Genomic DNA, 113,362 nt, shown 5'->3' on the forward strand with positions numbered 1-113,362 from the left:
AAACCAAGGAAATCCTGCCAACTACTTGACGCGGGACACGCCCGGTCGGGGCCGTTTGGATCGCTGCCGCTACGTCAGAGTCCGAAGGCTCCGCCGCTGACGAGGATCACGATGCCGAGGCCGATGAGAACGATGGGGAAGAGGATGTGCTCCCAGCGTTCGAGCACTTCGGCGATCGGGGGGCGGGTGGCGACGAACTTTGCCAGGGCCACCAGGACCGCGACGAGCGCGAGGAAGACGATGCAGTAGGCGACTACTGCGAGAGGTTCCACGCTGAGGAAGACAGGGGTGTAGACGCCGATGTTGTCGCCGCCGTTGGCAAGGGTGACGCCTGCGACTGTCCACACGCCGACCTTCTTGCCGGCAACCTTGGCCTCGTCGTCATCGTCGTCATCGTCTCCGCGCCAGGCCTGCCATGCGGCCCAGAGGCCGAGGCCCAGAGGGATGAGACCGAAGTACGGGATGGCTGCCGAGGGCAGGAATGCTCCGGCACCGATGGTCACCAGGACCGCGGCACCGAGGATGCCGGCGAATCCGAGGTACTGGCCGGCCAGAATGCGGGCGGTAGTGCCGCGCTGGCCTGCCCCTCGCGCGAAGAAGAGGGAGAGCACGATGATGTCGTCGATGTTGGTCGCTGCGAACAGGCCCATCGCCTGCAAGACCGAGGTGAGGATCATGCGCCCTCCCCAGCTGCGTCGCATCCGGGAAGCGAGCAGGCGGGATCGATGCACGGGGCGTCTTCGTCCACTGCCAGGGTGGCATCGACCAGTGCCGTCAGCGCCTGCGCCAGGTGCGAATCGGCGATCTCATATCGTGTCCGACGACCCTCGGGCTCGGAGACGACGATCCCGCAATCGCGCAGGCATGCCAGGTGGTTGGACACGTTCGGGCGTGTCAGGTCCAGATCTTGGGCCAGTTCCGCCGGGTAAGCGGGATGGTCGAGCAGGGTCAAGATGATCCGGGATCGAGTGGGGTCGGCCAGTGCACGACCCAGGCGGTTCATCACGTCGAGACGCGAAGCAATAGTCAGCATGGACTGAACTATACAGCGCGCACTGAACACTCGGTCACAGGCGTCAGCCCAGATCGCATGCCCGTAAGGGGAACCCCCACCGGACGCTCAGTCGGTTGACGTGGATCGACCTCGGCACGCCTTGGACAGCGTCCCGTAGGCCCCGTTATGCCGAGTTCGGCATAACCGGTCTCATGCCGAGCAGCAGATTATGCCGAGATCGGTGACAAGTAGATGCATCGTGCCTGCTCAGAGGCGTTCTTGGTGTTGGGCTGCTCGGCATAATCCAGGCGCCCCGGAGAAAGCGAGGAGGCGGTCTGGGGATCATCCCGCGCGCCATGTCTCGCAGGCGGTGCGCGTCAATCCGCGGGATCCCCATGCGCACTCACCCTTGTCCCTGATCGATCTTCCCGACGAGATCAACGAAACGGACCAACAGGCACCGACGAAGTCGACCGTTATGCCGAGCGGCTCACCCCGAACACCGCTCTGACCAGCAACAACACGAGCCGCCGGACCGCCACTCGGCATAACCAGCTGCTCGGCATGAGACCCGTCCGGTGGTCCGTCCCGATGACGGGGCGTCATACGAAGCACCCTGGAGAGGTACCTCCGCCGTGCGAGCTGCACCCCCGGTTGGCGTCAAAGCGGGTGGGGGCTCCGGGCATTTCTGTCCACTCCACACCATGTCATCGAACACATCTGTAGGTCGGGTGAAGGTGCGTGGCCGCCGTCGGGATGTCCCATCAGCTCACCTGCAGAGTGGTGAGGCAGGTGGGGTCCTCGGCCCCGGTGGAGACCTGCTGACTGCCCGAGCGTCCGTCCACCTCCACGGTGAGCGTGCCGGTGGTGTCCGCCGGCAGCCAGAGGCCCACGAAGCCGTTGGTGTAGGAGGTGCGCTGCTCATCCACCAGCACCTCACCGCGCGCGTCGGTGAACGTCACCGTCATCTCCTGGTCCACCAGTTCCCCCTGGCAGCCGGCCAGGCTGTGCAGGAAGCACTCGTGGGTGGTGGTTTCGAAGGGCGCTACGGAGAGGTAGAAGCGGTCCTCCGCCAACGGCACGGCGAGCTGCTCCTGGCCCACAGTCAGCTGCACGGACTCCGGCGTGACCGAGCCCATCAGCCCCAACTCACGATCACGGTGGGTGTCCTCCAGTGCGGAGACCAGCTCCTCCACCGGCTGGTCTGCAGACAGGCCCAGCTCGGTCAGCGCCTGTTCTGGGGTGGTCACAGCCTGGCCGGCGGAGGGTTCGGATGCTGGCTGCTCCGCTGGCGCGCAGGCCGCCAGGGTGAGGGCAGCCGTGGCAGCGAGTGCGGCCAGAGCAGTTCGCTGGGCGCGTCCGGTGCAACGAGCGCGGGGTGTCAGTGGTGCGGCGGAGACGGTCATGACTCCATTCTCTCCTCCACGCTCTCGCCCCCGCGTCCAGTCACCGTCCAGCCGCGCCTGCCAAGGTGGAGACAGACCATCAACCTCAACCCGAAGGAGCACCCCATGGCTGAGATCCTGATCATCGGCGGACACGGCAAGGTCGCCCTGCTGGCCACCCCCGTCCTGGCAGAACAGGGACACACGGTCACCTCCGTCATCCGCAACCCGGACCACACGGCCGAAGTCGCCCAGGCCGGTGCCACCGCACTGGTGCTGGACGTGGAGACCGCCACCCAGGACGAGCTCGCCGAGGCGTTCCAGGACAAGGACGCGATCGTCTGGTCGGCCGGCGCCGGCGGAGGCAACCCGCAGCGCACCTACGCAGTGGACCGGGACGCGGCCATCCGCTCCATGGACGCCGCCGCCCAGGCCGGGGTGAAGCGGTACATCATGGTGTCCTACCAGGGCGCCCGCACGGACCACGGGGTCCCGGAGGACAACCCGTTCTTCGCCTACGCCGAGGCCAAGGCCGCCGCCGACGAGCACCTGCGCGGCACGGACCTGGACTGGACCATCCTGGGTCCGGGCAAGCTCACCCTGGACGAGCCCACCGCCCGGGTCCGCCGGGTCTCAGACAACGAGGCGGAGAGCGGCGAAGAGGCCCGGGACACCTCGCGCGGGAACGTCGCCCAGGCCATTGTCACCGCCCTGGCCATGCCGGAGACTGTGGGTCAGCAGATCGAGTTCGTGGACGGGGACACTCCCCTCACGGACGCCTTCCGCTCCGCCTGATCCGCCCCGGGTCGCCGCTCTCACGCACTGAGGAGCCCACCATGGCCCAGTTCCTGCTCACCGTCTGGCATGAGCCCGGTGTGCACGCCGCCGGCACCGCCTACGCCTCCGAGGAGGAGATGATGGCCGCCTTCGCCGCGGTGGGGCAGTTCAACCAGATGCTCCAGGACCGTGGTGCGTGGGTGACCGCCGGTGGGCTGACGCCCCCGGAGGAGGCCACCGTGGTGGACGGCACCCAGCCCGACGCCGGCCCCGTCACCACCGATGGTCCCCTCGCCGAGGCCTCCCATCACCTGGGCGGGTTCTGGATCATCGAAGCCGCCGACCAGGACGAGGCGGTGAACCTGGCGGCTGCCGCGTCCTCGGCGTGCGGCGGCCCGGTGGAGGTCCGCGCCCTGCAGGGCTGAGCCTCACCCAGGGAGGGGCCGGGTACACTCGGCCCTGACGACAGGGGAGCCCCATGAACGGGGGCTGAGAGTGCGCGAGCAGACCCTTGAACGTCCGCAGCCTCCACCAGCATCCGCGTCCGTCCGGGCGGGCACGTGGCCCGGCTGCGGGAGTCCGCCGCGCAGGACTGGGACGCCGCCGTGGACCACCGGTTCGTGCAGGAACTGTTCGCCGGGACCGCGGAGGACGAGGTGCTGCGCGGTTACCTGGTGCAGGACTACCAGTTCTTCGACACCTTCCTCTCCATGCTCGGCGGCTGTGTGGCCCACGCCGACCAGGTGCCCGCCAAGCTGCGCTTCGCCCGCCAGCTGGGCACGCTCGCCGCTGATGAGGACGGATACTTCCAACGTTCTTTCGATGAGCTGGGCGTACCCAAGTCCGATCGCACCAATCCCGAGCTCACGGACACCACGGCTGCGTTCCGTCAGGCGATGTCCGAGGCCACCGCCTCCCAGTCCTATCCGCACCTGCTGGTGCTGCTGGTGATCGCCGAGTGGCTCTATCTGGACTGGGGCGAGCGGGAGGTGAAGATGCCCCGGCGGTACGTGCACACCGAGTGGATCGAGCTGCATCGGGGCCAGGACTTCCGGGCCTGGGTGCAGTTCCTGGTGGACGAGCTGGAGCGCGTCTTCCCGCAGGACCCCGCCGCACAGGACCGTCTCACCCAGGTGTGGTGCCACGTGGTGGGACTGGAGCTGTCCTTCTTCGAGGTCGCCTACGCCTGAGATCCTTGAGCACCTGGACTGGAACCGTAACCCCCACTAGACTACGTAAACGAACAAAACGAAAACCCTACGGTGTCCCTCGAGCCCGAAAGCAGGATCCACGATGCGCCCCAGCACGGCCGCTCAGGAGACGTTCTTCGCTCCGGACAGTCCCGAGACCGGGCAGGTCTTCGACTTCATGGAAGCGCACGCAGCGAAGACCGGGGAACGCCCTGCACCGCAGTTCTTCCTGTCGGGTCCGGAACCGGGGGACCAGGTCCAGCTCCCTCCCGAGATCTACGAGGTCCTGGTCAAGGCCGTGGGCGCCATGCGCAAAGGGATGGCTGTCACCATCACACCGAGTTCGATGACACTCACCACCCAGCAGGCGGCAGAACTCCTGGGTGTCACTCGACCCACCGTGGTGCGCCTGTTGGATGAAGGCTGCATTCCTTTCGAGAAGCCGGGAACTCATCGACGGATCAAGTTGGAGGACGTGGTGGAGTACAAGGAGAAGCGCCGAGCCGCTCAGTACAGTGCCCTCGACGCGCTCGGCACGATAGATGATGAGGATCGCCACCTAGCGACCGAGCGCACGAAAAGAGCCCGCACTGAAGCTGCCCGCCGACGCCGCTCTGCCTGACGGGCGTCGGACACAGCAATGTTCACTGCGCTCCTCGACAGCTGTGTCCTCTGGCCGAGCACTCTGCGAGACTTCCTTCTGTCTTTGGCATTCGAGGGCTCCTACCGCTTCGTGTTCAGCGAAGCGATCCTCCTGGAAGTGGAGGTCAACGAAGAGCTGAAACTCATGGACCGAGGCAGTCCACGAGAAGAGTCTCGGAGTCGTGCCAGACATCTTGCGCAGCAGATGCGTCTGCACTTCGGGGACTCGATCGTGACCGGATGGGAAGGCCTGGAGGGAACCTTCAGCCTTCCCGACGAAGACGACGAACACGTGCTGGCAGCGGCCGTGGCCGGAGGGGCTGGCTGCATCGTCACGGAGAATCTTCGAGATTTCCCCCCGATCCTGGTTCCGCAGGGTATTGAGATCGTCACTCCAGCCAAGTTCGCCTACGAGACAGTCTCACTTCGTCCAGACCTTGGGCTGGCGGCCGTCAAAGCCATGTCAGCAAGGTCCGGTCGGAATCATGCACCGCTGACTCCCCACGAGATCCTGGATTCACTCGATTCGCTCTACGGTCTCCACGACACGACACAGATCATCCGAGATCATCTGGACTGATCAGCCCCAGCCACCCCACCACGCCTCGAGGTCCGGCTCGTTGCGCAGGGTCTGCCAGCCCAGCTCGGCGAGGTCGATGAGCCGGGTGAGGGTGGCGTCGGCGGTGCCCCAGCGGGCCTGACGCCAGCGGGCACGGGAGCTGGTCAGCGTGGCGACCAGCTCCGGGCGATCGGCGCCGTCCGGACCGCCCACACCGCCCGCACCGTCCACGACCTCCACCCGGTCCACGCCCTCCCGCTCCAGCTCGAGCAGCCACGAGCTGACCTCAGCGGGATTCGGCCGCGCTCCCGCACCCGCGGGACGGACGGGAACCGTGAACTCCACCGACCAGTCGGCGGCGCGCGCCAGCTCGGCCGCGGTGACCAGTGGAACAGATCCGCCCGGACGCGTCTGCGCATCGTCAACATCGTCCGGGCGCAGGGTCCGTGGCCTCCGCACGGACCACTGGATCCGGGGGTCGGTCAGGCAGGAGCGGGCCGGCTCCGGGAGCGGCTCACCCGGAGCATCGGCGTTCCGGACGGACACCACCGCGTTGGGCACCGCCTGCAGCACCGCGTCCACGCACAGCACCCCGGCCGCCTGACTCCCCTCCCCCAGCGGGACCGTGACCTCCACGCGGGGGCCGCGGGCCGTCGTCGGGCCCTGGATGCCACCGCCCACCGGGCTGAGGTGACCGGTCAGACCCAGAGCGGAACCGCGCGCGGTGGGGGCGGAGATGCGCGGGGCCAGGACCATGGACTCACGGTTCTTCACGCGGCGGGCCTCGGCGGGGTCCTCGCGGCCGGCGAAGTCCGGACCGACATGCCAGCAGACCGCCTCCGGCACGTGTGCCAGCAGTCCGCCCGCGCGCCAGAGCCGATGCGCCAGTTCCCAGTCCTCGCCGCCGTAGCCCACGAACCCGGGGTCGAACCCGCCCGCGTCCACGTAGACCTCCCGTGCCACGGTGAGCACCGCGGAGATGACGAATCGGTAGCCCGTGGAGTCGGCGCGCAGCAGGTTCTCCGTGTGTGTGTAGGCCTCGCGCAGCCACTCGGGCTCGGTGAGGATGTGGCTGTCCGGGACGGGGTCGCCCGGGCGCCATCCGGTGCGCAGAAGGCTCTCATCCAGGTGCCGGCGGCGGCCGACTACCACCGCCTCCGGGCTGAGCGCGGGAAGTCGGGCGGCTGCCGTGAGGTAGTCCGGCGCCGGGATCATGTCCCCGTCCAGGAACGCCAGCACCTCGCCTTCTGCGGCAGCTGCACCCAGGGCCCGCGCGGCCGAGGCCCGGAAGCCGCGATCCTCCTGACGGACCACGTGCGTGTGGAACGGCAGGTCCGCGGGCAGCTGCGGCGGGTTCGGTGAGCCGTCGTCCGCGATGATCAGCTGCGTCCGGCTGGCCGGATGGTCCTGCGCGGCGAGGGCGGAGAGCAGCAGGTCCAGTCCGGCCTGGTCCCGGTAGAAGGGCACGACGACGGAGATCGCCGGAGCGCGTGCCTCACCGGGCGCGGGGATCAGGTGGGTGGGCTGGGCGAGCTGGTCCCAGCGGTTGCCGGGGACAGGCTGGCCGCGCAGGGACGGGGAATCGGGCGGGAGGGTCATGACAGGGTCTCCGTCAGGAACTGGAGCAGGGCGCCGGCGCAGTCCTGCGGACCGGGAGCAAGCGAGGCCGAGCTGTCCAGCCAGGTCAGGCCGGGGTCGGTGGTGGCGGCGGCGATGCCAGCGGTGAGGGCGGGCAGCGGGTCCGCGGTGGGCTGCACGGCGAGCGTCCCGGGACGCAGGCGGTCCATCTCCTGGGTGTAGGTCCCGGCGGGGACGATCGCCCGGCGGCCCACGGACATCCAGCTGGCCAGCGAGCCGGACGCGGAGACGTTGCGGTGTGCGGCCACGGGGATGCCGGCGGCCAGCAGTGCGGCGTCCAGGTGCTCGTCCGCCACGAACCCGGTGGCGCGGAAGGACAGCCCCAGGGCCTCCGCCTGCTCGGTGAGCTCTCCCACGAGGTGGTCGTGACCGGCGGCGACCGGGCCCAGGGCGGTCACCCGGGAGGGCAGCTCGGCGGGTGAGCCGGGACGGGACTGCTGCGAGCGGACTGCGGCGAGCGCCTGCAGGGCCTCCGCGTGGCCCTTGCCGGGGTAGAGGAAGCCGAGCACCACCACGTCCTGGTCCAGTCCGGACAGCTCCTCCGGCAGCTGCCTGGCCCAGGCGGCGGGGTCGGTGCGGGCTCGGTGGACGGCGTCCGGGTCACGCCGGTCCGGGACGGGCAACGGGACCACGGTGATCCGCGGGGCCGACTCCGATGAGGCTGCTGGGCCGGATGCCGCCGTGCCCGAGCCGCCACCGTGCTCAGTCAGGATCCGCTCCAACAGGGTCCGTTCGTGCGCGCTGGAGACCACGATCCCGGCGGCCCACTGCGCCAGGTCGGCATAGGCGGCTGCCCGTGCGGCGTAGCGGGCGGCACCCTCGGCCGGCTGCGGGACATCATGCAGGGTGAGCGTGGTGCGGTTCCCCTCCAGGGCCTCCGTCAGCAGGGCGACGGCCTCGCGCGGGGCGTCCCCGAAGAGGGAGTCGGTCACATCCAGGTGCACCGCCACACCGCCTGCACGGTTCCCCGCGGACCACTCGCGCAGCCCCTCGGCGTCCGGCAGGTGGACCAGGTCCACGGAACCGTCCTGACGGATCAGCTCCCGCGCGGTGGCCAGCCCGTGCCGCACCACGCCGTGCCGCTCCGGCCCGACCGCGAGATAGACGAGGCCAGTCAGATCGGTCCGCCCGGTTCGTCCGGGGTCGGCATCCAGCCCACCGCTCACGCCATCAGTCCCAGCTGCCGCATCAGCTCGGCATGCCGCTGCACACCGGTTCGCACGGCCTCCGGGTTCTCCCGGTACCAGCCCAGGTGGGCCTGACGGACGTCGGTGTCCGGGACCTCACGTCCGCCCACCACCCAGTGCTCTCGCGCCGGACCCTCCAGCCCCAGTCCGTCCAGGATCTGCTGTTCGATCGGGGCCAGCACATCGCCCAGCATCACCCGGTCCGGCACCGCCACGGACGGGTCCGCGCCCAGCTCAGCACGCACCTTCCCGGCGAGCAGGGCCAGCACCGTGTTAGACGGGTGGTTGATGGTGTGGAACCCGGGCTCGTCCAGACGCGCCAGCTCCTCGGTCACCGTCAGGGTGCCGTGCGCGGACTCCCGGGCGCGCAGCCGGTCCAGGGAGTCGGCCGCCAGGCGCTGGACCGTCCCTGCCGTGAGCGGAAGCCGTGGGGCACCCCAGGCGTCCTCGCCCTCGTCAGGTGCGGGGCCGTCATCGGGAACCGCCTGTCCCTGATGCACACCGAACCCGTGCACGCCCTCGATCCCCAGCTCGGCCGCGGCCTGCGCCAGGGTGCGCAGATCGTGGTACGGCACCACGGGCGGATCCTCGTCCGGACGGTCCGGGTGGCGCACGGTGACCTGCCAGGGGAACAGGCCGGAGTCATAGAGCACCGGGATGCGCACCTGGCGGGCGCCCTCGGGCAGGAGCTGGGCCAGCTGCGCGGTGCCCAGCGGCATGCCCCGGTAGTCGTCCGCCACGGGCTGGGCCACCAGGACCGTGGTCTGGGCGAGCAGCCGCTGCAGGTGCGGCAGGTCCTCCGGGGTCAGCTCGAACACGGGCGGGATGCGCACGCTGGGCGGCAGGGCGGGATCGGGACGGGAGGTGATCAGCTGGCGCAGCGCCTCGGCCTGGCAATTGCCCAGCACGATCAGCACTCCGGACGCGCCGGACTCACTGGACTGGGCAGCGGGCAGTGGCTCGAGCCCGTAGAAGTGGCCGTAGTGGCGGCGCCGGCCCTCGTCCACCGGTGGGGTGTGGGTGGTCATGTCCACAACAGTAGGCTGGAGATCAGCGTTCTGATAGGAGCCCCGATGAACCCCGCCATCCCGAACACCCCCTCGCCGGATGCACCGGTGAATCCGAACATCCCGGCCCTGGGCAGCCAGGTGACCCAGCTGCCCACGCAGGTCACCGTGCAGCCGGTCCCGGCCGGGCACCCCTACGCGCAGCACATCCTGCCGGTGGACCTGGAACCCTCCTACACGGTGCTGGTGGACCCGAAGGTCCCGGACGCGCCCGAGGGGCAGTGGTGGCCGCCGCGCGCGCTGGACGCCGACTGGCTGCTCGAGGACCCCACCCACCTGCCGGACATCCTGCACGTGCATTTCGGCTTCGAGCACTACTCCCCCCTGCAGCTGCGCCGTCTCGTGGAGGTGCTGCGCCAGGCCGGCTCCGCCCTGGTGGTCACCGTGCACGACCTCGAGAATCCGCACCTGACCGAGCAGAAGGCCCACCTGGACCGGTTGCAGGTGCTGGTGCCCGCCGCGGACGAGGTGCTCACCCTGACCGAGGGCGCCGCCCAGGAGATCCAGCGCCGCTGGGGCCGGCACGCCACCGTGGTCCCGCACCCGCATGTGCTGCCGCTGGAGCAGCTGCCCGTCGCCCCGTCCACAGGCCGGCGCCGCGCCGCCACCCCGGAGGATGAAGGGCACGACGACGGCCAGTCCGGTTTCCCGTTCACCCTCACCGCGGGTGCCCGGCGGCAGGCCCCCACCGCCGGTGACACGGTCACGATCGGCGTGCATGCCAAGGACCTGCGGGCCAATGTGGATCCGATCAGCGTGATGGACGGTCTCCAGGCCACCCGGGACCTGCTGAAGGCCCAGGGGATCGAGGCCACCGTCCGGTTCGATGTCCACCGTGGCGTGCAGCGCCCCGGCATGCTGGAGCTCCTGCAGAAGGAGGCCGCGGCCCGGGACATCCAGGTCTGGGAGCACAACCGCCTCACGGATGACGAGCTCTCCGCCGACCTGCTCAACCTGGACGTCTCCGTCCTGCCCTACGGCTTCGGCACCCACTCCGGCTGGGTGGAGCTCTGCCGCGACCTCGGCGTGCCCGTGGTGGTCAATGACGTGGGCTTCGTGGCCGAGCAGGCCGCCGCGCCCACCCCCGGGGCCCCGGCAGACGCCGTCTCGCCGATCGGGGTGTTCACCACGGCGGACCCGCAGTCCATGGCCGCCGCGATCGACCGACTGCTGGATCAGCGCGGTCGGATCCACCCCGCCACCCGTGAGGCCCGTGCCGAGCAGCGCGAGCAGATCGCCGCCGTGCATGACGAGGTCTACAACCGCGCCCTGGCCGTGGCCCGCTCCCGAGCCGCCGCCCGGTGATGCTCTCAGGCGGGGCGGCTGACTGTTCGGTCCTGATCATCACCGGGGGGCGCGACGCCCACCTGGAGCGCGTGGTGCGCGGGCTGGAACGGGCCGTGCCGCGCCCGGCCGAGGTCGTCGTCGTGTTCATGGACCAGCCGGACGGGCAGGTCCCGGAGACGGACCTGCCCGTGGTGGTCGGCCATGTCAGCCCTCCCGACGGCGGCGGGAGACTTCCGCTGGCCGAGGCCAGGAACACCGCGGCCGAGTTGGCCAGCCGCCCAGTGCTGGTGTTCCTGGACGTGGACTGCATCCCGGCGCAGGACGCCGTGGGGCGGCTGTGCCGGACGGTGCAGGAGCATCCGGGGTCGCTGGTGATGGGCACGCCGCGGTACCTGGAACCGGACTGGCTGGCGCGCGGCGGGGCGAGTGTCGGCGGTGCCGGGTCCGGGGCAAGCGGCCCGGGTGCTGACCCGGACGCCCTGCTGAGTGAGCTCTCCGTCCCGCATGCCGCCCGTGCCCACCTGGTCGAGGGGCCCACGCAGGACTGGCACCTGGTCTGGACGCTCGTGCTGGCGGTCAGCGCGGCGGACCACGCACGCCTGGGCGGATTCGACACCGGATTCAGCGGCTACGGGGCCGAGGACACGGACTACTCCTTCCGAGCCCGGGACGCCGGGCTGGCCCTGCGGCACTGCGGTGCAGAGGTCTTCCACCAGCACCACGGCGTCTACCGGCCACCGCTGCACCATGTCCAGGACATCGTGGTGAACGCCCGGCGGTTCCGCCAGGTGCACGGCGTGTGGCCCATGGAGGGCTGGCTGGAGCAGTTCGAGGACCTGGGCCTGGTGCGCTGGGACCGGGAGGGTGAGGTGCTGGAGTTCCTGCGGGCCCCCACCGAGGCCGAGCTGGCCGCCGCCCGGGATGACCAGCGCGCCTACTGACCGGAACCGCCCGACAGACCGGCTCGGGGAACCTGCGGAGCGCATTGTTCTCACCGCTGCAGGGCATTCTTTCGATCTGCGCATAGGTGACACATGGTGAGCTGAGTCACTGTACGTTCGTCAGAGTCTTCCGCACCGTGAACCGAGGAGCCCTGATGAGCGCATCACCTGCTGTGGTGAACCAGCCCACCCCCCAACAGCGCCGGACCACCATCCTCGCCGCCAGCGTGGGAACGGTGATCGAGTGGTACGACTACATGGCCTACGCCTTCGTCGCCGTCACCCTCGCCGCGGTCTTCTTCCCCGCAGCCGACACCGCCACGGCGGTGCTCTCGGCGCTGGCGGTGTTCGGTGTCTCCTTCCTGTTCCGCCCGCTCGGCGGAGTGGTCTTCGGACACATCGCGGACAAGTTCGGCCGCCGCCCCGCACTGACGATCTCGGTGATCGGCATGGCCATCGCGTCCGCGCTGATCGGCCTGCTGCCCACCTACCTGGCCGTCGGGATCGTGGCACCCATCCTCCTGGTGCTGCTGCGCGCCCTGCAGGGCATCGCGGCCGGCGGAGAGATGGCCAGCGCAGCCACCTACGCCTCCGAGGCCTCGGACACTCGGCGTCGGGCCTTCGACGTCAGCTTCGTGAACCTGGGCCTGGTGATCGGCACCGCCCTGGGCGCCGTCGTCGTGGGCCTGCTGTACGCAGGCCTGAGCGAGGAGCAGATGCTCGAGTGGGGCTGGCGCGTGCCCTTCCTGCTCTCGGTGCCGCTCGGCATCGCCGCCATGATCATCCGCAGGTTCATGGAGGAGTCCCCCGAGTTCGATGCCCTCAAGAAGGACAACAAGGTCAAGAAGGCCCCCATCCTCCAGGCCTTCAGCGAGGCACCCGGCCGCGTCATGCTGGTCACCGGACTGAACCTGGGCTCCTTCGCGGCGTACTACATCGTGTTCACCTATATGTCCACGTACTTCCAGACCCAGGGGATCATGACCGCCGCACAGGCCTCCTGGTCCTCCGTGGCCTCCCTGGTCGTCGCCGGCGTGTTCATCCCGTTCTGGGGCCGGATGTCAGACCGCTTCGGGCGCAAGCCGATCTTCCTCTTCGCCACGGCGTCGCTGACGGTGCTGTCCTACCCGCTCTTCCTGCTGATGAAGCAGGGCTTCGTCTTCGCCATGGCCGGCCACATGGTCTTCGGCATCCTGGAGGCCGCGTACCTGGGCGTCTACCTGGCCGCCTACACCGAGCTGTTCACCCCGGCCCTGCGCGTGTCCGGGATCGCCATGGGCTACAACATCTCCTCGATCATCGCCGGCGGTCCGGCCGCCTACGTCTCCCAGTGGCTGATCGGGGTCACCGGGATCGCCGAGGCCCCGGCGTTCTTCGTCATCGCGATGACCGGTTTCAGCTTCGTGGTCTGCCTGGTGTGGTATCACGAGACAGGGGGCCGACCGCTTCCCGGACAGCGCATCCAGCAGCCCCAGCGCGAGCCCGTGCACACCTGATGCCGACCCGACCCACCACCCCGAAGGACAGCAGATGAGCAGCTATCACACCCTGAACCCCGCCACCGGCGAGCAGCTGGCCACCTATGACACGCTGACGGACGCCGAGGTCGAGCGACTGATCGACCAGGCCGTGCAGACCAGCCGGACCTGGCGTCAGGTGCCCCTGGACGAGCGTTCCCAGGCACTGACCCGCATCGCTGACCTGTATGAAGAGCGCGCGGAGGAGCTGGCCCAGACCATCACGCGGGAGATGGGCAAGCCGATCACCGCGGCCCGGGGTGAGATCAAGACCGTTGTCGGGATCTACCGCTACTACGCCGAGCAGGGTCCCGGCTTCCTGAAGGACGAGAAGATCGATGTCCAGGGGTCCGGATCCGCCTACATCCGCCGGGAGGCCATCGGCGTCCTGTTGGGCATCATGCCCTGGAACTTCCCCCACTATCAGGTCGCTCGCTTCGCAGCGCCCAACCTCCTGCTGGGCAATGTGGTCACCATCAAGCACGCCGCCAACTGCGGTGCCTCGGCCCAGGCGATCCACCAGCTGATGGCCGATGTCGGCCTGCCGGAGGGCGCGTACACGAACCTGTTCGCCACCCATGATCAGGTCGAGAGCCTCATCGCCGACGACCGCATCCAGGGCGTCTCCCTGACCGGCTCCGACGGCGCCGGTGCCAAGATCGGTGCCCTGGCCGGCAAGCACGTGAAGAAGGCCGTGCTGGAGCTGGGCGGATCCGACCCATTCATCGTCCTGGAGGACGCCGACCTGGACGAGGCCACCACCGGCGCCGTGATGGGCCGCCTGGTCAACACCGGACAGACCTGCACCTCCTCCAAGCGGTTCATCGTGGTCGACTCCGTGTACGACGCCTTCGTGGAGCAGTTCGTGGCCAAGATGTCCGCTGTCCAGCCCGCTGACCCCACCCTGGAGGACACCCTGGTGGGGCCGCTGTCCTCCGCACGCGCCCGGGACGAGCTGCACGAGCTGGTCGAGGACGCCGTGCAGAACGGCGCCACCGTGCTCACCGGCGGTGCGCCCGTGGACGGACCCGGCTCGTTCTACCAGCCGACCATCCTCTCCGAGGTCACCGAGAAGGCCCGTGCCTACCGGGAGGAGCTCTTCGGGCCCGTCGGCGTGGTTTACCGCGTCCCGGATGAGGAGGCCGCGATCCGTCTGGCCAATGACTCCCCCTACGGACTGTCCTCCTCCGTGTACTCCACGGACATCGAACGGGCCCAGGCGGTCGGCGCCCAGCTGGAGACCGGCATGGTGTGGGTCAACAGCACCTCCAAGTCCTCCGCCGAGCTGCCCTTCGGCGGCGTCAAGCGCTCAGGTTTCGGCCGCGAGCTGGGCCAGCTGGGCATCGAGGAGTTCGCCAACCGCAAGCTGATCCGCATCCCGTGACATCCACCGACCTCGCCGACCCCACTGGCCCCACTGGCCCCACCGAGAGGAGCGGTCGATGACGACCGTACGCAGTTTCGCCCAGTTGTCCGCCGAGGACCCCACCATCCAGGAGCACACGCTCGAGGTGCCGGAGCCGCAGGGGCATGAGGTCATCGTGGACATCACCCACGCCGGTGTCTGCCACACGGACATCCACGTCCGAGAGGGTGGCTATGACCTCGGTTCAGCCGGCTGGATGTCGATGACCGACCGGGGTGTGAAGCACCCCTTGGTCATGGGCCACGAGATCGCTGGGACCATCAGTGCCGTCGGACCCGATGTCACGGACCGCAAGGTCGGTGACCAGGTCGCCGTCTACCCCTGGCTGGGCTGTGGCGAGTGCGCGACCTGTGCGGACGGCCACGAGAACCTGTGCATGCATGCCTCCCGCATCATCGGGATCATGCGCCCCGGCGGCTACGCCGAGCAGGTCTCCGTCCCGCACGAGAAGTACTGCGTACCCCTGGACGGTGTGGATCCGGCCTGGGGTGCCACGTTGGCCTGCTCGGGACTGACAGCAGTGGCCTCCGCCGACCACGTCCTGTCCATGACCGCCCTGGAGAAGGATCTGCCGGTGGCCGTGATCGGTGCCGGCGGCGTGGGACTGATGTGCGTCGCCGCCCTGCACGCCCAGGGTCTGACGAACATCGCCGTGCTGGACCGATCGGACGCCAACTTCGAACGAGCCCAGGAGCTCGGTGCCCGTCAGACGATGCTGGTCCAGGACGAGACCACACCGGACGACGTCAAGACGGCGCTGGGAGACAGCCCCGTCGCGGTGATCGACGTGGTCAACTCCGGGACCACCGCCACCTTGGCGTTCAACACCGTGCGCAAGGGCGGACGGGTGATCCTCGTGGGGCTGTTCGGCGGGGAGATCGTCCTGCCCACGGTGCTGTTCACGCTGACTCAGAAGTCGATCGTCGGCAACTACGTCGGCGGACTGCAGCACCTGCACACCGCGCTGTCCCTGGCGCGCGAGGGACGTCTTCCTCGCATTCCCGTCCAGGAGACGCCGATGACTGCGGACTCCGTGCAGCAGACTCTGGACGACCTGGAGGCAGGCCGCTCCCGCGGACGGACGGTGCTGACCGTCTCGAGGTGATCTGCTGATCTGCTCCGCAGACGAGAACGGCTCGCCCCCAGGTGGGGGCGAGCCGTTGACGCTTCAGGGGGTCAGTCGATCACCAGAAGACGGCGAGGGCGACGTTGACCAGGGTCAGACCGCCGACGGCGTGGGCCAGGCCAGTCGAGACCGGCTGGTCCTTGGCGACCTTGCGGCGACCGATGATGGCGGCCACCAGCACGGCGATCAGCACGACGAGCTTGACGGCGATCTTGATGTGGTTGACCTGACCGTCACCCATCTCCAGCAGGCCGACCAGCGCGACGCCGGTGACCAGCTGGATCCAGGCGCCGATGTGCTGCCACTGCAGCACGGTGGGGTTGCGGAAGGTGGCCAGCCAGCCGCCCAGCAGGGCGGCGGTGCCCACGAAGTGGAGGAAGAGAACAAGGGAGTGCACGAAGTCCATCCTTCGAGCGTACCGTCGTCTCGACAGCGTGTCGAAAAGACCTCCAGTCAGGGTTAGGATGGCCCCGACTCAGGAGGAGATCCATGCCCCGCATCAGTGAGGCCACCGTGGCCGAGCACCGTGCAGCCCGCGAACGGGCGCTGCTCGACGCCGCCCACGAGATCCTGCTCGAGACCGGGGAGGCCCCCGGGCTGCCCCAGGTGGCCCAGCGGGCCGGCCTGGCTCGGACCAGCGTGTACCAGTACTTCGCCTCCAAACAGGACCTGCTCCAGGCCATGGTCCGGGACATCTACCCCCGGTGGACCGAAGGCATCACCGCCGCCATGGCCGCCGCCCCCACCGAGGCCGACCGGATCCTGGCCTATGCCGTGGCCAATGTGCGGCTGGTGGCCGACGGTGCCCACGCCGTGGGCAGCGCCCTGGCCGCGCTGGCACCCGGCGAGGAGCTGGACGAGCAGGCCACCCGGATGCACCGCGAGGTCCAGGAGCCGCTGGTCCAGACCCTGACCGCACTGAACGTGGACTGCCCCGAGCAGGTGGCCGAGCTGATTAACGCGGTGGTGCACAGCACCGTGATGCTGCTCGAGTCCGGTCAGAGCGTGGACTCCGCCCTGTCCCACCTCCACGTGGTCCTGGGACCTCTCGTTCGCGAGCACGGGGGCACCGGCGCAGCCGTCTGACGGGCCAGTCAGCGGCGCCGTGCCACCCGGTCGACGAGCTCTTCCCAGCGGCGTCGGTGCTCGGCCGGCTCCGTGAGCAGCTGGTGGGCCAGTCGGTCTGCCGCAGCGAGGTCGGCGAGCGCAGTTCGGACGGCACCAGCCCAGTCCGCCTCGGGGTCCGCCCAGGCACACCACGGCACACCGGCCTGGGCCTGGGCGGCCTGGGCGAAGCGGAGCTGTTCATCGAACGGCCGCACCTCCGGGGCCAGCACCAGGGGGCGGCCGCTGCGCACCGCATCCACGCTGGCGTTGTGCCCGGCGGAGACCACCACCAGATCGGCCTCGGCGAGCCGGGCGGCCACGCTGTCGGTCCAGCCGTGCAGGGCCAGGTTCGGCGGGGTTGCTACGGTCTGCGGCTCGACCACCGGACCGTACACCTCCCACTGCGCCGCCGGCACCTGCTGGGCCGCGCGCGCCAGGTCGGTGAGTCGCACGCCCCCACCCCCGGTCCCGGTCACCACGGCGATGCGCGGCACCGCCGCCGAGTCCAGCCGCTGCGCCGTCCCCGCCCGCTCGCTCAGCCTGCCGGTCACATCCGGGGTGCCCAGGTTCACGGTCTTCTGGCCGTACTGCTCCAGCCAGCCCGGATCCTCCAGCCCCGCACCGTAGTAGGCCACCAGGGCGTCCACCTCGGCGTACAGCAGCCGGTGCGCGGCATCGGTGCGGTCTCCGTGCATCCTCCGGTGGATCACCGGGTAGCCGGCCAGCCGCAGGAACAGGGCGGCCTCCACGGACACGTCCACCACCACCACGTCCGGCTGCACGCGCTGCGAGGCCGCCAGCAGGGTGCCGAATCTCTGCTGGATCTGCGGTCCCACCGGGGTCCAGTGCAGCGCGGAGCTCGCCGGCTGGCGATGGCCGTCCACCAGATCAGAGGGCAGGGGCACGACGTCGGCCCCGTCCGGGAGCATGGCCACGGCACGTGGGTGCGCCGTCACCACGGTGACGTCGAAGGCGTCGGCGCCCATCAGGGTGCGGGCATGGTGGACATGGCCGGCACCGTGCTGGTGGGCGTAGTAGAGGACACGGCGTCTGGCGGTGACGGCGCTGCGAGTCATTGGGCGGTCTGGATCGCGCTGTACCGCGGCGGATCCACGTCTCGGGGCCCCTGGTGCGGTTCGATCGTCTCGCGGGTCTCCATCAGCATGCGCTGGGTGAACGAGGTCGGGCCGGGACCGGGGCCGGTCAGCATTCCCGCGCTCTCGCCGGCCTCCTGCAGCACTCCGAGGTAGGTGTCCACCATCAGGTCGGAGCTGAACCGCCGGGACCAGGCGCGCACCTGAGCCCGCTCCCGAGTTCGGGCGACCTCAATCGAGTCCGCCAGGGAGCGTGCCGAGTGGTGCACGGCGAGATCACCGGCCTGCGGGGCCACGATCTCTCCCATGGATCCGGCCAGCAGCGCGGCCACGGGGGTCCCCATGGCCATCGCCTCCACGGTGGCCAGCCCGAACGGCTCGGCCCACAACGGTGTGGAGAGGTAGACCTCGCCGGAGGCCAGCAGGTCCGGCAGCCCCTGGTGGTCCAGGTGTCCCCAGTACACCGTGTCCGGGCCCAGCAGCGGCTCGATCCGTTCCCGGTGGTAGGCCGGATCGGAGATCGGTCCCGCGAAGTGCAGCTCCATGCCGGCCAGGCGGGCCGCTTCGATCGCCACGTGCAGCCCCTTCTCCTCGGTGATCCGCCCAGTCCAGACAGCCCGTCCAGGGACGGGTGCGACGGTGCTGTGCCAGTGGGCCAGCTCGATGCCATTGGGGACCACGGCGATCCGAGGCAGTCGATGCCGCCAGGCCAGCGCATTGGAGGCCGACACGGAGAGCCACCGGTGCCCGGGCGGGGCTGTCCACTGCGGATCGTCCAGGACCTTGAGCACCGAGGCCAGGGTGGCGGGAGTGTGCAGCACGGTGACCATCGGCAGGCCTCGCAGCAGCCGCAAGGGAGCGGCCGAGAGGGAATTGTTCAACACCACCTGGGCGTCGCTGTCCAGGATCATCTGACAGGCCCGTTCGGCACCCTGGTCCAGCTCATCGTCGAGCGCCCCCGGCAGGACGTCTTCCCTGCCCTCGGGATGCACCTCCAGCACCGGGATCACCGTGGCTGAGACCTCGGTCCCCTCCCGGGCGTAGACGGTCACCTCATGTCCACGCCGGACCAGGTGCTCCACCGTCATGGCGGTGTGCATCTCCAGTCCGCCGGCGAACGGCGACCGGATCGGATGGAGCATGTGGGTGAGCACGGCGATGCGCACGGGACGACCTCTCTGCGCTCGACCCTGAGCACCGGATGAGGCGGCAGGGCGGGCGCTGGATGCATCAGTCGAGTCACTGTGGTTCAGCGGCCCGGGGGGTGTCTGACGGTGCATCACGGCCCGTGACACACCCTCTGACAGTAATCCGAGCGCCCTGCGGTGTCGACATGGTGAGACCGGGAGATGACAAGCCCCCCTGTGAGACTGCTAATCTCCATCTGCACCGGGGCCACGGACCGAGCGGCGCACACCCCCTTCGGCGCCGCTCCGGCAGCCGGTCACGGCTGTCTACACGGTGACGGCGCGGGTGTCGCCCCCCCCCTCCGATGCCCGCGTCGGAACTGTGACCGCCCCGACCTCTAGCCTGGAGACCGTGACCTCCCCCGACGCCCCCACCCCCTCCTCGACGTCCCCACGATGGACTCTGCCCTCCGGCACCACGGTCCAGGGCTGGATCGATGACCGCTCGGCCTCCCACCGCACCAGCAGTTCCGCGGCCGTCTGGCGGGCCACCGGGATCCCCTATGCCCAGGCGGAGCGGTACTGTCCTGCGGAACCGGCACCGGCCGTCGTCGGGACCCTGAAGGCCACCGCCCTCTCCCCCGCCTGCCCGCAGCGTGACCTGGCCATCCTCGAGGGCGCCGCGCCGGCGAACCCGCTGGGGGACCTGACGCAGGACGAGCACTGTCAACACCTCTCCGTCACCGTCCCCGCGGGCACGGATCCCGGCGAACGGCTGCCGGTGATGGTGTGGATCCACGGCGGGTCCTATGTGGCCGGCGCCGGGGACCAGCCTCTCTACGGCACCCACGCCCTGGTGGCCGAGCAGCGCGTGATCACGGTGAACGTGACCTACCGGCTGGGCATGTTCGGGTTCCTGGGCGTGCCGGATGCAGGCATCCCGGCGAACCTGGGACTGCTGGACCTGATCGAGGCGCTGCGCTGGGTGCAGGAGAACATCGCGGCGTTCGGCGGGGACCCGCAGAATGTGACGGCGTGGGGCGAGTCAGCCGGGGCGGACGCGGTGTCGCACCTGATGATCGCCGAGGGCGCGCAGGGGCTGTTCCGCCGGGCGATCATCCAGTCCGCGCCGTTCGGGCTGATGCGCGGGCGGGAGGCGATGACCAACGCCCTGGGTGCCGTGGCCGCCGAGGTCCCCGCCGACGCCCCGCCGGAGGAGCTGCTCACGGTGCAGGAGCGGATCGAGCGCACGGCACTGCGGTTCGGGCTGCGCGGGGCCATGCCCTTCGGCCCGGAGTACGGCCACCACCCGCTGCCTGCTGCGGCGGACCTGGATGCGGCCTGGGCTCAGGCGGCCCGGCGTGTGGACGTGCTGGTGGGCTGGAACGCCCGTGAGGCCTCCCTGTTCACCCCCGGCGTGCAGGGTGTGAAGGTCCTGCCGGACGTGCCCCTGGTGGGCCGGGCCGCTCATGAGGGGCTCGTCCGGCTGCTGACCGAGTCGATCTACGGCCGGGGTGTCCGCGCGTTCCTGGCTCGGCATGCCCGGGCACGCGGGAACGGGTACCAGTACCTGTTCGACACCGGCTCAGACCACCTGCTGGACTCCTCCCACGCCGCCGAGCTGCCGATGCTGTTCTGGGACCGGGCGGTCTGGGGGGCGGCGGAGTCGCTGAGTGAGGTGGACCGGGACGACTACGAGTCCCGGGCGCGGCAGATGCGTGCGGCCTGGGCCACGTTCGCCCGCACCGGGCACCTGACCACCGGCACGATCCCGGGTGTGGTGACCGTGGAGCGTGCGGGCTGATCAGCGCCAGCCACTGCCCGGTGTTCGAGTGATGCCGTCCTGTCGCTGAGCAGGTGCTGATCCTCGCGGTAGCGACGTCACGGCATCATTCGCCGCCTCCGGGCACCCTGAGAGAAGAGCCCGACGCCGGCCCGGTCCAGCAGGCGGTCGGCGCACCACATCAGGGCGGCCAGGGCCACGAAGAACGCGAGGATCGCGCCCACATAGACCATCACCCCGCCGTACCCCATGCGGGGCACGTCCAGGATGCTGTACGGATACCAGTCCAGCCACGGACCGCGCAGCAGCGTGAACCCGAGCCAGCCCAGCGGCAGGACCATGGAGCGTCCGATCGCCCGCCAGGTGACCTGACCGCGCGGACCGAACACGATCCACAGCAGCGGTGTGAGGATCGGGGTGACGATGTGCTGCAGGGTGTCGTTGAACCGCTCGATCCCCACCAGGGTCTCCTCCCCGCGCAGCAGGAGGTTGAAGACCACGCCGGTGATCACGATGCACACCACCCCGGCGATCCGCAGCGCATGGAACCAGGTGGCGGTGCGGTCCGGGTTGATCGCCAGCAGCAGTGAGGTCAGTCCCACCAGGAAGTTGGAGAGGAAGGTGAAGTAGGTGGGCTGGTTGACCATGTGCTCCCAGCCGGCCTCGAACACCCCGGAGAACCCGGCATTCGGTGGCAGGTCGGAGTCCTTCCAGGAGCCGATGTGGAAGGAGAGTCCGTTGCCGCCGAAGGACAGCAGCGCGGCCAGCCCGAAGGCCACGCGCGAGGCGAGGTGCGAGCGCTCGTCTCCGGCCGTCGTCGTGACCCTGCTGTCCATGGCTCCAGTATGACCTCGGCCAAGTGTCCTGCGCGCCGTGCTCCTAGGCTGGGGCAGGGGACCGACGAGATGAGGAGAGCAGCATGAGGATCGGGATCGTGATCGGGTCGGTGCGCGAAGGGCGCTTCGGCGAGGGCATCGGCGCGTGGGTGAAGGAGCGGGCGGACGCGCTGGCCGGCGAGCTGGGCGCGGGCCAGGAGGACGTGGAGTTCGAGCTGCTGGACGTGCTGGAGTTCGACCTGCCGATCATGCGGGTGGAGAACTGGGCCGAGCGCCCGGACGCCCCGGAGCAGGTGGTGCGCTGGCGGGACGCCGTGGCCGCGTGCGACGGCTTCGTCTTCATCACCCCGGAGTACAACCGGACCATCCCCGGTGCGTTCAAGAACGCCTACGACCTGCTCTCCACCGAGTGGCGGCACAAGCCCTTCGCGCTGGTCTCCTACGGCGGCGCGGGCGGGGTGCGCGCCCAGGAGACCTGGCGCGTGGTGGCGGCCGCGTATGAGATGGTCGACGTCGGCGCCTCGGTGGCGCTGATCCGTCGCCTGGACTTCCCGGACGGGCACTTCAAGCGCACCGACCACCACGACCGGACCCTGGGCAAGGTGCTGACCCGGCTGGTGGAGCTGACTCGGGCGCTGGGCTCCCGGTGACGGCAGCAGGCACCGGCCGCCCTGCCCCGCCGCCCCCGGTCCCGCTGCGGACGGACCGGCTGACCCTGCGGCACGTCCGGCCGGAGGACGCCGAGGCGCTGCTGTGGTACTACCGCCGGGAGGACGTCACCCGGCATCTGCTGGACGGGCCCTGGGACGCGGAGCGCGCGGCCGAGCAGGCCCGGCACCGGTCCGGACGGAAGCACATCACCCAGTCCGGCTTCGCCACCGTCCTGGTGGCCGAGCTCACGGAGCGGGGGAACGGTGCTGAGCCCGGCCGGCTGGTGGGGGACATCAGCCTGTGGGCCGTGGATGAGACCCTCTCCCACGGGGAGGTCAGCTGGGTGGCCGATCCCGAGCTCGGCGGCCACGGCTACGCCACGGAGATGGCCCGGGCGGTGCTGGGCCTGGGCTTCGAGCACTACGGGATGCACCGGATCCAGGCGCAGGTGGAGTCCACCAACCGGGCCTCCGCCCGGCTGTGCGAGCGGCTGGGCATGACCCGGGAGGCGCACCTGCGCCGGAACTGGTGGATCAAGGGTGCATGGACGGACACCCTGGTCTACGGGATGCTCGCCGAGGAGTTCACCACTGGCGGCGGGACCGCAGGCTCAGACTGCTGAGCGGCCGGTCCGGGCGAGCACCTGCTGCTGGCGGGTGGCCCCGGCAGGGACGTCCACCGGCTCCTGGAAGATCCCCGGCGCGTACGCGTGCTCCCCGAAGCCGTCCACAGCGGCGTCCACCGTGTTCAGCTCGGCGTCGGTCAGCTGCTCATCCCGGCCCTGCGAGCGGGCGATGTCCCAGCGGTGCACGATCAGATCGAAGCCGTAGAAGCCCAGCAGGGTCTGGCCCACGGTGGAGGGCCCGAACGGGGTCTCCATGCTCTGCGCGGCGAAGTCCTCGTCCCCGATCAGCGCGGCCATGGCTGCCTGGTGCTTGAACCACTGCTGCTCGGGCTGCTCCGGCTCGCCGTCCCACAGGGGGACCTCCCGCCCGTGGCGCTCCACGAACTCGCGCTGGGTCTGCATCACGTGGTCCAGCACGTCCGCCGCCGTCCACCCCTCGCAGGAACTGGCGGCCGACCAGTCCTGGACGGACTCGACCACGGCGGTGAACGGCTCGGCGGCGGCGGTCCAGGCGGCGGCGAGGTCTGAGCGGTCCGAGGGTTCGTTCACGGCGTCCTCCAGCGGGTCGGCAGCCTCTGCTGCGTCAGGGCAGGGTGAGGAGGTCGTTGTAGTCGATCGCCTCCGAGAGCCAGTCTGCCAGGGCCTCGGCGTCCAGCACAGCGGTGTCCACCCGGATCCAGCTCAGTCCCATGCTCTTCTGGCCCATCCGCGCGGGCTCGGCCCCGGGCCGGCCCTGCAGCAGCGCCGAGCGGTCCGGATCCACCCGGACCAGCAGCCCGTCCGTCCCGATGGTCACCGCCAGGGCACCGCGCACCATGAACGCCCGCTGGCCGAACATGGTCTTCTCCTGGACGTCTCCGGCCACATCGGTGCGCCCGGCGATCATGGTCCGCAGCAGGTACTCGGCCTGGGACGGACGCAGGCCAGTGGAGTCGGGGCAGTCGGCGCGCGTGGTCACCCCTCCATGGTGTGCGCCCGGACGGGGGCTGGACAAGGGCCTGCGGGCAGGGAGACTGGAGGGATGACCGAGGCATGCTGGGCAGGACGGATCGAGGAGCTGGAGCAGGCCATCCTGGAGCTGCTGGAGGAGCGTGCCGAGGATGCGAGCATCTGCCCCAGTGAGGCGGCCCGCCGTGCGGCCGCCGCCTCCGAGGACGGCACCCCCTGGCGGGAGCTGATGGACCTGGCGCGCGCCGCCGCCCGGCGTCTGGCCGACGAGGGCGTGATCGAGGTGACCCAGGGCGGACAGCCGGTGGACCCGGCCGCCGCCCGTGGACCCATCCGCCTGCGGACGGCGACTCAGTCCCGGTCCTGAGGGGTCTCCTCCAGCACCTGGACCATGCGCGGGCCCGGTTCAATGACGACGACGTCCGACCCTGTGTCCACACCGTTCCTGCGGAACGCACTCAAGACCGCCGCGATGACCGCATGGGTGGCCGCCTTGGTCTCCAACTGTGTGGCTCCGGACCAGAACCGCAGGTCGATGCCCACCGTCGTGGTGCCCACGTCGGTCAGCAGTGCCCGGGGTGCGGGCTCGGGCAGGACGGACGCCACCTCGAGCATCGCGGCCTCGGCGATCCGGCACGCCCGCGGCAGGTCCATGGCATCATCCACATCCACTCGCACGGTGGTCCGCACCTGCTCGAACCCCGTCTGGACGGTGACCACCTGGGAATGCAGCACGGCGTTCGGGATCAGGACCAGTCGACCGTCGAACGTCCGCACCGAGGTCGAGGTCAGCCCCATCGCCACGATGGTCCCCCGATGATCCTCCACCTGGATCTGGTCCCCCACCCGGAACTTGTCCCGCGCAAGCATCACGATGCCGGCGAACATGTTCCCCAGCACGGTCTGGAAGGCGATGCCCGCCGCGATGGACACGACGCCGACTCCGCCCAGGATGTCCACCGGACGCACCGAGGGGAACACGATCGCCAAGGCCGCGAGCAGGCCCAGGGAGAGACCCAGCCAGAAGCCTAGGCGGGAGAAGACCGCTGCCGCAGCCTGGCCTCGGCCCCGCCACCTCATGACCCCCAGCACTGCCAGGCGTATGAGCAGGCCGAGGACGAGGCCGACGGCGATCGCCGCCAGCCCCAGCCCGAGGCCGGCCCAGGTGACCTGCGGCAGGTTGATCACCGGGCCAGGATCATCTGTCACTCGCTGGTCTCGCCCGTCACTACCAGGCTGGCCCGGCCGATGGTGTGCCCGAAGACGTTGAAGCCGAAGAAGGTGCCCGTGGCGTCCTTCTCGATCCCCAGGTCCTCGGTGTCCAGGGCGAACACCACGATGAAGTAGCGGTGCGGCCCGTGGCCCGCGGGAGGTGCCGCGCCCATGAAGCCCGGGGCGCCGCCGTCGTGGTCCAGCTGGAACGAGCCCTCCGGCAGCGCCGAGCCGTCAGCGGACCCTGCGCCCTCGGCCAGCTCGGTGACGTCCGCGGGGATGTTCACCACCGACCAGTGGCGGAAGCCGGTCATGGTGGGCGCGTCCGGGTCCACCACGGTCACGGCGTACGACCTGGTGTCCTCCGGCGCACCGGACCAGGACAGCTGCGGGGAGACGTCGGCGCCGCCCTCATGGCCGGAGCCGGCCGAGTACTGGGCGGCGGGCCACTCCTGGCCGTGGGTCACGGTGCTGGAGGTGACGGTGAACTGGGGGACGTCCTTGAGCCGGGCGAAGGGGTCGTTGCCCTGGATGCCGGTGGGGTCGATGCTCCTCATGCTGCTCTCCTCTGCTCGGGGGTCAGGTGATGCGGTGCTCACTGATGAGCCTGTCAAAGCGGGGTGCCGCCGGTCAATGGGGCGGCGGGGCGGCGGATCAGCCGCAGCATCGCCACCGTCAGCAGGATCTGGGCGGGCACATAGGTGCCGATCACGATCAGGGTGCGCACCGGTTCGGGGACCTCGGCGGCGAACATGGCGATCGCCAGGGTCATGTCCGAGACGACGAACGCCAGCCCGCCCACCAGGCCCACCCGTCCGCCCGAGGTGGCCAGCACCGCCATCAGCGCGAGCACCACGCCGTAGACGATCACCGGGACCGTCAGCGCGGCACCGGCGGCGGGCACCACCACGGCCAGCCCCACCACCAGCAGCGCCAGGTGGATCAGTGCGCCCGGACGCCCCAGCCAGCTGGCCCTGCGGTCCGGCCACAGCGCGGCGATGTACGCCAGGTGCGCCACCAGGAAGGAGCCGAGCAGGATCAGGAAGCCGTGCCCACCCTGGGTGTCGCCCACCGCGGAGAGCAGCAGCCCAGCCGCCCAGAGCCAGCCGCGCCAGCTGCTCAGACCCCCCGCGAGCACCAAGCCCACCACCAGCGGAGGCGTGTAGAACCACCGGGCCGTGTGCATCCACTCGGTGCCGGTGGCCTCACCAAGGATGTTCACCGCCATCGCCACCAGGGACACGGCGGCGCAGATCCAGAACGCGCGGGGAAGCGGGGGGACGGGGGACGCGGAGGGTCCCGCGGGGCGTGGGGTCATGAGGGCATCCTTCCCGACGACGTCGCCTCCGGGGCGGCCGCCGCGCCTTCCAGCGGGGCGAAGAGACCGCTGACGATGCCGACCACGTCCCGCAGGGCTGGATTCTCCTCCCCGGCCCGCCAGATCATCCGCACCTCCAGGGGCTGGTCAGCGCCCTGGATGGGCAGGAACACCACACCGTCTGAGGAGACGTTGTCCCGCACCGAGTCCATGGTCAGGGCGCATCCCATCTGGGCGCCGACGAGCACCACCTGGGTCCAGGAGTCCGGTGCCGTCTGGGTGATGCGCGGGACGAATCCGGCCTGCATGGCCAGCGAGCGCAGCCTATTGGAGAGGGCTGACCCGGAATCCCCCGGCAGGGCGATCCACTGCTCCTCGGCCAGGTCCTTCATGCTGACGGTGCTGCGCTGGGCCAGTCGGTGCTGTGCGGGCAGTGCCACCATGACCTGTTCCCGAGCGATCACCCGGGAGGCGATCTCCGCCGGCAGATAGTCCCACCGGCCGATCACCAGGTCCAGACTCCCGTCCAGCACCCGCTCCAGACCCAGGTGGGAGAACTGCGAGCTGTGCAGTTCCAGGACCACCCCGGGGCGGCGAGCTCGGACCTGACGGGCCAGCTCGCCGACCTTGCGGTTGATGGAGGCACCGGCGAAGCCCAGCCGCACGCGGCCGATCCGTCCGGCCACGGCATCCTGGACCGCGTCGCGGGCCTCCTGGGAGGCGTCCAGCAGCCGCTGGGCAGGTTCCAGCAGGGCTCGTCCGGCCGCGGTGATGCTCACGTGCCGCGTGCTGCGTTCGAACAGTTCGGCCCCCAGGGAGCGCTCCAGCTGCTTGATGAGTCGGCTCAACGGCGGCTGGGCCATGTTGAGCCGGGCGGCGGCCCGGCCGAAGTGCAGCTCCTCCGCCACCACGAGGAAGGCCTGGGCCTGGTGGATATCCATCAGATCATTCCAGCACAGGTATCAGTAGGCCCGCCAGTTTGTATTGGACAAGGCCCAATGCCGGTGGTTGGGTGAACTGAGACACACCCCACCCTGACCAGCAAGGACTCCCTCATGGCCGCTTCCCCGCCATCGCCCGGCTCTGAGCCCCCTGATGCCCTGGCCAGCGGGACCGGACCTCTGGCCGGCGTCGTGATCGCTGACTTCAGCCGCGTGCTGGCCGGACCGTACGCCACCATGCTGCTGGCTGACATGGGGGCGACGGTGATTAAGGTCGAGAGCCCCGCCGGAGATGACACGCGCACCTGGATCCCCCCGCACCGGGATGGCGTGAGCACCTACTACCTCTCGGTGAACCGCAACAAGCACTCCGTCGTCCTGGATCTGGCCGACCCGCAGGACCTGGAGACCGCCTACGCCATCATCGACCGGGCAGACGTGTTCGTGGAGAACTTCAAACCCGGCGGCCTGCGCCGCTTCGGCCTGGACGCTGAGTCCGTGGCCGCCCGTTGGCCAGACCTGATCCACGCCTCCATCACCGGGTTCGGCACAGCAGGAGGAGCCAACCTGCCCGGCTACGATCTGCTGGCCCAGGCGGTCTCCGGGTTCATGTCCACCACCGGCGACCCCGACCGCGACCCCCAGCGGGCCGGCGTGGCGATCTTCGATGTCGTCACCGGGCTGCACACCGCCGTGGGCATCCTCGGCGCCCTGATGGAACGGCGCGACTCCGGTCACGGACAGCACCTGGCCCTGGACCTGTTCTCCTCCGCCCTGTCCGGGCTGGTCAACCAGACCGCCGGATACGCCGCCGCCGGCAACGTCCCGCGGCGGATGGGCAACGACCACCCCAGCCTCTTCCCCTACGGACCCTTCCCCGCCGCCGACAAGGACCTGATCGTCTGCGTGGGCAACGACTCCCAGTTCCGCCGGCTGGTCACCACCCTCGGCGTGCCCGAGCTGGCGGAGGACCCGCGGTTCACCACCATGGCTGGCCGCAACGAGCACCGCGACGAACTGCGCCCGCTGCTGGTGCAGGCCCTGTCCGCTGGGACCGCGGAGCACTGGCATCAGCGACTGCAGGAGGTGGGCGTGCCCTGCGCGCCCATCCTGGGGATCGACGAGGGGGTCCGCTATGCCGAGTCACTCGGCCTGGAGCCGATCGTCCAGGTCGGCACCGGAGAGGACACGGTTCCCCTGATCAAGCATCCGGTCACCTACAGCCGCACGCCGGCCACCTACACCCGGCGTCCCCCCGCCCTCGGTGCGGACCAGCAGTCCGTGCTGGCCTGGATCCAGACCACACCACCCATCGCCGCCGGCAGCGCTGCGGCGGCCTCACCCCGTTCGACCCGTTCCACCCAGGAGACGCCATGAGCACCCAGCCCCTGCCCACCACCGCGGTGATCGACCACCCGGACTTCTTCGACCTGGACTCCTCCCTGACCGAGGACGAGCGAGCCCTGCGGGACAAGGTCCGCGCCTTCGGACAGCAGCAGGTGGAGCCGATCATCAACGAGTGGTGGGAGAAGGCCGAGTTCCCCACGCCGCTGATCCCCGGTCTGGCCGAGCTGGGCATCATCGGCACCTTTATCCCGGGCTACGGCTGCCCCGGGCTCTCCCGCAAGGGTGCGGGCATGGTGGCCCGGGAGATGGGCCGGATCGACGGTTCGGTCAACACCTTCCTGGGTGTGCACTCCAACCTGTGCATGGGCAGCATCTACATGCTGGGCAACGAGGAGCAGCGTCAGCGCTGGCTCCCGCCGATGTCCCGCCTGGAGAAGACCGGCGCCTTCGCCCTGACCGAACCGGAGCACGGCTCGGACTCGGTCTCCCTGGAGACCTCCGCCCGCCGCGATGGCGAGCACTGGATCCTCAACGGGCACAAGAGGTGGATCGGCAATGGCCACGCGGCGGACGTCGTCGTGATCTATGCCCGGGACGAGGCCGACGCCCAGGTGAAGGCGTTCGTGCTGGAGAAGAACCAGGACGGGACCTACCCGGATGGCTACCGCCCGGAGGTCATCACCGGCAAGTTCGGCAAGCGGGCCATCCTGCAGGCCGACATCGCGATCGAGGGCCTGCGCATCCCGGCGGAGAACCGGCTGGAGCAGTGCGAGAGCTTCGCTGGCGTGAACCGGGTCCTCAAGGCCACCCGCGGCGGGGCGTCCTGGGAGGCGCTGGGCCACGGCATGGCCGCCTTCGAGATCGCCTCCCGCTACGCCTTGGAACGTGAGCAGTTCGGCGCCCCGCTCGCCGGATACCAGCTGGTCCAGGAGAAGCTCTCCACCATGCTGGCAGACCTGACCACCATGCAGCTGATGTGCAACCGGATGGCCGAGATGGCCGAGGCGGACACCCTGACCGCCGCCCAGGCCTCCCTGGTGAAGATGACCACCTCGCGCAAGGGGCTGGCCATGTGCCGTGAGGCCCGGGACATGCTCGGCGGCAACGGCATGCTGCTGGAGCGGCACATCGGACGGCACCTGACGGACATGGAGGTCATCTCCACCTACGAAGGCACCGACTCCATGCAGGCGCTGATCGTGGGACGTGAGATCACCGGGGTCTCCGCGTTCACCCGCTCCCGGCGCTGATCCGCCCGGCTGTTCCGACCGACTGTTCCCGCCGAGCCAGAAGCAGTGGTGACCATCGCGGCTGATGCCCGCCACTGCTTCTGGCTCGATCGTTCTCGCCAGGGCCCGGTCTGACCCGCCATGCTGGTGACATGACCCAGCACCCCGAGACCCCTGCCTCGTCCGCCGACTCTGCACCGCACACCCCCCATGCGGCCCTGGCGGTGATCGGCAGCGGACCAGCCGGCGTCAGCGCCGCTCGCGCCTACCTGGCGGCCGGCGGCCCCGGTCCGGTGGTGATGCTGACCTCGGACTCCGATCTGCCCTATGAGCGGCCGCCCCTGTCCAAGGAGGTGCTGGCCGGGCACGCCCCCGCCGAGGGCCAGCCGATCCAGGGCAAGGCCCTGCCGGACGGTGTGGAGCTGCGCCGCGACACCACGGTCACGGACGTGGACCTGCAGGCGCACACCCTGCAGGCCGGCGGGGATCGGCTGGGCTTCGACCGGCTCATCGTGGCCGCCGGGTCCTCACCCCACCCCCTGCCCACCGCCGAGCCGGACGCGGAGATCCACCTGCTGCGCTCACTCGACCATGCCCAGCGCCTGGTGACCTCGGCGCAGCACGCGCGCTCCGCCGTCGTGATCGGCTCCGGCTTCATCGGCTGTGAGGCCGCCGCCTCACTGGCCCGGCGCGGCATCCAGACCACCCTGGTCAGCACGGAGGAGGCGCCCCAGCTGAAGCGGCTGGGTCGCCAGGCCGCCGAGCAGATCACCCAGTGGCTGGTGGGGCTGGGTGTGGAGGTGCGCACCGGCGTGCGCGTCTCCGGCGTGCAGGCTCCGCGCACCGTCCACCTGGACGACGGCATCACCCTCTCCCCGGACCTGATCCTGGCCGCGGTGGGCGTCACCCCGGGCGGTGGACTGCTGGAGGGGACCGAGGCGATGGTCCATGAGGGCCGTGTGGTGGCCGATGAGTTCCTGCTCGCCGTACCCGGCGTCTGGGTGGCCGGTGACGCCGCCCGCGCCCATCACGGCCTGGCCGGACGGCCGCTGCCGGTGGAGCATTGGGGAGATGCCCTGGCCATGGGCGAGATCGCCGGCTTCAACGCGGCGCAGGACGCCCAGGGGCACGACGACGGCGCCCGGGCCTGGGAGACCATCCCCGGCTTCTGGAGCACGATCGGCGAGCACACCATCAAGTACTCCGCCTGGGGCGACGGCTTCGAGAGCGTGGAGTGGGGGGAGCGGACGGGCGGCTTCACCGCCTGGTACGGGGACGGCGACGGTCGCCTGGTGGGCGTGCTGACTTACAACGCCGACGACGACTACGAGCGGGGTCAGAACCTCCTGCGGGCCGGTGCCAGCGTCTGGGAGGCTGCCGCCGGGGACCGGCCGGCACCGGACGGAGACGGAGCGGGCGAGGCCGCTGAATAAGCCAGAAGAAGTGGCGGCCTTGGTGCCTGATGGCCGCCACTGCTTCTGGATGAACGGAGCCGGAACGGTCCAGACGCGCAACGGCCCCCGCGGAACAGTGTGAGCTGTTCGGCGGGGGCTGCTGTACGGCGTGAGACCGTGCGTCCGGATCAGTACCGGGCGGCGGTGCCCAGCATGTTGGTGGGGTTGTAGTCCACCGCGGTCAGGGAGACGCCGGTGACGGGGTTGCGTGCGTGGGCGATCTGGCCGTCGCCCACGTACATGGCCACGTGGTAGATGCCGGAGGCCGAGCCGTTGTTGGACCAGAACACCAGGTCGCCCACCTGCAGGTTGTCCAGGGAGACGTACTGGCTGGCGCCGGTGTACTGGGCGCCGGAGCCACGCGGGATGGACTTGCCGGCGGCGGCGAACGCCTGCTGGGTCAGGCCCGAGCAGTCGAAGCCGTACGGTCCGTTGCCGCCCCAGCTGTAGTAGGTGTTCGGGTCGGTGGCCTTGGCGGTGACGTAGTTCGCGGCCACGGCGTTCGCACCGGTGGCGGTGGAGGCCGTGGTGTAGGAGGCACGCTGGATACCGGTGCCCAGGGAAACGCCACCGGTGGAGCCCGAGTAGCTGGTGGACGCGGTGGTCCCCGTGGAACCGGCGTAAGTGGAGCCGGAGGTTCCGGTGGAGGTGGAGGCTGCAGTCGAGGTGGAGGCGCTGCGGGTGGTCTCGCCGCTGTAGCTCCAGGTGTTCTGCTGGGAGTAGCCCGAGCTCGAGACGGCGGCATCGTTGGCGGCGGCCGGTGCCACGCCGGCGATCGTTGCTCCGGCCAGCGTGGCCAGGCCTGCGGCTCCGGCGGCCAGGGAACGGCCACGGCGGGAACGGGCGGCAGACTGGGCTGCGGCCTCGGCCTGGATGCGTGCACGACGGGTGGGGTAAGTCATGGGAATGATCACCTTGATAGACAACGGATGGTCGTTCTGGGCGGCCTGACGGCGCAGTGCTGACAGTCGTCGGGTCCGCCCTGAGGCAGTACCACTCCGCGTTACCAGAACGTGATCTACGGTGACATGTCTGTTATCGATTCGCAACACTTGGCGACGCCTGGTGGAACCCTGAGCGTCGCCTGACAACCGCGATTCCACGACGGATCGGGGTTTCCGACCCTACACGCCGAGCCCCGTGCGTGACCATTTCGTGATCTTTGTCATGGTTCGTCGGCCAGCTCGTCCCCTCTGCCGAAACCAGTACCCGGGACGACCATTGCGCACTCCGGCACCCCCTGCTCAGATGAGCAGATGGAACAGACTGCCCCCACCACCCTGCACGCTGACGTGATCGTGGTCGGCGCCGGTCTGGCGGGCCTCGTCGCCGCCACCGAGGCCGCCGACGCCGGCCGCTCAGTCCTCCTGATCGACCAGGAAGGGGAGCAGTCTCTGGGCGCACAGGCGCACTGGTCCCTGGGCGGCCTGTTCATGGTGGACACCCCTGAGCAGCGCCGCCTCGGCGTGAAGGACTCCCTGGAGTTGGCCCACCAGGACTGGTTCGGCAGCGCCCAGTTCGACCGCCCCGAGGACCACTGGCCCCGCGCCTGGGCCGAGGCCTACCTGGACTTCGCCGCCGGCGAGAAGCGGGCATGGCTGCGCGAGATGGGCCATCGCATCTTCCCCGTGGTCGGCTGGGCCGAGCGCGGGGACGGCACCTCCACCGGCCACGGCAACTCGGTCCCGCGCTTCCACATCACCTGGGGCACCGGTCCTGGAGTGGTGGAGCCCTTCGAGCGCCGTCTCCGGCAGGCCCACGACGACGGCCGCGTCACCTTCGCCGCCCGGCACCGGGTGGACGCCCTCCTCCGGGAGGAGGGGGCCGTCGTCGGGGTGGCGGGGACGGTCCTGGCACCCGACGATGCACCGCGCGGGACGGCGACCAACCGGACTGCCGTGCGGGACTTCGAGGCGCGCGGGCAGGCGGTGATCGTGACGAGCGGTGGGATCGGCGGCGACCTGGACGTGGTGCGCCGTGCCTGGCCGGAGCGGCTGGGGACCCCGCCGCAGACCATGGTGGCGGGCGTGCCGGCGCATGTGGACGGACGGATGCTGGGGATCAGCGTGGAGGCCGGGGCGAGGGTGATCAACCCGGATCGGATGTGGCACTACGTGGAGGGGCTGCGCAACTGGGATCCGGTGTGGGAGAACCACGGGATCCGGATCCTGCCGGGCCCGTCGTCGCTGTGGCTGGACGCGGCGGGGAACCGACTGCCCGCGCCGTACTACCCCGGGTTCGACACCCTGGGTACGCTGCGCCACCTGCGCGGCACGGGCTACGACTACTCGTGGTTCGTGCTGACGCAGAAGATCATCGAGAAGGAGTTCGCCCTCTCCGGGTCCGAGCAGAACCCAGATCTGACCGGGCGTGACGTGAAGCTGCTGGGGCAGCGGCTGAAGAAGGGCGCCCCGGGTCCGGTGGAGGCCTTCAAGCGGCACGGGCAGGACTTCGTGGTGGCCGAGACCGTGGAGCAGCTGGTGGCCGGGATGAACGAGGTGGCCGACGCTGATGCGCCGCGGCTGGAGGTCGGAGCAGTGCGGGAGCTGATCGAGGCGCGCGACCGGGAGATGGGCAATCGCTTCACCAAGGACGCCCAGGTCACGGCGCTGCGCGGCGCACGGTCCTACCTGGGCGACCGGTTGATCCGGGTGGCCACACCGCACCGACTGCTGGATCCGAAGGCCGGGCCGTTGATCGCGGTGCGGCTGAACATCCTCTCGCGCAAGACCCTCGGCGGACTGGAGACCGACCTGCAGGGGCGGTGCCTGGGACCGGACGGTGCCGTGGTGCCCGGACTGTACGCCGCGGGCGAGGTCGCGGGGTTCGGCGGTGGCGGGATGATGGGCTACAACGCGCTGGAGGGCACGTTCCTGGGCGGCTGCCTGTTCTCCGGGCGGGTGGCCGGGCGCGCTGCGTCGGCTCTCTGACGAAACGCACCCCCGCCCCGGAAACCCACCGCCCCGTGGCGCGGTGACGTTCCGGGGCGGGGGTGAAGAACGGCGGGGTCGGCCGGGCGGGGTCAGTCTGCGGTGACCACGACCTTGCCGGCTGCGTGGCCGCTCTCCACGGCGGCGACCGCCTGGGCGGCGTCGTCGAGCGCGAATCGCTGTGTGATCACGGGAGCGAACCGCCCGTCCGCCACCAGCTGGGCGACCTGGGTGTAGACCTCTGTGGTGCGGCGCCGGGTGACCCCGGATCCGCCGAGCTGTGCGGCCTGGGCGGGGTCGGCCACGCTGCGGATGGCTCCCGGGATGCGCAGCAGGGCGGCGGCCGAGCGCAGGGTCTCCCCGCCCACAGAGTCGATGACCGCGTCCACCCCATGGGATCCGTGCGAACCCTGGCGCCGCACGGCGGTCTCCCAGTCCTGGTGGCGGTCCACCGGGATGCCGCCGAGAGACACGATCAGCTCAGCCTTCTGCGCAGAGGCCAGCCCCAGCACGGTCAGACCCCGGTCCCGGGCCATCTGGAGGACGCACGTCCCCACGCCGCCCCCGGCACCGAGCACCAGCACCGTGGCACCGGCCGGGAGGTCCAGCTCGTCCAGGGCGTCGTACGCCGTGCCGCCGGCCACGGGGAGGCAGGCGGCCTGCTCGTCGGACACGCCCTCCGGCGTCCTGGTGGTGCCTGCCGCGTCCAGCAGGACGTGGGATGCCAGCGCCCCGGTGCCGGCCGCCGTCGGGCCGAAGACCCGGTCCCCCACGCTCACGTGCGTGACGCCCTCACCCAGCCCCACCACCTCACCGGCGGCCTCGCGCCCCACGGCCATGGGGAACTGCACCGGGATGCTGCCCTGGCGGTCGCCGTTGCGGACCTTGATGTCCGCGGGGTTCACGCCGGCGGCGGTCATCCGGATCAGCACCTGTCCGGGGCCGGGCCGCGGGGTGGGGACGGTGAGGTGCTCAAGGACCTCCGGCCCGCCGTAGCGCTGGAAGCCGAACAGGCTCATCTGCTGGGTGTCCATAGGTCCAGTCAAGCACCCACGTCCTGGCCGGACCAGGGCGCCAGCTCCCTGCGCGGACCGCGCCAGCCGGACTGCAGCCACCGGTCATGGCTGGCCACGACGACGGCCCCCGGGTAGTCCGGAATGCTCGCCTCCAGCTGGGTGGCCAGCAGGAGGGAGAAGTGGTTGGTTGGCTCGTCCAGCAGCAGCACCTGCGGAGGGTCGGCCAGCAGGACCGCCAGGTCGAGACGGCGGCGCTGCCCCACGGAGAGCTCTCGCACCCGGCGGGTGTGGTCCCGGCCGGCGATCAGTCCGAAGGTGCTCAGCGGGACCTTTTCGACCCGGTCCGCTCCCACCCGCCGCGCGTAGGCCTCCGCCACGGTCTCAGCGCCGTGCTCCGGTCCGTCCTCGGCGTCCTGGCCCAACAGACCCACGGTGAGGCTGGAGGATGAGGCGAGGGAGCCGTCGTCGGGAAGGAGCCGACCTGCCAGGATGCCCAGGAGCGTGGACTTGCCGGCCCCGTTGGGCCCGGTGATGAGCAGTCGGTCCCGGGCACCGATCGCCAGAGACGTGGGGGCCAGCCGTCCGTCCAGGTGCACCCCCGTGGCGGTCAGGACCGGACCGGTGGCGGCGGATCCGGACGCGGACGGACCTGGGGACGCCGCATCCAGCCCGGAGAAGCGCAGCACCTCCGGCGGGCGCCGGACCTGGGTCTCCTCGAGGCGGTGCAGGGCCGTGGCGGCGTCGTTCACCCGGCGGGAGACCACCTTGGCGTTGCGGTCGGAGTAGAACTTGCGGGCGGACCGGGCCTCGGTGCGCGGGCCCCGGGAGGCGTTGCCCACGGTGTGGCTGGCCACCACCTCGGCGCGCAGGCGTCTGAGCTCGGCCTGCTCGTCCCGGTGGCGCCTCTCCCAGCGTTCCCGTGCGGCGATCCGCTCCAGCAGGTAGTCGGTGTAGCGCCCGGTGAACCGGGTCAGTCCGTGCCCGGAGGTGGGTCCGTCTCCGGCGAGCGCCGCCTCCACCGCCCGATGCTCCCGCGGCGCCGGGTCCAGGTCCAGCAGGGTGGTGGCGACCTCGTCCAGGAAGGCCCGGTCGTGGCTGGCGATCAGCACCGGGCCGGTCCAGCCGGTCAGCAGATCCACCAGCAGGGCGGTCCCGGCGGAGTCCAGGTGGTTGCTGGGCTCGTCCAGCAGCAGGGTGTCCGGGCGGCGCAGCAGCAGCCAGGCGAGGGACAGCCGGGAGAGCTGGCCGCCGGAGAGCTCGGCCGCGGTGCGGGTGCGATCCAGGTGGGCCAGGCCGAGCCCCTGGACCAGGCGGTCGGCGTGCTGGTCCGCGGACCAGGCGTCCGTGCGGACGGCCTCGGCGAGCGCGGCGTCATAGGCGCCGGCCAGATCCGCGGAGTCCGGGCGCTCGGCCAGATCGCTGCCGAGGCGTTCGATCTGCTCCACCAGGCGGTGCTGCTCCTGCACGGCGGAGGCCAGGACCTGGGCCACGGTGTGGTGCGGGTCGAACGGCGGCTGCTGGTGGTACAGCCCCACGGTGCCCGGGGCGCGGACGGTGCCGCCGTGGTCCTGGTCCAGGCCGGCGATGATCCGCAGCAGGGTGGACTTGCCGGTCCCGTTCTCCCCGATCAGGCAGGCCCGTTCGCCGGCCGAGACGGTGAAGGTGATGTCGGTGAGCACGCGCCGGTCCGGGTAGGAGCGGGAGACGCCGTCCACCTGGAGGTGGTCGGCCTTCCCGACGGCGGCCCCCACCTTCAGGTGTGAGGGTCCGGTGCCGCGGGGCTCGGCAGACGAGGGGTGGGGAGCAGCGGGGTGGGCGGAGGAGGGCATGGTGGTCCTGTGGCAACAGCGAAGGGACCCGCCGGGCGGTGGCCTCGGGCGCGGGACGGTGCACAGGGTCAGGAGCTCATGGGTCGAGCGTAGGCGATGGCGCCGGGACAGGCCAGGGCGGCTCAGTGCCGTTCGCCGGTGAGCATGGTCAGCAGCAGGACGTTGGCCGGATCCGGGGCGTCGGCGGGGCAGTCCACCCGGTGCACCACCCGTTCCCTCAGGTGGAGCACCACACCGGGTGCCAGACGGACGGTGCGCTCGCCCACCGTGAAGTCCAGGGTGCCGTTCAGGCACTGCACCGTGATGGGGTGCGCCGCCTGGTGGTCCGGCCAGGACTGGCCCGGCGCAAAGGTGAAGGTGATGAGGTTGGCGCCGTCACCGGTGAGCAGCCGCTTCACCGTCCCCCGGTCCCTCCCCGGGTCTGGTGCCACACGGTCCTCCCCCAGCACGTCCAGCACCGTGAGGGCGTCCTCGGGGTGCTGCCGGCCGGGGTCCTGCAGGTGCTGCGCCTGCTGCTCGCTCATGCCCCGAACCTACAAGGACCGATGCCACCGAGGCAGGCCTGATGTCCGATCGCACCCATTCCCTCGAAACTCCGCACCACATCGGCATAGTCTGCAGTCATGCGAGGAGATGAGAAGCGCGTGGTCTCAGCATTCGCTGAGTACCTGGAGCGCGCAGGGTGGACCGTGACGTTCGAGCAGAACTTCTGCGACATCGTGGCGACGAGGGACGGGCAGGAGATGTGGGTCGAGGCGAAGGGCCGGACCGCCGCGGTCGGCCTCGATGTCGACACCATGTATGGCCAGATCCTCCGGCGCATGCCCCCGGAGCCCACCGAGATCACGGCTTTTGCAGTCGTTGTTCCCGAGGCGGCAAAGACATCAGCTCTGCGCATCCCCCGGTGGGTGCGACAGGCCCTGAAGATCGATGTCTACGTGGTCTCAGACACCGACTCGGTTGAGGGTCCCCTGGACGGCTGACTCACTTCAGCACCCGGACGGTCACGGCGGCCTCCATCGTGTAAACCGGGTCCTGGCCCCCCTCCTCGGTCTGGGTCAGGCCCCGTTGCCTGAGCTCGCCGTACTCGATGCCGCGCTCCTCCAGCACCTCGGCCAGGGTGATCAGCTCATCGGGCGGCAGCGGCCCGCCAGGGGCGTCCCCGAGCAGGTCCGGCCCGTCCCCCACCATGGTCATCTCCACGTACGCCTCCTCACGGAGCGGCAGGACGCCGGTCTCGATGTTCAGTCCCGCCACAGTGAACGACGGCGGCACCTCGCCTCCCACGGGCAGGGCCAGTCTCATGTCGATCACCGTGGAGGATCCTCCCACCGGTTCCAGGCCAGCCCAGGACGGCCCGGTGATCGGCACGCCAGCCTCCACCAGTGCGGCGGCCAGAGCCTCCAAGTGCTCCTCGGCGGCATCCGTCTGCGCCTCCGCCTCGGAGAGATCGTTGGCGTCCAGGTGCAGCCGGTGCACCACTGCCACCCATCGCACCGCCTCCGCCGTCCGGAACCGGACGATGTCCTGCTGAGGTGACTGGCCGCCGTCGGGATGGCTCCTGTCTTGGAGCAGGTTGTGGCCGAGCGTCATGGCCCGGTCCTCCAGATCCCGCCGGCGGTCGAGCTCGGCGGCGTGGGCCTGGAGCAGGTCGGCGAGCCGGTCCGGCTCCTGCAGGGCTTTCTTGACGTCCTCCACGCTGAACCCTGCGGTGCGCAGGATGCGGATGGTGGTGGCGGTGCGCATCTGGGCGGCACGGTAGCGCCGGTAGCCGGAGTGGGGGTCCACCTCGGCGGGGGTGAGCAGTCCGCGCTCGTCGTAGAAGCGCAGCGCCTTGACGCTCACGCCGGTGCTGAGAGCGAATTCTCCGATGGTGATCATGGGTTCCTCCTGGGGGTCAGGACGGCCGTGATGCCGACTGATTCCAGCGTGGGCGCTCCCCCTGGAGGAGGGTCAAGACCGCCACCGGAGGATCACCTCTTCGGCAGTCCAGCGGCCCAGAGGGCGGCCCCGATCAGCGCGGGCTGACCGAAAAGCCGGGCCAGCCGCTTCCCGTCTGTGTCCAAGCCGAAGGCATCCGTGCGCTCGGCGTACTGGGCGATGTTGCCGGGGAAGATCAGCGTATAGAACGCCGCGAGCGCGGTGCCGGTGAGACGACGGTGGCGGGGCAGGGCCACCATGGCGGCACCGAGCCCGATCTCGGCCACGCCGGAGCCGAGCACCACCAGGTCCTTGTCCACGGGGAACCAGTCCGGCACCTGGGCCTGGAACTCCTCGCGGGCCACGGTGAGGTGCGTGATGCCAGCGAAGGTCATCATGGCGCCCAGTGCCAACCGGGTTGCAGTCTGGGACGGACGGGGGCGGTCACTGCTCAGTCGGGGTGTCATGCGTTCACCCTACCGACGGGTACTGACGAGTTCCTGGGTCACAGATCCGAAGGCTCCACGCCAAGCAGCGTGGTCTGGGAGAGCAGCTGGTCCAGTTCGGCCTGGTCGAACGTGGACGCGGGACAGGTGTAGAGCAGGGAGAGCTGAGTGGAGTCGGCGCTCAGGACGCGCAGCAGCATCACGGACCGGTACTGCTCTCCGGCAGGATCGGTATGGGCGGTGTCCACGCGCCGGACCTCGACTGTGCCCTCCTCCGGAGTGCGCACGGCGGCCCGTGACTGCTCATGCTGGGGTTCCTGGCTCGGATCGAAGCTCCAGATGTACCCCTGCTCCAGCTGCTCGGTGGCCTCCGCGTCCGTGACGCCGGGCGTGGGCTCGGCCGGGTTCAGCGTGGCCGTGTACTGACACCCGTCCTGGTCGGCGAGCTGGTCCACGCCGTTCTCGCCCAGGATCGCCGGCTCCCACCCGGGGACATCGGTGGGGACCTGCCACGTCGGTGAGGACACGGACGGGACCGTGGTGGGCGCCTCTGCCGACGGGGTCGGCGCGGACGACGAAGAGTCGGTGGGCGTGGTGTCGGTCGGCGCGGTGGACGTGGGCGCAGCAGACGTGGTGGCGCCCGCCGGGGCACTCGGCGCAGACGGCTGAACTGCGGTCGATCCCTCCGGCGCCGGAGCATCGCCGCCGGAACAGGCCGTCATCAGCAGCGTGGCACCCAGCAGGAGTCCACCTGCCGCCGTCCTCGTCCCGGTCATCACTCAGCCTTTCTGTCCATCCGCTCCTCTGACCCTCCGACGTTACCGGCCGCGGTGACTCACCGCAGGCTGTCGGCCAGTCCGGAAGACCCACCTGACGACCCGCCGGCCGCCTCCTCCTCGGTGGCCGGATCCGGCAGGCCCTCCAGCAGCCGCTCCACCCCCGCCCGGTACCGCGGTGCGCACACCTGAAGCAGGTCCTCGAGCATCATCCGCAGTCGCTGCGGGACCTGCATGGTGTCCGTGCCGAAGTGCGCGATCTCCAGCACCGCCAGGTCCACCAGGTCGTTGATGGCCTGCGGGTCGTGCACCACCCTGACCTGCCCGTCCGCATCGGCGATGTACGGACTCGGCGAGGCCCGCTGCACCAGTCTCCGCAGCACCCGGTGGAGCTCGTCCAGGCACTGGACGGCCGTCGTCGGGTCATTGATGCCGGAGGAGAGCGCACGGTCGGCGATGTCCGCCAGCTGGCGGATCCCGAACGCCACGTCCTGCTTCATCTCCCGCTGCGAGCTCAGCCCCAGGAAGGAGTAGAGCCGGCGCACCTCGTCCTCGGAGAGCTCCTCCACACCCCAGACGCCCAGCACCTGCTGCCCCTCGGCGATGAACTGTCCCACCGGCCGGTCCACCGTGACCACGGCGTCGTGCTCGGCGGCCCATCGAGTCAGGCCCTTGTAGTCCACGTGCACGATCACCCCGTGCCGCAGCGCCCCCGGGCTCACCCGCGCCGTGCCGGGCTCCGGCGACCACGTGGGCCCGAACCCGGCCGGCTCCTCCGCCGCCAGCTCGGGGTACATCACATCGGCCAGCTTCAGGGTGCGGTCCCCGATCCGGGAGATCACATGCGAGACCTGGATGGAGGTGGTGATCCGGTGGATGAACGCCAGGAAGAAGCCCACGCAGGCCAGCGTCATCAGGAAGGCGAGCGTGACAGAGAGCTGCGGGACGAACTGCTCGCCCTCGTTGTCCCCGCGCACGTACCGCGTCACCGTCAGCGCGAACACGAACGTGGACAGGAAGATGCCCAGCGTGCCCTGCACCACCCGGTACTGCAGGAACCCGCCCAGCACGCGCGGGGTGAACTGGCTGGAGGCCAGCTGCAGCACCACCATGGTGATGGAGAAGACCAGACCGGTCACCGAGATCATGGCCGAGGCGATCGTCCCCAGCACCTCGCGCGCACCATCCGGGCCGCCCTGGAAGACGTACTGCAGCCGGGTCACGCCCAGCTCCTCCTCCCACTGCGGCAGCAGGATCCCCAGCACCACGGCGCCGATCACGCAGGCGGCGGGCAGCGCCCAGAAGGGCCTCCACATTCGGTTCCAGCGGGTCACGGTGGGCACATCCGGGATCTGTCCACGGCTGCGCTGGCCCGACGACGGCCCCCTCGCCTCCTCCGGCTCGGCGGCGGTTGCGTCTGGCCTCGCCTGGTCGGCTGCGTGCGCCATGGGGGTCGTCCTCCTCGAGTCCTGTCCGGGTTCCGGCCGAAACCTGGTCTGTCCATTCTGTCGCACAGGAAAACTCAGATTCCGGCTCCCCTCCTATCCTGTCCGGCCCGGCCTCTAGGGTGATCTCGCTGCACCGTTCCCGCGGTGCTGCGACCCCCTGTTCCCGACTGTCAGGAGACCTTTTGACCCCTTCCTCCCCGCAGGGCCGCCCGGACTTCGCCACGGCCTTGGCTCCGCTGTCCCGCGCCACGGTCGATCCCATCGAGGCCACCGACCTGATCCTCTCGCTGCTGCTGCTCCACCGGGAGATCCGCGCGAGTGCGGCGTGGGAGTCTGTCGCGCAGACCATCGCGCAGGCAGCCTCCGCCCCCGGCGACCTGACCCCGACCCAGGCGCTGGACGTCCTGGCCGTCCAGGAGCTGACCTCCGAGTTCCGGGTCTTGGACGAGGTGCTCGACTGGCCGGCCGGTTCGGCGCCGCTGAGTGGGGTGGACCTCGCTGAGGATTTCCCCCTCCACCTCATGGCTCCCGTGCTGGAGGCCTTTCCCGGGCCGGGCCGCAGCTGGCACCGGACCCTGGCGGACACTGCGGTGGAGGTGATGCTGCGCGGTGAGGCGACCCTGCTCTCCCACGGCTCACGCAGCTCCGTCACCTCACGGATCCTGACCCGCGCGGCAGCCGGCTCGGTCCACCACCACGCTGTGGTGTACGACCCTGCCTGCGGAACCGGTGAGGTGCTGTGGGCCCTGTCCACGGATGCCGCTGCTCCTGAGTTCATCGGCAATGACCTGGATCCGGACATCCTGCGCATCGCCCACCTGCGAGCTGCGCTGCGGGGCGTGCGACTCTCGTCGTCCACCCAGGACATCGTGCGCGACCTCTCAACGCCGCAGGTGAAGGCCGACGTCGTGGTCTGTGAGGCCGGTCGGATGATCCTGGACGGTCATGAGGAGGTCCACGAGGACGAGACCCCTGCCAGGTCGATCGCTCTGCATGGCCAGGCGGCGGCCGGCCTGAAGGTGCTCCGCCATGCAGCCGCCGCGTTGAGCCCCCACGGCAGGGCGTATGTGATCGTGCCCCAGGTCATCCTCGACGCCCAGGTGCATTATCCTGCCCGCCAGAACCGGGAATGGCTGGTCCAGTCCGGGGCGCTGGAGTCCCTGGTGCAGCTCGGTGGTTCCGTGGCCTCCTACACCGAGGAGGAACTGCTCCTCTGCGTGCTCCGTGCACCCGGCGAGGGGGCCGAAGAGACACCGGTCCAGCTGATCGACGCCTCTCAGGAGGATGAGATCGTGGAGCAGATCGGCCCCTGGATGGACTCGCTCCGCGCCGGTCAGCGGCCTCTCGGCGTGCGGACCGGAACGGTGGACCGGAGGCGGCTCATCCGCGGCGGGATCCTCCACAGACCGGCCACGATGCTGCCCGCCTACCTCCGTCCGGATGACGCCCACGAGGGCCTGCTGCTCGGACGGATGAGCCTGCAGGATGCCATGGCCGCCGTCCGGAAGGGCATGACCGCGGCGACGGCCCGAGCCAAAGTCGCCGTCGGTGCCCAGACCATGGTGAGCCTGCAGTCGCTCATCGACTCCGGCGCCGTGACAGAGGTGCGGGCCGGACATGACGAGCAGGCGGCGGTATCAGCGACCGAAGACGGGAAGACACAACGGGTGCGACTGCTCAGACCTCTCGTCCGGTTGGACCAGTCACCGGTCGTGACGGTCCCCGCGGACATGGACCTGGTGCAGGACGGTGACCTCGTGTTCGCTCCGGAGGACACAGGCGTCGTCCGTCCTGCACCCGCCGGCGGCGCCCGGTGGGTGGTCCGTCCACAGGACCGCGTGCTACGTGTTGACCCCACCCGACTGAGCCAGGACTTTCTGCTGTTCTGTCTGAGGCAGCCGTGGGATGAGACCTCCCGGGCTCAGGTGGGTGGCATCTCACGCGGACCCACCACCGGCTCCACCCGTCGGCAGAGCCCACTCCGGCCCTGGTCCGACTACAGCATTCCGCTGCTCCCCCTGGCCGAACAGCGTGAACTGATCGCCGCACTGCGCGCCCTGGACGATCTCGCGGTCGCTGCTGACGATCTCGCGCAGCAGGCCCGCCAGCAGAAGACTCGACTGGCGCAGCACCTGCGGTTCCGTCATGACCTCGACCAGGCTCAGGACCTCTGAGACCGAGTCATCTCCTGCCATCTGGTGCCGCTGTCACCCTCACCACGTACGGTGTGGGTGACGGCGGTCACGTGGACCGCCGGACTCCTCGAACCACACCACCCACCCCAGGGACAGGAGCAGCCCCGTGGCTCAGCCGACCCGCGCCGTGTGGATCGCCCTGCTGCTGGCCGCCGGTCCGGCCTCAGCGTTCGGCCTGGCCCGGTTCGCCTACGCCGTGCTGCTGCCGCCCATGCAGGCCGACCTGGACTGGTCCTACGCCACGGCGGCACTGCTGAACACCGTCAACGCCGCCGGATACCTGATCGGCGCACTGGTGGCGGCCCGGGTCGGACGTCGTTTGGGCGTGCGGCAGGCGTTCCTGCTCAGCATGGTGACCACCGCCGTGGCCCTGGGCGCCTCGGCTCTGAGCACCCTGCTGCCCGTCCTGCTGGGACTCAGACTGATCGCCGGTGCCACCGGCGCGGTGACCTTCATCCTCGGCGCCGCACTGACCGCCTCTCTCGCCTCGGCCCACCCCGGACGCAGCTCAGCACTGCTGATGGGGGTCTACGTGGCCGGCGGCGGACTGGGGATCGTGGTGACCGGGCTGCTGCTTCCGGCCACCCTGGCCTGGTACCCGGCCGAGCTGGGATGGAGGATCGGCTGGGCAGTGCTGGGCGTCGTCGGGATCCTGGCCTGGCTGATGGCCGCACCGGCGGCCCGCCGTGTCCCCGAACCGCCTCCGCGGCCCGCCGGCTCCCGGGCTCCCGTGCGCGGGATGATCCCGCTGCTCTCCGGCTACACGCTGTTCGGGGCCGGGTACATCGCCTACATGACGTTCATTGTGGCGCTGCTGCGCGGGGACGGCGCCACGGACGTGCAGGTCTCGGTGTTCTGGATCGTGCTGGGGCTGGCGGCGATCGGCGGCGGCTTCGCGTGGTCCCCGGTGATCGGGCGGCTCAGCGGAGGCCGCGCGCCGGCACTGCTGATGGTGGTGGTGGCCCTGGGCGCCGGCCTCCCGCTGTTCGGCTCCCATCCGGTCCTGGCACTGGGCTCAGCGGTGCTGTTCGGGGCCACGTTCCTGGCGCTGGTCGGCTCGGTCACCCACGCGGCGCACCGGGTGCTGGATCCGCGTCAGGTGACGGACGGGATCGGCATCCTCACGGTGGGCTTCGCCATCGGACAGTCGATCGGACCGTTGCTCTCCGGCATCCTGGCCGACTCCGCGGACGGCGTCCGCGCGGGCCTGGCCCTCTCCGTGGCGGTCGTCCTGGTGGGCGCGGTGCTCTTCCTGGGCCAACGCCGCCACGTGCCGACCACAGCAGCAGACACCTGACACGTCCGATGTGACCACACCGCTGGGCAGACATATCGACGCCGATATACGCCGACGTATACTCCACCCATGGACATCAGGGCGCAACGAGTGGCTGCGGGCATGACCCAGTCCGAGCTCGCCTCAGCCGCCCACGTCCCGCAGCCGAACCTCTCCGCCTACGAGAACGGACGTCGCGCACCCAGTCCCGACGTCCTGGAACGCATCAGATCTGCACTCGCAGGCCGTCCGGGCGAACGGGTCCGGCTGCACCGGGATGCCATCCGCGCCATCGTGGCGCGGCACCACGCTGCGGAACCCCGCCTGGTCGGGTCCGTCGCACGGGGGCAGGGCCGGCCGGGTTCAGACGTGGACATCCTGGTCGACTTCACCCCTGAAGCCACGCTCCTGGACGAAGTCGGACTACGGCTCGCGCTGGAAGATCTGCTCCAGACAGACGTCGACGTCCTGTCACTGGACTCACTGCGGGGATCTCTGCGAGACCGGGTCCTGAGGGAGGCCGTCGAGCTGTGACCCACCAGTCCCGCCGCGCGGTGGATGCCGCCCGACGCACCGTCACGGTCTGCGACCAGCTCGCTGAGTTCGTCGCCGAGGGGCGGGACGCCTTCATGGCCGACGTCCGCACGCAGTGGGCCATCGAGCTGGGCCTCATTCGGATCGGCGAATCGATCAACCGCATTCCGTCGGAGATCCTTGGTGAGTTCGACGGCCAACCGTGGCGCCAGATCGTCGCCATGCGCAATTTCGCCGCCCACCAGTACGACGACCTGGAACCCTCTCGCGTGTGGCGCACCCTGGAGCAGGACATCCCTGAACTGCGCACGTATCTGGTGACGATCATGATCCCGGCGTTGGAGTCCGCCGGCACCTGACGCGCCGCCGGTGCTAGCTTCAGACCATGGCCCTGACCGCTGACGACCACCGTTTCCTCACGCGCGCTGTGGACCTGGCCGAAGAGGCCCTCCACGCCGGCGACGAGCCCTTCGGCACCATCCTGGTCGATCCGGAGGGCACCATCGTGTTCGAGGACCGCAACCGGGTCAGCAACGGCGACCAGACCCAGCACCCCGAGTTCGCCGTCGCCCGGTGGGCCGGCCAGCACCTGCCCCAGGAGGCTCGTGCCGCCCACACCGTCTACACCTCCGGCGAGCACTGCCCCATGTGCGCGGCCGCGCACGGCTGGGTGGGCTTGGGCCGGATCGTCTACGCCACCTCAGCTGCGCAGTTCAGCCAGTGGATGACAGACCAAGGGCACGACGCCGGCCCCGTCGCCTCCCTGCCCATCGGCACGGTGGTGCCGGGAGCCACGGTGCACGGCCCCGACCCGGACCTCATCGACCGCGTGAGGGCGCTGCATGTCCAGCGAGCCCAGGGGTAGGCTCCGTCCTGCCAGCCACCAGCCGGGGTGACACCTCCTCGAGCCGAGATGACCGGCCGTCGTCGGGAGGCTGCGGACAGCGTGAGTCTCAGTGTTCCCTCACCTCAGGCGAGAAATTCCCGATGAGGCCATTCGTGCTCTTCCAAGGGCTCGATCCACAGGGAAAGATCGGCCGCTTGGATCGCATCTTCCGGGAGTACCCCGTGCTTCAGCGCGCTACGATGAACCTTCATGCAGCCATGGAGGCGATCGCCCGTCGGATCGCCTCAGACCGGGAGATATGCTCTCCAGCGGCCACGGCGTCCAGCGCCGCGATCTCCTCAGTCGTCAACCGGACCGCGATCACCTGCATGGGCGCAGAACCGCGACCGGGGCGGCCGCGGCCCCGGCGCTTGAGCATCTCGACGTCATATCCCGCCTCAGCCTCGTCTGCCCACTTCTGGATCTGCTCTTCAGTCACGTCCTGCTCACTCAGCATGAAGAAAGCGTATGACGAAAATATAGCGCGGGGCTAGAGGGAGTCGTCGACCGACTCGACGTGCGGCCTGGATGGTGCGCCTGGCGACCGGCCGTCGTCGGGACAGCGAGAAGTCAGAACCCGCCGGAGTCCGGGGCCATGTTGGAGAAGCGCGAGTAATGGCCCTGGAAGCCGACCACGATGGTCTTGGTGGGGCCGTTACGGTGCTTGGCCACGATCAGATCGGCCTCGCCGGCGCGCGGTGACTCCTTGTCGTAGATGTCCTCACGGTGCAGCAGGATCACCATGTCCGCGTCCTGCTCGATCGAGCCGGACTCACGGAGGTCGGAGACCTGGGGCTTCTTGTCGGTGCGCTGCTCGGAGCCACGGTTCAGCTGGGAGAGCGCGATCACCGGGACCTCCAGCTCCTTGGCCAGCAGCTTCAGGGCACGGGAGAACTCGGCGACCTCCTGCTGACGGGACTCCACGCGCTTGCCCGAGCTCATCAGCTGCAGATAGTCCAGCACCACCAGCTTCAGATCGTGCTTCTGCTTCAGGCGGCGGCACTTGGCGCGGATCTCCATCATGGACATATTCGGGGAGTCGTCGATGAAGAACGGGGCCTCGTTCAGCCGGCCCACGGTGGCGGCGATCTTGGACCACTGCTCGTCGCGGATGGTGCCTTTGCGCAGGTCCTGCAGGGCGATGGTCGCCTCAGCGGAGAGCAGGCGCATGGCGATCTCGTTCTTGCCCATCTCGAGGGAGAAGAACACGGTGGTCATGTTGTGCTTGATGGCGGCCGAGCGCGCGAAGTCGAGCGCGAGGGTGGACTTGCCGACCGCCGGGCGCGCCGCGACCACGATCATCTGACCGCCGTGCAGACCCTGGGTGAGCTCGTCGAACTCGTAGAACCCGGTGGGGACGCCGGACATGCCCTCGCCCTGGGAACCGGCGGCCTCGATCTCGTCCACGGTGTGCTCGAGGATGCCGGACAGGGCCACGTAGTCCTCGGACTGGCGGTTCTCGGCGACCTTGTAGATCTCGGCCTGGGCCTCGTTGACGATCTCCTCGACCTCGCCGTCCTGCTGCTGGCCGAGCTGGACGATCTTGGTGCCGGCCGAGACCAGTCGCCGCAGGACGGCCTTCTCATGCACGATCTCGGCGTAGAAACCGGCGTTGGCGGCCGTGGGCACGGACTGGATCAGCTCGTGCAGCACTGCCGGGCCGCCCACCCGGGTGAGCTCCTGGCGCTTGTTGAGCAGGTCGGCCACGGTGACGGCGTCGGCCGGCTCGCCGCGTCCGTAGAGGTCGATGATCGCCTCGTAGATCATCTCGTGCGCGGGCTTGTAGAAGTCATGGCCGCGCAGGACCTCGACCACATCGGCGATCGCGTCCTTGGAGAGCATCATGCCGCCCAGGACGGACTGTTCGGCGTTCAGGTCCTGCGGGGGCAGGAAACCACCGCGAGAGTCACCGGTGCCGTCGGCGGAATCAAATCGATCGGATGCCACGTTCGGTTGATTCCCTTTCCCTGCGCCGGACGGCCCGGCGACTCTTCTGCGGTGATGACCCCTCTAAGAGCCCGCCGCACCAGGGGTGCTCCGCGTCGATCCTCAAGGGACCGCACCGAGCCCTGATGCGGCGGGCTCCACAGACGGTGCGACCTGGATGCGCGCCTGCTGAGAACGGTCCGAGGACCGTCTTCTGCAGGCCAATACCCTGGTCCGCCCGAAGGGGATACCACGGGACACTACTCTGCGGTCGGATCCCCACTCAACCGCGTGTCACCCCCAACCTGTGGACAACGTGTGGATTGCGCGGCGTGTTGTGTGCACTGCGTGGGGACAACTGTGGGGATGACGACTCCTCAGAGCGCACTACCCCTGGTTGACTAGGCAGTATCTGACTTTCCACCTGTGGACAGAAAGATTCTTCCTTGGGGATTTCGCGGGGAGTTACTAACACCACACCCCTGAACAGCGCAACTCCGCACCCACCCTCTTCAGAGTTATCCACAGGTACTCCACAGGTTATGTGTGAGGCGTTGTCCATCCCCACACCGCTCATCCAGCCCCGTCCACCTGCACCACCGGCGCAGTTCGGCCCCGCCGGTCACCCCTGAACCCGAGACCCCCTCACGAGACTTCAGAATCTCTGCTGGACAACCCCCGCCGGACAGCGAGAATGAATCCATGTCTGCGTCTGCGAGCTCCGCCAACAAGACCCAGCCCACTGCAGTCCCGGTGGAGGAGTTCGTCGCCGGCGTGGAGCACCCCGTGCGTCGATCCGACGCCGAGACGCTGCTGGAGATGTTCACGCGGGTCACGGGTGAGGAACCGGTGATGTGGGGACCGAGCATCATCGGATTCGGGCAGTACCACTACGTCTACGACTCGGGCCGAGAAGGCGACGCACCCGCCGTCGGGTTCTCCCCTCGCAAGGCCAACCTGACCCTCTACGTCCTCTCAGACCACCCCGACCAGGCCGACCTGCTGGCCCGCCTGGGCAAGCACCGCACCAGCGTGGCCTGCCTCTACATCAACAAGCTGTCCGACGTGGACCTGGGCGTGCTCGAAGAGCTCGTCCAGACCGCCTATCGGTACACCAAGGACCACCTGGACCAGGGCTGAGTCCTACTTCTCCTCCGGATTCTCTCCCGACGACGGCGCGGCACCTGAGTCCTCGGCCGGCAGTTCCACAATGGGCGTCTTGGGCAGCTTCCGCACGCGCTTGGGACGGCGGGAGCGTGCCGGGATCAGCGAGCGCATGTTCTCCAGGCGGCCGAAGCACAGCAGCCGGTCGCCGTCCTCCAGCACCTTGGACGCGGACGGGTTGGGCACCACCTTGGTGCCACGGTGCAGGGTGAGCACCTGGACATCCTTCTCCGGCAGCCCGGAGTCCTTCAGGGCCTTGCCCACCATCTCGGAGCCGGACATCACGGCGATCTCCGCCACCCCGTATCCGGTGGAGACAGCCAGTCGCTGGCGCACGTCGATGTCCGGGAACCCGGCCTGGTCGGCGATGAAGTCCACGATCGCCCCGGCCACGTCCAGCTTGGTGGCCGCCTCGATGCCCTCCAGACCCGGGGAGGAGTTGACCTCCATCACCAAGGGCCCATCGGCGCCTTCCAGCATGTCCACACCGGCCACCCGCAGACCCATGATGTGGGCCGCCCGCACGGCTACATCGGCGTACTCCGGGTCCAGGTCCACCTTCTCCACGGTCCCGCCACGGTGGACATTGGAGCGGAACTCGTCACCCTGGGCGGTGCGGCGCATGGCGGCCACCACCCGGTCGCCCACCACCAGGGCACGCACGTCCTTGCCCTTGGACTCCTTGACGAACTTCTGGATCAGCACCTGCTGATTGGTGCCGTGCAGGGTCTCGATGATCGCCTCGGCCACCTTCTTCGTGGGAGCCAGGATCACCCCGATCCCCTGGGTGCCCTCCAGCAGCTTGATGACCACGGGCGCACCGCCCACCATGTCGATCGCACTGGAGACCTCCGCCCGGTTGCGCACGAACACGGTGGCCGGCATCCCGATGCTGTGCCGGGAGAGGATCTGGGTGGCCCGCAGCTTGTCCCGGGAGTTCATGATCCCGTTGGCGGTGTTGGGCGTGTAGACGTCCATCTGCTCGAACTGGCGCACCACGGCAGTCCCGAAGTAGGTGACGGAGGCACCGATGCGCGGCAGCACGGCGTCGTAGGTGGACAGCGGCCGTCCGCGGAAGCGCAGGTCCGGCTCCTCCGTGGAGAGGTCGATCCCGAACCGCAGGGTGTCCAGCACCTTGACCTGGTGACCGCGGTCCAGGGCGGCAGTGCGAAGTCGCTGCGTGGAGTAGGCCCGTGGCGAACGGGAGAGGATGGCCAGCTTCATGGTCTCTTCCTGACAAGATGGGGGACGTGCCAGAGCAATATCACCACACTCCCGGGTCATCCCACACCCACCTGGCCTCCACCCACGTGGGGTGGAGGGAGTGGGTCGCCCTGCCCACGGCACCGGTGCCCTGGATCAAGGCCAAGGTGGACACCGGCGCCAAGACCTCCTCCCTGCACGCCTTCGACCTGCGGACCGTCGACCGCGACGGCCACGACTGGGTGCGGTTCACCATCCACCCCTGGCAGGCCACCCCGGAGGACGAGGTCACCCTCGAGCTGCCCGTGCATGACCGCCGCTCCATCCGCTCCTCCTCCGGTCATGAGGAGGACCGCATCGTCGTGCAGATGCCGATCTCCCTGGTCGGACGGGAAATCCTGGCCGAGATCACCCTGACCGACCGGGACGAGATGGGCTTCCGCATGCTCATCGGACGCGAGGCCCTGGCCCAGGGGTTCCTCGTGGACCCTGCCGCCTCCTACCTCGGTGGCCGCCCGCCGCGGGAGGTCCGCCGCCGCAACTGGGGCAGAGGCTGAGGGATGGAGACTCGAGAAGGTGCCGGACGTCGTCGGGCCCGTCCCTCCTTCGCCCTGGGACCGGTCAAGGTCCGTGCCGGGTCCCGCAAGGAGGTCTCCCTGCCGATCTCCCGGCTGGTGACCGGGGCCGAGGTCTCCCTGCCCGTCCACGTGCTGCACGGCCGTGAGGAGGGTCCCACCGTGTGGGTGTCCGCGGCCATCCACGGCGATGAGGTCGTGGGGATCGAGGTGGTCCGACGGGTGATGGGCCTGCTGGACCCGAAGCAGATCCGCGGGACGCTGATCGCCGTGCCGATCGTGAACGTGATCGGCGTGATGACCGGGGACCGGTACCTGCCAGACCGGCGGGACCTGAACCGCAGCTTCCCAGGCTCGGCACGCGGGCCGCTGGCCGGACGGATCGCCCACCTGCTGATGACCGAGGTGGTCTCCCGGTGTGATGTGGGGATCGACCTGCACACCGCCGCCGACCGCCGCACCAACCTGCCCCAGATCCGGTGCGACCTGGAGGACCCGCAGACCCGGTTCCTGGCCGAGGCCTTCGCAGCCCCCGTGCTCAACCACGCCAGGCTGCGGGACGGCTCCCTGCGCTGGGCCGCCCGCGAGGCCGGTGCCCGTGTGCTGCTCTACGAGGGCGGGGAGGCCTGGCGGTTCGACGAGTGGGCCATCCAGCCCGGGGTGGAGGGCGTCCTGCGGGTGCTGGCCGCGCTGGAGATGATCCCCGCCGAGCAGGCACCGTCTCCACCGGAGCAGCCCAGTGCCGTCTGCTGGACCTCAGGCTGGGTCAGGGCGCGCCGGGACGGCCTGCTGCAGCTGGATGTGCCTCTGGGTCAGACGGTGGCCGTGGGCGACCGACTGGGCGCCCTCTACGACTCCTTCGGCCGCCGGCAGGCCACCGTGAAGGCCGACCGGCCGGGAATCGTGATCGGCCGGGCCGAGGCACCCCTGGTCCACCGCGGTGACGCACTCGTCCACATCGCCCAGGACGGCTGAGCACAGGGCACCTGGGCCCACACGCTCTGCCGCCTCGGGCACACCCCCAGACACAGCACAGGGGCGGGGACCGTGATGGTCCCCGCCCCTGTGGGTGAAGCGTTCGAGCTGATCAGATCAGCGCAAGGTCACTTCTTCTTCTTGGTCTTCTCCGGCACGACCTGCAGGTCGACCACAGACACGACGTCCTCGTGCAGACGCACGTGGGCCTGGTAGCTGCCCACGGACTTGATGTTCTGCGGCAGGGTCACGGTGCGCTTGTCGATGCTGCCCAGGCCGGCGGCCTCCACAGCGTCGGCGACGTCAGCAGCCTTGATGGCGCCGAACAGGCGACCACCTTCACCGGCGGTCACCTCCAGCTTCACCGGGGTGGATTGCAGCTTGGCGGACAGTGCCTGAGCCTCTTCCAGGGACTTCACGGCGCGGGTCTCGCGGGCGGCCCGGATGGACTCCACCTGCTTCTCCCCTCCCTTGGTCCACAGGGTGGCGTAGCCACGGGGCAGCAGGTAGTTGCGGGCGTAGCCGTTCTTGACGTCAACGACGTCGCCAGCCGAGCCCAGACCGGTCACTTCCTGGGTCAGGATGAGCTTTGCCATCTGTATCTTCCTTCCTCGACTCGCTCGATCAGCCGCGGCCAGCGCCGGCGTAGGGCAGCAGGGCCACTTCGCGGGCGTTCTTGATGGCCTGGGCGATCTTGCGCTGCTCCTGCACGGTCACGCCGGTGACGCGACGGGCACGGATCTTGCCGCGGTCCGAGATGAACTTGCGCAGCAGTGCAACGTCCTTGTAGTCGATGACGGTGATGTCAGCGGCCTTCAGCGGGTTGGACTTTGGTTTGGGCTTGCGGATTTCAGCCTTCGCCATCGTGGTGCTCCTTCGTGATTCGGGAGCCCGCAGAACGGTTCTGCGGGATGGGATCGCAGTCGGTCACCGTCCGGTGCCGTCTGCTGGGGGTGTCATACGGGAAACGGTTCCCGACGACGTCCGGCCGGTGGGTGCCTCCAGGGCACCTTCGGCCGTGTGTTCAGTTCAGAACGGGATGCAGTGCTGGATCAGAACGGAGGCTCGTTGCTGCCCGGGGTGTCCCAGGACCCCGCTGACGGCGAGCCGCCCCACGGGTCGTTCGAGCCTGCGCCGCCACCCCAGTCGTTGCCGGAGTTGCCTCCGCCACCCTGGGAGTAGCCTCCCTGACCACCCTGGCCGCCGCCGAAGCCGCCGCCCTGCTGGCCACCGCCGAAGCCGCCGCCTCCACCGCCGGAGCGGTTGGACTTGGTGACCTTGGCCGTGGCGTAACGGAGCGAGGGGCCGATCTCGTCGACGTCCAGCTCGTACGAGGTGCGCTTCTCACCCTCACGGGTCTCGTAGCTGCGGGCCTTGAGCCGACCCTGGGCCACCACGCGGGTGCCCTTGGTCAGCGTCTCGGCCACGTTCTCGGCTGCCTCGCGCCAGATCGAGGCACGCAGGAACAGGGTCTCCCCGTCCTTCCACTCGTTCGACTGACGGTCGAACGTGCGAGGGGTCGAGGCGATGGTGAAGTTGGCCACCGCAGATCCGGACGGCGTGAACCGCAGCTCCGGGTCGTTGGTGAGGTTTCCGACCACTGTGATGACGGTCTCTCCAGCCATGGGTGCCTCCTGTGCTCCGTGCTGTGTCTCTGGTGTGCTTCAGCTGGTCAGCGTCAGCGGGTGTGGCAGGTGTTCAGGGAGTGGACGATCACTCAGCTGCGGCAGCGGAGATCTTCTGCTCTTCCGGGCGGATGATCTTGGTGCGCAGGATGGTCTCGTTCAGCGAGAGCTGACGATCCAGCTCCTTGGAGGTCTCCGGGGTGGAGGTGAAGTTGACGACCACGTAGATGGCCTCTGCCTTCTTCTGGATCTCGTAGGCCAGGCGACGCCGGCCCCAGATGTCCACGTTCTCCACGGAGCCGCCGTCCTTGGTGACGACCTCCAGGTACTTCTTCACGGTCGGTTCAACGGTGCGCTCATCCACGTCGGGATCAATCAGCACCATCAGTTCATATGCACGCATGCGAACCCACCTCCTTCGGACTAATGGTCACGGTCTCTCCGTGACAGGAGGTTCTGTGCAGTGGTCCTGCGCCATGCTCCCGGAGGAGACCGTCAGGTGACGGCACGCAGAAAACCTCACCCATCCTACCCGAGCCGCCCCATCGGACGGAACGTGCCTGTGGACACAGAGCTCATCCTCGACCGGCTCATGGCCACGCATGCGCCCAGAGAGGCCAGGAAGCCCAGGGAGGCCAGTCCCGACCTGGTCCCTGATGCATCCCTTGCCGTGATCAGCCGGTGAGTTGCACGTCTTGTCCAGAATCCGCCCGCAGAGGGACAGATCCTGCATCAGGGAACGGATCCTCGACGACAAGTGCGACCCAGATCCACGGTGCGGCAACCCCGGCCCCGTCACACCCCGGCGAAGAAGGAGCGCACGGCGCCGGTGAGGTGCTCCAGGTCCTCCACACCGCACATCTCGCGTGCCGAGTGCATGGAGAGCAGCCCGATGCCCACGTCCACGGTCCGGATGCCCAGCCGGGTGGCGGAGATCGGCCCGATCGTGGAGCCGCACGGCATGGCGTTGTTGGAGACGAACTCCTGGAACGGCACTCCGGCGTCCGCGCACCAGCGGGCGAAGGCGGCCATGCCCGGGGCGTCGGTGGAGTACCGCTGGTTGGCGTTGATCTTCAGCAGCGGTCCGGCGTTCACGCGCGGGTGGTTCACCGGGTCGTGCCGCTCGGCGTAGTTGGGGTGCACCAGGTGGCCGGCATCGGCCGAGAGCAGCCAGGATCCGTTGAAGGACCGGGCCACCCCCTGACCACTCACACCCAGGGCGTCCAGCACGCGCCGCAGCACGTCCTCCAGCACGGGCCCGGCTGCACCCGAACGGGAGGCCGAACCCAGCTCCTCATGGTCGAACGCGGCCAGCACCGGGATCACCGGGGCACCGGCAGCCTCACCGGCCACACCCTGCGCCACGCGCGGCCCCTCACCCTGACCGGCCTGCTCCATGGCCACCAGCCCGGCGTGCACGGAGGAGAGGTTGTCCAGCCGTCCGGAGGCGAAGAACTCACCGGAGGCCCCGAACAGTGCCGGGCGCTGGGAGTCGGCCATGACCACATCCACGCCGCGGACCTGCTCGGCGTCCACACCGGCCAGCCCGGCGAGGACCGCCAGGATGTCCCGCGGGCCGGTGCCCTCCGTCTCGACCCCGCCGACGCCGCCCTCGGTCAGCGCACCCCAGATCGGCAGCATGTGCTTCTGCCGGTCCAGGGTCAGTCCGGAGTTCACCTCACGGTCCAGGTGGATGGCCAGCTGCGGGATGCGCGCCATGGGACCGGTGGCCACCAGGTGCTCGGTCCCGTCCTGGGTGACCAGGCGTCCGACGAAGCGCAGCTCGCGGTCCAGCCACGAGTTCAGCAGCGGCCCGCCGTAGATCTCCACGCCGGCCTGCAGCCAGCCGTCCCTCGCCGAGGTCGGGTGGGGCTTGAGCTTGAAGGTGGGCGAATCGGTATGGGCGCCCAGGATGCGGAACACCGGGGCCGTTCCCGACGACGGCCCCTCACCTTCCGCCGCACCCTCCGGGATGCGCCAGGCCAGCACGGCGCCGTCCCGCACGATCACGTATCCACCCGGGGCGGAGGGGAAGTCCTCACGCTCGTCCAGGCGGGTGTAGCCCGCGGCCTCGAGCCGCCGAGCGGCCTCCGCGGCGGCGTGGTAGCTGGAGGGGCTGGCCATCACGAAGTCGGCCAGGTCCGCCAGATGGGGGCGGTCCTCGAGCATGGCAGCAGAGCCCGAGCCAGAGCCCGAACCGGAAGAAGCCGTGGAGTGTGCGGTGGAGTCAGCGGCGCGATCGGCAGTGGTCATGGTCACTACCGTACGGCGGGCTCAGCCCCCAGACGAGTCGTAACGGCGCCCCGGTGCAGCTGGGGCCACCGGTTCCGGACTGTCAGCCGACCCGGCACCCACCGCCAGCCAGGGGGCTCGGTCTGCGGCGCCGTCGTAGTGTCCGCCGGTGGGGTCATCCAAGGCGACCCGGTCCACCTCAGCCGGATCCACGCCCACGCCCGCCAGCCGCCGGGCAGCCACCTCCCGCCGCTCTGGAGCCTCCAGTCCGCGCAGCCTCCAGACCTGCCCGCCGGGCAGGGAGGCGCGCACGGGGTCATGCGCGGGCTGCAGCATCTGCTCCACCACCCGCAACATCAGGTAGGCGGTGGCGAGCATGTGGGCCAGGACTGCGAGCACATAGACGGTGTCGTCCATGGAGTGCTGGGACATGGACCCGGAGGCGCCTTTGGCCAGGTACATCCAGATCGCCCAGAAGTGCAGGACCTCGAAGAACTGCCAGATCAGGAAGTCCCGCCAGCGGGGGACGGCGAGCGCGGCCAGCGGGATCAGCCAGACCACGAACTGCGGGGAGTAGACCTTGTTGGTGAGCACGAACGCGGCCACGATCAGGAACGTCAGCTGGGCCACCCGGGGCCGGTCCCGGCAGAGCACGCCCAGGACGAAGATGGCGCAGCAGCACAGGAAGAACGCGCCGTAGGCGAGCAGGGAGAGGCGTCCGTCCGGGATCTGGGGTCCGCCGATCTGGCCCATGGTCACGTTCCAGGCGTGCCAGACACTGGACAGTCCGGGACCGCGTTCGCCGGAGAAGGTGAAGAAGACCTTCCACGCCTCGACGTTCCCCACCATCAGGGGGATGTTGACTGCCAGCCATGCACCGGCCGTGCCCGCGAGCGCCCACAGGAACGGGGCGAAACGCAGGGTCCGCACCGCCAGGATCAGCAGCGCACCGAGGATCAGGAGCGGATAGAGCTTCACGGCCGCACCCAGGCCGAACAGGATGCCGGCCAGCAGGGGTCGGCGCCCGGCGAAGAGCCACATGCCCACTGCCAGCAGGGCCACGGCCCAGAGGTCCCAGTTGATGGAGCCGGCCAGGATGATGCCCGGGGCCACGGCCACCATGGCCGCGTCCCAGATCCGGCGCCCGGCGGTGCGAGCGGTGACCATCACGGTGATGATCCACAGCACCGCGGTGAACAGGAAGTTCACGTCCCAGTAGGCCAGGGAGGGGTTGAGGTCGTGCCCGGGCAGGCTCTGGGCCACCACCGCGGCCAGCGAGGCGACCACGGACATCAGCACCGGGTACTCGAAGCTGGCCCCCGCGGCGAACGGCGCGAAGGCGTTCTCGGCGAAGCCGCGTGCGGAGTAGAGGGCGGCCCAGTCCGAATAGCAGCCGGCGTAGTAGACGTTCGGTGCCCCCCAGCCGCCCATCCGGCACGGGGACTTCAGCAGCACCGCGACCACGGCAGAGAGGGTGGTGAGCAGGATCAGGATCCGCATCGGGGTCCAGAATCCCCCGCCGACCCGGCCCGGCACCGTGTGGCGGCCCATCGGCCCGCCCAGCCCCTCACTGAGGCGGCGCACCAGCCCGTCCGTGCGGGACGGGAGGGACACGGGAAGGGGGGCGCCGCCGTCGGGATGTCTCTCAGGGGTCCCCTCAGGGCGCACCGCGCTGGGTGACGGCTGGCTCATGGCTCCAGCCTAGGGGCTGGGACCCTGACCGGTCCCGACGACGGCCGGCGACGCCGGAGGTCGCGTCACCTCCTCAACGCGCGGGAATAGCAGGGCAGACCACCGGGTTGGACATCAGTACGGTCCTCATGCGTCATCCGGCGTAAAGTGGATCGGGTTGTGCCGAGTCCGGCGCAACGCCCTCTTCATGTCTCCGCCGTGTCGGCGGTGTTCGAGCGCGCCAGGGGGGCGTCTGCCGGCCAGCGCGACCGCGCGATGCGCAACTGCAGCTGATCATGAACCAAGGAGTATCGGTGTCCCAGAAGATTCGAGTGGCCATTGCGGGCGTAGGCAACTGCGCGACCTCCCTCATCCAGGGTGTGGAGTACTACCGCAACGCCTCCCCGGAGGACACCGTCCCGGGCCTGATGCACGTGCAGTTCGGCGACTACCACGTCTCCGACCTGGAGTTCGTGGCCGGGTTCGATGTGGACGCCAAGAAGGTCGGACTGGACCTGGCTGACGCGATCCTCGCCTCGGAGAACAACACCATCAAGATCGCCGACGTCCCGCAGACCGGTGTGAAGGTGCTGCGCGGCCCCACCCTGGACGGCCTGGGCAAGTACTACCGCGAGACCATCGAGGAGTCCGACGCCGAGCCCGTGGATGTGGTGCAGGCCCTGAAGGACGCCCAGGTGGACGTGCTGGTCTCCTACCTGCCGGTCGGTTCGGAGGAGGCGGACAAGTTCTACGCACAGGCCGCCATCGACGCCAAGGTCGCCTTCGTCAACGCCCTGCCGGTGTTCATCGCCGGGACCAAGGAGTGGGCGGACAAGTTCACCGAGGCCGGCGTGCCGATCGTCGGGGATGACATCAAGTCCCAGATCGGCGCCACCATCACCCACCGCGTGATGGCCAAGCTGTTCGAGGACCGCGGCGTGACCCTGGACCGCACGTACCAGCTGAACGTCGGCGGCAACATGGACTTCAAGAACATGCTCGAGCGCGAGCGCCTGGAGTCCAAGAAGATCTCCAAGACCCAGGCCGTCACCTCCAACACCTCGGCCGAACTCGGTGAGAAGGACGTGCACATCGGGCCCTCGGACTACGTGGCCTGGCTGGACGACCGTAAGTGGGCCTTCGTGCGCCTGGAGGGCCGCAACTTCGGCGATGCCCCCGTCTCCCTGGAGTACAAGCTCGAGGTCTGGGACTCCCCGAACTCAGCCGGCGTGATCATCGACGCCGTGCGCGCCGCCAAGATCGCCCTGGACCGCGGCGTCGGCGGCCCGATCCTCTCGGCCTCCTCCTACTTCATGAAGTCCCCGCCGGTGCAGCACCACGACGACGACGCCCACGAACTCGTCGAGGCCTTCATCCGCGGCGACATCGAGCGCTGAGGCTCCAGCTTCAACAGCAGCAGGACCTAGTAGTTCCCGACGACGGCCGGTGACGATTCGCGTGAATCGTCACCGGCTGTCTCGTTTGGTGCGCAGACGAGAGAAGACCAGGACCCCTGCGGGGATCCGGGTCTTCGTCATGCCGTGGGGCTCAGTGCCTCACACATGGTGAGACGGCCCAGGCCAGCGCCCTGGGGGCCGGACATCGAGGAGCTGCTGCCGTAGGTCACCGTCACGGAGCTGACCGGCTGAGAGAACCGAGTCTGAAGATTTCCCCCCACCTGGTTCCGGCTGGTGTTGGTGAGGGACGTGGGGAAATACCACGGAGCGGCAAGGGTCCCGGAGCCAGCGACGTTGGCCAATGTTGATGTTCCGTTGTACGGGCTGGTCAGGGCGGTCTTGGTGGGCGTGATGGATCCACTGGTGCTGGTCCCGGAGACAGACCACTCTTCCTGGTAAGAGACCGTGGGATCGAAGGTCAGGCCGGGGAACGTGCGCTGGGTCGAGAAGTCATCCAGGGGGACCTGGAGATCGTTGACATACACGGGCTTGGTCAGAGCTGCGTCACTGAAGAACTTGATGGTGACCGTCGTGGCACCGGAGCCGGACTTCTGGTTCAGGATCAGGTCGTTGTACCCACCTGTGGTCGCGATGCCGTAGTCACTCACGGTGATCCGTCCCCACGACTGACCCACCTCTCCGAACGCACGCTTCCCGATTCTCAGCTGATAGTTCGCAGTGCTGTTGGAACTGGTGCTGTAGGCGCCGGCAGACCCCGTGTACGTCACCTGCGCGTAGACCGTCTGGGTGCCGGTGATGGTGTAGACCGTGCCGTTGGTCAACTTGGTGGAGGTGGCGGTGCCCCAGTCCAGGTAGGCGGTGCGGCAGCTGCTCGGTGACGCAGCGAAGGCAGGCGCGGCAGCAGCCGTCATGATGACGGGAACTGACCAGGCGGCACCTTTGACGATGGTGCGGCGGGACGGGGACGACGACGTCGGGAAAGATCGGGAAGACAAGAGACGGTCCTTGCCGTATGGGGGTGCACACGATGGGATGTGGTGGCCGTGCGCGGGGGGAGGCACACGTGTCCGGGCGAGATCTGCACAGAACCCCTCCGACAGAACCCGAACGGCACCATCCTAAAATGTAGGAAACCCGACCACGAACGGTTCAGAGTGAGTTAATCGAGCTTGTAATAGTGCAATCCTCGAGCAATCGTGTCCAGACAGACCCGAATCGGCGTGTTGACGCGGATGTCGAGCCCCTCGACAGCCGAATGAGCATCGGCCCACGTCACACGGTGTTCATCGCATCGTGACCGTCCAGTCACTCAGAACAGCCCGGTGACCGTTCCGTCCACTCCGACGTCCATCTGATCGGCGGCCGGGCTGGCCGGTAGGCCGGGCATGGTCATCACGTTGCCGGTGAGCACCACCACGAACCCAGCGCCCGTCCGGGCCACCACTTCGCGCACGGTCACCGTGAACCCCTGAGGTGCGCCCAGCACCGACGGGTCGTCCGAGAAGGAGTACGGGGTCTTCGCCATGCAGACCGGCAATCGGTCCAGTCCGGCGGCCTCCAGTTCGGCCAGCTGTCGGCGAGCCAGCGGGGCGTACTCCACCCGAGCGCCCCGGTAGATCTGCTCCACGATCGTCTCGATCTTGTGCGCCACCGGCAGGTCAGCGGGGTACAGGGGCGCCCACCCGGGCACCTCGTGGGGATCCTCCGTGGTCAGCAGGGCGGCTGCATCAGCCATCCGGGCCTCAGCCTCCGCGCGCACCGCCTCGGCCTGCTCCACCACCTCGACCACCCGCCGGGCCAGCTCCACCGCACCCTTGCCGCCCTGCGCCCACACATCCGCCACAGCCACGGGAATCTCGTGATGCTCGCACCACCCGCGCAGCCACGCCAGCTCGGCATCCGTGTCCTGACCGAAGCGGTTCACCGCCACCACCACAGGAACCCCGAACCGCCGCATGTTCTCCACATGACGCTGCAGGTTCACCACGCCCGCTTCGAGTGCCTGCAGGTGCCGTTCCGCGGCCCCAGTATCTCCGGCGGCCACCTCGGCATCAGCCCCGGCCTGCACCTCAGCCAGAGTCATCCCGCCCTGCAGCTTCAGTGCCCGCACGGTCGCCACCACCACGGACACCGCGGGTTCGAACCCGCCGGCCGGGGCGGTGATGTCCATGAACTTCTCCCCACCCAGGTCAGCTCCGAATCCAGCCTCGGTCACCACCCAGTCCGCCAGCTGCTGTGCCGTGCGGGTGGCCATCACGGAGTTGCAGCCGTGGGCGATGTTGGCGAACGGCCCGCCGTGCACCAGCGCCGCCGATCCGCCCAGCGTCTGCACCAGGTTCGGGTTCAGCGCGTCCTTGAGCAGCACCGCCATGGCACCCTGCGCCCCGTTCGGACCGATCTGTCCTGCGGACACCGGTTCACCACCGAACGTTTGTCCCACGGTGATCCGTCCCAGCCGTTCCTTCAGGTCGGTCAGGTCCCGCGCCAGGCAGAACACCGCCATGGTCTCGGTGGCCACGGTGATCTCGAAGCCGTTCTCCCGCGGCACGCCCTGGGCCTTCCCGCCGAGTCCGATCACCGTGTGCCGCAGCGAGCGGTCGTTCACATCCAGAGCCCGCTTGACGGTGATGGTCCGCGGATCGATCCCCAGCTCGTTCCCCTGATGGATGTGGTTGTCGATCAGCGCGCACAGCAGATTGTGCGCCGAGGTGATCGCATGGAAGTCCCCGGTGAAGTGCAGGTTGATCTGCTCCATGGGCGCCACCTGGGCATACCCGCCGCCGGTCGCCCCACCCTTCTTGCCGAACACCGGGCCGAGCGAAGGCTCACGCAACGCCGCCATCGTGACCGACCCGGCCACCTGCTCAGGTGCGTCCTCGCGCCCGGCCAGCACATTCATCCCGTCCACCAGGCCCACGGTGACGGTCGTCTTGCCCTCACCGGCCGGCGTCGGGCTGATCCCGGTGACCAGCACCACCCGGCCGTTCCGCCCCGCCTGCTGCGGCAGCGCGCGCACCTCCACCTTGGCCATGCTGCGTCCATACGGGATGAGCGCCTCGTCCGGGATTCCGGCATCCTTCCCGACGACGGCGATCGGCTTCAGCGTGGCGGCGGCGGAGATCTCGGCATCAGTGAGCGCAGGAGTCATGCCCCGATCCTGCCACCTGACCACCCCTACGCAACTGCAGGTCAGTTATCACCGGCATACCCCGATCTGACGGGTCGTGCCGGTGATAACTGACCTGCAGATGAAGAGAGCTCGGGGTCAGGCCCTACTCGGCAGAGCTCTCGGGCTGTTCAGCCCACCAGCGCAGCAGCTCGGCGCGGGCCACGTCCTCCTCATGCGGGCCCTCGTCCAGCCGCCATTCCAGCAGGTGCTTGTACGCGCGGCCGACCACGGGACCCGGGCGGATGCCCAGGATCTCCATCACCTGAGTGCCGTCCAGGTCCGGACGGACCGCGTTGAGCTCCTCCTGCTCGGCGATCTCCACGATCCGCCGCTCCAGGTCGTCGTAGGCGTGGGCCAGCCGTTCGGCCTTGCGGCGGTTGCGGGTGGTCACATCCGAACGGGTCAGCGCGTGCAGCCGCGGCAGCAGGTCCCCGGCGTCGTTGACGTACCGGCGCACGGCCGAGTCCGTCCACCCGGCGTCCCCATACCCGTAGAACCGCATGTGCAGCTCCACCAGCCGGGCCACGGCCTTGATGGTGTCCTTGTCGAACCGCAGTGCACGCATCCGCTGCCGCGTCAGCTTGGCGCCCACGGCGTCATGGTGGCGGAAGGAGACGGCGCCGCTGGGCTCGAAGCGGCGCGTGGCGGGCTTGCCCACATCGTGCATGAGCGCGGCGAAGCGCAGGATGAAGTCCGGACGGGGCACATAGGCGCCGGCCCGCGGCTGGGGTGCGGGGCCGTCGTCGGGCCCTGCCTCTGCCTCTGCCTCTGACCGCTCGTATTCATGGCCCATGGCCTGCTCCAGCACCATCAGAGAGTGCTCGTACACGTCCTTGTGGCGGTGGTGCTCGTCCGTCTCCAGCTTCAGGGCCGGCAGCTCGGGCAGCACGTGCTCGGCCAGGCCGGTGTCCACCAGCAGGGTCAGACCGGCGCGGGGATCGGTGCCGTTGATCAGCTTGACCAGCTCATCGCGCACCCGCTCGGCGGAGATGATGGTGATGCGCTCGGACATGGCCGTCATGGCGTTGACCACTGACTCGTCCACGCCCACACCCAGCTGCGAGGCGAACCGGGCGGCACGCATCATGCGCAGCGGATCGTCCGAGAAGGAGTCCTCCGGAGTGCCGGGGGTGCGCAGCCGCCCGGCGGCCAGGTCCTTCACCCCGCCGAATGGATCCACCAGCTCCATCCCGGGCAGCCGCAGGGCCATGGCGTTGACCGTGAAGTCCCGGCGCAGCAGATCGTCCTCGAGGGAGTCGCCGAACGCCACCTGCGGCTTGCGAGACTCCGGGTCATATTTCTCCGCACGGTAGGTGGTGACCTCCAGCTGCCAGCCGCCTTTCGAGAAGCCGATCGTCCCGAACTTCTTCCCGATGTCCCAGTGGCCCTCCGCCCAGCGCTTCCCGATCCGCAGCGTGGTGTCCGGGTCGGCGTCCGTGGTGAAGTCCAGATCCGGGGAGATCCGCCCCAGGAACAGGTCGCGCACCGGTCCGCCCACCAGGGAGAGCTCATGTCCGGCGGCGGCGAAGAGCTCGCCCAGCTCCAGGACCACGGCAGGCAGCCGTGCACCGGACGGGAAGCCTGCGGGCAGGGCGACGGTGGACGAGGGGCCACCCACACCGTGAGAGATCTGGGCGGCGCTGTCCAAGGGGTCAGACGGGGAGGGGTTGCTCATGGTGTAACCAGAGTGCCAGATCCGGACCCCTCCGTGTGTGGCACGCGCGCCCAGGCCGTTCCCCAGGAACTCTGAAGGCAGACCGCTAGAGTGGAACGCATGTCCAGGCCCGTTCCCAGCGCTCCCAAGCGCACGCCACTCACCGCCGCGGTGGGTCGTCGTGTGCCGCGTCGGCCTGACCAGAACGGCCCGAACGGCGGCTCAGGTGACCAGGGGTACGGCCAGCACAGCTCTCTTCCCACGGTGGAGGAGGTCTCGGCCGGAGGCCTGGTGATCCGCCGCCAGAACAGCCGTCTGGAGGTCGCCATCATCGCCCGGTACAACCGCGGCGGACGGCTGGAGTGGTGCCTGCCCAAGGGCCATCCGGAGGGTGAGGAGAACCACGAGGAAGCGGCCGTGCGCGAGGTGGAGGAGGAGACCGGCATCGCCGGGGAGATCCTGGCCCCGCTGGGCTCCATCGACTACTGGTTCACCGTGACCAGCCATCGCGTGCACAAGACCGTGCATCACTTCCTGCTCCAGGCCACCGGCGGCGAACTCACCACGGAGAACGATCCTGACCACGAGGCCGTGGACGTCGCCTGGGTCGAGCTGGATCGCCTCAACGCCAAGCTCTCCTTCCCCAACGAGCGCCGGATCGTGGACCTGGCCCGCCAGGTCCTGCCGGACCACCTGGAGGCCTTTCCCGACGACGGCCAGGGCACCTCGCGGTGACCGCCACCTCCTCCACGGGTCGGCAGGACGGATCCGGAGCAGCTGAACGCGCCACCGAACAGTACGATCCCGGGAACCACTCCGCGAAGGCCACCGCCAAGGCCAGCGCGATCATGGCCGCCGGCACACTCATCTCCCGGGTGCTTGGATTCGTGCGCAATGCCCTGCTGGCCGTGGCCATCGGCTCCACCGCTCTCGTGGCGGACATCTTCGAGTCGGCCAACACCATCCCGAACATCATCTACATGCTGCTGGCCGGCGGCGTGTTCAACGTGGTGCTGGTCCCGCAGCTGATCAAGGCCGCGAAGGCACCGGACCGAGGTGCGGACTACACCTCACGGCTGGTCACCCTGACCGCCCTGGTGATGCTGGGGTTCACCGTGGTCATCACCCTGTGCGCCGCACCGCTGATGAGCGCGCTGACCAAGGACTGGACACCCGGCATGCTCGCCCTGGGCACCGCGTTCGCCCTGTGGACACTGCCGCAGATCCTGTTCTACGGGCTGTACGCCGTGATCGGCCAGGTGCTCAACGCCCACGGACGCTTCGGCGCCTACATGTGGGCCCCGGTGGTGAACAACATCGTGGCGATCGCCGTGATCGCCACCTACCTGGTCATGTTCGGCCGGTACGCCTCCGGGCAGGACCAGCTCACCGAGTGGTCCACCCAGCAGACCGTGATCCTGGCCGGCGGGCACACCCTCGGGGTGGTCCTGCAGGCGTTGGTGCTGTTCTGGCCGCTCAAGCGTCTGGGCCTGGGGCTGCGCCCGAAGTTCGGCTGGAAGGGCATGGGGCTGCGCTCCACGGGGCGGCTGGCGGGGTACACCCTGATCACCATGGTGGTCGGCAATGCGGTGAACCTGGCCCTGAACCGGCTCGTCACGGGGGCCACGGCGGCCCGGTCCGCCGGTGAGACTCCCGGACCTGAGGCGTCCACCGCCATGGCAGAGGCGGCCATCCCCGGCCTGTACGCCCTGAACACCGCCCAGCTGATCACCGTGCTGCCGCACTCGGTGTTCGTCCTCTCGGTGGCCACGGTGCTGTTCAACCAGCTGGCCCGGGCCATGGACAACGGGGACCTGGACTCCGCCCGGCGCACCACCAGCCAGGGGCTGCGCACGTTTGCCGTGCCCATGATGTTCGCGCTGGTGGTCGTCCTGGTCCTGGCCGGTCCCATGGGCCGGATCTTCGCCAGCTCGGCCTCCACCGCCACCGCCTCGGGCGTGGCCATCGGCCAACTGCTGGTCCTGCTGGCCCTGGGCATGCCCTTCCGGTCCGCCCACATCTATCTGACCCGGGTGTTCTACGCCGCGGAGAACGCCCGGATGCCCATGATCATCCAGGTCCTGATCGCCGGCATCAGCCTGATCCTGGCCTACGTGGCCTCCCTGATGCTGCCGAACTGGTCTCTGGCCTACCTGATGGTCAGCATCTTCACCGTCTTCCACGTGGTCCAGTTCGCCATCACGCACACCCTGGTGGTGCGTCACTTCGGGGACTACGGCTTCGGTCAGGTGGTGGACACCTACGTCCGCACCGGCCTGGTGGCCCTCGTCTCAGGGGTGGCCGGCGGGGCTGTGCTGTGGCTGATGGGCGGATTCTCCAACGGATTCGCGTGGACCTCCATCCTCACCGCCGTGGTGACCTGCGCCGTCGTCGGGCTGGTCATGCTGGTGGTGTACCTGGTCATCCTGCGGCTGATCCGGCTGCCGGAGCTGATGTCCTTCCTGGGGCCGCTCCTGCGGCGCGTGCCAGCACTGTCTGGCCGCTGAGGCCCTCGTCGCCGCAGATTTCTGCGGTGCCCCTCAGGCGTGTCGGCGGTTCACCGGCCACCTCACGGTCCCTGCGCCGTAGCATGGACCCGACCGTACTCCCGGGTCAGCCGCCCTGTGCCTGCACCAGCGCATGGGCCCAGCCCGGGCCACCCACTGGAGGAGCATCGTGCCGCAGCCCATTGAAGAGGGGACCGTACTCGGAGGCCGCTACCGGGTCACTGGACATGTGGTCACCTCAGCGGATCAGGACATGGTCCTGGAGGGCCGCGACCAGGTCCTGAATCGCGATGTCACCATCCTCGTGGCCTCTGCCCAGCACGCTGCTCAGGTGGCCACCTCGGCCCGCGAACTGGCCACGGGGGAACGGACCGGGGAGATCCAGGTCCTGGACCTGGGCCTGAGCGACGGCCGCACCTACCTGATCGCCAGCGGGGACTCGCCCACCCAGGAGATGCTCGATCTCGGTCAGGCCCAGCAGGTCTATGTGGAGCCCTTCTACACGGACACCCTGGGCTCTGAGCTCTTCGGGGAGTCCCGGACCTATGAACCGCAGGTCTACGAGGACGACGACGACTACTACTCGGACCTGGACGCTCCGGTCGCGCAGGAGGAGACATCCCAGCGTCGTCCCAAGTTCCTCAACCGCATCTCCGAGCAGCTCAACCGTCGGCTCGGCACCGCTGACGACGCGGCCGGGGCCGGCGCCGCCGGAGCGGGGACAGCGGCTGCTGCCGCCTCCACGTCCTCTCCCGACGACGGCTCGGTCACCGGAGAGCACCCGCTCGCCTCGGGTGCCACGCAGCGGCGCTACGACGAGGAGTTCCCACTGCCGGAGCAGGTCGAGGATGACTTCGACGCTGCCGCCGAGGACGAGCACGCCCAGCAGACCGAGCCGGACACGCCGGACCAGGACGCCGAGCTGCCCCGCCAGAAGGACCACTCGGACAAGGTGACCGTGTGGGAGGACGAACCGGAGGCCGCACCCGAGTCCGCCGAGGACGGTGGTCTGGCCGCTGAGCCGGACCGGCAGGCCGAGGACGACTCCTTCGACGATTCGGTGATCGACCCTGCGCCGGAGGCGCCAGCCGTCCACGGTGCACCTGAGGTCAGCTCAGACCCGGATCCGGACGAGGACCAGACCACGGACCGTGCCCAGCGCCCCACGGAGGACGGTGTCGGGCTCGCTGCCGGTGGGACCGCGCTGGCCGCAGGGGCCGCTGCCGCGGGAGCCGGGTCTTCGCGTGCGTCCTGGGGCGACTTCCTGCGTGGGGGCTCCTCCTCGGAACGTTCTGCCGAGCAGGATGCCCAGACGGTGGAGGACTCCGGCCCCGAGCACAGCGGGGAGCAGCCTGACCGGCCCGTCGCCCCGGTTCAGGACACGGATGAGGACTACCAGTACGCCGATGACGAGGACCGGGATCGGCCCGGCGCCGCACGGTGGCTGATGGCCGGCATCCTGGCTCTGCTGCTGGTGCTGGCAGGGATCATCGCCTTCAACCTCCTGGGCAACAACCTCTCGCCCACCGCGGGGCCCACCGACCAGCCGACTCAGGGCGAGGAGTCGCCCAGCCCCACCTCATCCGAGGAGGCACCGACCTCCGATCTGCCCGCCCCGGCCATCGCCGGTGTGAGCCGATTCGTTCCGGACTCGCCGACCCTCAGCGCGGACACCGACTCCACGCTGCCCAACGCCATCGACGGCAACCCGGCCACGGCCTGGCAGACCTACTCCTTCGCTCAGCCGACCTTCGGCGGGTACGCCACCTCCATGGCGCTCGTGGTCGAGCTGGAGGAGCCCAGCGCCGTGAATGAGCTGGCGATCACCCAGAACAGCGGTTCGGGCGGGTCCTTCTCGGTCCTGGTGGGGCCGAGCGAAGACATCTCCGAGGCCACACAGATCGCCGAGGGCTCCTTCACCGGACCGCAGATCAGCATCCCGATCACCCAGGACGGCGGTCCTGCTGAGGGACAGTACGTCTTCATCAACTTCACGGAGCTGCCGCGTCTGGCCAACGGCACGGGGACCCTGCCGTATGGACTGCGTGTGGCTGAGGTCCAGGTCAACTGATCTCCACGTCGTCCATCCAGCCGGCAGGTCATGCAGGATTCGCCCTGCCGATTCAGTGGTGGAATACAACCCGACGGCGGGCTGTTCCCTCCCAGTGAGAGCACTGCGCGAGGCCAGTTCGCCCTCGCCGTGTCCCCGACCCCGAAGGAACTGCTGTGACCGAGGCTTCTCCCGCCACCCCTGATGTCCACGACGTCGTCATCATCGGCTCCGGCCCGGCCGGTTACACGGCCGCCATCTACACGGCCCGGGCCAACCTGAGCCCCATCGTCTTCGCCGGCTCAGTGACGGCCGGCGGTGAGCTGATGAACACCACGGACGTGGAGAACTTCCCGGGCTTCCCCGAAGGGATCATGGGCCCCGAACTGATGGGGAACCTGGAGCAGCAGGCCAGCCGCTTCGGTGCCGATGTGCGCTACGAGGACGTCACCGAGGTGGACCTGGAGGCGCAGCCCAAGCGCATCGTGCTCGGCGACGGCACCGTGCACCACGCGCGAGCAGTCATTCTGGCCACGGGATCCGCCTACCGCGAACTGGGCGTGGACGGGGAGAAGCGGTTCTCCGGGCACGGAGTCAGCTGGTGCGCCACCTGCGACGGCTTCTTCTTCAAGGACCAGAACATCGCCGTCGTCGGCGGCGGTGACTCCGCCATGGAGGAGGCCCTGTTCCTGACCAAGTTCGCCGACCGGGTCACGGTCATCCACCGCCGAGACTCGTTGCGTGCCTCCAAGATCATGGCCGACCGCGCGCTGGAGCACCCCAAGATCACCTTCCGATGGAACTCTGCTGTGATCTCCCTGGACGGGGAGGACAAGCTCAAGACCGTCCACCTGAAGGATCTGGTCACCGGCGAGGAGTCCTCGTTGGAGGTCACCGGCCTGTTCGTCGCCATCGGCAACGACCCGCGCACCGACCTGGTCAAGGACCAGGTCGAGCTCACCGATGAGGGAACCATCCGCATCGAGCACCCGAGCTCCCGCACGTCCATCCCCGGTGTCTTCGCCGCCGGTGATGTCACCGACTCCACCTACCGTCAGGCCATCACGGCGGCTGGCTCCGGCTGCATCGCCGCCCAGGATGTGGAGCACTACCTGGCTGATCTCCAGGACGCCGAATCTGCGGGCGTCGTCCCGGATCCGGCCCAGGAGACCGTCGCCCACTGACCACGCCACACCGGCATCAGCACCCCATCTCCACAGGAGGAACCATGAGCACCATCAACGTCACCGATCAGGACTTCCAGGAGAAGGTCCTGAACTCGGACAAGCCCGTCCTGGTCGATTTCTGGGCCGAGTGGTGCGGCCCCTGCCGCATGCTGGGACCTGTCCTGGAGAAGATGTCCGAGGAGCACGCCGAGAAGATCACCGTGGCCAAGCTGAATGTGGATGACAATCCTCAGACCGCCTCCACCTACGGCATCACCAGCATCCCCGCCGTCCTGGTGTTCCAGGGCGGAGAGAAGGTCGCCACCTCCATCGGCGCGAAGCCACAGCAGGCCCTGGAGTCCGAATTCGCCCAGTACCTGGCCTGATCATCTGATCCAGACCAGGATCTCCACAGCAGAAGGGACCGCTCTCCGGAGCGGTCCCTTCTCTGCGTGGTCTGAGGTCAGTCCTGGCTGTCTCGGCTCGAGGGCTGGATCAGCCCCATGATCCTGTGCAGATCCTCCACCGAGGCGAAGTCGATGGCGATCTTGCCCTTCCGTGCACCGAGCGTGATCTTGACCGTGGTGTCCAATTCGTCCGTCAAGGAGTTCGCCCAGTAGTCCAGACGCTCATGCCGCTGAGTGGACCGAGCACGCTGAGGGGTCTTCGGCTGACGGAGGCCACTCTCCATCGCCACCATCTCCTCCGTGGCACGGACCGAGAGCCCTTCAGACACGATCTTCTGGGCCAGACGTTCCATCTCTGCCGGGTCGGTCAGGGACAGCAGTGCCCGAGCGTGCCCCGCAGACAGGACTCCAGACGCAACCCTGCGCTGGACCAAGGGGGGCAGCTTCATCAGGCGCAGAGTGTTGGAGATCTGCGGCCGAGAACGACCGATGCGGGCAGAGAGCTCATCCTGCGTGCAGTCGAAATCCTCCAACAGCTGTTGGTAGGCGGCTGCCTCTTCCAGGGGATTGAGCTGGCTGCGGTGAAGGTTCTCCAGGAGCGCATCTCGCAACAGATCCTCATCCGAGGTGTGCCGGATGATCGCCGGAATCTCCTGAAGGCCGGCCTTCTGGGAGGCCCGCCAACGGCGCTCGCCCATGACCAGTTCGTAAGGGTTATCTCCTGGGACAGGTCTGACGACGACAGGCTGAAGTACGCCGACCTCCCTGATGGAGGCGACCAGCTCATCCATGTCGTCCTCGTCGAAGACCTCGCGTGGCTGTCGCGGATTCGGATGAATGTCGCCGACCGGGAGAGAGCGGAGCTCCGAACCATCCGGTAGAACCCCGCCCTGACCCGATCCATCAGTGTCTCTGCTCGTTGACGACGTCGCGTCCTCGTCAACATCAACCTTTTCAGGGTTCCTGTTCGTCTTGCGGCCCCCGGAGAGCAGGGCGTCCGCGGCCGCAGAGGTCCTGTTCCGGGGGATGCTGATGTCGGGAACTGATCGCCGTCCTCTGGACTTGGTCCCTTCGGCAGCTGTGGTCCGTTGCTGTCCACTTCGGGAATCGCCATCAACCCGCTCCGGGAAGAACACGTCCACCGGCCGTCTCGTTTCACGTGGAACATTCGTTGCTCCCGACTGGCCCTGCTTCAAGTATCGCGAAGCGACCTCATGCACCTCCGCTTGAGTGGACCCCTCAGGCGCTCCTGGATGCTCGTCTACTGCCTCGACCTGCTCCTCAACGTGCTCGGGCGTCGGGTCAGCAGGAGAGGTCTCCGGAGTATGCTTCGTGCCGCCGGCGTCACTCGTGTCAGCGTCCTCGAGAGGCGGGGTCGCTTCCTCTGTGTTCTGGATGAGGGCACTGAGGCCACGCCCCAAGCCACGACGATTCTTCTTCACGGACACAGATGCTCCTCTTTCGATCAACGACTGTTCCAGTCTACGTCTGTTTCACGTGAAACTGCACCCATTGAAACGGAGTGACAGTGTTATTCGGTTGAGGAAAGGAACTAGCACTGATCACTTCTGGACTTCGTCGACGACGTAGTATCCGTGATTGTTCTTCCTCGCAGCAGGCAGGCAGTCTGGGCTCGAAACAGCTGACCTTGTCGGTCTCCATCCCTCATCCAGCACCTTGGATGCTGTCAGAGCATTCGTACTCATGGTGAGAATGTTTCACGTGGAACGGGTGGGAGCTGGACCGGCGACGGAGAGGCGACTGACAACTGAGTCAACACTCCACTGCTTCCTGCGCACAGTTCGTCGACCGTTCTCCGCAACGCCCAGAGGCTCTGAACGAACTCATCTGCTGCCCCTACGCACACATCGCCATATTCGGCGGTTTCACGTGAAGCACGCTCACGTCACTCCGAACTCCTGTCAGGCGGTCGACAGATCTCCTCCTCCACTATCAGGCGCGCATTCGGAGGTGAGGGGACATCCCTGATGCAGTGCGCCAGAACAATGGCGTCGTGTGGCGGACGCGAGCACCGTTTCACGTGAAACTGAACGAGACATGGAGTGTCAAGGGATGTACTTCAGCACTAGCGGGTGGCTCCTCATGTTGGAGAGCTGTTCGAACACGAGGCATCACGCGCAATCAGTGTCATGCGTAAGGTGACGACCAGGGTCATGGCAATGTACGACGTTGTGAAGCTTTGGCCTGACCGTTTCACGTGAAACCCTATCGTCAGTCCTCGTGAGAGACAGCAGGACCCTAGAGTACCGTGTGCCCCTGGCCTCACAAGGTCGTCAAGGCTGCCCTCTCCAACCATCCGCTCGTTCGAATGGGCTGATCACCCCAGATGCCTTCCCCCATCGCCGGGCAAGCACGGACTACGCTGCCGATGTGAGAACCGCCTGAAGCCGGCAGTGCTGTGGTCGTCTGTTTCACGTGAAACGGAGCACCAATCCATACGTTGGTCTCAGACCCATAGGCCCTGAAGAACCCTTGACAAGGACACTGCGGTATCGCGTTTCACGTGAAACCCTGCGCCATAACTCGACGAGATCAGACCGCGGGCGGCCGTTCCACGTGAAACCGAGAGATCGGCGGAACTCCGGATGAGGTGACATCCATCGGCAGACCGTTGCTGTACAACCACAGTCTCCGGAGAACGCCTACCGGCAGGCAACAGGGAGGTGCTTCGCCCAGTGGAAAGCCGCCTGCCCGGAGAGGAACCTGGCCACGTGGATGACAAGACCGCGATCCGCCACCCACCGAGCCGCCCCCACCCCGTAGCCGACGAGGACTTCACAGCTGCCCTGCCGACATACGGGCATGCCGTCACTGCGGACGTGCGACGCGCTCACCAAGATCCAGCGTTGTGGAATCGGCCACGAGACCCGACGAGGTCTGCAACGGCTCCAGGGTCGATCCATTCAGCACAGCGCCTGAATGATGGAGACACCCAGAATCCGTTGATCTGAGCCCGCGGAAGGCCCGGATCAACGACCGGCCGCGGCGCCCTTCTCGGCAATCTCAGCAGCGGCTTCGCGGTAGGAGAGAGCGCCTGCCGACTGAGGATCATAGGTCAGCACGGTCTGCTGGAAACTGGGGGCCTCGGAGATACGGATGTTCCGGGGGATGACAGCTGAGAGGACCTGGTCGGGGAAGTGCTCCCGGACCTCGTCGGCGACCTGAGATGCCAGGTTGGTACGCCCGTCGTACATCGTCAACAGAATGGTTGACACCTCAAGTGAAGAGTTGAGGTGCTTCTGGATCATGGTGATGTTCTTGAGCAGCTGAGACAGACCCTCGAGGGCGTAGTACTCAGTCTGAATGGGAATCAGGACCTCACCGGCGGCAACGAACGCGTTCACCGTCAGCAACCCCAGACTCGGGGGACAGTCGATGAAGACATAGTCGATCCGCGGCATCCCCTGCTTCTCGCGGTGAGCGAAGTACTCCTTCAACGCCCTGGACAGCCGCTGCTCACGAGCCACCAAGGACACCAGCTCGATCTCCGCCCCGGCCAGATCGATGGTGGCCGGTGCCACCACCAGCCCCTCCACATCAGGGCAGTCCTGCACGACCTCCGCCAGGGGGAGCTCATCGATCAACACGTCGTAGATGCTGTCCACCTCAGAGCTGTGCGGGATGGCCAGAGCAGTGGAGGCGTTGCCCTGAGGGTCGATGTCCACCACCAGCACGTTCATCCCAGCACGGGCGAGCGCTGCGGAGAGGTTCACCGTGGTCGTGGTCTTGCCGACACCACCCTTCTGATTCGACACCGTGATGATGCGGGTCGATGAAGGATGGGGAAGCCTCTTGCCGCGCAGCTTCTCGCGTCGACGATTCTCCTGAGCCAGCTCACGAGCCAGCGGGGTGCTGGCGTTCACCGACACTCCACCGAACTCACCGGTCTCAGCCGTCGGCGTGGTGCCCGAGTCATGCTCCACAGGACAGATCCTCCCTATGTCGGATCACCACCAGCAGTCTGCTGGTGGTGTTCGGCAGCCTCTTCAGACTACTGGGTCAGTCAGCTGTATCAGTGCGGCGGTCAGCGGTGCGCTCAGCGACGACGGATGGGCGCGCGCACGACCGTGGTCGGCTCATCCAACAGGTCTTCACCGACGATCTCGACCGTCGGCGTGGTCATCCGGAACTTCTTCAGGACCTTGGCTGCCGCAGTGATCTCCTCAGCGGCCGAGCGGCCCTTGATGGCGATCAGCTCACCCTCACCCTTGACCAGGGGCACTGTCAGGGGGATCAGCGTCTTCAACGCGGAGACAGCGCGGGCCGTCACCACATCGACATCCAGGTTCTCAGAGACCTGCTCGGACCGGCCACGGATCACGTCCACCTTGTCCAGCTCCAGGTCCTCCACCACCATGTCCAGCCACGCGACCCGTCGCTCGAGCGGTTCGATGAGGATGAAGGTGCAGTCAGGACGGGCCAAGGCCAGAGCGAGACCGGGCAGCCCTGCCCCGGAGCCGACGTCGGCCACAAGAGCTCCCTCCGGCAGCAGATCTCCGACCACGGCACAGTTGAGCACGTGCCGTTCCCAGAGACGCGGGACCTCGCGGGGACCCAACAGCCCCCACTCGATGCCGGTGGTGGCCAGATGCTCCACGAACCGCTCAGCCAGCGGCAGACGATCACCGAAGATCGTCTCAGCTGCCTTCCGCGTCTCTCCGGTCAGCGCAGGAATCTCCACCGGGCGTGCGCTGTCCACCGAGGGGATCCCCTCGCGGGGTTCGGCGTTGGCCTCAGTCACCGGACGTGACCACCACATGCCGGCGGGCGCCCTCGCCCTCGGACTCGCTGACCAGGCCGGCATCGCCCACGACGTCGTGCACCAGCTTGCGCTCATAGGCACCCATCGGCTCAAGGTGCACGGCTGCCTCGCCGTCGCGCACGCGCTGGACGGCCTCCTGCGCCAACTTCTCCAGCCGCCCGGCACGCTCGGCTCGGCGACCGGCGATGTCCAGCACCAGTCGTGACCGGTTGCCCGTAGAGGCCAGCACGGCCAGGCGAGTCAGTTCCTGCAGGGCATCCAGACCCTTGCCGTCGGCGCCGCTGAGCTCGCGCAGCCGGTCGTCACCCTCCTCGGCGACCACCGAGACATAGGTGCGACCATTGCGCACCTCGATGTCGATGTCACCGTCCAGATCGGCGATGTCCAACAGCTCCTCGACGTAGTCGGCGGCGATGTCGCCCTCTTCCTCGAGCCGGCTGGAAGCCTGGCTGTCCGCGGAGTCCGCGGCCGTCGTCGTGGTCTGTTCCTCGAGCCCTGCTGACGGGGCGCCGGCCTGCTCGACCTCAGGGGTGGGATCTGACTGCTCGGTCACTTCTTTCTCCTGTTCTTGCGCGCCGGCTGCTGACGCTGGCCCTGCTGACGCTGAGCCTTCAGTTCCGCCTTCGCGGCGGCCTCCTCGGCCTCCTGTGCGGCCTTGCCGATGGGCGGGAGTCCCTTGGCGGCACGGCGCTCGTTCAGCTCACGCTCAGCCTGCGAACCCGGGGTGGGGTTGTTGCGGATGATCCAGGTCTGCTGCCCCACGGCCCAGAAGTTGGTGGCGGTCCAGTAGACCAGCACGCCGATCGGGAAGTTGATGCCGCCGATGCCGAAGACCAGGGGCAGCACGTAGAGCATCATCTTCTGCGACTGGGCGAACGGTCCGGTCATCGCGGCCTCGGACATGTTCTTGCTCATCAGCATCTTCTGCATGTAGAACATCGAGGCTGTCATGAGCAGGATCATCACCACGGAGACGATCAGCACGTTCACGTTGAGGTTGTCCCCGGTGGAGCCCAGGAACGTGTCCGACATCTTGGCGCCGAACAGCTCGGAGTTCTCGAAGGAGCGCACCTGGTCCGCGCTCAGCGCAGAGATCCCCTCGTTGCGCTCGGCCGCACCCTTGGCACCGATGAGCACCTGGTACAGCGCGAAGAAGAACGGCATCTGCACGAGCATCGGCAGACAGGCGGAGAACGGGCTGGTGCCGTGCTGCTTGAACAGCGCCTGCTGCTCCATGGCCATGGCCTGACGGGAGAGCTGGTCCTTCTTGCCCTTGTACTTGGCCTGCAGCTTCTGGATCTCCGGTTGCAGGGCCTGCATGGCGCGCTGGGCCTTGATCTGCTTGACGAAGACCGGGATCAGCAGGGTGCGGATCAGCACCACCAGCAGGATGATCGCCAGGGTCCAGGTCCAGCCGGACTCCGGCGGCATGCCGATCCAGTCCAGGAGCGTGTGGAAGGCACCCAAGACCCAGGACACCGCCATCTTGAACGGCCACAGGATGATGTCGAAGAAGTTCATGGTCTCCTACTGCTCCTCCGGCAGGTCCGGGGGAATCGGGGGGTGGTTGAGTTCAATGATCCTGGGGTGTCGACCCTCGGGCCAAATCCTCCGCCCGGGCGGCACTGGATCCACACCGCCGTCGGTCCAGGGGTGGCATCGTCCGAGTCGGCGAGCGGCCAGCCAGCTGCCCCGCACCGCCCCGTGCACCTGCACCGCCTCGAGCGCGTAGGCCGAGCAGGACGGGAAGAACCGACACACCTGACCGTACAGGGGGGAGATGAGGGTCCGATAGGAGACGAGCGCCCCGCCCAGCAGGGCCGAGGGCAGTGCCCGCACCGGCCCCCAGATCTGCGGGTCCGGCAGGGTGGTGAACGGGTTCTCCGTGGGATGCGGTGTCCGTCCCGGGTCTGTGCTGGTCACCGACATCCTCCGGTGGCCGAGGAGGTCGCCCCAGCTCCGTCGGCCTTCTTCAGAGCGGAGCGGATCCCGGAGGTGACCTCCGCGTGGAGTGTGGCCCAGTCGGCCTCTCCCGACGGCGGCAGGGCGCGGATGACCACCTGCGCACCTGAGTGCCCCTTCAGTGGGCCGGCGAACACCTCTGCCACCGCTGAGCGCAGACGCCGCTTGACCCTGTTCCGGGTGACGGCGTTGCCGACAGCCTTGGAGACGATGAATCCGGCCTTGAGCCCTTCGTCGGTCAGATGTGCAGACACGACAACGTTCCGGCGCCCTGCTCGGGCGCCGGAACGCAGTGTCTCGGAGAACTCCGCTGGGGTGCGGACCCGATTCTTCCGGGGCAGCACGCCGATGATGTCCTGTCTGCTGACTGGTCCGTCCGGCTCAGGTCCGCTCAGGCGGAGAGCTCGGTACGGCCCTTGCCACGGCGGGCGGCCATGATGGCGCGGCCGGCGCGGGTGCGCATGCGTGCGCGGAAACCGTGCTTCTTGGCCCGGCGGCGGTTATTCGGCTGAAAGGTCCGCTTGCTCACTTTGATCTCTCCACAACGTGTGTATCGCGCCGGCACCGTGATGACCGGCCCGTGATGTGGGCCGTCTCCGTGGGTGTCACCGACCGAATGGGGAAGGGTCGGCGGCGCTCTGGCAGGAACCCCCCGGGGTGCAGGCATGCCACATCGACCCAGGGGACTGACCAATCTTACGGAGGCGCCGGGAAGAGCGTCAAATCCCTGAGGGCCTTCCCGGGTTGTCCACGGTTATCCACCGCCTGTGAATAACACTGTGGATTAAGGCTAGACTCGGCTTCCCAGGCGGATTCGCCTGGATCTCGAGGCCTGATCCAGCCACGGGTCCGATGCGATCGGCTGTCCCCGGGTTCTCGATTGTCCACATGTACTCGCGCCGGAAGGACACCCGTGGTCGACGACGAGGAAGTCAGCAGCTCCTGGCGGAAGGTCGTGCTGACCCTGGACGAGGACGACCACGTCAGTCCACGTCAGATGGGCCACGTCCGGTTGGCTCAGCCGCTGGGCCTGCTGGGCTCCACGCTGCTGCTGGCCGTCCCCACGGAGCTGACCCGCGACGTCCTGGAGACCCAGCTGCGCGATCAGCTCGCCCGGGCCGTCCAGCACGTCTTCCGCGCCACCATCAGCTGTGGCTTCTCGATCGACCCGTCGTTGAAGTCCTCCGAAGACGAGGTCCCCCCGCGGCCCGTCCCGCCCGTCCCCCAGCTCTCCGACGAGCCGTTCCGTGATCGATCACCGCTGCGGGTCGAGGACTCCGAGGAGTCCTTCACCCCGTCTCGGAGCTCCCTGTCCGCCCCGGCGCGCGGCGCACAGTCCACCCCGGCACCCTCGCCTCCCTCGACCTCGGATGAGACCAGCCGGCTGAACCCGCGCTACCACTTCGAGACCTTCGTGATCGGCTCGTCGAACCGCTTCGCCCATGCCGCGGCCAACGCGGTGGCCGAGGCACCGGCCAAGGCCTACAACCCCCTGTTCATCTACGGGGAGTCCGGACTGGGCAAGACCCACCTGCTGCACGCGATCGGTCACTATGCCCGCGACCTGTACCCCGGGCTGCGGGTGCGGTACGTGAACTCCGAGGAGTTCACCAACGACTTCATCAACTCGATCCGTCACGACGAGGGTGCCAGCTTCAAGCACATCTACCGGAATGTGGACATCCTGCTGATCGATGACATCCAGTTCCTCGCGGACAAGGAAGCCACCGTGGAGGAGTTCTTCCACACCTTCAATGCGCTGTACAACAACAGCAAACAGGTGGTCATCACCTCGGATCTGCCTCCCAAGCAGCTCTCCGGCTTCGAGGAACGACTGCGTTCTCGCTTCGAGTGGGGCCTGATCACCGACATCCAGCCGCCGGACCTGGAGACGCGCATCGCGATCCTGCGCAAGAAGGCCGAGGCCGAAGGGCTCGTGGCCCCGCCTGAAGTCCTGGAGTACATCGGCTCGCACATCTCCACGAACATCCGTGAACTGGAGGGCGCGCTGATCCGCGTCACGGCGTTCGCCTCGCTGAACAAGCAGGAGGTGGACATCCAGCTGGCCGAGCACGTGCTCAAGGATCTGATCACCGACGACGGCGCCCACGAGATCACCGCGGCCACGATCCTGAATGAGACCACGGCGTACTTCAACCTGACCATGGAGGAGCTGGCCAGCAAGTCACGCACCCGAACGCTGGTCACCGCGCGACAGATCGCCATGTACCTGCTGCGTGAGCTCACCGAGATGTCCCTGCCCAAGATCGGTGCCGAACTGGGCGGGCGCGACCACACCACCGTCATCCACGCCGATCGCAAGATCCGTGAACTGATGGCCGAGCGTCGCACGATCTACAACCAGGTCACCGAACTCACGAACAAGATCAAGAAAGCCCAAGCCGGAGGACGCTGACCTCGCGGCCCCACCCGGGTCCGCGGGAGAGCTCCCGTGTGGACGGATGGCATTCGTCCACACTGTCCACCGCGACGTGCAGCTGGGTTCTCCACAGCACGATCACTGTGTCTCCGGAGGTCGTCATCCCCTCTGTCCACAGCATTGCCCACATATCCACAAACTGTGGACGATCACCCGAGAGACGGAACCCACACCTGTGGACAGAGCTGTGGATCGTTAAGTGGATCGAGGGGCACTTACTCTGGAGAACCCCTCCAGACCTGGTGACAGACCACATGGATGTGATTCCACTTCTCCCCACCAGCCCCACACTGCCGACGAACGTCGTCCACCTCAGGATCCACAGGATGAACAGCCTGCACCCGCCGATCCAGGCACTTGTCCACAGTTTCCACAGCAGTTATTAACACTACTGACCCCTGTTAAATGACATCTCCCGAGAACAATGAGCTCCTCCTGTCCTCGGTTCCTCCGCCCACCGTCGCTCCCATCCACACCCGGACAGCGAGTGCTCCACGACACGGTAAGCTGACACAGCACTCGACCGTCACAGGATTCTGGGCTCTCGTGTGGTACATGGTGACGAGCTCACCGGACACCTGCACAGCAGACCTGCCTGTCCTCGGCCGGGGCACCATTGAGTACCCGACCGGGCCCGAGCAGTCCTGCGAAAGGCGGATCCATCCGTGAAGTTCACCGTTGAGCGCGACATCCTGACGGACGCCGTCTCCTGGGCCGCACGATCTCTGTCCCCTCGCCCGCCGGTGCCGGTCCTGTCCGGACTGCTGATCACCGCCGAAGACGGACTGGTCTCGATCGCCAGCTTCGACTACGAGACCTCTGCGCAGCTCGAGATCGAGGCCGACATCGAGGAGACAGGCCGCATCCTGGTCTCCGGTCGACTGCTCAATGACATCGTCCGCTCCCTGCCGGCCGCACCGGTGACCGTGGAGACCGACGGATCCAAGGTGGTGCTGACCTGCCGCAGCTCCCGGTTCTCCCTGGCCACCATGCCGGTGGACGAGTACCCCTCCCTGCCGCAGATGCCCGACTCTGCTGGCACGATCCACGGAGATGCCTTCGCCGACGCGGTCGCTCAGGTGACCGTGGCCGCCTCCAAGGACGACACCCTCCCGATCCTGACCGCCGTGAAGGTGGAGATCGAGGGAGATCGCATCACCCTGCTCGCCACGGATCGCTACCGGCTGGCCATGAAGGAACTGACCTGGCAGCCGGCCGACCCCTCGATCTCCCAGTCCCTGCTGGTCAAGTCCCGCACCCTGACCGAGGTGGCCAAGTCCCTGGCCGGTGGCGGAGACCTGCAACTGCGCCTAGCCGAAGGATCCGATCTCGTCGGCTTCTCCTCCGGCGGACGCCGCACGACGAGCCTGCTGGTGGACGGGGACTACCCCAAGATCCGCGCCCTGTTCCCGGAGAGCAGCCCGATCCACGCCGCCGTGCAGACCGCACCGCTGGTGGAGGCCGTCAAGCGTGTGGCCCTGGTGGCCGAACGCAACACAGCCGTGCGCATGGTCTTCACCGACGGCCAGGTCACCCTGGACGCCGGTGCCGGGGACGACGCCTCGGCCAACGAGACCCTGGATGCACAGCTCGAGGGCGAGGACATCACCGTGGCCTTCAACCCCTCCTACCTCAGCGAGGGTCTGAACGTGATCGACACACCTTTCGTGCGGTTCTCCTTCACCACTCCGCCCAAGCCGGCCCTGATGACCGCCCAGCAGGACCTGGAGTCCGAGGAGCAGGACGACTACCGGTACCTGGTCATGCCGGTCCGCCTGACGCACTGAGACGGGCGGCCGCACCTCGGTGTACCTCTCGCATCTGTCCCTGACGGACTACCGTTCCTACGCTCAGCTCGAGCTGCCGTTGGAGCCGGGTCCCACCGTCCTGGTCGGCTCCAACGGCGTCGGAAAGACGAACATCGCCGAAGCCGTGGGATACCTGGCCTTCCAGGACTCCCACCGGGTGTCCCAGGACTCAGCGCTCGTGCGCTTCGGTGCCCACCAGGCCAGAGTACGCGGGCGGATCCACCGCGGAGACCGAGCGGTCTCCGTGGAGCTGGAGATCAACCCGGGCAAGTCGAACCGGGCCGTGATCAACCGGGGTTCCCCTCAGCGGGCGCGGGAGGCACTGGGCCTGCTGCGGTGTGTCATCTTCGCCCCCGAGGACCTGCACCTGGTCACCGGGGACCCCTCCGGCCGGCGGCGATTCCTGGACGAGCTGATGGTCCAGCTCCGGCCCGCGTTGGGGGGAGCCCGGTCCGACTACGACCGCGTGCTCCGGCAACGCAATGCGCTGCTGAAGAACGCCCGGCAGTCCCGGTCCTGGACCGAAGAGCACGAATACACCCTGGCGGTGTGGGATGAGCATCTCTCCCGAGCCGGGGCGCGGCTGCTCAACGGCCGACTTCACGTGCTGCAGCTGCTGGCCGAACCGCTCACCCAGGCCTACCGTGCCCTGACGGACGGCTCCAAGGACGCTGGTTACACCTACGAGTCCACCGTCCCCGAGGCCGCGGGTCGGCACAGCTCCGTGCCGGACGAGCAGCAGCTCTATGAGGCGCTGCTGCGCCAGCTGACCGAGGGACGCAAGGCTGAGCGCGACCGTGGCCTGACCCTGTCCGGGCCGCACCGGGACGAGCTGATCCTGGAGCTCGGACCGGCGCCGGCCAAGGGATTCGCCTCTCACGGTGAGACCTGGTCCTTGGCTCTGGCATTGAAACTGGCCAGCTACCAGGTGATGGTCCAGGACGATCCGGATCCGGACGCCCGCCCCGTGCTGATCCTGGACGACGTCTTCGCCGAGCTGGACTCCCAGCGGCGCTCCCGCCTGGCCTCCCTGGTGGACGGGGCCGAACAGCTGCTGGTGACCGCTGCCGTGGCGGAGGACATCCCCCAGGAACTGGCCGGGAACCGGATCGGGGTGCGGCTGACGGAGGACGGCAGCCTGGTCACCCTCGCTTACCCGGCACATGACGCCGAGCGGGCAGCTCCAGAAGAGCGTCCCGACGACGGCGAGGCACCTCAGTGAGCAGCGCCCCGCAGCGTGGGCGCCGGACGGAGACCGGCCCCGCCGACGACCGAGACCGTCCCGCCGACCCGGCAGACACGGCCGAGGACGTGCAGCCCGATGCCGCCCTGGTGGCGCTGAACCGGGTCCGTCAGGCTGCGGTCAGCCGAGGAGAGGTGCGCCAGCGGCCCGGACGGGGGCTGCTGCCGGGCACCGGTCGATCGGCCGCCCGTGACGGTGAGGGCGGGACCGGGAGAGCCGGTGCCGGGACTGCACGCGGCCGTCGTCGTGGGGGCACCGCCTGGCTGGGCGATGCGCGGGATCCGCGCATGCTCGGCGACGTCTTCGGCAACCTGGTGGCGGACCGGGGCTGGTCCTCACCGGTGGCCGTGGGATCTGTCCTCTCGCGATGGAGCGAACTGGTGGGAGCGGACATCGCCCTGCACTGCCGGCCGGAGAGCTTCGAGAACACCGTGGTGGTGGTGCGCTGTGACTCCACGGCCTGGGCCACCCAGCTCAAGCTGCTCACCCCGGTCCTGCTGGGCCGGTTCGAAGAGGCACTGGGTCCGGGGATCGTCACGCGACTGCAGATCCACGGCCCGGCTGCACCGTCCTGGCGCAAGGGTCCGCGCGTGGTCAAGGGCCGCGGACCGCGGGACACCTACGGATGAGACGCGGAGCCGTCAGACGCCGTTCTGAGGCCTCTGGACCCCAGGAGGCGGATCGGGGTCCAGATCAGGGTGCCCTGGTGCGCGGGATCTGCGATTCTGTCCCGCTCATGGCATGTTCTGCCCACAGCGTCCCTCAGAATCCCGCGAGATCGGCGCGGCTGGCGTAGAATGTGAAGGAACTGTGCCGCAGGCTTCGGCGCGCCCACTGCGGCGTCCCCTCTCCTGCGGTCCTGCCCGTCCGTCTGTCCCGAGGCCGCCCACCGGCGCGCACGGGAGGACATCGACCTGAGGAGCCGTACCGCACGTGGCCGAAGAGCAAGCCGCAGAGAACAACGGCACTGGACCGACCGATCCGATCGACGCGGCGCCGACCGAGTCCACGGATCCCGCCGCAGCCGGTGCCCCGCAGGCTCCGGAGAAGCCCTCGACCCGGGTCGAGCACGCCTACGGTGCTGATGACATCACCGTGCTGGAGGGCCTGGAGGCCGTGCGCAAGCGGCCGGGCATGTACATCGGCTCCACCGGGCCGCGCGGACTGCACCACCTGGTGTACGAGGTCGTGGACAACTCCGTGGACGAGGCCCTGGCCGGGTACTGCGACACCATCCACGTGACCCTGCAGGCCGACGGCGGCGTGCGCGTGGAGGACAATGGCCGCGGCATCCCCGTGGACATGCACCCCACGGAGGGCAAGCCCACCGTCGAGGTGGTCATGACCATCCTGCACGCCGGCGGCAAGTTCGGCGGGGGCGGCTACGCCGTCTCCGGCGGTCTGCACGGCGTGGGCATCTCCGTGGTCAACGCCCTCTCCTCCCGTGTGGAGACCGAGATCCGGCGCCAGGGCCACGTGTGGCGGATGAGCTTCGCCCACGGCGGTGTGCCCCAGACCGAACTGGTCAAGGGCGAGGAGACCGACCGCACCGGGACCACTCAGACGTTCTATCCCGATGCCGGGATCTTCGAGTCCACCGAGTTCGACTTCGAGACCCTGCGTGCCCGCTTCCAGCAGATGGCCTTCCTCAACAAGGGCCTGCGCATCACCCTCACCGATGAGCGTTCCCTCGAGAACAACGAGGTGCAGGAGGATGAGATCGCCGGGGGCGAGGCCTCCGGCGCGAAGGAAGCGGAGGGCGAGGGCGCCGTCGTCGGGAATCTGGTGGAGGTGGCCGAGGACGGCGAGCAGCTGGTGTCCACCGGTGGCGCCAACCCAGCGGAGCTGCAGGCCGCCGAGGGGACCAGCAAGAAGCGGATGGTCGACTACTGCTACCAGAACGGCCTGCTGGACTACGTCAAGCACCTGAACTCCGGCAAGAAGGTGGAGATGGTCCATGAGGACGTCATCTCCTTCGAGTCCGAGGACACCGACCGCAAGATGGCCGCCGAGGTGGCCATGCAGTGGACCACCGCATACTCCGAGTCGGTGCACACCTACGCCAACACCATCAACACCCACGAGGGCGGCACCCACGAAGAGGGATTCCGCGCGGCCATGACCAGCCTCATCAACCGCTATGCGCGCGAGAAGGAGATCCTCAAGGCCAAGGACGAGAACCTCTCCGGCGACGACATCCGCGAGGGCCTGACCGCGGTGATCTCGGTCAAGCTCTCCGAGCCGCAGTTCGAGGGACAGACCAAGACCAAGCTGGGCAACTCCGAGGCCCGCGGGTTCGTGCAGAAGATCGTCACCGATCAGCTCGGCGACTGGCTTGAGCGCAACCCCGGCCCGGCCAAGGACGTCATCCGCAAGGCCATCATGGCTGCGCACGCCCGCATGGCCGCTCGCAAGGCCCGGGACAACGCCCGCCGCAAGTCCCCGCTGGAGTCCTTCGGCATGCCCGGCAAGCTCGCGGACTGCTCGTCCAAGGACCCCTCGCGCTGCGAGGTCTACATCGTGGAGGGTGACTCCGCGGGCGGCTCGGCCAAGCAGGGCCGCAACCCCGAGACCCAGGCCATCCTGCCCCTGCGCGGCAAGATCCTGAACGTGGAGCGGGCGCGCCTGGACCGGGCGCTGTCCAACATGGAGATCCAGTCCATGATCACCGCGTTCGGCACGGGCATCGGCGAGGAGTTCGACATCGCCAAACTGCGGTACCACAAGATCGTGCTGATGGCCGACGCCGATGTGGACGGCCAGCACATCACCACGCTGCTGCTCACGGTGCTCTTCCGCTACATGCGCCCGCTGATCGAACACGGACACGTGTTCCTGGCCCAGCCCCCGCTGTACCGCATCAAGTGGTCCAACGCCCCGCACGACTACGTCTTCTCCGACACCGAGCGGGATGAGGCGATCGCCGCGGGCCAGGCCAAGGGCTGGCGCTACCCCAAGGACAACGGCGTGCAGCGCTACAAGGGCCTGGGCGAGATGAACTACCAGGAGCTGTGGGACACCACCATGGATCCCGAGCACCGCACCCTGCTGCAGGTCTCCATGGACGATGCCGCCGCCGCAGACGAGGTGTTCTCCATGCTCATGGGCGAGGACGTGGAGTCGCGCCGCTCGTTCATCCAGCAGAACGCCAAGGACATCCGCTTCCTGGACATCTGACCCACCCCCCGTCACCCGTGCACCACACCGTGCCATCACCGGTGCACGCACCCTGCACCACTGAGACGATCCGAGGACACCGCGCGTGAGCGACCAGACCCCCGAGAACCCCGAGAACACTGAGGCCCAGAACTCTCAGCCTGAGAATCCTGAGAGCTCAGAGACGACGCCGACCCCCGAGACCGAGGCCGTCGAGGGCGTCGTCGTCTCACCGCTGGATCCGGGGGACAAGGTCGAGATGGTCGACCTGCAGACCGAGATGAAGCGGTCCTACCTGGACTACGCCATGGCGGTCATCGTCGGACGAGCCCTGCCGGATGTGCGCGACGGCCTCAAGCCCGTGCACCGCCGCGTGCTCTACGGCATGTTCGACGGCGGCTACCGTCCGGACCGCTCCTTCAACAAGTCCGCCCGTGTGGTGGGCGAGGTGATGGGCAACTACCACCCGCACGGTGACTCGGCCATCTACGACGCCCTGGTCCGTCTGATCCAGGACTGGGTGATGCGCTATCCGCTGGCCTTGGGACAGGGCAACTTCGGCTCGCCAGGCAACGACGGTGCCGCCGCCCAGCGTTACACCGAGACCAAGATGGCTTCGCTGGCCATGGAGATGGTCCGGGACATCGACGAGGACACGGTCGACTTCCAGGACAACTATGACGGCAAGCAGCAGGAGCCCACCGTGCTGCCGGCCCGGTTCCCGAACCTGCTGGTCAACGGCTCCTCCGGCATCGCCGTGGGCATGGCCACCAACATCCCTCCGCACAACCTGTGTGAGGTCGCCGACGGTGTCCAGTGGTACCTGCAGAACCCCGAGGCCACGCGTGAGGAGCTGCTCGAGGCCCTGCTGCAGCGGGTGAAGGGCCCTGACTTCCCCTCCGGCGCCCAGATCCTGGGCCGCAAGGGGATCGACGAGGCCTACCGGACCGGCCGCGGCTCGATCACGATGCGCGCTGTGGTCAACGTGGAGGAGCTGCAGGGCCGGACCTGCCTGGTCGTCACCGAGCTTCCCTATATGGCCAACCCGGACAACCTGGCCGCCAAGATCGCCGAGATGGTCCGCGACGGCAAGATCTCCGGGATCGCCGACATGCGTGACGAGACCTCCGGCCGCACGGGCCAGCGCCTGGTGATCGTGCTCAAGCGCGACGCCGTGGCCAAGGTGGTGCTGAACAACCTCTACAAGCACACCCAGCTGCAGGAGAACTTCTCCGCCAACATGCTGGCCCTGGTGGACGGTGTGCCTCGGACCCTGTCCTTGGACGGCTTCATCCACCACTGGGTGATGCATCAGATCGACGTGATCGTGCGCCGGACCGAGTTCCGCAAGCGCAAGGCCGAGGAGCGAGCCCACATCCTGCTGGGTCTGCTCAAGGCCCTGGACATGCTCGACGAGGTCATCGCCACGATCCGCGCCTCCTCCAGCGCCGAGACCGCGCGCGAGGCCCTGAAGACACTCCTGGACATCGACGATGACCAGGCCCGGGCCATCCTGAACATGCAGCTGCGTCATCTGGCCGCCCTGGAGCGTCAGGCCATCCAGGACGAGTACGACGAGCTGCAGAAGCGCATCGCCGAGTACAACGAGATCCTGGCCTCCCCCATCCGCCAGCGTGAGGTCATCTCCGAGGAGCTGCGCGAGATCGTGGAGAAGCACGGCGACGATCGGCGCACGGAGATCCTCTACGGCTACGACGGCGACATGTCGATCGAGGACCTGATCCCCGAAGAGGAGATGGTGGTCACCATCACCCGCGGCGGCTACGTCAAGCGCACCCGGATCGACAACTACCGGGCTCAGAACCGCGGCGGCAAGGGAGTGCGTGGGGCCTCCCTGCGCGGGGACGACGTGGTGGAGCACTTCTTCACCACGTCCACGCACCACTGGATCCTGTTCTTCACGAACCTGGGCCGGGTCTACCGGATCAAGACCTACGAACTGCTCGAAGCCGGACGGGACGCCAAGGGCCAGCACGTGGCCAACATCCTGGCTTTCCAGCCCGACGAACGGATCGCCGAGGTCCAGCAGCTCGACGACTACGGCCGGGCTCCCTATCTGGTGCTGGCCACGCGTGATGGCCTGGTGAAGAAGACCCCGCTGCAGGACTACGACACCAACCGCTCCGCCGGCGTGATCGCCATCAAACTCCGTGAGGGGGATGAGCTCGTCTCGGCCCAGCTGGTCTCGGAAGAGGACGACATGATCCTGATCTCGCGGCAGGGGCAGTCGCTGCGCTTCCACGCCACCAATGAGGCCCTGCGTCCCATGGGCCGCGCCACCTCCGGTGTGACCGGCATGAAGTTCCGCGACGGAGACGACCTGCTGACCGCCGATGTGGTCAAGGAGGACTCCTACGTCTTCATCGTGACCGACGGAGGCTACGCCAAGCGCACCCACGTGGACCAGTACCGGGTCCAGAACCGCGGCGGCCTGGGCATCAAGGTCGGACGGTTCGTGGAGGACCGTGGCAGCCTGGTCGGCGGCCTGGTGGTCGAGGAGAACGACGAGGTGCTGGTGGTCATGGAGTCGGGCAAGGTCGTGCGCTCTGCGGTGACCGGGGTTCCTGCCAAGGGCCGTGACACCATGGGCGTGATCTTCGCCAAGCCGGACAAGGGTGATCGGATCGTGGCCGTCACCCTGAACAATGAGAAGTACATGACCAACGGCGGAGCCACTGAAGGCGAGTCAGAGGGTGACGTAGTCTTGGAGGCTGAGACGGACGCCGTCGCTGTTGCCGACGACGCCCCGATGACCGAGAACCCCACCGACTCCGCCGATCAGGACACCGCTTCAGGTGATCAGGACGCGGACCTTGACGGAGGACAGCAGTGAGCACATCCGGAACGTCCCGGCCTGCGGGCCAGCGCCCCACCGGCAGCAAGCCGGTAGGTTCCACCCCGCAGGGCACTCAGCAGCGCCCCGCCGGTCAGCGTCCGCAGCAGAAGGGCCTGGTGCGTCCGGCCCCCAAGGCCAAGGTGCGCAAGGCCCGTCTGCTCGTCTCCAAGATCGATCCCTGGTCGGTCCTGAAGATGGCGTTCCTGCTGTCCGTGGCCCTCGGCATCGTGACCGTCGTGGGTGCGGTGGTGCTGTGGACCACCATGGACCTCACCGGGATCTTCGGCCGGGTCAACGACCTGATGGCACAGGTGCTGGGCAGCGAGGGCGGGGCACTGACCGTCCAGCAGCTGGTCTCACTCGGACAGGTCGCCTCCGTGGCCACCATCATCGCCGTGGTCAATGTCGTGCTGCTGACCGCGCTCAGCATGCTGGCCGCGGTCCTCTACAACATCTCCTCGACCCTGGTCGGCGGCATCGGCGTCACGCTGACCGACGACTGATCTGACTCGATTTTGCTCCACCCGGAAGGGTGGGGTAACGTTGATCATCGGTTCCGGCCCCGCTGGTTCCGATCGAGGGCGTATAGCTCAGGCGGTTAGAGCGCTTCGCTGATAACGAAGAGGTCCCAAGTTCAAGTCTTGGTACGCCCACTCCACACAGTCCACGCACGGGTCCTCGGACCTGAGTCCAACCGGCCGGTCCGGGGAAGGCAGGACATGAAGCCGATCATTCGGTTCGCGGCTCTGGCAGCCGGTGTGGTCACGGTCCTGGGAGTCCGCGCCTGGCGCGAGAACGAACAGGGCAAGCAGGTCTGGGGTTCGGCCACAGACTCTCTGGCTCCATCCGGAACCACCCGGACAGACCAGGACAACTGAACACCCTCGGGGGCATGGCGCAATTGGTAGCGCACCTGCTTTGCAAGCAGGGGGTTAGGGGTTCGAGTCCCCTTGCCTCCACCGAGAAGGAAGAGCCCGGTCCACCATGGACCGGGCTCTTCTGCATCCCAGCTCGTGGTGGTCAGTCATCCGGAGACTTCGAGCATGCCGAACAGCCCCTTCACCCTTGGACCGGCCAGTTTCGAGGATGTGCCCACCATGCTCCGACTGCGCGTCCAGCTCTTCGCCGATCTGGCGCGTCAGGGCGCTGCCTCCCGCCCGGAGGCGGCCGGGGAGACGGGATGGCAGGACGCCGCTGGCCGGGTGATCCAGAGTCAACTGGACTCTCCTGAGCACCGGTACTGCGTCGCTCGGGGACCTGAAGGCGAACTGTTCGGCTGGGGCCGGGCCAGCCTCGTCCAGGGCCTGCCCGGACCCGGTTTCCCCACCGGGCGGATGGGAGTCGTGCAGAATCTCGTGGTTGCGCCCTCCGCCCGGGGACAGGGCGTGGGCAGGAAGATCACCCAGGACCTGATCGACTGGCTGGGCTCGGCGGGTGCGGAGGTGGTGGACCTGTTGGCCAGCAGCTCCGCAGAGCACCTGTACCGCAGTCTGGGATTCCAGGAACCGCGCCAGATCCCGCTCCGGCTCCTGCTGGATGGATGAGGTCCTTCCCGATGCGCGAAGGCCCGCCGTCCAGAACGGACGACGGGCCTTCGTGGTCATTCAGCCCAGACGGCTGAGCGGGGTCCTCAGTTGGCCGACTTCGGGGCCGGGGCGCCCTGGACCTTCTCCTCGGCGGTGTCCACGATGGCGTTGCCACCGGCGGCGGCCGGAGCCGGAGTGGCGGCGGTGCCAGCCGCACCTGCGGACGGAGCGGCGGCGGGGGTGCCGGCGACCGGAGCGGGCTTCGGTGCAGTCACGGGAGCGCCAGCGGCACCGGTGGTGACGGGCTGGGGAGCCTGACCGGTGGGGGTCAGCGGCTTCGGAGCCGGGTTCTTCCACGGATCCTCGACCGGCTTGGTCAGCTGCCACACGGCGACGGCCGCGGCACCGGCTGCGGCGACGATGCCGGCCACCAGCCAGCCCTTGCCGCTGGAGTTCTTCTTGCCGTGCTTCTTGAGCTGCTTCTGCGCGACCTTGGTGTAGTTCTCACCGGCCTTGCGCAGCTTCTTCACGGCCTTCTTGTCCCCGGTCAGCTTCACCAGGATGTCCTCGACCGCGGGGTTCACCTTGGCGTGGTGGATGCCCTTGTTGGCCTGTCCGGCCAGATCGGCCAGACGGCTCGAGGCGGCAGGGAGGTAGTCGTCCTGGACCTGGTGACGGGCCTGGTCCACGTTGTTCACGACGCGGTTGGCAGCACCGGCGAGTGCGGTGCCGGCGGCGGCGAGGCCTGACTGGATCTGGGGGGTGACTTTGTCCACGGTGTCCTCCATCTGGTGAGTGGCCTGGCTGGCGGCGATCTTCGCGCGAGCCTTGCCCTCGCCTGCGCCCTTCTCGGCCCAGGCGAGCATGTTCTCGAACTTCGGCGCGGCCCAACGCATGAGGGTGTCGGCTCCGGCGCTCAGGCGGTCCTCCACAACGGGGGTGCGGTTCTTGCCCATCTGATCCTCCATGATTAGACGCGGGTCTACTGGCCTCCAGGGCGATCGACTGCTCGTCGACGGGGACCAGTTCGCCTCTCAGCCTACGGTGAAGTAGCCCTCTCGCGCACGGGCAGGGGGCTGATTCGGCTGAACGCGTGATTCGGCCCTGCGCGAAGATCGCCGACTTTCCTGTCCCAGAGCCGCCGCGTCCCACTCTGTGGATGGAACAATGAACCCCATGACTGCCATTGCGACTCATCAGGCGACGATCAAGACCAACCAGGGCGACATCCAGGTGGAGCTCTACGGCAACCACGCGCCCAAGACCGTCCAGAACTTCATCGATCTGGCCACCGGCAAGCGCGACTGGGTGCACCCGCAGACAGGCGAGACCCAGTCCGGGACCCCGCTCTACGACGGCACGATCTTCCACCGCATCATCAAGGACTTCATGATCCAGGGCGGCGATCCCCTGGGCCAGGGCATCGGCGGCCCCGGCTACCAGTTCGACGACGAGATCAACCCGGACCTGGACTTCACCGCTCCCTACAAGCTGGCCATGGCCAACGCCGGCAAGCAGATGGGCCGCGGCACCAACGGCTCCCAGTTCTTCATCACCTCCGTGCCCACCACCTGGCTGCAGGGCAAGCACACCATCTTCGGTGAGGTGAAGGACGCCGACTCCCAGAAGGTCGTGGACGCGCTGAACGCCGTCGCCACCGACATGCGGGACAAGCCGCTGGAGGACGTCGTGATCGAGACCATCGAGATCAAGGAAGTCTGACCCTCCGTGTCCTTCTTCACCCCGGGCGGTTCGGATGACGCCGCAGGCCAGCAGCTGCCGGTCTGCCCCCGTCATCCGGACCGCCCGTCCTTTGTCCGCTGTCAGCGCTGTGCGCGACCGGCCTGCCCTGAATGCCAGCGCCGGGCCGCCGTCGGGGTGCACTGTGTGGACTGTGTGCAGTCGGCCACCGCCACGGATCCCTGGGGACAGCCTCTCCAGGGCCCGACGACGGCCGGTCACCCGGGGCAGGATGCCTCCGGTCCGGCATGGGGCCAGGGGACAGCGGTTCCGGCAGGCCGCCAGCCGGCACGGCGTGCCATGCCCGGGCTGGCCCGCCGCAGCGGAGCGGACACCCCCTGGCTGACCTACGCGATCATTGCGATCTGTGCCGTGGTGTACGTGCTGCAGTGGATGACCTCTGCGGACCGCTACGGCATCACCCAGCAGTTCTGGTACGCCGGCGCCCACACCTCGGCGTTGGAGATGGAGCCATACCGGATGCTCACTTCGGCGTTCCTGCATTCGCTGGGCACGCCGATGCACATCCTGTTCAACATGTTCACCCTGTGGATGATCGGCCAGGCCCTGGAGCCGGCGTTGGGCAGGGTGCGGTTCCTGACGCTGTATCTGGTCTCAGCACTGGGCGGATCGGTGGCCGTGCTGTGGCTCTCCGAACCGACCGTGCCGGTCGTCGGGGCCTCGGGTGCCGTCTACGGGCTCTTCGCGGCGCTGTTCATGGTGCTGCGCGCCACGGGTGGCCAGGTCAGTTCGATCGTGGCGCTGATCGTGGTGAACCTGGTCATCTCGTTCATGGGGTCGAACATCTCCTGGCAGGGACACATCGGCGGCCTGGTGACCGGTGCCGCCGTGGCCGCCGCCATGACGCTCATCCCCCGTGGTCGCCCGGCGGGCGGACCGGGATCCTCCCGCGTGGACCGCGGCGTGGTGCTGCAGTGGGCGGCAATCGCCGGGATCGTGGTGGTCCTGGTGGTGCTCACCGCCATCGGCGCCGCCCGGCTCACGCCGCTGGCGATCCTGGGTTGACGACGGGGCGCACCCGCCCCCGAGCTGACCCCGACGGCCCTGTGCCTGCCCCGTGCAGGTGCGGGGCCGTCGTCGTTGTCCCCACCTCTGTCCACAGGTGTGGACGGAATGACACCCGTGTGATTCACACGGAAGTTATCCACAGGAGTTGTCCACAGTGTGGATGAACTACACCGCTGTCATTCCGATCGTGCTGTCCGTGAGAATGAATCTGCCCAGGTCAGCAAGGGATGGGTTGCCCTGGTGAAGATGTCCACAGCTGTGGGGACAGCGGGTCAGCGCCACCGCGTGGTCATCAGGAACCCGATCATGGCGAATCCGAATCCGATCAGGATGTTCCAGCCGCCGGCCTGTGGGAGGGGCCAGACGCCCATGGTGATGTAGTAGACGCAGATCCAGATCAGGCCCACGATCATCAGGCCGAACATGACCACCTTGTACCAGGTGGGCAGCGGCTCGGGGCCCAGGTCCTCGGACCGGCGGTCCGCCCGGCGCTCGGCGCGCGCAGCCTCCACGTGGTTCTTGCCGGACTTGCGAGAGGAGGATTCGGGCACGGGATTCCTGTTCTGAGAAGGGGCGCGGATGTCCGCACCAGTCTATCGGCTGTGTCCTGGCCCACCATGTCCCCGGCGGTCCATCAGGCTCGGCGAGGTCCGCGGAGCGATAGGCTCGACGCCATGATCGACTCCTCCGCCACCTCAGCCGCCGCCCGCATCCTGGTGATCGACAACTACGACAGCTTCGTCTACACCCTGGTCGGCTACCTGCGTGAGCTGGGCGCGGACACCCTGGTGGTCCGCAATGACGCCGTCACGCTGGAGGAGGCCCAGGAACTGGCAGCCGAGCGGGACGGCGTGCTGCTCTCTCCCGGTCCGGGTGCTCCCGGTGAGGCAGGCGTGTGCGTGCCGATGGTCCATTGGGCGGCCGCACACGGCATGCCGCTGTACGGGGTGTGTCTGGGCCATCAGGCGATCGCCGAGGCCTTCGGCGCCACGGTGACCCACGCCGAGGAGCTGATGCACGGCAAGACCTCGAGCCTGCGGCATCACGGCCACACCATGTTCGCCGGAGTGTCCGATCCGTTCACGGCCACGCGCTACCACTCCTTGGCCGCGGTGCGCTCCACCCTGCCGTCGGAGCTGGAGATCACGGCGGAGACCGACGGCGGCGTGGTCATGGGGGTGGCGCACCGCACCGCACCGCTGTGGGGTGTGCAGTTCCACCCGGAGTCGGTGCTGACCGAGGGCGGCTACCGCATGCTCGGCAACTGGCTGGAGTCCTTGGGGATGGCCGGCGCCTCGGCGCGCGCCGCCCAGCTCTCCCCACTGGTGGGCTGACCTCAGCCGCTGGGCAGTCAGTCCGAGGGCGTGCCCGGGTTGGAGGGCTCGGGGCTGGGTTCCACGGAGACGGTCGGCTCAGCTGATGAGGAGGGATCCTCACTGGGGGTCGGAGAGGGCTCCTCGCTCGGCGTGGGGCTGGGCGACTCACTCGTCGGGGTGGGCGTAGGCGTGGGAGAGGGGCTGCTCGGGGTGGGGCTCGGGGTGGGGCTCGGGGACGGCTCCGGGGCTTGAGCCACCCGGACGGTGATGCTCGAGTCCTGGGCCACCAGGTCTCCGGACGAAGGATCCTGTTCGATCACCCGTCCCTCCTCGGTGGAGCTCGTCGTCACCGGCACCACGCTCAGACGCAGACCGACCTCCTGCACCGCCTCCAGGGCCTCCTCCTCGGTGAGCCCGGTGAGGGAGGGCACGGACACCTGACCGTTGGACATGTGCAGCTCCACCGCCGATCCGGAGCGGACCGTGGACCCCAGGGCGGGTGAGGTCTCCACCAGACGGTCACGAGGCACCGTGGAGGACTCCACATCCCGCACCGAGGAGATGGTCAGGCCCAGGCCCTCCAGGGTGTCCCGCACCGTGGCCTCGGACTGGCCGGCCAGGTCTTCCGGAAGGGTGACCTGCTCGGGGCCGCCGCTGATCTGCAGGGTGACCTCGCGCTCCCGGGTCACCGTGGAACCCTCAGCAGGGTCGGTGCCGACCGCGCGGCCCGGGTCGATCTCGTCGTCGAACACCTCGGTGAGGATGGGCCGCAGATCGGCCTGGGTGAGTGCGTTCTGAGCCTCCATCTGGGTCAGTCCACGCACGGTCGGAACGCTCACCTGGTTGGCCTCGACGCTGCGGCGGTTCAACTCCTGGACCAGGAACCAGCCGCCGATCACGGCACCGATCGCCAGCAGCACCACCAGCACCCCGACGACAGCCTTGGCTCCGGCCCCCCGCCGCCGATGGGAGTCGTCCTCGTGCCGCATCCGCAGCGGATGGTCGGCGTCCTGGTCGGCCTCCCGGGTCTGGTCGGTGGAGGGGGACCGGGGGTCGCGGTACTCCAGCGGAGGCGGCGGCACCACCTCGTGACGGCCTGTGGTCAGCCGCGGAGGCGGCTCCTCGTCCTCCAGCCCGGGGAGGGCCTGGGTGGGCTGAGGGTCCGGGTAGGGGTCCTGGACCGCGGAGATCCCCCCTGTCCCGACGTCGGCTCCCGCGCCTTCTGCGCCCAGGGCACCGGCCGCTGCGTTCGTCGAGGCGGCAGGCAGGGCGGTGGTCGCGTCGTCGTCCCGTTCCGGGTGGGGATCCTGGCCGGCGGAGGCGCGCTGGAGGGCCTGGGAGAACTCGCGGCCGCTCTGGTACCGGTCTGCAGGGTCCTTGGTCAGGGCTCGGGCCACCACGGCGTCCAGCTGCGGGGTGACCAGCGAGTTCACCGTGGACGGGACCGGCGGGTCCTCGCGCACGTGCTGATAGGCCACGGCCACGGGGGAATCACCTTGGAACGGCGGTCGGCCGGTGAGCAGGTCGAACAGGACACAGCCGGCGGAGTACAGGTCGGAGCGGGCATCGACCTTCTCTCCCCGGGCCTGTTCGGGAGCGAGGTACTGCGCGGTGCCCACCACGGCCTGGGTCTGGGTCATGGTGGCGGCGGAGTCGGCCAGGGCCCGGGCGATCCCGAAGTCCATCACCTTCACCACGTCGCCGCGGGTCACCATGATGTTGGCGGGCTTGATGTCCCGGTGCACGATCCCCTGGGAGTGGCTGTAGTCCAGCGCCTCCAGGACGCCGCGCATCCACCGGGCGGCGGACTCCGGATCAACCTCACCGCGGCGCTGCAGCTCACGCAGGGTCTGGCCGTCCACGAACTCCATCACCAGGAAGGGGCACATCACCCCGTGGTGGGCGGTGTCCTCCAGTCGGATGTCGCCGGTGTCGAACACCGAGACGATGTTCGGATGGTTCAGCGCAGCCGAGGAGTGGGCCTCCCGGCGGAAGCGGGACTGGAACTGGGGATCCCGGGCCAGGTCCGGGCGCATGAGCTTGATGGCCACACGCCGGCCCAGCCGCAGGTCCCGTCCCTGATGGACATCAGCCATGCCACCCCGACCGATGAGCTCACCGACCTCATAGCGGTCGTTGAGGATGCGCTGCTGCCCGGACACCGTCAGCCGACCTCCGGGGGCGCCGACTCACCAGGCGGCCCGGGCTGACCGGGCGGACCGGGCTCGCCGGGTTCGCCGGGCTGAACGGGAGCAGGAGGTTCGACGGCGCTGGCCGTCTCCGTGGCAGTCTCGGTGTTCGTGGGCGGTGCTTCGGTGGTCTCCGGTGGTGCGGAGGTGGTGGGGGCTTCGGTGGTCTCCGGTGGTGCTGAGGTGGTGGGGGCTTCGGTGGTCTCCGGCGGAGTGGTGGTCTCCGGTGGTGCGGAGGTGGTGGGGGCTTCGGTGGTCTCCGGCGGTGCTGAAGTAGGAGGTGCCTGAGTGGTTGGAGGAGCCGAGGTGATCGGTGCCGGGGCCGCCGAGGTGGTGGGGGCCTGGGTGGTCGGCTCCTCCGAGGTGGGGGATGCCGAGGAGCTGGTGGGTGCTGAGGAGGTGGTCGGCGGGGCCGAGGTGGTCGGATCCTCGCTCTCGTCCCCGGCGAGCAGCGGAAGCAGCCACATGCCCAGCAGGGTGAAGGCGATGAGCAGCAGCAGACCGATCAGTGGCCAGGTCCAGGGGCTGCGGCGGCGCGGTGCGGGCTGGTCCAGGTCTGCCGGGTGGTCCATGTCCGCGGCGGACAGGGCATGCTCGGAGCGCCCGGCCTGATCGACCTGGTCGAGCGTGCCGGTGGCGGTGATGCGTCCGGACTGATCGGCGGCGGCTGCCCCGGCCAGGGCTGCCCCGCCCGCAGAGGCTGCGCTGGCCACGGGCAGCGCCGACGTCCTGGTCCCGCCGGCCCCGGACGCCCCGTCGCCGGGGATGACCTCGGTGGCATGGGTCTGGGTCATGCCCGAGTAGTCGTCGGAGCCGCTCGGATGGACCTGGGTGATGGACTCGGTGGGCTGGTCTGCTCCTGTGGCGGCCCCACCGGTGAGGAAGGCCATCATCCCCGGGACGGCGGCCACCGCGCTGGAGGTGTCCTGGCGGCGCAGGGCATCGGCGGCGTCGGCCAGGGCGGTGGCGTTGGCCGGACGGTCCTTCGGGTCCTTGGCCAGCATGGACATGATCAGCGCGCGGACCGGCTGCGGGATGGACTCCGGCAGCGGCGGCGGCGGGTCGTTGACCTGGGCCAAGGCGATCGCGATCTGGGACTCACCGGAGAACGGTCGGTGTCCCACCAGGCATTCGTAGCCGATCACGCCCAGGGAGTAGATGTCCGAGGAGCCGGTGGCCTGCTGCCCAGTGGCCTGTTCGGGGGCCAGGTACTGGGCCGTGCCCATGACCTGACCGGTGGCGGTCAGCGGGACCTGGTCCGCCAGGCGGGCGATGCCGAAGTCGGTGACCTTCACCCGTCCCTGGGGAGTGATCAGCAGGTTGCCCGGCTTCACATCCCGGTGCACCAGTCCCTGTGCATGGGCGGCGGACAGGGCCCGGGCCGTCTGGGACATGATGTTCAGGGTCCGGTCCGGTGAGAGGACCTTCTCCTTCTCCAGGATGGAGGACAGCGGCGGTCCGGGGACCAGCTCCATGACCAGGTATCCGGAGCCGTCCTCCTCACCGTAGTCGTAGACATTGGCCACCCCGGGGTGGTTCAACAGCGCGGTGTGCTGGGCCTCGGCGCGGAACCGGCGCAGGAAGTTGGTGTCCCCGGTGTACTCCTCCTTGAGGATCTTCACCGCATTGGTCCGGCCCAGAACCTGGTCCTTGGCCTTCCAGACCTCGCCCATCCCGCCGATGGCGATGCGCTCGGTGAGCTGGTACCGCCCTCCGAGGGTGATTCCTGATGTCGGCCTCACTGTTCGACCACCGCTTCCACGATCCTCTTCATATTGGCTGAGGTCATCATGTGACCGTCTTCATAGTCCGTGTTCTGATACACCAGTGTGACAGCGACCTGCGGGTCATCGGCCGGTGCGAAGCCGGTGATCCAGGAGTTGACCTTGCCGGACTCGGGGTCCAGCTGAGCGGTGCCGGTCTTCGCGGCGATCTCGACCTGGTCGGAGCGGGCCTGCCAGGCGGTGCCGGATTGGACCACCTGCTTCATCATCTGGGTCATCTGCTCGGCCACCTCGGGGCTGGTGGAGTTCTTGTAGACCTCAGGCTGGGGCTCTTCCAGGGTGGTCAGGTCCGCACCGCGGATGGTGTCGATGAGCTGCGGCTTCATCAGGGTGCCGTCGTTGGCGATCGCCGCGGCCACCATGTTCATCTGCAGGGCGGTGGCCCCCACGTCGCGCTGACCGATGGAGGACTGGGCCAGGGCGGCGTCGTCCAAGTCCTCGGGGAAGCGCGATGCGGACACAGACAGGGGGATCTCCAGGCTCTGGTTGAATCCGAAGTTCTCCGCGGTGGTCCGGATCCGATCCTGACCCAGCTCCATGGCGGCCTCGGCGAACGGCGTGTTGCAGGACTGGGCGAAGATCCACTCCAGGGTCTGCTGGGAGTGCTGGTTGCACAGGCCGGCGGCGAAGTTGCCCAGGGGGGTGTTGGAGTTGGGCAGGATGATGCGGCTGGGCAGGGGCACCATCTGATCCGGTGCGTACTCTCCGGACTCGAGCATGGCCACGGTGTCGATCAGCTTGAAGGTGGACCCGGGAGCGGCCAGGGTCTGGGTGGGGCGATTGATGTAGGGGCTCAGGCCGGGCAGTCCCTGCAACTCCTCCATGTTGGCCCGAGCGCGGGTGCCGCTGTGCGTGGCCAACAGGTTCGTGTCATAGCTGGGCCGGCTGGCCATGGCCAGGATCCGTCCGGTGGCCGGTTCGGTGATCACCGCAGAGGCCTGCACTCCGGCGGGCAGGGCGTCATAGGCCGCCTGCTGCATCTCCGGGTCGATGGTCAGCTCCACCTGGGCACCCTCCATGGGGGTGCCGGAGAAGAGCTCCACGACCCGGTCGATGAACTGTCCGTCCGAGGTGCCGGCCAGGTACCGGTTCATCTTCTCCTCCAGGCCGGTGGCACCGAAGGTCAGCGAGTAGAAGCCGGTGAGCCCGGAGTAGAGCGGGCCGTCATGGTAGACGCGCTGGTAGTTGAAGTCGTCAGAGGACTCCACGGACTCGGCGATCGGCTCACCGTCCACCAGGATCGGACCGCGGGGGGCGCCGAACTCCTGGTAGAGCTGCCGGGAGTTGAAGTCGTTGTTCTTCAGGGCATCGGCCGCCACCACCTGGATGATGGACACGGCCAGCAACAGGATCAGGAACAGGGCGACGACGACGGCCCAGGTGTTGCGGATGGCCTGGTTCATCGCTCGCCTCCTGGGGTGGTGGGTGCAGGGAGTGAAGTGGGCTCGGACCGGTCCTGGTGGCCTGATCCGGTCCCGGAGGCGTTGACCATGGGGCCGACCACCACCGGGCGCCGGGCGGCCTGGGAGACCAGCAGCACCAGGGCCACCACGATCCAGTTGGCCAGCAGTGAGGATCCTCCGGCGGCCATGAACGGGGTGGTCAGGCCGGTCAGCGGGATCACCATGGTCACCCCGCCGATCACCACGAAGCACTGCAGGGCCATGGTGAAGGCCAGTCCGGCGGCCAGCAGCTTGCCGAAGGTGTCCCGGGTGCCCAGGGCGGCCCGCATCATCCGGGTGACCAGCAGCAGCAGGAGCATGATGATGGCCGCCAGACCCACGAAGCCCAGCTCCTCGCCGAAGGAGGCCACGATCATGTCCGAGTTGGCGTAGGCCACGATGTCCGGCCGACCCTCGCCCAGCCCGGTGCCCAGCAGCCCACCGGAGGCCAGGCCGAAGAGCCCCTGGACGATCTGGAAGGAGCCGCCGGTGCGGTTGTAGACCTCGGGGTCGAACGCGTTGAGCCAGGCGCTCACGCGCAGGCCCACGTGGGAGATGGTGTTGATCGCGATCAGTCCGCCCACGCCCACCAGGGCCAGCCCCAGGATGATCCATGAGACCCGGGAGGTGGCCAGGTAGATCATGGCCATGAACAGGCCGAAGAACAGGATCGCCGAACCCAGGTCACGCTGGAAGACCAGCACCCCCATGGAGATGATCCAGGCGATCACCAGAGGTGCCATGTCCCGGAACCGGGGGAAGGTCACCGGTCCCACCTTCTTGCCGGCCAGCAGGATCAGATCCCGGTTGGCCGAGAGGTAGCCGGCGAAGAAGATGGCCAGCATGATCTTGGCGACCTCCCCGGGCTGGAAGGAGCCCACTCCGAGGTTGATCCAGATCCGGGCCCCGTTGATCTCCATGCCCAGCCCCGGGATCAGGGGCAGCACCAGGAGCAGGCCGGCGGCGATGAGGAACAGATAGGTGCGCCGGCGCAGCAGTCGGTGGTCGCGCAGGAACCAGAGCACCACCAGGGCGGCCCCCATGGCCACCACCGTCCACAGCAGCTGCCGGTCAGCGGCGTTGTCCCCGCTCTCCAGGTCCAGCCGGTGGATCATCGCGATGCCCAGACCGTTCAGGGTGACCGCGATCGGCAGGATGTAGGGGTCCGCGTACCGGGCCTTCAGGCGCAGGACCAGGTGGAAGAGCAGGGCCATGATGGCCAGCACACCGGTCTGGATCCAGTACTCGGCGGTGACCTCACGGTCCATGCCGATCGCTGAGAGCAGGTGTGCACCCAGGCCGATGCCCAGGGCCAGCAGGAGCAGGACCAGTTCCGTGGTGCGCCGAGGGCGGGCGGGAGAGATGACCTGTGGCATCAGCGTCGACCTCCCAGGGCGCCGGCTGCGGCGCCGTCCACCACGGCGTTGACCTCAGCGGCGGGTGGGCGGGTTCCGCTCGGGGACGGGCTCTGGGCGCTTCCCGACGGCGACGGGCTGGGTGCCGCGGTCGCGCTCGGGGAGGGCGAGGGCTGGGTGGAGGGGTCGGACACGGGAGGGGCCTCCGGGGTGAGGGAGCCTTCGAGTTCGGCGACGATCTCCTGGGCATGCTCCAGATCCCGGGCAGGCAGTCCCGAGAGCAGGCGCTGCCGGGAGTAGGCGGGCAGCCGGTCCAGGGGGATGTCGGTCTCATGGTCCAGGTGGGAGAGGCTGATGGGGCCGACCTGCTGTGAGACGCCGTTGAAGATGGCCACCTGCCCGCGGTTGTTGCCCACGTAGTACTGGGTCTGCGTCCAGAGGTAGCCGAAGGTGAGCACGGCCAGGAAGGTCAGGGCCAGCAGGGCGGTGAAGACCGGCAGGAACACGGAGCGGCGGCGACGTGGGGGGATGGCCCCGGTCAGGTCCTCCGGGGGGATGCCCCGGCGCTCTGCGTCCAGATCGGACTGCGCGGTGAGGTCCTGTGCATCGGCACGGTGGGCGGTGTGCTGGGTCGCTGCTTCCTGGCCCCGGTCCGGGGCCTGCCCAGCCGGTGCGGAGACCCCTGGTGCGGCGCCGGTGGCGGCAGCCGCCGGGGCAGGCAGTCCAGCCGGACCACCGCTGCCCGTGATGCGGGTGGGGGACCCACCGGTGAGCAGCGCCGCGGCCCGCTTCTCCGTGGAGCGCCGGGTGACGATCGGGATCTTCCCGGTCTGGGTGGCCAGATCGGCGGCGCCCACCAGTTCGTGGGGCCGAGACTGCAGGTCCTCGCGCAGCAGGGTGGCCGAGACGGGGCCGGTGCGCGCCGGAGTCGCTGCGGCCAGGGCCTCGTCCGAGAGCGCTTCAGAGGACGGTTCCGTCTCCGGCGGGTCCTGTTCATCGCTCTGCACGATCTCCAGCGCCACGATGGTGACGTTGTCCGGCGCGCCGCCGGCCAGGGTCAGCTCGACCAGTTCATCGACCACGTCCCGAAGATCTCCACCGTGGCGCAGCTTGGACTCGATCACGGTGGGGGGCACCACCGCGGTCAGGCCGTCCGAACAGAGCAGCCAGCGCTCGCCGGCGGTGACCTCCAGCGCGGTGATGTCCAGCTCGGGGGAGGCGTCCACGTCTCCGAGCACGCGCATGAGCACATTCTTGTGGGGGTGGGACTCGGCATCGTCCGGGTGCAGCCGGCCTTCGTCCACCAGGCGCTGGACGAAGGTGTGGTCCTTGGTGACCTGGGAGAACTCATCCTCCCGGAGACGGTAGGCGCGTGAGTCGCCGATGTGGGCCAGGTGCAGGGTGGTCCCGGCCAGCAGCACGGCGGTGCAGGTGGTCCCCATGCCGGCCAGCTTGGGGTTGGCGTGGACGAGATCGTTCAGGATCAGGTTGGCGTTCTGGATCTCATCCGGCAGCACCGTGGAGGGGTCTGGGTACCCGGTGGCGTCCAGTGGTGCCAGGTCCAGCACGGTCGAGGCACTGGCGACATCGCCCCCCACATGTCCGCCCATCCCGTCCGCGACCACGGCAAGGTGACGGCCGGCGTAGGCGGAGTCATCGTTCTTGGAACGGACTCGGCCCACATCCGACCGTGCGGCGAAGTGGAGGACGAGGCTCATGGGGTCAGGGCCTCAGCACCAGGACGGTCTTGCCGATCCGGATCGGGGTGCCCGGGTCCACGGCGACCGTGCGGGCCAGCTGGCTGCCGCCGACATAGGTGCCGTTGGTGGAGCCTAGATCCTCCAGGAACCAGCGTGAGCCCTGGGGGAAGAGACGGGCATGGCGGCCGGAGACGTAGTCGTCATCCAGCACCAGGTCTGCCTCCTGGGCCCGTCCGAGCATCAGGGGCTCGCCGTGGAGATCGATCACCTGTCCGCTCAGCGGCCCTTCGGTGACCTCGAGCTGACGGGGCAGTGGACGCGGGGCCGCCTGCTGACCGCCGCCGGGGGTGGCCTGGCCGGGAGCCTCGGCCACGGGCGCGGCGGTGGAGCTGGCCGGGCGGGCCGCCGGGGCGGCGGCCGCCTGGGGGCGCACCTTGTTGCGGCGTCCCACCATCAGGTCCCGGCCCTGGGAGGAGACGATCGAGATGATCAGGATCCACAGCACCAGCAGCAGTCCCAGCCGCAGTGCGGCCACAGCGAGCTCGCTCAAGCGCGGCCTCCTCGTCCATCACGGTCAGTGCCTGGAGACCCTGTGCGGGCCGGCAGCATCCGGAAGGTCATGGTGACCCGTCCCAGGGTGATCTGATCCCCGTCCCGCAGCACGGTGGATCCCTCCACCGGGCGGTGGTTGACCGTGAAGCCGTTGGTGGACCCCAGGTCCATGGCCGTCACCGTGCTGCCCCGCGTGATGATCTCCAGGTGCCGGCGCGAGACGCCCGTGTCCTCCACCAGGATGTCCGCGTCGGCCGAACGCCCCAGGATAATCGAATCGGCGTTCAGGGCGTACTTGCGTCCCTCGATCTCCAGCACCGGCTGCAGGGGAGCAGAGGTCCCGACGGGCCGCTTGGGGGGGCGGTGCGTGCGGGCCGGAGGGGTGGGAGCGGGCCGCGGAGAGGGACGCGGCGTGGGGGCTGGGGCCGGAGCCGCGCTGGGTGCGGACCGGCCGTCGTCGTGATGATCCTGCGGGGGTGGGGCCGGGCGGGTGCCCTGACCGCCGCGATCCGTGGAGGAGTCGATGTCCAGACGGCCCGGGCGCAGCGACTCGTCCTCCACGAACGTCACGCGCACGGGTCCCTGGAGGGTGTAGCCCTGTTCGCGGGCATGGCGGATGGCCTCGTCGCACAGCTCCTCGGCCAGAGTGGATCCCCACTTGCGGGCCAGGACGAAGTCCTGAGCGGAGAAGCCGATGGTGAAGACGTTGGGCACGAAGGTGCGACCCTCGGCCAGGACCATGGCCTCGTCGTCCATGGTCAGGCGGAGGGCATTGGCGATCTCCACCGGCTTCACCGAGCGTTGGCCGCCGGCGGAGAAGGCCGAGCGCATGGCCTGCTCCAGGCCGCGTTCGAGGTTGTCCAGAAGACCCACGGGGGGTTCTCCTTTCCGCAGATGTCGTCTCGATAGTACGCGGGGGACCCTGAGTGAACGATGAGAACGGCGGGGTTCGAGGTTGCGATGACGTATCGGTTCTGGGCCGCGGCAGCGCCCCTCGGGCTCGATTTGGGGATTCGGGGGAAGTCGTTCTAAGATGGTTCTCGCTGTTCTGACCGGTGCGGAGGATTCCGTACAGGCCTTTCGACCGGGAAGACAGACCAACTCGCGCGAGTGGCGGAATTGGCAGACGCGCTGGCTTCAGGTGCCAGTGTCCTTACGGACGTGGGGGTTCAAGTCCCCCCTCGCGCACGCGAGATCTGATGTGAGATCACAGAAGGCCCCGGTCGGAATCATCCGGCCGGGGCCTTCTGCTGTGCGCGGCCGGCCCGTGTCAGTCCGGGCCGGCCCCCTCAGTCCCGATCAGTCCTGGTTGGCCGCCGCGTCCGAGCCGGCGCCGTCGGTGTCGTCGTAGACGCTCAGGGTGCCGCCGTAGTTGGCGACCCACACCTCACCGGTCAGCGCATCATGGGTCACGCCGATGGGGTGGTAGCCCGCGGGCTGGCGGTCCAGCTCCTCCAGAGTCTCGGCGTCGAACTTGGAGACGGTGTTCTCGAAGTAGTTGACCACGTACAGGGCCGTGCCGTCCTCCGAGATGTCCATGGTGCGTGGCTCGTCACCGGTGGCGGTGCTGTCCAGCACCTCGGCGGTGTCCGGGTCGATCTTCAGCAGCTGGTCCGCGCCGGTCACCACCAGGTACATGGTCTTCCCGTCCGCGCTGAGGGTCAGGTGACGGGGACGGTTCCCGGTGCGCAGGGCCACCTCGGACTCACCGGTCTCCAGGTCCACGCGGTAGACCTCATCCGCGTACATGGCGGTCACATAGGCCGTCCGGTTGTCCGGCAGCACCACGATCCCGCGGGGCATCGAGTTCAGCGGGATGCGCTTGGACTCCTCGGCGGACTCGGTGTCCACCACGGACAGGGACTTGTCACACCAGTTCGAGACCAGCAGCTGGGACTCGTCCGGGGTCAGCGCGACGTACTTGGGCACCCGGCCGACCCGGATGACCTGGTCCCAGTCCTCCTGCTCTGCGTTGTAGCGGTAGACCATGGACGGGGTGATGGCCTGGCCGTTGGTGCAGTTGTCCTCAGCGGTGGCGCCGTGGCCGTCCACCAGGTACTGCGAGACGTAGGCGTACCTGCCGTCCTGGGTCCACACGGCCTCCACGGGGGAGCCGCTGACCTTGCCGGAGAGGCCCTCCAGCTCGAACTCGTCTGCATCCACGGTGTCCGAGAGCTCCACCACCGGCGTGCGGGTGTGGACGTCATACAGCGTGACGTTGTGGCTGTACATCATGTTGTTGGTGATCATCAGGCCGTGATCGTTGGAGACCACCGACTTGGGCGTGATGTTGCCCTCCTCGACCGTCTCCAACGGGACCAGCCCCGTGGTGTTGGAGGCCGGGAAGTCCGGGCGCTCGGGCGCGGCTGAGGCGGACTCGCTCGGATCGCCCTCCTGGGAGGCAGCCGGGGAGGTGCCCTCGGCCGGGGAACCGGACGGAGCCGCCGTCGGGCCGGTCTGGGTGCCGGTCTCCTCCGGGGCGCTCTGCCCGGAGCAGCCTGTCAGCACCAGGGCGCTGGAGAGCATCAGGGGGACGAACAGCCTCGCGGCCGGGCGGATGGAGGTGCGGGCGGTGCGATCGGTCATGGTCCCCTCGGTGCTGTGCTGTGCTGTGCTGTGCTGTGGTGCAGTGCTCTCTGCACCCTAACCCGCAGGGGTGCGTGGGAACCGGTGCGGCACGGAGCGGCGGCAGTCTGCGCCAGACGAACTAGGGTGGATACCATTCGTCGACGGGAGAGGGAGGGACGATCGTGCATCCTGCGCTGCTGATGCTGCTCGTGACGCTCGTGGCCGTGCTCTCCTCCCTGGCCACCTGGTGGACGCTGCGAGGAAGCGGCGGCGACCGGGCCGACGTCGGACAGGGGGGACTGGTGCTCAGCGCCCGGGAACGGCGCATCACGGCCGCCGCCCTCGTGTCCGCGGCAGAGCGCACTGAAGGTGAGGCGACCGCCCTGCAGGAGGCCGGATTCGGTGCTGCCCGCGAGGCGATGGAGAACGCGCGGGAGATGAGGGAGCTCGCCGAGCGCCTGGGCCCGCCACAGATCGAGAGGGACTGAGGACATGGGTGAGGCGATCCTGGGGATCCTGCTGGTGGTGGTCGGGGTGCTGGCATTCCTGGCGGCCGGGCCGGTGGGACGGAAGCTGCGCGAACAGCATGCCGCGGCCGTGGCCAAGGCGGAGGCCAAGGGCAAGGACGCTCCGGAACACGCCACCGGCCGCATGGTCCCCACCCTGCTGCGCGTGGGCGGTGTGGCCGGTGTGGTGATCGGGCTGATCACCACGGTGGGCGGCATGGCCTACACCCAGGACGTGGGCGAGGTGAAGGTCCTGCGCTCCTTCACCGGTGAGGTGGCCGGCGTGGACACCACCGAGGGTCTGGCCTTCAAGGCCCCCTGGGTGGAGACCGTGGACTTCGACGTGCGCAACCAGCAGGCCATCTACAAGGGAGAGGGCTACGCCACCAGCGACGGCGAGATGGTCAACGGCCCCGAGATCACCTTCCAGGACAAGGACAAGGTGACCGGCAACGCCGACGTGGCCATCCGGTATTCGATCGACCCGGCATCGGTGGGCGAGATCTACCAGGAGTACCCCTCCCAGGAGGCGCTGACCGCCCGTCTGATCGACCAGGACATGCGCTCGGTGGTGCGCAACGCCTTCGCCGGTTACACCACGGCCGGAGTGCTGGAGCTGCGCGGGGAGCTGGAGCAGACCATCCGTGAAGGGCTCGAAGGACGGTGGGAGGGCACCGGGGTGATCGTGGAGTCCGTCGCGCTGCAGGGCATCCGCTACCCCCAGTCCACCCAGGACGGCTTCGCCCAGGCCCAGGAGTCGGCGACCTCGCTGAAGAAGGCCCAGGCCGACCTCGAGGTGCGCAAGGCCGAGGCGGAGCAGCGCAAGGTGGTGGCCCAGGGTGAGGCCGATGCCAACCGCATCCTCTCCGAGTCGCTTACCCCCGAAGTGCTCCAGCAGCAGTACAACGAGACGCTGATCGAGGTCGGCAAGGGCGGGAACCTGGTGGTGGTGCCCGAGGGGTCCACCCCGCTGATCGACACTGGACGCTCCGGCAGCGGGTCCGGCACGGACTGATCACTGCCGGGCGCCGAATGCCGGACGCTCACCGGGGAGCCGACGTGGTCAGCGTTCGGGGACGAACTCTCCTGTCACGACCCGCCCGACGACCTGCTCCAGCAGACGCAGGCCGGCCACCATGTCCTCGTCGCTGGTGTACTCCAGTTCGTTGTGGGTGATCCCTTCGGCGCTGGGGACGAACAGCATGATGGTGGGGACGTGGTCCTTCAGGTTGGTGGAGTCGTGTCCGGCCAGGGTCCGCACCACCCGGTGCTCGAGTCCGAGCTCGTCGGCGCAGGAGCGCGCCAGATCCATCCCGGCGCGATCGTAGGCCTTGGCCTCCCAGATGTGCTCGGCACCGCGCTCGATGCGCACACCTGAACGGGCCTGGATCCCCTCAATGCGTCGGCGCAGGTCTGCATCGGCGCGGGCCAGCCGGTCAGGGTCGGTGCTGCGCACATCGATGAGCAGGTCGACCTGGCTGGCGACCACCACCGGGGAGTTCGGGAAGACCGTGAACTCCCCGCAGGAGGTGATGACCATGCCGTCGTCATCCGTGTGATCCTCGGCGACCTCGCGCGCTGCGACCACCATCGAGGCGGCGGCGAACAATGCGTCCCGCCGGTCGGCGATCACCGTGGCACCTGTATGACTCTGCTCACCATGGACCGTGAACTCGTACTTGTTGGCGCCCCAGGTGGACTCCACCAGTCCGATCGTGGCTCCGGCATCCTCCAGTGACCGGCCCTGCTCGATGTGGATCTCCACGTAGGCGGCCAGGTCCACCGTGGTGTCCCCGATGGTCCCGATCGACTCCAGCGCCTCGCGGACCGTGATCCCGTGCGGGTCCTGAGTCTGCAGGGCCAGGTCCGCATCCAGCTTCCCCGTGAAGACCGAGCTGCCCATCATGGAAGGCTTGAACCGGCACCCTTCTTCGTTGAACCAGTTGACGACGGCGATGTTGAACACCGCGCCGCCCTCCGCCGTCACCCTGTCACGGACGGCGATGGCCGCATGGGCTGCGGCGAGGACGCCGTACGCGCCGTCGAACCGGCCGCCCAAGGGCTGAGAGTCCAGATGGGATCCGATGGCGACATACGGCGCGCCGGGGGCCAGCTCCAGCAGGGCGAACTGGTTGCCGATCTGGTCATACTCCACTGAGAACCCATGCCCCTCGCACAGTCCGCGGAACCAGTTGCGGGTCTGTCCGTCTGTGGGTGTGGCCGCTTGGCGGTCCACTCCGCCCCGAGGCGTGGCTCCGAACGAGCTCATGGACTGGAAGTCGGCGAGGAACAGCGTGGGATCGATGGTCATGGGGTCCTCCGTAGGGGCAGGTGGAACAGATGTGGGTCAGCGGCGGTATGTGCAGGAGCCGCCGACGAAGGTGGCAAGAATGTCGAGATCGTTGAGGTCGTCGGAAGCCAACGGGTCTGCGCTGAGCACCGTGATGTCGGCGAGCTTGCCGACGGTGAGGGTGCCGCGGTCGGCCAGCTGACCGTTGGCGCGGGCGGACCACTCCGTGTACGAGCGCAACGCCTGCTCGGGCGTCAGGGACTCCTGGGGGCCGATCACGGCACCGGACTCTGTACGCCGGTCGATCGCCGACTGCATGCCGCGCAGCATGTCGTTGTCGGCCACCGGAAGGTCGCTGGATCCGGCCAGGACGGCACCGGCCTCCACGAGGCTGCGGCCCCGGTAGAGCCAGGGGGTCCGCTCCTCGCCCAGGCGGTCGGACATCTGGTCGCCGATCGGCTCGAGGAAGCCCGCCTGGGGTGTCACGGCGATGCCCAGTCGCCCGGCACGTTCGATCTGCTCCGGCCGGGAGATGCCGAAGTGTTCGATGCGATTCGGGACAACGTGGGCGCCGTACGTCTCCTGACACTCTTCGATGAGGTCCAAGGCAAGGTCGATGGCGGCATCGCCGATGGCGTGGAGGGCGATCGGCCACCCGCTGCGATAGACCGAGTGGACACGCTCGCGGTACTGCTCCGGAGAGTCCAGGAGATAGCCCGTCTGGTGCTGATGCCCGCAGTAGGTCTCTGTCACAGCAGCGGTCTCCCCGAGGAGGGACCCGTCCATGAAGACCTTCACGTGCCCTAGACGCACATGGTCAGTGCCGAAGCCGAATGTCGGCCCCATATGCATCCCGAGGCCGCTGCCCGAGCCGTGGAAATCCTGCTGGTGGCCGTGGAGCTCCACCAGGGAGTCCAGAGCGGGCATCAGCTGGGCACGGGCATGAAGGCGACCGGTGCGAAGGGCCAACTGGTAGGCCGCGATCTCAATGGGGCTGTGTCCGATCCATCCGCCCCCGATCCCAGCTTCGGTGAAGCTCGTGATGCCCTTCTCGGCATAGCGTCGAGTGGCCGCGTCCAGAGCGTCAGCGATCTCTTCAGCGGCGTAGGGCAGCAGCAGACCCTGCAACAGGCTCTGAGCCGACTCCTCCACCAGCCCAGTGGGGCTTCCATTCGACCTCCGCACCACTGCACCGCCGGTGGGGTCCTGGAAATCCGGCTCCAGGGCACCGATGATCCGCAGGGTGTGGGTGTTGGTGATGGATGCATGCCCGGAGGTGTGACGGATGTACAGGGGGCGGTCGCCGGTGATCTCGTCGAGACGGTCGATGTCCGGGAACTGGCCGCCGTGGTGCTTCTGGTTGAAGCCAGTCCCGTGGATCCACGCGTCCGGGTGATCCTTCAGCCGGTGGACCTCCTCCTCGAGCATGCGGTAGAGATCGTCGAGGCCGCGCGCCGTGTCCAGCTGCACGGCCTGCAGGCTCAGTCCCCACCAGGTGGTGTGGCAGTGGGCGTCATTGAATCCAGGGACCAGGGTGGCGCCGGTGAACGTCTCTGTCCGGGCGGCAGAGCACCCGGTGAGCTGCTCGTCGAACCCCGAGATCCGGCCGTGCACGACGCCCATCCGGGTGGCCTGCCGGCGGTCGGGGTCCAAGGTGTGGATGCGGTCGGCCTCGATGATCAGGTCAAGATGCACGCTCGACCTCCTCTGCTGTCTCAGCGGTGCTCGGAGGGGTGGTCTGACGGTCGACGATCAGGTGGATCAGCGATGCCGTCCCGCTGGCCAGAGCCCGCTCGACGGCCCCGCGCACTTCGGAGGTCTCCTCGACCCTCTCCCCATGTCCGCCGAACGAGCGCATGGTGGCGGCGAAGTCCGGATTGACCAGATCGGTTCCGGAGACCCGCCCCGGATACTCGCGCTCCTGATGGAGCACGATGGTGCCGTAGCGGCCGTTGTCCACGACGACCACGAGGGGATTGGTCTGCTGAGCGACTGCAACGGCCAGTTCCTGTCCGTTCATCAGCAGATCACCGTCTCCGCAGACGGCCATCGTCTGACGTTCGGGATGGATGAGGCTGGCCGCCACGGCAGCGGGAACGCCAAGTCCCATGGCACCGTTGCGAGGACCGACGAGGCTGCCGGGCCCGTGGTGCGACAGGTACCGGTGACCCCACAGGGTGGCGTTGCCGGCGCCGTAGGTGCAGATCCGGTCCGGGGGCAGCAGTTCCTGGATGACGGCGAACGCCTCACCGAGATCAACACCCGAGTCCGGTGTCTCGGGACGGGGGGTGGCGAATCGTCGCTGCTCGGCGGCCAGGGTCCGCATCCACCCGTCTGTCCGGTCACCGCGCAGGGCGGCTGGATCCGTCTCGAGTGCGCTCACCAGAGCACGGGGGCTCGTCAGGACGAACTCGTCGATCCGTCCGCTGTGCATGGTCGCGTCCGGGTCCGTCAGCGCCAGGATGGTGGTGGCTCCGTGCCCGGCGGTGAACCCCTCGCTGAGCACATCGCTGCGACCGCACCCGATGAACACCAGGACGTCTGCCTCGTCGAGGTGACGGGCCAGGGAGTCTGATCGGCCGTAGCCGAGCCACCCGGCATACGCAGGGGAGTCGTGGGGAACAGCGTCATATGCCCGCCAGTCGGTGGCCGCGGGAATGCCGGCCGCCTCTGCCAGGCGTGCAAGGTCCCCGCCGGTAGATCCCAGCCAGCCATCCCCGCCCGCAATGATCAGAGGCTTCTGTGCAGCGCCGAGCAGCCGACGGATGCGTTCGATCTGGACCGAGCTGACGGCTGGCTCCGCCAGCGGACGAGGGGTGGGTGCCGGAACGTCCGTTCGCTTCACCAGCACGTCCTCGGGAAGGCCGACGACCACCGGCCCCGGGCGGCCTGAGGCGGCCGCGTGGAACGCCTCGGCCACGACGTCTCCTGCACGATCGGGGTCCTCGACCGTGAGGACACGTTTGGCCGTGGACCCGAACCAGCCTTCGAGGCTGAAGTCCTGGAAGGCCTCCCGGCCGCGATCGTCGACTGGGACCAGTCCCACCATCAACACCATGGCGGTGGCGTCCTGCCAGGCGGTGTGGACCGCGATCATGGCGTTCGCAGCACCGGGTCCACGGGTGACCATGGCGACTCCCGGGCGACCGGTGAGCCGGCCTTCGGCCAGAGCCATGAAGCCCGCACCTCCCTCTTGGCGGCACACGACCGTGTTGACGGTGGCATCGTGCAACCCGTCCAGCACGTCGAGGTAGCTCTCTCCGGGGACCACGTAGACGCGCTCCACGTCGTGTGCTGTCAGGGTCTCAACGATCAGGTGTCCGGCTGAGCGCGGCACGCGATCACTCCTTCGGGGGACTAGGTGGGGGCAGCGGGATGTCAGTGCTTGAAGCCGGGCAGATCCACGCTCATACGCGGGGACATCAGTGCCGAAGCGGCGGTGAACAGGGAGAGGAAGATGAGCAGTGCCGCTGCCGGCCACCAGTGGTTCGCGGCAGCAGCGACCATGGCCGTGGCGGCCAGGGGGATGAAACCCGAGAGCATGCCGGCGACATTCTGCGCCATTCCCACGCCGGTGTATCGGTAGGTGGCGGGGAACAGACCCGTCAGGATGGTCCCGGATGCGGCATAGGGGACGGAGAGCGTGCTCACGGCGAGCGTCATGCCTGTGACCGCCAGCAGATCGTTGCCGCTGCCGATCATGAGGAAGGCCGGCCACGTCAGCACCGCCGAACCGATGCCGCCCCACAGGATCACCTTGCTGGCGCCGAAGCGGGCTCCGGCCCGACCGGCGAGGACGAGGACGGGGATCTCCACCGCTGCCGCTACCAGACCGCCCAGCAGCATGGTGGTCCGGTCATAGTCGAGGTGGGTGACGCCGTACCAGACCACGAACGCCGTGACCAGGTAGAAGCCGCCGATGCCCAGCAGGCCGGCCTGCATGCCGACCAGAATGTGGCGCCAGTACCCCTTGAAGGTCTCACGCACGGGAGCCTGGGCCGTCTGACCGGATTCTTGGAGCTCTACGAAGACCGGAGACTCCTCCAGCTTGCTCCGGATGTACAGGGCGATCAGCAACATGGGGATGGCGGCCAGGAACGGCAGGCGCCAACCCCAGGCGTCGAAGGACTCCTGTGTCATCCACAGCGCCAGCAGGTAGAAGGCCCCGGAGGACAGGATGGTTCCGATCGGCGAGCCGATCTGCGGGATGGCGGCGTAGATCGCCCGCTTCTCCAAGGGGGCGTTCTCCACGACGATCGTCATGGCCCCAGACCACTCACCGCCCACGAACAGCCCTTGGAGGATCCGGAGCAGGACCAGCAGGAGAGGGGCGGCCAGGCCGATGGCCTCGTACGTGGGCAGCATGCCGATGAGCCCGGTGACCATTCCGATGCCGACAATGGTGATCATCAGCACCTTCCGGCGACCGATCCGGTCTCCCAGATTTCCGAAGATCATGCCTCCGATGGGGCGAGCGGCCAGCCCGACGCCGAAGGTGGCGAACGAGGACAGCGCCGCAGCGGTGGCGTTCTCCGTGTGGAAGTACTGCACGTTGAAGACGATGGCGGCGGCTGCGCTGAAGAGGAAGAAGTCGTACCACTCCAGGGCGGTGCCGATCAGCGCTCCGGCGGCGACCTTGTTGGCCTCCTTGGTGGTGAGCTGCTGGGTGGCCCCATATTCGATCTGGGCCGTCGATGGGGACGGTGCGGA

The 113,362-nt window shown here is 68.6% G+C and carries 107 protein-coding genes and 3 tRNA genes (1 of these 110 cut by a window edge); 52 read left to right on the plus strand and 58 right to left on the minus strand.

Features of this window, described 5'->3' with window-relative positions; genetic code table 11:
- Nucleotides 1–74: 74 nt before the first annotated feature.
- The 3 genes from ACEXHE_RS09575 to ACEXHE_RS09585 form a co-directional block, all read right to left on the minus strand.
- The gene (locus ACEXHE_RS09575) at nt 75–677 is read right to left on the minus strand and encodes a cadmium resistance transporter (RefSeq protein ID WP_016997609.1); all 603 of its coding nucleotides are present in this window, start codon (nt 675–677) and stop codon (nt 75–77) included.
- Nucleotides 674–1,033, minus strand: coding sequence for an ArsR/SmtB family transcription factor (locus tag ACEXHE_RS09580; RefSeq protein ID WP_374785638.1), 360 nt, complete (start codon nt 1,031–1,033; stop codon nt 674–676). The genes ACEXHE_RS09575 and ACEXHE_RS09580 overlap by 4 nt, the downstream gene beginning before the upstream one ends.
- Nucleotides 1,034–1,758: 725 nt before the next feature.
- Nucleotides 1,759–2,400, minus strand: a complete 642-nt coding sequence (locus ACEXHE_RS09585; protein WP_374785639.1) for a CueP family metal-binding protein — start codon at nt 2,398–2,400, stop codon at nt 1,759–1,761.
- A gap of 105 nt (nt 2,401–2,505) precedes the next feature.
- Between ACEXHE_RS09585 and ACEXHE_RS09590 the strand changes: the two genes are divergently transcribed.
- From ACEXHE_RS09590 to ACEXHE_RS09610, 5 genes are all read left to right on the plus strand, one after another.
- On the plus strand, nt 2,506–3,174 hold the full coding sequence (locus ACEXHE_RS09590) for an SDR family oxidoreductase (protein ID WP_374785640.1): 669 nt from the start codon (nt 2,506–2,508) through the stop codon (nt 3,172–3,174).
- Nucleotides 3,175–3,215: 41 nt separating this feature from the next.
- A complete protein-coding gene (locus ACEXHE_RS09595; protein WP_374785641.1) occupies nt 3,216–3,581 on the plus strand; it encodes a YciI family protein in 366 nt (121 codons plus the stop codon).
- Nucleotides 3,582–3,716: 135 nt separating this feature from the next.
- Entirely contained in the window at nt 3,717–4,346 is a 630-nt protein-coding gene (locus ACEXHE_RS09600; RefSeq protein WP_374785642.1) for a TenA family protein, read from the plus strand.
- A gap of 103 nt (nt 4,347–4,449) precedes the next feature.
- A complete protein-coding gene (locus tag ACEXHE_RS09605) occupies nt 4,450–4,968 on the plus strand; it encodes a helix-turn-helix domain-containing protein (protein WP_374785643.1) in 519 nt (172 codons plus the stop codon).
- A gap of 18 nt (nt 4,969–4,986) precedes the next feature.
- Nucleotides 4,987–5,568 carry a PIN domain-containing protein gene (locus ACEXHE_RS09610; RefSeq protein ID WP_374785644.1) on the plus strand — a complete coding sequence of 194 codons (582 nt, stop codon included), beginning with the start codon at nt 4,987–4,989 and terminating at the stop codon, nt 5,566–5,568.
- Here the strand turns inward: ACEXHE_RS09610 and ACEXHE_RS09615 are convergent, their stop codons facing one another.
- Genes ACEXHE_RS09615 through ACEXHE_RS09625 form a run of 3 tightly spaced genes read right to left on the minus strand, consistent with a single transcriptional unit; the run spans nt 5,569 to nt 9,400 of the window.
- A complete protein-coding gene (locus tag ACEXHE_RS09615; RefSeq protein WP_374785645.1) occupies nt 5,569–7,146 on the minus strand; it encodes a glycosyltransferase in 1,578 nt (525 codons plus the stop codon).
- Nucleotides 7,143–8,351, minus strand: a complete 1,209-nt coding sequence (locus ACEXHE_RS09620) for a hypothetical protein (RefSeq protein ID WP_374785646.1) — start codon at nt 8,349–8,351, stop codon at nt 7,143–7,145. The genes ACEXHE_RS09615 and ACEXHE_RS09620 overlap by 4 nt, the downstream gene beginning before the upstream one ends.
- On the minus strand, nt 8,348–9,400 hold the full coding sequence (locus ACEXHE_RS09625; protein ID WP_374785647.1) for a WcbI family polysaccharide biosynthesis putative acetyltransferase: 1,053 nt from the start codon (nt 9,398–9,400) through the stop codon (nt 8,348–8,350). The genes ACEXHE_RS09620 and ACEXHE_RS09625 overlap by 4 nt, the downstream gene beginning before the upstream one ends.
- 45 nt (nt 9,401–9,445) lie before the next feature.
- Between ACEXHE_RS09625 and ACEXHE_RS09630 the strand changes: the two genes are divergently transcribed.
- The 5 genes from ACEXHE_RS09630 (at nt 9,446) to ACEXHE_RS09650 (ending at nt 15,715) form a co-directional block, all read left to right on the plus strand.
- Entirely contained in the window at nt 9,446–10,744 is a 1,299-nt protein-coding gene (locus ACEXHE_RS09630) for a hypothetical protein (protein WP_374785648.1), read from the plus strand.
- The gene (locus ACEXHE_RS09635; protein WP_374785804.1) at nt 10,744–11,667 is read left to right on the plus strand and encodes a glycosyltransferase family 2 protein; all 924 of its coding nucleotides are present in this window, start codon (nt 10,744–10,746) and stop codon (nt 11,665–11,667) included. Before ACEXHE_RS09630 ends, ACEXHE_RS09635 begins: the two co-directional genes overlap by 1 nt.
- 155 nt (nt 11,668–11,822) lie before the next feature.
- Nucleotides 11,823–13,163, plus strand: a complete 1,341-nt coding sequence (locus ACEXHE_RS09640) for an MFS transporter (RefSeq protein ID WP_374785649.1) — start codon at nt 11,823–11,825, stop codon at nt 13,161–13,163.
- A gap of 34 nt (nt 13,164–13,197) precedes the next feature.
- Nucleotides 13,198–14,568: an NAD-dependent succinate-semialdehyde dehydrogenase gene (locus tag ACEXHE_RS09645; RefSeq protein ID WP_374785650.1), complete on the plus strand. Its 1,371-nt coding sequence runs from the start codon at nt 13,198–13,200 to the stop codon at nt 14,566–14,568.
- Between the two features lie 58 nt (nt 14,569–14,626).
- Nucleotides 14,627–15,715, plus strand: coding sequence for an alcohol dehydrogenase (locus tag ACEXHE_RS09650; RefSeq protein ID WP_374785651.1), 1,089 nt, complete (start codon nt 14,627–14,629; stop codon nt 15,713–15,715).
- A 79-nt stretch (nt 15,716–15,794) separates the two neighbouring features.
- On the opposite strand, the gene ACEXHE_RS09655 is transcribed toward ACEXHE_RS09650, so the two are convergent.
- Nucleotides 15,795–16,142: a hypothetical protein gene (locus ACEXHE_RS09655; protein ID WP_356968631.1), complete on the minus strand. Its 348-nt coding sequence runs from the start codon at nt 16,140–16,142 to the stop codon at nt 15,795–15,797.
- Between the two features lie 83 nt (nt 16,143–16,225).
- On the opposite strand from ACEXHE_RS09655, the gene ACEXHE_RS09660 reads away from it, so the two are divergent.
- Nucleotides 16,226–16,822, plus strand: a complete 597-nt coding sequence (locus ACEXHE_RS09660; protein ID WP_091698951.1) for a TetR/AcrR family transcriptional regulator — start codon at nt 16,226–16,228, stop codon at nt 16,820–16,822.
- A gap of 8 nt (nt 16,823–16,830) precedes the next feature.
- Here ACEXHE_RS09660 and ACEXHE_RS09665 read toward each other — a convergent pair whose 3' ends face one another.
- Nucleotides 16,831–17,919 (minus strand): glycosyl transferase, encoded by a 1,089-nt coding sequence (locus tag ACEXHE_RS09665; RefSeq protein ID WP_374785652.1) that lies wholly within the window; start codon nt 17,917–17,919, stop codon nt 16,831–16,833.
- Nucleotides 17,916–19,103, minus strand: coding sequence for a glycosyltransferase (locus ACEXHE_RS09670; RefSeq protein ID WP_374785653.1), 1,188 nt, complete (start codon nt 19,101–19,103; stop codon nt 17,916–17,918). Before ACEXHE_RS09670 ends, ACEXHE_RS09665 begins: the two co-directional genes overlap by 4 nt.
- A 373-nt stretch (nt 19,104–19,476) precedes the next feature.
- On the opposite strand from ACEXHE_RS09670, the gene ACEXHE_RS09675 reads away from it, so the two are divergent.
- Nucleotides 19,477–20,868 (plus strand): carboxylesterase family protein, encoded by a 1,392-nt coding sequence (locus tag ACEXHE_RS09675; protein ID WP_374785654.1) that lies wholly within the window; start codon nt 19,477–19,479, stop codon nt 20,866–20,868.
- A 77-nt stretch (nt 20,869–20,945) separates the two neighbouring features.
- Here the strand turns inward: ACEXHE_RS09675 and ACEXHE_RS09680 are convergent, their stop codons facing one another.
- A complete protein-coding gene (locus ACEXHE_RS09680) occupies nt 20,946–21,683 on the minus strand; it encodes a Pr6Pr family membrane protein (protein WP_374785655.1) in 738 nt (245 codons plus the stop codon).
- Between the two features lie 83 nt (nt 21,684–21,766).
- On the opposite strand from ACEXHE_RS09680, the gene ACEXHE_RS09685 reads away from it, so the two are divergent.
- On the plus strand, nt 21,767–22,333 hold the full coding sequence (locus tag ACEXHE_RS09685; protein ID WP_374785656.1) for an NADPH-dependent FMN reductase: 567 nt from the start codon (nt 21,767–21,769) through the stop codon (nt 22,331–22,333).
- Entirely contained in the window at nt 22,330–22,956 is a 627-nt protein-coding gene (locus ACEXHE_RS09690; RefSeq protein WP_374785657.1) for a GNAT family N-acetyltransferase, read from the plus strand. Before ACEXHE_RS09685 ends, ACEXHE_RS09690 begins: the two co-directional genes overlap by 4 nt.
- Here the strand turns inward: ACEXHE_RS09690 and ACEXHE_RS09695 are convergent.
- Nucleotides 22,945–23,508, minus strand: a complete 564-nt coding sequence (locus ACEXHE_RS09695; RefSeq protein WP_374785658.1) for a maleylpyruvate isomerase N-terminal domain-containing protein — start codon at nt 23,506–23,508, stop codon at nt 22,945–22,947. The two genes, ACEXHE_RS09690 and ACEXHE_RS09695, sit on opposite strands and share 12 nt — an antisense overlap.
- Before the next feature lie 34 nt (nt 23,509–23,542).
- Nucleotides 23,543–23,917: a TfoX/Sxy family protein gene (locus tag ACEXHE_RS09700; RefSeq protein WP_374785659.1), complete on the minus strand. Its 375-nt coding sequence runs from the start codon at nt 23,915–23,917 to the stop codon at nt 23,543–23,545.
- A 63-nt stretch (nt 23,918–23,980) separates the two neighbouring features.
- Here ACEXHE_RS09700 and ACEXHE_RS09705 point away from each other — a divergent pair, with 63 nt between their 5' ends.
- Nucleotides 23,981–24,274 (plus strand): DUF3253 domain-containing protein, encoded by a 294-nt coding sequence (locus ACEXHE_RS09705; protein ID WP_091698963.1) that lies wholly within the window; start codon nt 23,981–23,983, stop codon nt 24,272–24,274.
- On the opposite strand, the gene ACEXHE_RS09710 is transcribed toward ACEXHE_RS09705, so the two are convergent.
- The 4 genes from ACEXHE_RS09710 to ACEXHE_RS09725 are packed head-to-tail and all read right to left on the minus strand — an operon-like array spanning nt 24,259 to nt 27,378.
- A complete protein-coding gene (locus tag ACEXHE_RS09710) occupies nt 24,259–25,095 on the minus strand; it encodes a mechanosensitive ion channel domain-containing protein (RefSeq protein WP_091698966.1) in 837 nt (278 codons plus the stop codon). The genes ACEXHE_RS09705 and ACEXHE_RS09710 overlap by 16 nt on opposite strands.
- A gap of 17 nt (nt 25,096–25,112) precedes the next feature.
- Complete coding sequence (locus tag ACEXHE_RS09715; RefSeq protein ID WP_374785660.1) at nt 25,113–25,676, minus strand: YbhB/YbcL family Raf kinase inhibitor-like protein; 564 nt, start codon at nt 25,674–25,676, stop codon at nt 25,113–25,115.
- A 53-nt stretch (nt 25,677–25,729) separates the two neighbouring features.
- Nucleotides 25,730–26,437, minus strand: a complete 708-nt coding sequence (locus ACEXHE_RS09720) for a lysoplasmalogenase family protein (protein ID WP_374785661.1) — start codon at nt 26,435–26,437, stop codon at nt 25,730–25,732.
- The gene (locus ACEXHE_RS09725) at nt 26,434–27,378 is read right to left on the minus strand and encodes a LysR substrate-binding domain-containing protein (RefSeq protein ID WP_356968653.1); all 945 of its coding nucleotides are present in this window, start codon (nt 27,376–27,378) and stop codon (nt 26,434–26,436) included. Before ACEXHE_RS09725 ends, ACEXHE_RS09720 begins: the two co-directional genes overlap by 4 nt.
- 114 nt (nt 27,379–27,492) lie before the next feature.
- On the opposite strand from ACEXHE_RS09725, the gene ACEXHE_RS09730 reads away from it, so the two are divergent.
- The 3 genes from ACEXHE_RS09730 (at nt 27,493) to ACEXHE_RS09740 (ending at nt 31,387) form a co-directional block, all read left to right on the plus strand.
- Nucleotides 27,493–28,755: a CaiB/BaiF CoA transferase family protein gene (locus ACEXHE_RS09730; RefSeq protein WP_374785662.1), complete on the plus strand. Its 1,263-nt coding sequence runs from the start codon at nt 27,493–27,495 to the stop codon at nt 28,753–28,755.
- Nucleotides 28,752–29,975: an acyl-CoA dehydrogenase family protein gene (locus ACEXHE_RS09735; RefSeq protein WP_374785663.1), complete on the plus strand. Its 1,224-nt coding sequence runs from the start codon at nt 28,752–28,754 to the stop codon at nt 29,973–29,975. The genes ACEXHE_RS09730 and ACEXHE_RS09735 overlap by 4 nt, the downstream gene beginning before the upstream one ends.
- A gap of 131 nt (nt 29,976–30,106) precedes the next feature.
- A complete protein-coding gene (locus ACEXHE_RS09740; RefSeq protein ID WP_374785664.1) occupies nt 30,107–31,387 on the plus strand; it encodes an NAD(P)/FAD-dependent oxidoreductase in 1,281 nt (426 codons plus the stop codon).
- 149 nt (nt 31,388–31,536) lie between these two features.
- Here ACEXHE_RS09740 and ACEXHE_RS09745 read toward each other — a convergent pair whose 3' ends face one another.
- Nucleotides 31,537–32,310 (minus strand): C40 family peptidase, encoded by a 774-nt coding sequence (locus tag ACEXHE_RS09745; RefSeq protein WP_374785665.1) that lies wholly within the window; start codon nt 32,308–32,310, stop codon nt 31,537–31,539.
- A 354-nt stretch (nt 32,311–32,664) separates the two neighbouring features.
- Between ACEXHE_RS09745 and ACEXHE_RS09750 the strand changes: the two genes are divergently transcribed.
- Nucleotides 32,665–34,338 carry an FAD-binding dehydrogenase gene (locus tag ACEXHE_RS09750; protein ID WP_374785666.1) on the plus strand — a complete coding sequence of 558 codons (1,674 nt, stop codon included), beginning with the start codon at nt 32,665–32,667 and terminating at the stop codon, nt 34,336–34,338.
- A gap of 92 nt (nt 34,339–34,430) precedes the next feature.
- On the opposite strand, the gene ACEXHE_RS09755 is transcribed toward ACEXHE_RS09750, so the two are convergent.
- From ACEXHE_RS09755 to ACEXHE_RS09765, 3 genes are all read right to left on the minus strand, one after another.
- The gene (locus tag ACEXHE_RS09755; RefSeq protein ID WP_374785667.1) at nt 34,431–35,372 is read right to left on the minus strand and encodes an NADP-dependent oxidoreductase; all 942 of its coding nucleotides are present in this window, start codon (nt 35,370–35,372) and stop codon (nt 34,431–34,433) included.
- An 8-nt stretch (nt 35,373–35,380) separates the two neighbouring features.
- The gene (locus ACEXHE_RS09760; protein ID WP_374785668.1) at nt 35,381–37,183 is read right to left on the minus strand and encodes an ABC-F family ATP-binding cassette domain-containing protein; all 1,803 of its coding nucleotides are present in this window, start codon (nt 37,181–37,183) and stop codon (nt 35,381–35,383) included.
- Between the two features lie 122 nt (nt 37,184–37,305).
- Entirely contained in the window at nt 37,306–37,707 is a 402-nt protein-coding gene (locus ACEXHE_RS09765) for a cupin domain-containing protein (protein ID WP_091698982.1), read from the minus strand.
- A 99-nt stretch (nt 37,708–37,806) separates the two neighbouring features.
- Between ACEXHE_RS09765 and ACEXHE_RS09770 the strand changes: the two genes are divergently transcribed.
- Nucleotides 37,807–38,166 carry a hypothetical protein gene (locus ACEXHE_RS09770; protein WP_374785669.1) on the plus strand — a complete coding sequence of 120 codons (360 nt, stop codon included), beginning with the start codon at nt 37,807–37,809 and terminating at the stop codon, nt 38,164–38,166.
- Nucleotide 38,167: 1 nt separating this feature from the next.
- Here ACEXHE_RS09770 and ACEXHE_RS09775 read toward each other — a convergent pair whose 3' ends face one another.
- From ACEXHE_RS09775 to ACEXHE_RS09785, 3 genes are all read right to left on the minus strand, one after another.
- Entirely contained in the window at nt 38,168–39,064 is an 897-nt protein-coding gene (locus tag ACEXHE_RS09775; protein WP_374785670.1) for a MerR family transcriptional regulator, read from the minus strand.
- A gap of 92 nt (nt 39,065–39,156) precedes the next feature.
- Nucleotides 39,157–39,570, minus strand: a complete 414-nt coding sequence (locus ACEXHE_RS09780) for a hypothetical protein (RefSeq protein WP_091698989.1) — start codon at nt 39,568–39,570, stop codon at nt 39,157–39,159.
- A gap of 38 nt (nt 39,571–39,608) precedes the next feature.
- The gene (locus tag ACEXHE_RS09785) at nt 39,609–40,076 is read right to left on the minus strand and encodes a hypothetical protein (RefSeq protein ID WP_091698991.1); all 468 of its coding nucleotides are present in this window, start codon (nt 40,074–40,076) and stop codon (nt 39,609–39,611) included.
- A gap of 13 nt (nt 40,077–40,089) precedes the next feature.
- Between ACEXHE_RS09785 and ACEXHE_RS09790 the strand changes: the two genes are divergently transcribed.
- Entirely contained in the window at nt 40,090–40,218 is a 129-nt protein-coding gene (locus ACEXHE_RS09790; RefSeq protein WP_374785671.1) for a hypothetical protein, read from the plus strand.
- Nucleotides 40,219–40,384: 166 nt separating this feature from the next.
- On the opposite strand, the gene ACEXHE_RS09795 is transcribed toward ACEXHE_RS09790, so the two are convergent.
- Nucleotides 40,385–41,773 carry a DUF2254 domain-containing protein gene (locus tag ACEXHE_RS09795; RefSeq protein ID WP_374785672.1) on the minus strand — a complete coding sequence of 463 codons (1,389 nt, stop codon included), beginning with the start codon at nt 41,771–41,773 and terminating at the stop codon, nt 40,385–40,387.
- Between the two features lie 182 nt (nt 41,774–41,955).
- Here ACEXHE_RS09795 and ACEXHE_RS09800 point away from each other — a divergent pair, with 182 nt between their 5' ends.
- From ACEXHE_RS09800 to ACEXHE_RS09820, 5 genes are all read left to right on the plus strand, one after another.
- A complete protein-coding gene (locus tag ACEXHE_RS09800) occupies nt 41,956–43,947 on the plus strand; it encodes an N-6 DNA methylase (RefSeq protein ID WP_374785673.1) in 1,992 nt (663 codons plus the stop codon).
- Nucleotides 43,948–44,074: 127 nt separating this feature from the next.
- Complete coding sequence (locus tag ACEXHE_RS09805; RefSeq protein ID WP_374785674.1) at nt 44,075–45,265, plus strand: YbfB/YjiJ family MFS transporter; 1,191 nt, start codon at nt 44,075–44,077, stop codon at nt 45,263–45,265.
- 69 nt (nt 45,266–45,334) lie between these two features.
- Nucleotides 45,335–45,778, plus strand: coding sequence for a helix-turn-helix domain-containing protein (locus tag ACEXHE_RS09810; protein ID WP_374785675.1), 444 nt, complete (start codon nt 45,335–45,337; stop codon nt 45,776–45,778).
- Complete coding sequence (locus tag ACEXHE_RS09815; RefSeq protein WP_374785676.1) at nt 45,775–46,137, plus strand: DUF86 domain-containing protein; 363 nt, start codon at nt 45,775–45,777, stop codon at nt 46,135–46,137. The genes ACEXHE_RS09810 and ACEXHE_RS09815 overlap by 4 nt, the downstream gene beginning before the upstream one ends.
- A gap of 26 nt (nt 46,138–46,163) precedes the next feature.
- A complete protein-coding gene (locus ACEXHE_RS09820; protein WP_260061247.1) occupies nt 46,164–46,643 on the plus strand; it encodes a nucleoside deaminase in 480 nt (159 codons plus the stop codon).
- Nucleotides 46,644–46,872: 229 nt separating this feature from the next.
- Here the strand turns inward: ACEXHE_RS09820 and ACEXHE_RS09825 are convergent, their stop codons facing one another.
- Nucleotides 46,873–47,121, minus strand: coding sequence for a ribbon-helix-helix protein, CopG family (locus ACEXHE_RS09825; protein ID WP_091699009.1), 249 nt, complete (start codon nt 47,119–47,121; stop codon nt 46,873–46,875).
- Between the two features lie 113 nt (nt 47,122–47,234).
- Nucleotides 47,235–48,611, minus strand: coding sequence for a replicative DNA helicase (dnaB, locus tag ACEXHE_RS09830; RefSeq protein ID WP_285178586.1), 1,377 nt, complete (start codon nt 48,609–48,611; stop codon nt 47,235–47,237).
- 681 nt (nt 48,612–49,292) lie between these two features.
- Between dnaB and ACEXHE_RS09835 the strand changes: the two genes are divergently transcribed.
- Nucleotides 49,293–49,730, plus strand: a complete 438-nt coding sequence (locus tag ACEXHE_RS09835; protein ID WP_374785677.1) for a DUF1801 domain-containing protein — start codon at nt 49,293–49,295, stop codon at nt 49,728–49,730.
- A gap of 3 nt (nt 49,731–49,733) precedes the next feature.
- On the opposite strand, the gene rimK is transcribed toward ACEXHE_RS09835, so the two are convergent.
- Nucleotides 49,734–50,978, minus strand: a complete 1,245-nt coding sequence (gene rimK / locus ACEXHE_RS09840; protein ID WP_374785678.1) for a 30S ribosomal protein S6--L-glutamate ligase — start codon at nt 50,976–50,978, stop codon at nt 49,734–49,736.
- 26 nt (nt 50,979–51,004) lie between these two features.
- Here rimK and ACEXHE_RS09845 point away from each other — a divergent pair, with 26 nt between their 5' ends.
- The gene (locus ACEXHE_RS09845) at nt 51,005–51,514 is read left to right on the plus strand and encodes an ATP-dependent zinc protease (protein WP_374785679.1); all 510 of its coding nucleotides are present in this window, start codon (nt 51,005–51,007) and stop codon (nt 51,512–51,514) included.
- A 3-nt stretch (nt 51,515–51,517) separates the two neighbouring features.
- Nucleotides 51,518–52,507 carry a succinylglutamate desuccinylase/aspartoacylase family protein gene (locus ACEXHE_RS09850; RefSeq protein ID WP_091699021.1) on the plus strand — a complete coding sequence of 330 codons (990 nt, stop codon included), beginning with the start codon at nt 51,518–51,520 and terminating at the stop codon, nt 52,505–52,507.
- A gap of 128 nt (nt 52,508–52,635) precedes the next feature.
- Here the strand turns inward: ACEXHE_RS09850 and rplI are convergent, their stop codons facing one another.
- The 6 genes from rplI to ACEXHE_RS09880 all read right to left on the minus strand — a co-directional run bounded on the left by rplI (nt 52,636) and on the right by ACEXHE_RS09880 (nt 58,056).
- Nucleotides 52,636–53,103: a 50S ribosomal protein L9 gene (rplI, locus tag ACEXHE_RS09855; RefSeq protein WP_091699024.1), complete on the minus strand. Its 468-nt coding sequence runs from the start codon at nt 53,101–53,103 to the stop codon at nt 52,636–52,638.
- A 28-nt stretch (nt 53,104–53,131) separates the two neighbouring features.
- Nucleotides 53,132–53,371 (minus strand): 30S ribosomal protein S18, encoded by a 240-nt coding sequence (rpsR, locus tag ACEXHE_RS09860; protein WP_091699027.1) that lies wholly within the window; start codon nt 53,369–53,371, stop codon nt 53,132–53,134.
- A gap of 188 nt (nt 53,372–53,559) precedes the next feature.
- Nucleotides 53,560–54,132, minus strand: a complete 573-nt coding sequence (locus ACEXHE_RS09865; RefSeq protein ID WP_091699030.1) for a single-stranded DNA-binding protein — start codon at nt 54,130–54,132, stop codon at nt 53,560–53,562.
- 88 nt (nt 54,133–54,220) lie between these two features.
- Entirely contained in the window at nt 54,221–54,535 is a 315-nt protein-coding gene (rpsF, locus tag ACEXHE_RS09870) for a 30S ribosomal protein S6 (RefSeq protein WP_091699033.1), read from the minus strand.
- A gap of 392 nt (nt 54,536–54,927) precedes the next feature.
- The gene (locus ACEXHE_RS09875) at nt 54,928–56,301 is read right to left on the minus strand and encodes a M18 family aminopeptidase (protein ID WP_374785805.1); all 1,374 of its coding nucleotides are present in this window, start codon (nt 56,299–56,301) and stop codon (nt 54,928–54,930) included.
- 105 nt (nt 56,302–56,406) lie between these two features.
- The gene (locus ACEXHE_RS09880) at nt 56,407–58,056 is read right to left on the minus strand and encodes a glycosyltransferase family 87 protein (protein ID WP_374785680.1); all 1,650 of its coding nucleotides are present in this window, start codon (nt 58,054–58,056) and stop codon (nt 56,407–56,409) included.
- A 275-nt stretch (nt 58,057–58,331) separates the two neighbouring features.
- Between ACEXHE_RS09880 and ACEXHE_RS09885 the strand changes: the two genes are divergently transcribed.
- Nucleotides 58,332–59,432, plus strand: coding sequence for an inositol-3-phosphate synthase (locus ACEXHE_RS09885; RefSeq protein ID WP_091699037.1), 1,101 nt, complete (start codon nt 58,332–58,334; stop codon nt 59,430–59,432).
- Nucleotides 59,433–59,569: 137 nt separating this feature from the next.
- On the opposite strand, the gene ACEXHE_RS09890 is transcribed toward ACEXHE_RS09885, so the two are convergent.
- The 3 genes from ACEXHE_RS09890 to ACEXHE_RS09900 form a co-directional block, all read right to left on the minus strand.
- Complete coding sequence (locus tag ACEXHE_RS09890) at nt 59,570–60,448, minus strand: hypothetical protein (RefSeq protein WP_374785681.1); 879 nt, start codon at nt 60,446–60,448, stop codon at nt 59,570–59,572.
- Between the two features lie 314 nt (nt 60,449–60,762).
- Nucleotides 60,763–62,601 carry a formate--tetrahydrofolate ligase gene (locus tag ACEXHE_RS09895; RefSeq protein ID WP_374785682.1) on the minus strand — a complete coding sequence of 613 codons (1,839 nt, stop codon included), beginning with the start codon at nt 62,599–62,601 and terminating at the stop codon, nt 60,763–60,765.
- A 124-nt stretch (nt 62,602–62,725) separates the two neighbouring features.
- Nucleotides 62,726–64,297, minus strand: coding sequence for a CCA tRNA nucleotidyltransferase (locus tag ACEXHE_RS09900; protein ID WP_374785683.1), 1,572 nt, complete (start codon nt 64,295–64,297; stop codon nt 62,726–62,728).
- Between the two features lie 99 nt (nt 64,298–64,396).
- Here ACEXHE_RS09900 and ACEXHE_RS09905 point away from each other — a divergent pair, with 99 nt between their 5' ends.
- The 5 genes from ACEXHE_RS09905 to trxA all read left to right on the plus strand — a co-directional run bounded on the left by ACEXHE_RS09905 (nt 64,397) and on the right by trxA (nt 70,385).
- Nucleotides 64,397–65,011 (plus strand): NUDIX hydrolase, encoded by a 615-nt coding sequence (locus tag ACEXHE_RS09905; RefSeq protein WP_374785684.1) that lies wholly within the window; start codon nt 64,397–64,399, stop codon nt 65,009–65,011.
- Nucleotides 65,008–66,783 (plus strand): murein biosynthesis integral membrane protein MurJ, encoded by a 1,776-nt coding sequence (murJ, locus tag ACEXHE_RS09910; protein ID WP_374785685.1) that lies wholly within the window; start codon nt 65,008–65,010, stop codon nt 66,781–66,783. Before ACEXHE_RS09905 ends, murJ begins: the two co-directional genes overlap by 4 nt.
- A gap of 169 nt (nt 66,784–66,952) precedes the next feature.
- Nucleotides 66,953–68,854: a hypothetical protein gene (locus ACEXHE_RS09915; protein ID WP_374785686.1), complete on the plus strand. Its 1,902-nt coding sequence runs from the start codon at nt 66,953–66,955 to the stop codon at nt 68,852–68,854.
- Between the two features lie 155 nt (nt 68,855–69,009).
- Nucleotides 69,010–70,017 carry a thioredoxin-disulfide reductase gene (gene trxB / locus ACEXHE_RS09920; protein ID WP_374785687.1) on the plus strand — a complete coding sequence of 336 codons (1,008 nt, stop codon included), beginning with the start codon at nt 69,010–69,012 and terminating at the stop codon, nt 70,015–70,017.
- Nucleotides 70,018–70,061: 44 nt separating this feature from the next.
- Nucleotides 70,062–70,385 (plus strand): thioredoxin, encoded by a 324-nt coding sequence (gene trxA, locus ACEXHE_RS09925; RefSeq protein ID WP_091699053.1) that lies wholly within the window; start codon nt 70,062–70,064, stop codon nt 70,383–70,385.
- A gap of 77 nt (nt 70,386–70,462) precedes the next feature.
- Here trxA and ACEXHE_RS09930 read toward each other — a convergent pair whose 3' ends face one another.
- The 8 genes from ACEXHE_RS09930 to rpmH all read right to left on the minus strand — a co-directional run bounded on the left by ACEXHE_RS09930 (nt 70,463) and on the right by rpmH (nt 77,680).
- Nucleotides 70,463–71,848 carry a ParB/RepB/Spo0J family partition protein gene (locus ACEXHE_RS09930; protein ID WP_374785806.1) on the minus strand — a complete coding sequence of 462 codons (1,386 nt, stop codon included), beginning with the start codon at nt 71,846–71,848 and terminating at the stop codon, nt 70,463–70,465.
- 1,548 nt (nt 71,849–73,396) lie between these two features.
- On the minus strand, nt 73,397–74,296 hold the full coding sequence (locus ACEXHE_RS09935; RefSeq protein ID WP_281247582.1) for a ParA family protein: 900 nt from the start codon (nt 74,294–74,296) through the stop codon (nt 73,397–73,399).
- A gap of 167 nt (nt 74,297–74,463) precedes the next feature.
- Complete coding sequence (rsmG, locus tag ACEXHE_RS09940) at nt 74,464–75,108, minus strand: 16S rRNA (guanine(527)-N(7))-methyltransferase RsmG (protein WP_374785807.1); 645 nt, start codon at nt 75,106–75,108, stop codon at nt 74,464–74,466.
- A 52-nt stretch (nt 75,109–75,160) separates the two neighbouring features.
- Nucleotides 75,161–75,742 carry a protein jag gene (locus ACEXHE_RS09945; protein WP_374785688.1) on the minus strand — a complete coding sequence of 194 codons (582 nt, stop codon included), beginning with the start codon at nt 75,740–75,742 and terminating at the stop codon, nt 75,161–75,163.
- Entirely contained in the window at nt 75,739–76,710 is a 972-nt protein-coding gene (gene yidC, locus ACEXHE_RS09950) for a membrane protein insertase YidC (RefSeq protein WP_091699060.1), read from the minus strand. The genes ACEXHE_RS09945 and yidC overlap by 4 nt, the downstream gene beginning before the upstream one ends.
- Nucleotides 76,711–76,716: 6 nt before the next feature.
- A complete protein-coding gene (yidD, locus tag ACEXHE_RS09955) occupies nt 76,717–77,118 on the minus strand; it encodes a membrane protein insertion efficiency factor YidD (protein ID WP_374785689.1) in 402 nt (133 codons plus the stop codon).
- Nucleotides 77,109–77,495 carry a ribonuclease P protein component gene (rnpA, locus tag ACEXHE_RS09960; protein WP_374785690.1) on the minus strand — a complete coding sequence of 129 codons (387 nt, stop codon included), beginning with the start codon at nt 77,493–77,495 and terminating at the stop codon, nt 77,109–77,111. Before rnpA ends, yidD begins: the two co-directional genes overlap by 10 nt.
- A 47-nt stretch (nt 77,496–77,542) precedes the next feature.
- The gene (gene rpmH / locus ACEXHE_RS09965; RefSeq protein ID WP_091699065.1) at nt 77,543–77,680 is read right to left on the minus strand and encodes a 50S ribosomal protein L34; all 138 of its coding nucleotides are present in this window, start codon (nt 77,678–77,680) and stop codon (nt 77,543–77,545) included.
- A gap of 384 nt (nt 77,681–78,064) precedes the next feature.
- On the opposite strand from rpmH, the gene dnaA reads away from it, so the two are divergent.
- From dnaA to ACEXHE_RS10020, 11 genes are all read left to right on the plus strand, one after another.
- A complete protein-coding gene (dnaA, locus tag ACEXHE_RS09970) occupies nt 78,065–79,567 on the plus strand; it encodes a chromosomal replication initiator protein DnaA (protein WP_374785691.1) in 1,503 nt (500 codons plus the stop codon).
- Between the two features lie 689 nt (nt 79,568–80,256).
- Complete coding sequence (dnaN, locus tag ACEXHE_RS09975) at nt 80,257–81,378, plus strand: DNA polymerase III subunit beta (protein WP_091699069.1); 1,122 nt, start codon at nt 80,257–80,259, stop codon at nt 81,376–81,378.
- Nucleotides 81,379–81,397: 19 nt separating this feature from the next.
- A complete protein-coding gene (recF, locus tag ACEXHE_RS09980) occupies nt 81,398–82,621 on the plus strand; it encodes a DNA replication/repair protein RecF (protein ID WP_374785692.1) in 1,224 nt (407 codons plus the stop codon).
- 89 nt (nt 82,622–82,710) lie between these two features.
- Nucleotides 82,711–83,271 (plus strand): DUF721 domain-containing protein, encoded by a 561-nt coding sequence (locus tag ACEXHE_RS09985; protein ID WP_091699142.1) that lies wholly within the window; start codon nt 82,711–82,713, stop codon nt 83,269–83,271.
- Between the two features lie 355 nt (nt 83,272–83,626).
- Nucleotides 83,627–85,819: a DNA topoisomerase (ATP-hydrolyzing) subunit B gene (gene gyrB / locus ACEXHE_RS09990; RefSeq protein ID WP_374785808.1), complete on the plus strand. Its 2,193-nt coding sequence runs from the start codon at nt 83,627–83,629 to the stop codon at nt 85,817–85,819.
- Nucleotides 85,820–85,904: 85 nt separating this feature from the next.
- On the plus strand, nt 85,905–88,652 hold the full coding sequence (gene gyrA, locus ACEXHE_RS09995; protein ID WP_374785693.1) for a DNA gyrase subunit A: 2,748 nt from the start codon (nt 85,905–85,907) through the stop codon (nt 88,650–88,652).
- Complete coding sequence (locus ACEXHE_RS10000) at nt 88,649–89,158, plus strand: DUF3566 domain-containing protein (RefSeq protein WP_374785694.1); 510 nt, start codon at nt 88,649–88,651, stop codon at nt 89,156–89,158. Before gyrA ends, ACEXHE_RS10000 begins: the two co-directional genes overlap by 4 nt.
- Nucleotides 89,159–89,234: 76 nt before the next feature.
- A tRNA-Ile gene (locus ACEXHE_RS10005) sits at nt 89,235–89,308 on the plus strand.
- Nucleotides 89,309–89,374: 66 nt separating this feature from the next.
- Nucleotides 89,375–89,533, plus strand: coding sequence for a hypothetical protein (locus ACEXHE_RS10010; RefSeq protein WP_277245108.1), 159 nt, complete (start codon nt 89,375–89,377; stop codon nt 89,531–89,533).
- Nucleotides 89,534–89,541: 8 nt separating this feature from the next.
- Nucleotides 89,542–89,614: transfer RNA gene (locus tag ACEXHE_RS10015), tRNA-Ala, on the plus strand.
- 84 nt (nt 89,615–89,698) lie between these two features.
- Entirely contained in the window at nt 89,699–90,199 is a 501-nt protein-coding gene (locus tag ACEXHE_RS10020; protein WP_374785695.1) for a GNAT family N-acetyltransferase, read from the plus strand.
- 86 nt (nt 90,200–90,285) lie between these two features.
- On the opposite strand, the gene ACEXHE_RS10025 is transcribed toward ACEXHE_RS10020, so the two are convergent.
- Complete coding sequence (locus ACEXHE_RS10025; RefSeq protein ID WP_143109500.1) at nt 90,286–91,137, minus strand: hypothetical protein; 852 nt, start codon at nt 91,135–91,137, stop codon at nt 90,286–90,288.
- A 220-nt stretch (nt 91,138–91,357) separates the two neighbouring features.
- Between ACEXHE_RS10025 and ACEXHE_RS10030 the strand changes: the two genes are divergently transcribed.
- Nucleotides 91,358–91,903, plus strand: coding sequence for a peptidylprolyl isomerase (locus ACEXHE_RS10030; RefSeq protein WP_091699079.1), 546 nt, complete (start codon nt 91,358–91,360; stop codon nt 91,901–91,903).
- Between the two features lie 6 nt (nt 91,904–91,909).
- Complete coding sequence (locus ACEXHE_RS10035) at nt 91,910–92,947, plus strand: rhomboid family intramembrane serine protease (protein WP_374785696.1); 1,038 nt, start codon at nt 91,910–91,912, stop codon at nt 92,945–92,947.
- Nucleotides 92,948–93,222: 275 nt separating this feature from the next.
- Here ACEXHE_RS10035 and ACEXHE_RS10040 read toward each other — a convergent pair whose 3' ends face one another.
- Nucleotides 93,223–93,501, minus strand: a complete 279-nt coding sequence (locus ACEXHE_RS10040; RefSeq protein ID WP_091699081.1) for a cell division protein CrgA — start codon at nt 93,499–93,501, stop codon at nt 93,223–93,225.
- Nucleotides 93,502–93,624: 123 nt separating this feature from the next.
- Between ACEXHE_RS10040 and ACEXHE_RS10045 the strand changes: the two genes are divergently transcribed.
- Nucleotides 93,625–94,284, plus strand: coding sequence for an aminodeoxychorismate/anthranilate synthase component II (locus tag ACEXHE_RS10045; RefSeq protein WP_091699083.1), 660 nt, complete (start codon nt 93,625–93,627; stop codon nt 94,282–94,284).
- A 17-nt stretch (nt 94,285–94,301) separates the two neighbouring features.
- Here the strand turns inward: ACEXHE_RS10045 and pknB are convergent, their stop codons facing one another.
- Genes pknB through ACEXHE_RS10080 form a run of 7 tightly spaced genes read right to left on the minus strand, consistent with a single transcriptional unit; the run spans nt 94,302 to nt 104,161 of the window.
- A complete protein-coding gene (pknB, locus tag ACEXHE_RS10050; protein WP_374785697.1) occupies nt 94,302–96,428 on the minus strand; it encodes a Stk1 family PASTA domain-containing Ser/Thr kinase in 2,127 nt (708 codons plus the stop codon).
- A 2-nt stretch (nt 96,429–96,430) separates the two neighbouring features.
- Complete coding sequence (locus tag ACEXHE_RS10055) at nt 96,431–98,197, minus strand: protein kinase (RefSeq protein WP_374785698.1); 1,767 nt, start codon at nt 98,195–98,197, stop codon at nt 96,431–96,433.
- Nucleotides 98,194–99,642, minus strand: a complete 1,449-nt coding sequence (locus ACEXHE_RS10060) for a peptidoglycan D,D-transpeptidase FtsI family protein (protein ID WP_374785699.1) — start codon at nt 99,640–99,642, stop codon at nt 98,194–98,196. The genes ACEXHE_RS10055 and ACEXHE_RS10060 overlap by 4 nt, the downstream gene beginning before the upstream one ends.
- Nucleotides 99,639–101,057 (minus strand): FtsW/RodA/SpoVE family cell cycle protein, encoded by a 1,419-nt coding sequence (locus ACEXHE_RS10065; RefSeq protein WP_091699089.1) that lies wholly within the window; start codon nt 101,055–101,057, stop codon nt 99,639–99,641. Before ACEXHE_RS10065 ends, ACEXHE_RS10060 begins: the two co-directional genes overlap by 4 nt.
- The gene (locus ACEXHE_RS10070) at nt 101,057–102,754 is read right to left on the minus strand and encodes a PP2C family protein-serine/threonine phosphatase (RefSeq protein ID WP_374785700.1); all 1,698 of its coding nucleotides are present in this window, start codon (nt 102,752–102,754) and stop codon (nt 101,057–101,059) included. The genes ACEXHE_RS10065 and ACEXHE_RS10070 overlap by 1 nt, the downstream gene beginning before the upstream one ends.
- A 4-nt stretch (nt 102,755–102,758) precedes the next feature.
- Nucleotides 102,759–103,286 carry an FHA domain-containing protein gene (locus ACEXHE_RS10075; protein ID WP_091699092.1) on the minus strand — a complete coding sequence of 176 codons (528 nt, stop codon included), beginning with the start codon at nt 103,284–103,286 and terminating at the stop codon, nt 102,759–102,761.
- The gene (locus ACEXHE_RS10080; RefSeq protein WP_091699094.1) at nt 103,283–104,161 is read right to left on the minus strand and encodes a DUF3662 and FHA domain-containing protein; all 879 of its coding nucleotides are present in this window, start codon (nt 104,159–104,161) and stop codon (nt 103,283–103,285) included. Before ACEXHE_RS10080 ends, ACEXHE_RS10075 begins: the two co-directional genes overlap by 4 nt.
- A gap of 231 nt (nt 104,162–104,392) precedes the next feature.
- Here ACEXHE_RS10080 and ACEXHE_RS10085 point away from each other — a divergent pair.
- Nucleotides 104,393–104,476, plus strand: a tRNA-Leu gene (locus tag ACEXHE_RS10085).
- Nucleotides 104,477–104,587: 111 nt separating this feature from the next.
- Here ACEXHE_RS10085 and ACEXHE_RS10090 read toward each other — a convergent pair.
- Nucleotides 104,588–105,874, minus strand: a complete 1,287-nt coding sequence (locus ACEXHE_RS10090; RefSeq protein WP_374785701.1) for a YncE family protein — start codon at nt 105,872–105,874, stop codon at nt 104,588–104,590.
- A gap of 164 nt (nt 105,875–106,038) precedes the next feature.
- Between ACEXHE_RS10090 and ACEXHE_RS10095 the strand changes: the two genes are divergently transcribed.
- Both ACEXHE_RS10095 and ACEXHE_RS10100 read left to right on the plus strand, forming a co-directional pair.
- Entirely contained in the window at nt 106,039–106,344 is a 306-nt protein-coding gene (locus ACEXHE_RS10095) for a hypothetical protein (RefSeq protein WP_091699096.1), read from the plus strand.
- A 4-nt stretch (nt 106,345–106,348) separates the two neighbouring features.
- Nucleotides 106,349–107,377 carry a prohibitin family protein gene (locus ACEXHE_RS10100; RefSeq protein WP_374785702.1) on the plus strand — a complete coding sequence of 343 codons (1,029 nt, stop codon included), beginning with the start codon at nt 106,349–106,351 and terminating at the stop codon, nt 107,375–107,377.
- A 48-nt stretch (nt 107,378–107,425) separates the two neighbouring features.
- Here ACEXHE_RS10100 and ACEXHE_RS10105 read toward each other — a convergent pair whose 3' ends face one another.
- The 4 genes in view from ACEXHE_RS10105 to ACEXHE_RS10120 are tightly spaced (at most 41 nt apart) and all read right to left on the minus strand, a layout consistent with a single transcriptional unit that may run on beyond the window.
- Nucleotides 107,426–108,673 carry a M20 family metallo-hydrolase gene (locus tag ACEXHE_RS10105; protein ID WP_374785703.1) on the minus strand — a complete coding sequence of 416 codons (1,248 nt, stop codon included), beginning with the start codon at nt 108,671–108,673 and terminating at the stop codon, nt 107,426–107,428.
- A gap of 36 nt (nt 108,674–108,709) precedes the next feature.
- Nucleotides 108,710–110,347, minus strand: coding sequence for an amidohydrolase (locus tag ACEXHE_RS10110; protein WP_374785704.1), 1,638 nt, complete (start codon nt 110,345–110,347; stop codon nt 108,710–108,712).
- Complete coding sequence (locus tag ACEXHE_RS10115; RefSeq protein WP_374785705.1) at nt 110,337–111,989, minus strand: thiamine pyrophosphate-dependent enzyme; 1,653 nt, start codon at nt 111,987–111,989, stop codon at nt 110,337–110,339. Before ACEXHE_RS10115 ends, ACEXHE_RS10110 begins: the two co-directional genes overlap by 11 nt.
- A 41-nt stretch (nt 111,990–112,030) precedes the next feature.
- On the minus strand, nt 112,031–113,362 hold the 3' portion of the coding sequence (locus ACEXHE_RS10120; RefSeq protein ID WP_374785706.1) for an MFS transporter. The gene runs 3 nt beyond the window's last position; the window shows 1,332 of its 1,335 coding nt (coding positions 4–1,335); its start codon lies off the right edge, out of view; its stop codon occupies nt 112,031–112,033.

It is taken from the genome of Micrococcus sp. IITD107 (assembly GCF_041927415.1).
Classification (GTDB): Bacteria; Actinomycetota; Actinomycetes; order Actinomycetales; family Micrococcaceae; genus Citricoccus; species Citricoccus terreus.

What these genes read in the sequence shown, in the direction of transcription:
- ACEXHE_RS09575 (WP_016997609.1), bottom strand. Translation starts at nt 677, where the DNA reads ATGATCCTCACCTCGGTCTTGCAGGCGATGGGCCTGTTCGCAGCGACC.
- ACEXHE_RS09580 (WP_374785638.1), bottom strand. Translation starts at nt 1,033, where the DNA reads ATGCTGACTATTGCTTCGCGTCTCGACGTGATGAACCGCCTGGGTCGT.
- ACEXHE_RS09585 (WP_374785639.1), bottom strand. Translation starts at nt 2,400, where the DNA reads ATGACCGTCTCCGCCGCACCACTGACACCCCGCGCTCGTTGCACCGGA.
- ACEXHE_RS09590 (WP_374785640.1), top strand. Translation starts at nt 2,506, where the DNA reads ATGGCTGAGATCCTGATCATCGGCGGACACGGCAAGGTCGCCCTGCTG.
- ACEXHE_RS09595 (WP_374785641.1), top strand. Translation starts at nt 3,216, where the DNA reads ATGGCCCAGTTCCTGCTCACCGTCTGGCATGAGCCCGGTGTGCACGCC.
- ACEXHE_RS09605 (WP_374785643.1), top strand. Translation starts at nt 4,450, where the DNA reads ATGCGCCCCAGCACGGCCGCTCAGGAGACGTTCTTCGCTCCGGACAGT.
- ACEXHE_RS09610 (WP_374785644.1), top strand. Translation starts at nt 4,987, where the DNA reads ATGTTCACTGCGCTCCTCGACAGCTGTGTCCTCTGGCCGAGCACTCTG.
- ACEXHE_RS09615 (WP_374785645.1), bottom strand. Translation starts at nt 7,146, where the DNA reads ATGACCCTCCCGCCCGATTCCCCGTCCCTGCGCGGCCAGCCTGTCCCC.
- ACEXHE_RS09625 (WP_374785647.1), bottom strand. Translation starts at nt 9,400, where the DNA reads ATGACCACCCACACCCCACCGGTGGACGAGGGCCGGCGCCGCCACTAC.
- ACEXHE_RS09630 (WP_374785648.1), top strand. Translation starts at nt 9,446, where the DNA reads ATGAACCCCGCCATCCCGAACACCCCCTCGCCGGATGCACCGGTGAAT.
- ACEXHE_RS09635 (WP_374785804.1), top strand. Translation starts at nt 10,744, where the DNA reads ATGCTCTCAGGCGGGGCGGCTGACTGTTCGGTCCTGATCATCACCGGG.
- ACEXHE_RS09640 (WP_374785649.1), top strand. Translation starts at nt 11,823, where the DNA reads ATGAGCGCATCACCTGCTGTGGTGAACCAGCCCACCCCCCAACAGCGC.
- ACEXHE_RS09645 (WP_374785650.1), top strand. Translation starts at nt 13,198, where the DNA reads ATGAGCAGCTATCACACCCTGAACCCCGCCACCGGCGAGCAGCTGGCC.
- ACEXHE_RS09650 (WP_374785651.1), top strand. Translation starts at nt 14,627, where the DNA reads ATGACGACCGTACGCAGTTTCGCCCAGTTGTCCGCCGAGGACCCCACC.
- ACEXHE_RS09655 (WP_356968631.1), bottom strand. Translation starts at nt 16,142, where the DNA reads ATGGACTTCGTGCACTCCCTTGTTCTCTTCCTCCACTTCGTGGGCACC.
- ACEXHE_RS09660 (WP_091698951.1), top strand. Translation starts at nt 16,226, where the DNA reads ATGCCCCGCATCAGTGAGGCCACCGTGGCCGAGCACCGTGCAGCCCGC.
- ACEXHE_RS09665 (WP_374785652.1), bottom strand. Translation starts at nt 17,919, where the DNA reads ATGACTCGCAGCGCCGTCACCGCCAGACGCCGTGTCCTCTACTACGCC.
- ACEXHE_RS09680 (WP_374785655.1), bottom strand. Translation starts at nt 21,683, where the DNA reads ATGGACAGCAGGGTCACGACGACGGCCGGAGACGAGCGCTCGCACCTC.
- ACEXHE_RS09685 (WP_374785656.1), top strand. Translation starts at nt 21,767, where the DNA reads ATGAGGATCGGGATCGTGATCGGGTCGGTGCGCGAAGGGCGCTTCGGC.
- ACEXHE_RS09705 (WP_091698963.1), top strand. Translation starts at nt 23,981, where the DNA reads ATGACCGAGGCATGCTGGGCAGGACGGATCGAGGAGCTGGAGCAGGCC.
- ACEXHE_RS09715 (WP_374785660.1), bottom strand. Translation starts at nt 25,676, where the DNA reads ATGAGGAGCATCGACCCCACCGGCATCCAGGGCAACGACCCCTTCGCC.
- ACEXHE_RS09720 (WP_374785661.1), bottom strand. Translation starts at nt 26,437, where the DNA reads ATGACCCCACGCCCCGCGGGACCCTCCGCGTCCCCCGTCCCCCCGCTT.
- ACEXHE_RS09725 (WP_356968653.1), bottom strand. Translation starts at nt 27,378, where the DNA reads ATGGATATCCACCAGGCCCAGGCCTTCCTCGTGGTGGCGGAGGAGCTG.
- ACEXHE_RS09730 (WP_374785662.1), top strand. Translation starts at nt 27,493, where the DNA reads ATGGCCGCTTCCCCGCCATCGCCCGGCTCTGAGCCCCCTGATGCCCTG.
- ACEXHE_RS09735 (WP_374785663.1), top strand. Translation starts at nt 28,752, where the DNA reads ATGAGCACCCAGCCCCTGCCCACCACCGCGGTGATCGACCACCCGGAC.
- ACEXHE_RS09740 (WP_374785664.1), top strand. Translation starts at nt 30,107, where the DNA reads ATGACCCAGCACCCCGAGACCCCTGCCTCGTCCGCCGACTCTGCACCG.
- ACEXHE_RS09745 (WP_374785665.1), bottom strand. Translation starts at nt 32,310, where the DNA reads ATGACTTACCCCACCCGTCGTGCACGCATCCAGGCCGAGGCCGCAGCC.
- ACEXHE_RS09750 (WP_374785666.1), top strand. Translation starts at nt 32,665, where the DNA reads ATGGAACAGACTGCCCCCACCACCCTGCACGCTGACGTGATCGTGGTC.
- ACEXHE_RS09755 (WP_374785667.1), bottom strand. Translation starts at nt 35,372, where the DNA reads ATGGACACCCAGCAGATGAGCCTGTTCGGCTTCCAGCGCTACGGCGGG.
- ACEXHE_RS09760 (WP_374785668.1), bottom strand. Translation starts at nt 37,183, where the DNA reads ATGCCCTCCTCCGCCCACCCCGCTGCTCCCCACCCCTCGTCTGCCGAG.
- ACEXHE_RS09765 (WP_091698982.1), bottom strand. Translation starts at nt 37,707, where the DNA reads ATGAGCGAGCAGCAGGCGCAGCACCTGCAGGACCCCGGCCGGCAGCAC.
- ACEXHE_RS09770 (WP_374785669.1), top strand. Translation starts at nt 37,807, where the DNA reads ATGCGAGGAGATGAGAAGCGCGTGGTCTCAGCATTCGCTGAGTACCTG.
- ACEXHE_RS09775 (WP_374785670.1), bottom strand. Translation starts at nt 39,064, where the DNA reads ATGATCACCATCGGAGAATTCGCTCTCAGCACCGGCGTGAGCGTCAAG.
- ACEXHE_RS09780 (WP_091698989.1), bottom strand. Translation starts at nt 39,570, where the DNA reads ATGACACCCCGACTGAGCAGTGACCGCCCCCGTCCGTCCCAGACTGCA.
- ACEXHE_RS09795 (WP_374785672.1), bottom strand. Translation starts at nt 41,773, where the DNA reads ATGGCGCACGCAGCCGACCAGGCGAGGCCAGACGCAACCGCCGCCGAG.
- ACEXHE_RS09810 (WP_374785675.1), top strand. Translation starts at nt 45,335, where the DNA reads ATGGACATCAGGGCGCAACGAGTGGCTGCGGGCATGACCCAGTCCGAG.
- ACEXHE_RS09820 (WP_260061247.1), top strand. Translation starts at nt 46,164, where the DNA reads ATGGCCCTGACCGCTGACGACCACCGTTTCCTCACGCGCGCTGTGGAC.
- ACEXHE_RS09825 (WP_091699009.1), bottom strand. Translation starts at nt 47,121, where the DNA reads ATGCTGAGTGAGCAGGACGTGACTGAAGAGCAGATCCAGAAGTGGGCA.
- ACEXHE_RS09835 (WP_374785677.1), top strand. Translation starts at nt 49,293, where the DNA reads ATGTCTGCGTCTGCGAGCTCCGCCAACAAGACCCAGCCCACTGCAGTC.
- rimK (WP_374785678.1), bottom strand. Translation starts at nt 50,978, where the DNA reads ATGAAGCTGGCCATCCTCTCCCGTTCGCCACGGGCCTACTCCACGCAG.
- ACEXHE_RS09850 (WP_091699021.1), top strand. Translation starts at nt 51,518, where the DNA reads ATGGAGACTCGAGAAGGTGCCGGACGTCGTCGGGCCCGTCCCTCCTTC.
- rplI (WP_091699024.1), bottom strand. Translation starts at nt 53,103, where the DNA reads ATGGCAAAGCTCATCCTGACCCAGGAAGTGACCGGTCTGGGCTCGGCT.
- rpsR (WP_091699027.1), bottom strand. Translation starts at nt 53,371, where the DNA reads ATGGCGAAGGCTGAAATCCGCAAGCCCAAACCAAAGTCCAACCCGCTG.
- ACEXHE_RS09865 (WP_091699030.1), bottom strand. Translation starts at nt 54,132, where the DNA reads ATGGCTGGAGAGACCGTCATCACAGTGGTCGGAAACCTCACCAACGAC.
- rpsF (WP_091699033.1), bottom strand. Translation starts at nt 54,535, where the DNA reads ATGCGTGCATATGAACTGATGGTGCTGATTGATCCCGACGTGGATGAG.
- ACEXHE_RS09875 (WP_374785805.1), bottom strand. Translation starts at nt 56,301, where the DNA reads ATGCTCGAGGACCGCCCCCATCTGGCGGACCTGGCCGACTTCGTGATG.
- ACEXHE_RS09880 (WP_374785680.1), bottom strand. Translation starts at nt 58,056, where the DNA reads ATGAGCCAGCCGTCACCCAGCGCGGTGCGCCCTGAGGGGACCCCTGAG.
- ACEXHE_RS09885 (WP_091699037.1), top strand. Translation starts at nt 58,332, where the DNA reads ATGAACCAAGGAGTATCGGTGTCCCAGAAGATTCGAGTGGCCATTGCG.
- ACEXHE_RS09895 (WP_374785682.1), bottom strand. Translation starts at nt 62,601, where the DNA reads ATGACTCCTGCGCTCACTGATGCCGAGATCTCCGCCGCCGCCACGCTG.
- ACEXHE_RS09900 (WP_374785683.1), bottom strand. Translation starts at nt 64,297, where the DNA reads ATGAGCAACCCCTCCCCGTCTGACCCCTTGGACAGCGCCGCCCAGATC.
- ACEXHE_RS09905 (WP_374785684.1), top strand. Translation starts at nt 64,397, where the DNA reads ATGTCCAGGCCCGTTCCCAGCGCTCCCAAGCGCACGCCACTCACCGCC.
- trxA (WP_091699053.1), top strand. Translation starts at nt 70,062, where the DNA reads ATGAGCACCATCAACGTCACCGATCAGGACTTCCAGGAGAAGGTCCTG.
- yidC (WP_091699060.1), bottom strand. Translation starts at nt 76,710, where the DNA reads ATGAACTTCTTCGACATCATCCTGTGGCCGTTCAAGATGGCGGTGTCC.
- yidD (WP_374785689.1), bottom strand. Translation starts at nt 77,118, where the DNA reads ATGTCGGTGACCAGCACAGACCCGGGACGGACACCGCATCCCACGGAG.
- ACEXHE_RS10010 (WP_277245108.1), top strand. Translation starts at nt 89,375, where the DNA reads ATGAAGCCGATCATTCGGTTCGCGGCTCTGGCAGCCGGTGTGGTCACG.
- ACEXHE_RS10020 (WP_374785695.1), top strand. Translation starts at nt 89,699, where the DNA reads ATGCCGAACAGCCCCTTCACCCTTGGACCGGCCAGTTTCGAGGATGTG.
- ACEXHE_RS10025 (WP_143109500.1), bottom strand. Translation starts at nt 91,137, where the DNA reads ATGGGCAAGAACCGCACCCCCGTTGTGGAGGACCGCCTGAGCGCCGGA.
- ACEXHE_RS10030 (WP_091699079.1), top strand. Translation starts at nt 91,358, where the DNA reads ATGACTGCCATTGCGACTCATCAGGCGACGATCAAGACCAACCAGGGC.
- ACEXHE_RS10045 (WP_091699083.1), top strand. Translation starts at nt 93,625, where the DNA reads ATGATCGACTCCTCCGCCACCTCAGCCGCCGCCCGCATCCTGGTGATC.
- ACEXHE_RS10060 (WP_374785699.1), bottom strand. Translation starts at nt 99,642, where the DNA reads ATGAACCAGGCCATCCGCAACACCTGGGCCGTCGTCGTCGCCCTGTTC.
- ACEXHE_RS10065 (WP_091699089.1), bottom strand. Translation starts at nt 101,057, where the DNA reads ATGCCACAGGTCATCTCTCCCGCCCGCCCTCGGCGCACCACGGAACTG.
- ACEXHE_RS10070 (WP_374785700.1), bottom strand. Translation starts at nt 102,754, where the DNA reads ATGAGCCTCGTCCTCCACTTCGCCGCACGGTCGGATGTGGGCCGAGTC.
- ACEXHE_RS10090 (WP_374785701.1), bottom strand. Translation starts at nt 105,874, where the DNA reads ATGACCGATCGCACCGCCCGCACCTCCATCCGCCCGGCCGCGAGGCTG.
- ACEXHE_RS10100 (WP_374785702.1), top strand. Translation starts at nt 106,349, where the DNA reads ATGGGTGAGGCGATCCTGGGGATCCTGCTGGTGGTGGTCGGGGTGCTG.
- ACEXHE_RS10105 (WP_374785703.1), bottom strand. Translation starts at nt 108,673, where the DNA reads ATGACCATCGATCCCACGCTGTTCCTCGCCGACTTCCAGTCCATGAGC.